General features: G+C 45.3%; 79 protein-coding genes. 51 read left to right on the top strand and 28 right to left on the bottom strand.

Features of this window, described 5'->3' with window-relative positions; genetic code table 11:
- Positions 1-260: 260 nt before the first annotated feature.
- The 14 genes from RB622_RS02045 to RB622_RS01980 all read left to right on the top strand — a co-directional run bounded on the left by RB622_RS02045 (position 261) and on the right by RB622_RS01980 (position 20,259).
- Positions 261-1,013 (top strand): carbohydrate-binding family 9-like protein, encoded by a 753-nt coding sequence (locus RB622_RS02045; RefSeq protein WP_308044824.1) that lies wholly within the window; start codon positions 261-263, stop codon positions 1,011-1,013.
- A gap of 68 nt (positions 1,014-1,081) precedes the next feature.
- Positions 1,082-1,957 (top strand): SMP-30/gluconolactonase/LRE family protein, encoded by an 876-nt coding sequence (locus RB622_RS02040; RefSeq protein WP_308044823.1) that lies wholly within the window; start codon positions 1,082-1,084, stop codon positions 1,955-1,957.
- On the top strand, positions 1,954-3,060 hold the full coding sequence (locus tag RB622_RS02035) for a bile acid:sodium symporter family protein (protein ID WP_308044822.1): 1,107 nt from the start codon (positions 1,954-1,956) through the stop codon (positions 3,058-3,060). Before RB622_RS02040 ends, RB622_RS02035 begins: the two co-directional genes overlap by 4 nt.
- 42 nt (positions 3,061-3,102) lie before the next feature.
- The gene (locus tag RB622_RS02030) at positions 3,103-4,575 is read left to right on the top strand and encodes a M81 family metallopeptidase (protein WP_308044821.1); all 1,473 of its coding nucleotides are present in this window, start codon (positions 3,103-3,105) and stop codon (positions 4,573-4,575) included.
- Positions 4,576-4,614: 39 nt separating this feature from the next.
- Complete coding sequence (locus RB622_RS02025; RefSeq protein ID WP_308044820.1) at positions 4,615-5,151, top strand: RidA family protein; 537 nt, start codon at positions 4,615-4,617, stop codon at positions 5,149-5,151.
- 8 nt (positions 5,152-5,159) lie between these two features.
- Entirely contained in the window at positions 5,160-6,956 is a 1,797-nt protein-coding gene (ggt, locus tag RB622_RS02020) for a gamma-glutamyltransferase (protein ID WP_308044819.1), read from the top strand.
- Between the two features lie 21 nt (positions 6,957-6,977).
- Positions 6,978-8,345 (top strand): hypothetical protein, encoded by a 1,368-nt coding sequence (locus tag RB622_RS02015; protein WP_308044818.1) that lies wholly within the window; start codon positions 6,978-6,980, stop codon positions 8,343-8,345.
- 21 nt (positions 8,346-8,366) lie between these two features.
- On the top strand, positions 8,367-9,578 hold the full coding sequence (locus tag RB622_RS02010; RefSeq protein ID WP_308044817.1) for an aminotransferase class V-fold PLP-dependent enzyme: 1,212 nt from the start codon (positions 8,367-8,369) through the stop codon (positions 9,576-9,578).
- Positions 9,579-9,611: 33 nt separating this feature from the next.
- A complete protein-coding gene (locus RB622_RS02005) occupies positions 9,612-10,868 on the top strand; it encodes an amidohydrolase/deacetylase family metallohydrolase (protein WP_308044816.1) in 1,257 nt (418 codons plus the stop codon).
- 43 nt (positions 10,869-10,911) lie between these two features.
- On the top strand, positions 10,912-12,681 hold the full coding sequence (locus RB622_RS02000; protein WP_308044815.1) for a c-type cytochrome: 1,770 nt from the start codon (positions 10,912-10,914) through the stop codon (positions 12,679-12,681).
- Between the two features lie 495 nt (positions 12,682-13,176).
- Positions 13,177-16,263, top strand: a complete 3,087-nt coding sequence (locus RB622_RS01995; RefSeq protein ID WP_308044814.1) for a SusC/RagA family TonB-linked outer membrane protein — start codon at positions 13,177-13,179, stop codon at positions 16,261-16,263.
- 42 nt (positions 16,264-16,305) lie between these two features.
- Positions 16,306-17,883: a SusD/RagB family nutrient-binding outer membrane lipoprotein gene (locus RB622_RS01990; protein ID WP_308044813.1), complete on the top strand. Its 1,578-nt coding sequence runs from the start codon at positions 16,306-16,308 to the stop codon at positions 17,881-17,883.
- A gap of 112 nt (positions 17,884-17,995) precedes the next feature.
- On the top strand, positions 17,996-19,297 hold the full coding sequence (locus tag RB622_RS01985; RefSeq protein ID WP_308044812.1) for a sugar MFS transporter: 1,302 nt from the start codon (positions 17,996-17,998) through the stop codon (positions 19,295-19,297).
- A gap of 116 nt (positions 19,298-19,413) precedes the next feature.
- Positions 19,414-20,259 (top strand): DUF1080 domain-containing protein, encoded by an 846-nt coding sequence (locus RB622_RS01980; RefSeq protein WP_308044811.1) that lies wholly within the window; start codon positions 19,414-19,416, stop codon positions 20,257-20,259.
- Between the two features lie 49 nt (positions 20,260-20,308).
- On the opposite strand, the gene RB622_RS01975 is transcribed toward RB622_RS01980, so the two are convergent.
- Together RB622_RS01975 and RB622_RS01970 are read right to left on the bottom strand one after the other, a co-directional pair.
- A complete protein-coding gene (locus RB622_RS01975) occupies positions 20,309-20,803 on the bottom strand; it encodes a cupin domain-containing protein (protein WP_308044810.1) in 495 nt (164 codons plus the stop codon).
- Positions 20,804-20,823: 20 nt separating this feature from the next.
- Entirely contained in the window at positions 20,824-21,729 is a 906-nt protein-coding gene (locus tag RB622_RS01970) for a helix-turn-helix transcriptional regulator (protein ID WP_308044809.1), read from the bottom strand.
- A gap of 159 nt (positions 21,730-21,888) precedes the next feature.
- Here RB622_RS01970 and RB622_RS01965 point away from each other — a divergent pair, with 159 nt between their 5' ends.
- From RB622_RS01965 to RB622_RS01925, 9 genes are all read left to right on the top strand, one after another.
- Positions 21,889-22,743 (top strand): aldo/keto reductase, encoded by an 855-nt coding sequence (locus tag RB622_RS01965; protein ID WP_409021411.1) that lies wholly within the window; start codon positions 21,889-21,891, stop codon positions 22,741-22,743.
- 87 nt (positions 22,744-22,830) lie between these two features.
- Complete coding sequence (locus RB622_RS01960; RefSeq protein WP_308044980.1) at positions 22,831-23,256, top strand: nuclear transport factor 2 family protein; 426 nt, start codon at positions 22,831-22,833, stop codon at positions 23,254-23,256.
- A gap of 26 nt (positions 23,257-23,282) precedes the next feature.
- Positions 23,283-23,774, top strand: coding sequence for a nuclear transport factor 2 family protein (locus RB622_RS01955; RefSeq protein WP_308044807.1), 492 nt, complete (start codon positions 23,283-23,285; stop codon positions 23,772-23,774).
- Positions 23,775-23,924: 150 nt separating this feature from the next.
- Positions 23,925-24,518 carry a flavodoxin gene (locus tag RB622_RS01950; RefSeq protein ID WP_308044806.1) on the top strand — a complete coding sequence of 198 codons (594 nt, stop codon included), beginning with the start codon at positions 23,925-23,927 and terminating at the stop codon, positions 24,516-24,518.
- A gap of 59 nt (positions 24,519-24,577) precedes the next feature.
- The gene (locus tag RB622_RS01945; protein WP_308044805.1) at positions 24,578-25,555 is read left to right on the top strand and encodes an alpha/beta fold hydrolase; all 978 of its coding nucleotides are present in this window, start codon (positions 24,578-24,580) and stop codon (positions 25,553-25,555) included.
- A 182-nt stretch (positions 25,556-25,737) separates the two neighbouring features.
- A complete protein-coding gene (locus tag RB622_RS01940; RefSeq protein ID WP_308044804.1) occupies positions 25,738-26,436 on the top strand; it encodes a carboxymuconolactone decarboxylase family protein in 699 nt (232 codons plus the stop codon).
- 16 nt (positions 26,437-26,452) lie between these two features.
- On the top strand, positions 26,453-26,929 hold the full coding sequence (locus tag RB622_RS01935) for a 2Fe-2S iron-sulfur cluster-binding protein (RefSeq protein ID WP_308044803.1): 477 nt from the start codon (positions 26,453-26,455) through the stop codon (positions 26,927-26,929).
- Positions 26,930-26,954: 25 nt separating this feature from the next.
- On the top strand, positions 26,955-27,599 hold the full coding sequence (locus tag RB622_RS01930) for a hypothetical protein (protein WP_308044802.1): 645 nt from the start codon (positions 26,955-26,957) through the stop codon (positions 27,597-27,599).
- A gap of 27 nt (positions 27,600-27,626) precedes the next feature.
- Positions 27,627-29,783: a molybdopterin cofactor-binding domain-containing protein gene (locus RB622_RS01925; protein WP_308044801.1), complete on the top strand. Its 2,157-nt coding sequence runs from the start codon at positions 27,627-27,629 to the stop codon at positions 29,781-29,783.
- 69 nt (positions 29,784-29,852) lie between these two features.
- On the opposite strand, the gene RB622_RS01920 is transcribed toward RB622_RS01925, so the two are convergent.
- The 6 genes from RB622_RS01920 to RB622_RS01895 form a co-directional block, all read right to left on the bottom strand.
- Positions 29,853-30,209, bottom strand: coding sequence for a DUF2200 domain-containing protein (locus tag RB622_RS01920; RefSeq protein WP_308044800.1), 357 nt, complete (start codon positions 30,207-30,209; stop codon positions 29,853-29,855).
- A 457-nt stretch (positions 30,210-30,666) separates the two neighbouring features.
- On the bottom strand, positions 30,667-32,073 hold the full coding sequence (locus RB622_RS01915) for a sulfatase (protein ID WP_308044799.1): 1,407 nt from the start codon (positions 32,071-32,073) through the stop codon (positions 30,667-30,669).
- 16 nt (positions 32,074-32,089) lie between these two features.
- Entirely contained in the window at positions 32,090-33,559 is a 1,470-nt protein-coding gene (locus RB622_RS01910; protein ID WP_308044798.1) for a RagB/SusD family nutrient uptake outer membrane protein, read from the bottom strand.
- Between the two features lie 21 nt (positions 33,560-33,580).
- Entirely contained in the window at positions 33,581-36,967 is a 3,387-nt protein-coding gene (locus tag RB622_RS01905) for a SusC/RagA family TonB-linked outer membrane protein (protein ID WP_308044797.1), read from the bottom strand.
- Between the two features lie 145 nt (positions 36,968-37,112).
- Positions 37,113-38,120, bottom strand: coding sequence for a FecR domain-containing protein (locus RB622_RS01900; protein ID WP_308044796.1), 1,008 nt, complete (start codon positions 38,118-38,120; stop codon positions 37,113-37,115).
- Between the two features lie 37 nt (positions 38,121-38,157).
- Positions 38,158-38,907: an RNA polymerase sigma-70 factor gene (locus RB622_RS01895; RefSeq protein ID WP_308044795.1), complete on the bottom strand. Its 750-nt coding sequence runs from the start codon at positions 38,905-38,907 to the stop codon at positions 38,158-38,160.
- A gap of 457 nt (positions 38,908-39,364) precedes the next feature.
- Here RB622_RS01895 and RB622_RS01890 point away from each other — a divergent pair, with 457 nt between their 5' ends.
- From RB622_RS01890 to RB622_RS01865, 6 genes are all read left to right on the top strand, one after another.
- Complete coding sequence (locus tag RB622_RS01890) at positions 39,365-41,125, top strand: DUF4331 domain-containing protein (RefSeq protein ID WP_308044794.1); 1,761 nt, start codon at positions 39,365-39,367, stop codon at positions 41,123-41,125.
- 26 nt (positions 41,126-41,151) lie between these two features.
- A complete protein-coding gene (locus RB622_RS01885) occupies positions 41,152-43,461 on the top strand; it encodes a DUF4331 family protein (protein WP_308044793.1) in 2,310 nt (769 codons plus the stop codon).
- Positions 43,462-43,580: 119 nt separating this feature from the next.
- Positions 43,581-44,876: a tetratricopeptide repeat protein gene (locus RB622_RS01880; protein WP_308044792.1), complete on the top strand. Its 1,296-nt coding sequence runs from the start codon at positions 43,581-43,583 to the stop codon at positions 44,874-44,876.
- Between the two features lie 28 nt (positions 44,877-44,904).
- A complete protein-coding gene (locus RB622_RS01875; protein ID WP_308044791.1) occupies positions 44,905-45,300 on the top strand; it encodes a hypothetical protein in 396 nt (131 codons plus the stop codon).
- Positions 45,301-45,381: 81 nt separating this feature from the next.
- A complete protein-coding gene (locus RB622_RS01870) occupies positions 45,382-47,640 on the top strand; it encodes a TonB-dependent receptor (RefSeq protein WP_308044790.1) in 2,259 nt (752 codons plus the stop codon).
- 107 nt (positions 47,641-47,747) lie between these two features.
- Positions 47,748-48,473, top strand: coding sequence for a hypothetical protein (locus tag RB622_RS01865; RefSeq protein ID WP_308044789.1), 726 nt, complete (start codon positions 47,748-47,750; stop codon positions 48,471-48,473).
- A gap of 376 nt (positions 48,474-48,849) precedes the next feature.
- On the opposite strand, the gene RB622_RS01860 is transcribed toward RB622_RS01865, so the two are convergent.
- Positions 48,850-49,596, bottom strand: a complete 747-nt coding sequence (locus RB622_RS01860) for a porin family protein (protein WP_308044788.1) — start codon at positions 49,594-49,596, stop codon at positions 48,850-48,852.
- Between the two features lie 23 nt (positions 49,597-49,619).
- Entirely contained in the window at positions 49,620-50,714 is a 1,095-nt protein-coding gene (locus RB622_RS01855; protein ID WP_308044787.1) for a PCMD domain-containing protein, read from the bottom strand.
- 244 nt (positions 50,715-50,958) lie between these two features.
- Between RB622_RS01855 and RB622_RS01850 the strand changes: the two genes are divergently transcribed.
- Both RB622_RS01850 and RB622_RS01845 read left to right on the top strand, forming a co-directional pair.
- Positions 50,959-51,603 (top strand): hypothetical protein, encoded by a 645-nt coding sequence (locus tag RB622_RS01850; protein ID WP_308044786.1) that lies wholly within the window; start codon positions 50,959-50,961, stop codon positions 51,601-51,603.
- 14 nt (positions 51,604-51,617) lie between these two features.
- A complete protein-coding gene (locus RB622_RS01845; RefSeq protein ID WP_308044785.1) occupies positions 51,618-51,887 on the top strand; it encodes a hypothetical protein in 270 nt (89 codons plus the stop codon).
- Between the two features lie 14 nt (positions 51,888-51,901).
- Here the strand turns inward: RB622_RS01845 and RB622_RS01840 are convergent, their stop codons facing one another.
- From RB622_RS01840 to RB622_RS01810, 7 genes are all read right to left on the bottom strand, one after another.
- Positions 51,902-52,633 carry a DUF2490 domain-containing protein gene (locus RB622_RS01840; protein ID WP_308044784.1) on the bottom strand — a complete coding sequence of 244 codons (732 nt, stop codon included), beginning with the start codon at positions 52,631-52,633 and terminating at the stop codon, positions 51,902-51,904.
- A gap of 9 nt (positions 52,634-52,642) precedes the next feature.
- Positions 52,643-53,818, bottom strand: coding sequence for a chromate transporter (locus tag RB622_RS01835; protein WP_308044783.1), 1,176 nt, complete (start codon positions 53,816-53,818; stop codon positions 52,643-52,645).
- Between the two features lie 77 nt (positions 53,819-53,895).
- Positions 53,896-54,741: a chromate resistance protein ChrB domain-containing protein gene (locus tag RB622_RS01830; protein ID WP_308044782.1), complete on the bottom strand. Its 846-nt coding sequence runs from the start codon at positions 54,739-54,741 to the stop codon at positions 53,896-53,898.
- A gap of 219 nt (positions 54,742-54,960) precedes the next feature.
- Positions 54,961-56,541, bottom strand: coding sequence for a RagB/SusD family nutrient uptake outer membrane protein (locus tag RB622_RS01825; RefSeq protein WP_308044781.1), 1,581 nt, complete (start codon positions 56,539-56,541; stop codon positions 54,961-54,963).
- 13 nt (positions 56,542-56,554) lie between these two features.
- Positions 56,555-59,830 (bottom strand): TonB-dependent receptor, encoded by a 3,276-nt coding sequence (locus tag RB622_RS01820; RefSeq protein ID WP_308044780.1) that lies wholly within the window; start codon positions 59,828-59,830, stop codon positions 56,555-56,557.
- A gap of 207 nt (positions 59,831-60,037) precedes the next feature.
- Positions 60,038-61,099, bottom strand: coding sequence for a FecR family protein (locus RB622_RS01815; protein WP_308044779.1), 1,062 nt, complete (start codon positions 61,097-61,099; stop codon positions 60,038-60,040).
- 110 nt (positions 61,100-61,209) lie between these two features.
- Complete coding sequence (locus RB622_RS01810; RefSeq protein ID WP_308044778.1) at positions 61,210-61,812, bottom strand: sigma-70 family RNA polymerase sigma factor; 603 nt, start codon at positions 61,810-61,812, stop codon at positions 61,210-61,212.
- 356 nt (positions 61,813-62,168) lie between these two features.
- Here RB622_RS01810 and RB622_RS01805 point away from each other — a divergent pair, with 356 nt between their 5' ends.
- Positions 62,169-63,857: a hypothetical protein gene (locus tag RB622_RS01805; protein ID WP_308044777.1), complete on the top strand. Its 1,689-nt coding sequence runs from the start codon at positions 62,169-62,171 to the stop codon at positions 63,855-63,857.
- 1 nt (position 63,858) lies between these two features.
- On the opposite strand, the gene RB622_RS01800 is transcribed toward RB622_RS01805, so the two are convergent.
- Together RB622_RS01800 and RB622_RS01795 are read right to left on the bottom strand one after the other, a co-directional pair.
- Positions 63,859-67,530: a glycosyltransferase family 2 protein gene (locus RB622_RS01800; RefSeq protein ID WP_308044776.1), complete on the bottom strand. Its 3,672-nt coding sequence runs from the start codon at positions 67,528-67,530 to the stop codon at positions 63,859-63,861.
- Positions 67,527-68,804 carry a glycoside hydrolase family 2 TIM barrel-domain containing protein gene (locus RB622_RS01795; protein WP_308044775.1) on the bottom strand — a complete coding sequence of 426 codons (1,278 nt, stop codon included), beginning with the start codon at positions 68,802-68,804 and terminating at the stop codon, positions 67,527-67,529. The genes RB622_RS01800 and RB622_RS01795 overlap by 4 nt, the downstream gene beginning before the upstream one ends.
- A gap of 283 nt (positions 68,805-69,087) precedes the next feature.
- On the opposite strand from RB622_RS01795, the gene RB622_RS01790 reads away from it, so the two are divergent.
- Together RB622_RS01790 and RB622_RS01785 are read left to right on the top strand one after the other, a co-directional pair.
- The gene (locus RB622_RS01790; protein ID WP_308044774.1) at positions 69,088-69,870 is read left to right on the top strand and encodes a helix-turn-helix domain-containing protein; all 783 of its coding nucleotides are present in this window, start codon (positions 69,088-69,090) and stop codon (positions 69,868-69,870) included.
- Between the two features lie 64 nt (positions 69,871-69,934).
- Complete coding sequence (locus RB622_RS01785; RefSeq protein ID WP_308044773.1) at positions 69,935-70,477, top strand: dihydrofolate reductase family protein; 543 nt, start codon at positions 69,935-69,937, stop codon at positions 70,475-70,477.
- Between the two features lie 121 nt (positions 70,478-70,598).
- On the opposite strand, the gene RB622_RS01780 is transcribed toward RB622_RS01785, so the two are convergent.
- Positions 70,599-71,237, bottom strand: coding sequence for an outer membrane beta-barrel protein (locus tag RB622_RS01780; RefSeq protein WP_308044772.1), 639 nt, complete (start codon positions 71,235-71,237; stop codon positions 70,599-70,601).
- A 523-nt stretch (positions 71,238-71,760) separates the two neighbouring features.
- Between RB622_RS01780 and RB622_RS01775 the strand changes: the two genes are divergently transcribed.
- The 4 genes from RB622_RS01775 to RB622_RS01760 all read left to right on the top strand — a co-directional run bounded on the left by RB622_RS01775 (position 71,761) and on the right by RB622_RS01760 (position 78,485).
- A complete protein-coding gene (locus tag RB622_RS01775) occupies positions 71,761-72,366 on the top strand; it encodes a sigma-70 family RNA polymerase sigma factor (protein WP_308044771.1) in 606 nt (201 codons plus the stop codon).
- Between the two features lie 69 nt (positions 72,367-72,435).
- Positions 72,436-73,515, top strand: coding sequence for a FecR family protein (locus tag RB622_RS01770; RefSeq protein ID WP_308044770.1), 1,080 nt, complete (start codon positions 72,436-72,438; stop codon positions 73,513-73,515).
- 171 nt (positions 73,516-73,686) lie between these two features.
- The gene (locus RB622_RS01765; RefSeq protein ID WP_308044769.1) at positions 73,687-77,019 is read left to right on the top strand and encodes a TonB-dependent receptor; all 3,333 of its coding nucleotides are present in this window, start codon (positions 73,687-73,689) and stop codon (positions 77,017-77,019) included.
- Between the two features lie 17 nt (positions 77,020-77,036).
- Complete coding sequence (locus RB622_RS01760) at positions 77,037-78,485, top strand: RagB/SusD family nutrient uptake outer membrane protein (RefSeq protein WP_308044768.1); 1,449 nt, start codon at positions 77,037-77,039, stop codon at positions 78,483-78,485.
- A gap of 124 nt (positions 78,486-78,609) precedes the next feature.
- Here the strand turns inward: RB622_RS01760 and RB622_RS01755 are convergent, their stop codons facing one another.
- Positions 78,610-79,557, bottom strand: coding sequence for a 2-dehydropantoate 2-reductase (locus tag RB622_RS01755; RefSeq protein WP_308044767.1), 948 nt, complete (start codon positions 79,555-79,557; stop codon positions 78,610-78,612).
- 614 nt (positions 79,558-80,171) lie between these two features.
- On the opposite strand from RB622_RS01755, the gene RB622_RS01750 reads away from it, so the two are divergent.
- The 12 genes from RB622_RS01750 to RB622_RS01695 all read left to right on the top strand — a co-directional run bounded on the left by RB622_RS01750 (position 80,172) and on the right by RB622_RS01695 (position 100,678).
- On the top strand, positions 80,172-81,476 hold the full coding sequence (locus RB622_RS01750; RefSeq protein ID WP_308044766.1) for a hypothetical protein: 1,305 nt from the start codon (positions 80,172-80,174) through the stop codon (positions 81,474-81,476).
- A gap of 225 nt (positions 81,477-81,701) precedes the next feature.
- On the top strand, positions 81,702-84,461 hold the full coding sequence (locus RB622_RS01745; RefSeq protein WP_308044765.1) for a DUF1553 domain-containing protein: 2,760 nt from the start codon (positions 81,702-81,704) through the stop codon (positions 84,459-84,461).
- Between the two features lie 33 nt (positions 84,462-84,494).
- Positions 84,495-85,970 (top strand): DUF1501 domain-containing protein, encoded by a 1,476-nt coding sequence (locus RB622_RS01740; RefSeq protein ID WP_308044764.1) that lies wholly within the window; start codon positions 84,495-84,497, stop codon positions 85,968-85,970.
- 16 nt (positions 85,971-85,986) lie between these two features.
- Positions 85,987-87,486, top strand: coding sequence for a c-type cytochrome domain-containing protein (locus tag RB622_RS01735; RefSeq protein ID WP_308044763.1), 1,500 nt, complete (start codon positions 85,987-85,989; stop codon positions 87,484-87,486).
- Positions 87,487-87,517: 31 nt separating this feature from the next.
- Complete coding sequence (locus RB622_RS01730; RefSeq protein ID WP_308044762.1) at positions 87,518-88,441, top strand: sugar phosphate isomerase/epimerase; 924 nt, start codon at positions 87,518-87,520, stop codon at positions 88,439-88,441.
- Positions 88,442-88,601: 160 nt separating this feature from the next.
- Positions 88,602-89,198: an RNA polymerase sigma-70 factor gene (locus RB622_RS01725; RefSeq protein ID WP_308044761.1), complete on the top strand. Its 597-nt coding sequence runs from the start codon at positions 88,602-88,604 to the stop codon at positions 89,196-89,198.
- Between the two features lie 149 nt (positions 89,199-89,347).
- Positions 89,348-90,400: a FecR family protein gene (locus RB622_RS01720; protein WP_308044760.1), complete on the top strand. Its 1,053-nt coding sequence runs from the start codon at positions 89,348-89,350 to the stop codon at positions 90,398-90,400.
- Between the two features lie 232 nt (positions 90,401-90,632).
- Positions 90,633-93,971 (top strand): TonB-dependent receptor, encoded by a 3,339-nt coding sequence (locus tag RB622_RS01715; protein WP_308044759.1) that lies wholly within the window; start codon positions 90,633-90,635, stop codon positions 93,969-93,971.
- Between the two features lie 22 nt (positions 93,972-93,993).
- Complete coding sequence (locus tag RB622_RS01710; protein WP_308044758.1) at positions 93,994-95,541, top strand: RagB/SusD family nutrient uptake outer membrane protein; 1,548 nt, start codon at positions 93,994-93,996, stop codon at positions 95,539-95,541.
- Positions 95,542-95,916: 375 nt separating this feature from the next.
- Positions 95,917-96,756 carry a LytTR family DNA-binding domain-containing protein gene (locus RB622_RS01705; protein ID WP_308044757.1) on the top strand — a complete coding sequence of 280 codons (840 nt, stop codon included), beginning with the start codon at positions 95,917-95,919 and terminating at the stop codon, positions 96,754-96,756.
- 157 nt (positions 96,757-96,913) lie between these two features.
- Positions 96,914-99,274: a TonB-dependent receptor gene (locus RB622_RS01700; RefSeq protein WP_308044756.1), complete on the top strand. Its 2,361-nt coding sequence runs from the start codon at positions 96,914-96,916 to the stop codon at positions 99,272-99,274.
- A gap of 159 nt (positions 99,275-99,433) precedes the next feature.
- Positions 99,434-100,678 (top strand): hypothetical protein, encoded by a 1,245-nt coding sequence (locus RB622_RS01695; protein ID WP_308044755.1) that lies wholly within the window; start codon positions 99,434-99,436, stop codon positions 100,676-100,678.
- A gap of 396 nt (positions 100,679-101,074) precedes the next feature.
- Here RB622_RS01695 and RB622_RS01690 read toward each other — a convergent pair whose 3' ends face one another.
- From RB622_RS01690 to RB622_RS01660, 7 genes are all read right to left on the bottom strand, one after another.
- Positions 101,075-102,301 carry a polysaccharide deacetylase family protein gene (locus tag RB622_RS01690; protein WP_308044754.1) on the bottom strand — a complete coding sequence of 409 codons (1,227 nt, stop codon included), beginning with the start codon at positions 102,299-102,301 and terminating at the stop codon, positions 101,075-101,077.
- A 34-nt stretch (positions 102,302-102,335) separates the two neighbouring features.
- Complete coding sequence (locus tag RB622_RS01685) at positions 102,336-103,649, bottom strand: neutral/alkaline non-lysosomal ceramidase N-terminal domain-containing protein (RefSeq protein ID WP_308044753.1); 1,314 nt, start codon at positions 103,647-103,649, stop codon at positions 102,336-102,338.
- A gap of 9 nt (positions 103,650-103,658) precedes the next feature.
- On the bottom strand, positions 103,659-106,682 hold the full coding sequence (locus tag RB622_RS01680; protein WP_308044752.1) for a PVC-type heme-binding CxxCH protein: 3,024 nt from the start codon (positions 106,680-106,682) through the stop codon (positions 103,659-103,661).
- A gap of 52 nt (positions 106,683-106,734) precedes the next feature.
- Complete coding sequence (locus RB622_RS01675) at positions 106,735-108,384, bottom strand: RagB/SusD family nutrient uptake outer membrane protein (protein ID WP_308044751.1); 1,650 nt, start codon at positions 108,382-108,384, stop codon at positions 106,735-106,737.
- A 20-nt stretch (positions 108,385-108,404) separates the two neighbouring features.
- Positions 108,405-111,755, bottom strand: a complete 3,351-nt coding sequence (locus RB622_RS01670) for a TonB-dependent receptor (RefSeq protein WP_308044750.1) — start codon at positions 111,753-111,755, stop codon at positions 108,405-108,407.
- Positions 111,756-111,973: 218 nt separating this feature from the next.
- The gene (locus tag RB622_RS01665) at positions 111,974-113,101 is read right to left on the bottom strand and encodes a FecR family protein (RefSeq protein ID WP_308044749.1); all 1,128 of its coding nucleotides are present in this window, start codon (positions 113,099-113,101) and stop codon (positions 111,974-111,976) included.
- Positions 113,102-113,201: 100 nt separating this feature from the next.
- Entirely contained in the window at positions 113,202-113,759 is a 558-nt protein-coding gene (locus RB622_RS01660; RefSeq protein ID WP_308044748.1) for a sigma-70 family RNA polymerase sigma factor, read from the bottom strand.
- A gap of 325 nt (positions 113,760-114,084) precedes the next feature.
- On the opposite strand from RB622_RS01660, the gene RB622_RS01655 reads away from it, so the two are divergent.
- The gene (locus RB622_RS01655) at positions 114,085-115,116 is read left to right on the top strand and encodes an LLM class flavin-dependent oxidoreductase (RefSeq protein WP_308044747.1); all 1,032 of its coding nucleotides are present in this window, start codon (positions 114,085-114,087) and stop codon (positions 115,114-115,116) included.
- The last annotated feature ends 227 nt before the right edge of the window (positions 115,117-115,343 follow it).

Genomic DNA, 115,343 nt, shown 5'->3' with positions numbered 1-115,343 from the left:
TTGAAGCTGCCACCGCACGTCCCTACTAAAAAAACAAAGAAAGGCTACACGGGTTTGAGGTATAGTTTTAAAATTATTCGGTCGGTTACATATGATTTACTATGATAGTATCAGAATTCTGAATGATAGTATGAGTAATTGGTACGTGTGAAATATATTTTTGTTAAAAAATAATAAACAAAACAATATTTGTTTTTGAGTGAATATTCGGTAGAAGTGATAGTTGTTAAGTGCAATTGGAGATATAATATATTTTTAATATGACCCTTCTGAAATACCTGATTCTATATGTTTTACTCCAATTCACCGGCGGCGCCGCGTTTGCACAAGAAAATAAACAGCCCGAAGCTTCCCTGACTTATGAGATATTGCGGGCAAAACAACCCCTGAAAATCGACGCAGACTGGGACAAGGCAAGCTGGAAAAAGGTGCGGTCTGTCACAATTGAAAAATACATGGGCGCAATTCCAGCCTTCAAGCCGGCTGTGGAAGCGAAGATGATGTATGATGATGAAAATGTGTTCGTTATTTTCCGCGTCAAAGACAGGTATGTCCGGAGCCTGGTGCAGGAGTATAACGGCAATGTTTCCGGCGATGCCTGTGTAGAATTTTTCTTTTCCCCGGACTCAGCCCTGCCAGAAAGGTATTTCAATCTCGAAGTGAACGCAGGTGGCACACCTCTTATTTTTTATGTCACCAAGCCATGGACAGGATTTCAGAAACTGGAAGCGGCAGACATCAGGCAGATCGAGATTGCCCACTCGTTGCCGGCAAAAATTGACCCTGAAATTTCCGAACCTGTTACCTGGACCATCGAGTATCGTATCCCTTTGTCCATGCTTAAAAAATTCTCGAACGTAACTGCGCCCGCACCTGGCGTTAAATGGAAGGCCAATTTTTACAAAACCGCCAGCCAGAGCACCAATCCGCACTGGATCACCTGGTCTTATGTAAACAATCCTAAACCCAACTTTCATCTGCCGCAATTTTTCGGCACACTCATCTTCAAGTAACGTATACAATGAAAATCAACATTTCAGGGAATTCAATAATCCGGTTTTTATCTTTAACCCTTTTGTTCGTGGAAATAGCTCCTTATAACCAGGCACAACCGGCATCTGCCGGACCCCTATACGAGTCTTCAGTTTTTACAGCCGCCCACAGTTTTACATCAGGTATCGAAGGGCCTGCCGTTGACCGGAAAGGTGTATTATATGCTGTGAATTTTGAAAAACAGGGTACGATCGGACAGGTTATGCCCGGAGGGAAAGGCAGCATTTTTGTGGAGTTGCCTGGAGGTAGCATTGGCAACGGAATTCGGTTTCACAGCGATGGACGCATGTTTATCGCAGATTATAAGAACCACAACATATTGCAGGTGAATATGGCTTCTAAGCAGCTCAGCGTATATGCGCATGAGCCAAAAATGAACCAGCCCAACGACATCGCAATAGACGACAAAAACCGGCTTTATGCCAGTGATCCCAATTGGGGCAACGGCTCTGGTAACATTTGGCGCATCGATACCGACGGAAAGGTAACCCTGCTGGAAGCCAATGCGGGCACCACCAATGGCATTGAAGTAAGTCCGGATAACAAGACATTATACGTGAATGAAACAGTGCAGCGCAGAGTCTGGGCCTATGATCTGGCTGCTGACGGAGGCATCAGCAACAAGCGCTTGCTGATCGAATTTCCGGATTTTGGTATGGACGGCATGCGCTGCGATATAAAAGGCAACCTCTATATCACCCGCCATGGAAAAGGGATCATCGTAAAAGTTTCGCCAGCCGGAAAAGTTCTCCGTGAAATTCAGGTCGGTGGCAAACAGCCAAGTAACCTGGCCTTTGGTGGTAGAAATGGCTGCACTGTCTACGTCACGTTGCAGGACAATGGAAATATTGAAAAGTTTCAGGTAGAAGATCCGGGCCGTGAGTGGAAAATGCTAAAAAAATGAATAGAAATCTATTTTACAAGACCGTACTCGCAGTATCGCTGATCTCCATGCTGGTAACACTCTGGATGATTTTTAAAGGAAGTATCTCGTCCGCAGGTCCGTTTTTTATCACTTTTCTGATAGCCTTATCGATTGGTTTTAGAGATATACCCCTGCTGAAGGGGCTGGCCTTCACCGTTTTTATTTTGGGCGTTTCCACTACTGCCCTTTACTACCCGGTGTTGTTTACCCGTTTCAATGGTTTCGAGCTCGCCCTGCTGATTACTCCGCTAATCCAGCTGATCATGTTCGGGACCGGATCCTCGATGGGTTTCAAAGACTTTATTGAACTTTCAAAATCGCCCAAATCGGTGATTGTGGGTGTGCTGGCACAGTTTATCGTGATGCCATTACTGGGTTTCCTGCTTGCGAAATGCAATGATTTTTCTCCGGAAATTTCCGCGGGGATCATTCTGTTGGGTTGTGCGCCCACTTCGGTGACGGCAAGCCTGTTTGCGTATCTTGCCAAAGCCAATGTTGCCCTTGCGATCACGATTACGTCCGTCACCACGTTGCTGGCTCCACTGCTTATACCCTTGCTGATGAAACTTTTTGCCGGCGGCTTTGTCGAAATCGATGTGCTTGGTATGATGTGGGGAATGATCAAGATTGTACTCCTACCGATCGGGGCCGGACTTTTATTTAATAAACTGCTTAGCGGTCGTGCACAATGGCTCCGCGGCGCCATGCCCTACGTATCCATGTTCGGCGTGGCGTTGATCGTCGCGATCATCATGGCGGCAGGGCGTGACAGCATTTTGAACATTGGTTTTATGCTGCTGCTGGTTGTGCTCATACATAATCTCCTAGGCTATGTGTTTGGTTACGCTGCCGCACGGCTCTTCCAGCTGACCGAACGTGACGCCCGGACCATCGCGATTGCCACCGGGATGCAAAACGCCGGACTCGTTTCAGGTATTGCAAAAGTGATGGGTAAAATTGCCACCGTCGGTCTGGCGTCGGCGATTTGCGGACCGATCATGGGGCTCACAGCCTCGGTCCTGGGTTCTTACTGGAGTGGACTTGAAGCAAAGCGCGTTATTGAAAATGAAGAAGTGATATGATTTTATGCCAATGACTTAATTGAATTAGTATTAAAAGGATTTATGATGCCAAAAAGGATAGCGCTACTGGGAATTTATCACGAATCGAACACCTTCGTTGAAAACCAGACAACCCTGGTTGATTTTAAAAGAGGGCATTCGCTGACTGGAGAAAACATCAGAAAGGAATATCAGGATGCTCATCATGAAGTAGGAGGAATGATAGAGGTGATCGACCGGGCCGGGATGGAATTGGTGCCCGTCGTTTTTTCGGAAGCCACACCGGGCGGTACGGTTTCCGCCCAGACCTACCGCACGTTGCTAAAAGAAATGATGGATTTGCTGGACGGCGTATTGCCCGTGGACGGCGTGCTTGTTGTCCCGCATGGGGCCGGTGTGAGTGAGGATTTTCCAGATATGGACGGACATTGGATCAATGTGATCAGGGAACGGGTAGGGCTAGATGTGCCGGTTGTGGGCTCTCTGGATCTTCATGCCAACGTCAGCGAGTGCATGGCCAGTGCTGTTGATGCCTTTGTATCTTATAAAAAGAACCCGCATATAGACCAGCGTTATACGGGAAAGGCGGCGGCCGAAATCATGGTCAAAATATTGGAAGGGAAAATAAAACCAAAACAAGTGCTTATCCAGGTGCCGCTGGCGATCAGTATTGAACAGCAGTTTACGAGCAATGAACCATGCAAAAGCCTGTACAACCTGGCCGATGAACTCTCGAAAACGGAGGGGATCCTGTCTATTAGTATTTTACTAGGGTTCCCTTATGCAGATGTAGCCGAAATGGGTACATCGTTCATTGTAGTTTCCGACAACGACCCTGAGCTGGCGTTACATGTCGGAAAGCAGCTTGAATCCTGTATTCTCAATAACCGCGAAAGTTTTGTAGGGACTAAAAATGATATCCCCGCCGCGATATGTACGGCGTCGGAAATAGAAAAGCCAGTTTTGCTGCTGGATATGGGCGACAATATTGGGGGAGGGAGCCCGGGCAACAATATTTGCCTGCTCGAAGGCCTGGAAGCTAACGGCACACTCAAATATTTTGTGTGTATCTGTGATCCCGCTGCTGCGGAAGTGGCATCCGGTTACCGTCCCGGTGATTCGTTTCACTTATCCCTAAAAGGGACAACCGGTGCCGGTGTGAAGGAGGTAACATTTTCGGTTATCCTGCTGACTTTGTCCGATGGGCATTTCAGGGAAGATAATCCAAGGCACGGTGGACAGGTTAATTACTACATGGGAAAAACTGCGGTAGTGGCCAGGCCCGACGGGAGTGTCATCATGCTCACGTCCTTACGGGTACCACCTTTCAGTCTCGGTCAGCTTACATCCTGTAACCTCGATCCGAGGTCATTTGATGTGCTCATTGCCAAAGGCGTTATCGCGCCAATCGCAGCCTATGCACCCGTCTGTCCTTCGATTATTCAGGTTAATACCCCTGGCGTCACCCAGGCCGATATGACGATGTTTACCTACAAAAACCGTAGAAAACCGCTTTTCCCTTTCGAAAATTTCTGACGCCCATTTACCATCATTCTTAATGACTAATTAATAAAAATGAAGAAACTATTCCTTAACCCGCTATTTATCCTGCTTTTGTTTGCGCAATCTGTGACTGCACAAGTAAAGAGCTATGATCCTGAGGCTCGTCTGAAAGAAATGGGGATCGTATTGAAAAAACCTGGAAAACCGACCGCTAACTTCTTGCTCGCCGTACGGGTGGGTAATCTGGTTTACCTTTCCGGGCACGGGCCGGTTAAGGAAGACGGAGAATATATGAAGGGGAAAGTGGGTGATGAGATCAACTTTGAGCAGGCGCAGGAGGCTGCACGTCTTACCGGAATTGCTCTTCTAGCTGCGCTGAAAGCCGAAATAGGGGATTTAAATAAAGTTAAACGATTGGTTAAAGTGCTTGGTATGGTCAATGCGGTTCCTACATTCGACCGGCATTCGCAGGTTATCAACGGTTTTTCGGACCTAATGTTTGCAGTTTTTGGAGAAAACGGTAAACACGCCCGTTCCGCGATCGGCCTGGGTTCGCTGCCCATGGGTATACCGGTAGAAATTGAAATGATTGTGGAACTGAAAGAATAGCGCGCCTGATGATGAAAATAAAAATTATTCCGGTCCTTAACAATATCTTGATTTTCGCCCTGACAGGTACATATTTTCTTGGGAATATGAGCAATGCAACGGCCCAGGTCGCGAAGCATAACCTCCGCCCGGCATCTATGGGAAAGCAGGGTATGGTGGCTTCGGCCAATCCACTTGCCAGCCTCGCGGGTCAGAAAATCCTGATTAAGGGTGGCAATGCGATTGATGCAATAGTTGCAACGGCCGCTTCCCTTAATGCTGTGGAACCTTATATGTCAGGCACCGCGGGGGTGGGTTACATGCTTTTTTATTCGGCTAAAGACAAAAAAGTGAGGTCACTTGTTTTTGGAGGCTGGGTACCCAAGAACTTCGATCCGAAAGCCATAAAAACCGATGCAAAGCTGGCTGATGGGGCCGGGCACGGTGGAATGGAAACCATCGGGCCGAGAACGCCTGCCGTGCCGGGAAATCTTGCGGGCTGGAACCGGGCGCTGAAAGATTATGGCACCATGTCCCTTTCCGAAGTTCTTGAAAGTACGATCGATTATCTTGAAAATGGTGTGCCTGTTACGGAGTTTGATCAGGCCATGTGGGAAGGAACGCTCGACCGGGTTGCGCCGCATCCCGAATCAGCCGCAATTTTTTTGAAATCAGACAAATCAACTTACAAAATAGGGGACATTTTTACGAACAAACCGCTGGCCAGGACCATGCGGAGGATTGCAAAAGAGGGCATCGATGTCTTTTATAAAGGTGAGATCGCGCAGGAAATGGCCGCGGCATTCAAACGTGACGGCGGATTTATCAGTGTCGAAGACCTGGCCTCGGTACCAGACAAAGTGCAGTGGGCAGAGCCAATTTCTATTAAGTATCGGGATTATACGGTGTACAATAACCCGCCTCCAGGCATGGGCATTCAGCAATTACAGGTATTGAAGATCATGGAAGGTTTTGACTTGCAGAAAATGGGACATAATAGCGTGGACTATCTGGCCCATTTGATGGAGGCCATTTATCTCAGCCGGATTGATACGGATAAGTACATTGGCGATCCGAAATTTGTGAAAGTGCCTGTGACCATGCTGCTGTCGGATAGCTACATAGCTTCTCAAAGAACCAAAGTTGTAGCCAATATTAAGGATCGGAAAGCGAACATGAAAAAGCAGTCGCTGTTGGAAAAAGTGCCCGGGCCTTTTGAAAATGTCGTTCCGGACCAATATAAATATGCGACTACCAGCCTGTCGGCAGTAGACCGGTGGGGAAATGCGGTGGTGATCATTCAGACACACGGGGGTGGTTTTGGTTCCGGTTACGTAGCCGGAAAAACGGGTGTGGTTTTCAACAGTGCCCTGGACTGGATGACACTAACTCCGGGCCAGCCGAACACTGCAGAACCGGGCAAGGCGGTAGGCTGGTGTATCGGCGGTATGATGCAGTTTCACAAAAACGGAAAACCGGAGCTGATGGTAGGATCTCCCGGTAGCTTCGGGATCCTGCAATCGGTCCCTCAAGTGGCCATGAACGTGGTGGATTTTGGCATGAATATCCAGGATGCGATCAGCGCGCCGAGGTTCCGCTGGAAGGATGAACTGGGTTCGGTACCGGCGAAGGAGCTGATCATTGAAACCAGGATTCCGGACAAGACACTTCAGGAGCTCAGAAATATGGGCTACGTGCTCGATACCAGTCTCGGCGACTGGTCAATGACCGTTGGCGGTGCGCAGGGCATTACAACCGACCATCAAACCGGCTGGTTTATGGGCGGTGCAGACCCACGCAGAAACGGCTATTCCATTGGTTGGTAATTTAACCCGATAACTTTTATCATGACAAAAGAAGAGAATAATTCCCGAAGGACATTCATCAAAAAATCAGCCGGTGCGGCTGCCAGTCTTTCAATGTTGTCAGGACTTTTTCCAAACGGTTTTACCAATCTGACAGGCTCAGATACTGACATTGCTGTACAAAATCCCGCAGCATTGAAACGCATTGCGGTCATTGCGAATATCTATCGCAATAGCGCCCATGCAGACGTGATCATTACGAAACTTTTTGCAGGTATCCCAACGGACGACGGCATGGTGGCCCCGGAAGTGCAGATCGTATCGATGTGGATTGACCAGATCGGTGCGAACGATACCGGCGTAAGAATTGCCAAAATGAATAATGCGACCCTGTATCCAACCATTGCCGAAGCACTGATGCTCGGTGGCGACAAGCTGGCGGTGGATGCAGTGATTTATATAGGTGAGCACGGCGATTATCCCAATAGCCGTCTGGGTGTGAAAATGTATCCGAGAATGAATTATCTTGAACAGATATTCAGGGTTTTTGACGCCTCCAACCGATCCGTTCCGCTTTTTTCAGACAAGCATCTGGCCTATTCGTGGCTGGACAGCAAATGGGTGTACGACCGTGCGCAGGAACTTCATGTGTCCATGATGGCCGGATCGTCACTTCCGTATTGCTGGCGTGATCCCATGCTGGTACATCCGCTGGGAACGAAGATCAGTGAAGCCGTGGCTATTGGCTATGCCTCGCTGGATGCTTATGGATTTCATGTCATGGAAATTCTTCAGTGCATGGTGGAACGCAGGGCAGGAGGAGAAACCGGGGTGACAAGTGTGCAGGGAGTAACGGGTAATGAAGTCTGGAAAGCTATTGATGACGGAAAAATATCAAAAGACCTCGTAGATGCTGCCTGCAATGCTATCAAGATCAGGGCGGCCGGTAATATGCGTGAAATTGTTAAAGATCCGAAAGCGGTTATTATCAGATACAACGACGGTCTGAAGGGTGCTATACTGATGCTCGATGAGCTTGTGAATACGGGTTGGGCCTACGCTGCCAGGACGGGTGGGAAAATCGTGGCAACCGAGTTTGTACTGGACAATGGTATGGCCTATTCGCATTTCAGTTACCTTACTCTCAACATTCAGAAGTTTTTGTTATCAGGTAAACCGCAAGGAGCCGTGGAAAGGACGCTGCTCACGAGTGGGATGATTGACATGGGTATAAGATCTGTTGTCGATGGTGGCAAGGAGCGAAAAGCACCCTTTTTGAATGTGAAATATTCCGTCGCTGGCATTGAACCCATATTGCCTTCGAGTCCACGGCCTACTGGCCAGAGTATTGGCCCCTGGCCCCCGAAAGGATATGAGTTTATTATTCCTGATAAGTTCAAAAAACAGTAGAATCTTAAAACCCAAAAACATATGCGCCGTCGGAATTTGTTGAAAGGATTATCCGTGCTGCCGGTGGCAGGCGCGGCATTAGGTCGGGTTTTTGCTGCAGAGACCGTGGTTTCTCCTCCAAAGCGGGACCTTTTTAAAGAGCTGGGACTTCGCACATTTATCAATGCTGCCGGAAATTATACGACCATGACAGCCTCGTTGATGCCTCAGGAGGTGCTGGATGCTATCAATTCAGGAGCGGGTGAGTATGTCATGCTCGATGAAGTCCAGGATAAGGTCGGCGAAAAGATTGCTGCTATCTGTCATTCGGAAGCTGCAATAGTAACTGCAGGCTGCTGGTCTGCGCTGGTATTGGGCATGGCGGGTGTACTCACGGGGCTTGACAATAAAAGAGTCGCGCAGTTACCATTTCTGGAAGGAACAGGTATGAAATCGGAAGTAATTGTGCAAAAGGCCCATGCCAATGGTTACCATCTGGCGCTTAAAAATGCAGGCGTCAGTATCGTCGTTGTGGAGACGCGGGAAGAAGTTGAAAAAGCGATCAACGAGAAAACCGCGCTGCTCTGGTTTCTGAACCGCGAAGCGCCCGAAGGAAAGATCCAGCATCAGGAGTGGCTTGACATTGCGAAAAAGCATAAGCTGCCGACAATGATCGATATTGCGGCGGACGTGCCCCCCGTGGAAAATCTCTGGAAATACAACGATATGGGCTTTGATCTGGTCTGCATCTCCGGTGGCAAGGCAATGCGCGGGCCACAAAGCGCCGGGATTCTTATGGGCAAAAAAGACCTGATCGCAGCAGCCCGGCTCAGCGCTCCTCCACGCAGCGGGATAGGACGTGGCCAAAAGGTGAACAAGGAGGAAATTCTGGGAATGTACGTTGCCTTGGAAAAATATGTGCAACAAGATCACGCCAAAGAATGGAAAATTTGGGAACAGAAAATTGCGCTGATCGATAATGCTGTAAAAAATTTCGATGGTGTGAAAACGGAAATGGTTCTGCCGCCCATCGCCAATCATACGCCTTCGCTGCGTATTTCCTGGGACGAAAAGAAGGTCAGACTGACCGGGGAGACATTGGGAGACAAGCTCCGCAAAGGCAGTCCGTCTATTGAAATAATAGGCTGGGAAGCTAAAAATAACATCAGGCTGACCGTTTTTATGCTGAAACCTGGACAAGAAAAGATCGTAGCGCAGCGGATCAAAGAAGAACTCAGCCAGGCATCTGTCTGAAATTAAATATTTATAGTACCTATTCCTGAACTCATGAACAGAATCATTTTTTTTGTATTGTCGCTCCTGTCCCCGTCGGCCGCTTCATGGGCGCAGTCTTATGACATTGTTATCAAAGGTGGGCGCGTGATCGACCCGAAGAATAGCATCAACAGGGTCATGGATGTTGCGATTAAAGATGGTAAAATTGCGGAGGTTGCCAAAAATATTGCGGCAGGAGCGGGTAAGCAGGTCATCGATGCAGCTGGTCTGTATGTAACACCCGGCCTTATTGATATGCACGGTCACGTTTTTGCGGGAACAACTGCGGACGGCGACCTGAGCAATGGTTTTAGTGCGCTGCCTCCAGACGGCTTCACTTTTCGCGTCGGTGTGACGACGATTGTGGATGCGGGTGGTGCCGGCTCTAAATCGTTTCCGGAGTTCAAAAAAAATATCATAGACCGGTCCCAGACGCGCGTGCTGGCTTTTCTGAATATTTCCAGTGAAGGTATGCGCGGGGATGAATATTCTGTGTATCAGCAGGATGTGAAGTTTATGGACCCAGAGCTGGCAGCTAATACAGCGAAAGATTATAAAGATTATATTGTCGGGGTAAAGGTGGCCCATTTTCATAAATCGGATTTTATTGCCGTAGACCGGGCACTCGAAGCCGGAAAACTTGCAAACATTCCGGTGATGATCGATTTCGGAGGTAGTAAACCCAGGTTGTCAATCGAAGATCTTTTCATGAAGAGGCTGCGTCCCGGTGATATTTTTACGCACGCATACGGGCAGATATTGGAAACGAAAGAATCGATTGTTGATCTGGAAACGGGCAAACTGCGCCCTTTTGTCATGGAGGCCCGCAAGAAAGGGGTGATTTTCGATGTCGGTCATGGAGGTGGAAGTTTTACCTATTCACAGGCAATACCGGCTACGAAAGCAGGTTTTTACCCGGAAACGATCAGTACCGACCTGCATACCGGAAGTATGAACGGTGCTATGAAGGATATGCTCAATGTGATGTCAAAATTTATGGCTTTGAAGATGGATCTGCAAAGCGTTATCACCGCCAGTACCTGGGCACCGGCCAAAGCGATCAAACGCGAGGAACTCGGGCATATTTCGGTAGGTGCCCATGCTGATGTGGCGATCCTGTACCTCCGCAAAGGAAAATTTGGCTTTTATGACGTGGCCCGTTATAAATCGGAAGGTACGGAAAAGCTGGAATGTGAGGTGACGATCAAAGGCGGGAAGATCGTTTACGATCTTAATGCCCGCTCCATGACGCTTCCCTCCCGACCATAAAAACAGTGAATATTTATCATCCCTAACCTCATTTTCTGTAAGAATGAAATATTTTTTTTACACGCTTTATAGTACCTTATCCAAGGTGAAGTTTTTGGTTGTCGGCTTGGCGGTTTTGTTGCTGAGTATCAGTTTTGTTAGCTACGATACGATCAGCAAGCTGCCTAAGGGTGATCCTGACAATGGCGGTCTGGCACTGCCCGGTGGTTTTGAAGCCGTGGTCGTGGCGGATAGTGTAGGTTCGGCCAGGCATTTGGCGGTTAACCAGAACGGTGATATTTATGTTAAATTACGAAGTGTGACACCCAAAGGCGGCAGTGTTGCCCTGCGGGATATCGACAATGACGGGAAGGCGGATGTCATCCAGCATTTTGGGGATTATCAGGATCCTGGCAGATACGGCACTGCAATGCGTATTTACAATGATTATCTTTATTACAGTACTGCCGGGGTGGTTTTTCGAAATAAGCTTACGCCTGGAAAACTCATTCCGGAAAGTAAAACGGAAGTAATCCTGACGGACGATTATAAAAATAAAGTGCATGGTTCGGAACATATAGCCAAGCCGATCACATTTGATAACGCGGGACATATGTACGTGCCTTTCGGTGCACCGGGGGATGTGTGCCAGCTTGAAAACCGGGTTCCGGGTCTGGCAGGACAGGATCCTTGCCCTCAGCTTGAGGAGCACGGAGGTGTATGGCAATTTGACGCTAATAAAATTGGACAATTGCAGTCGGACGGGAAAAAGTACGCCACGGGTATTCGCAGTGTTGTGGCTATGGACTGGAACAAATCGGATAACAATCTCTATGTCTTGCAGCATGGCCGCGATAATCTGGTACGGACCTGGCCCGACCTTTACAACAACTGGCAAAGTGCCGTGTTGCCCTCGGAAGAGTTTCTCCGGGTGAAAGAAAATTCCGACGCAGGCTGGCCTTACTATTATTACGACCATAGGCAGGGCAAAAAACTGCTGAATCCTGAGTATGGAGGGGACGGTACAAAAGTGGGAAAGGGTGCAGAATTTGAGCAGCCCATCATTGGTTTCCCAGGACATTGGGCACCAAACGACCTCCATTTTTACCAGGGCGACCAATTTCCGGCGCGGTATAAAAATGGCGCATTCATTGCCTTCCACGGGTCAACTATTCGTGCACCTTATCCGCAGGCAGGTTACTTTGTTTGCTTTGTCCCTTTCAAAAATGGCGCTCCGTCTGGCCCCTGGGAGGTTTTTGCGGATGGCTTTGCAAGCGTTGACACGATCGTTAATACGGCAGATGCCAAGGCGCGTCCCATGGGTATCGCCATGGGCCCCGACGGTTCGCTGTACATTACTGAAAGTGTGAAAGGTAAAATCTGGCGGATCATGTACAAAGGCGACCGTAATAAATTTGGCAAAGCACAGCTTGCCGGCATGGAAAAACGCAAGCAACGCACGAACATCAAAGAGCCCGATATCGTAAAAGATAACCTTGAGAAGAAAGTTCTGGAAGCTGGTGAGCAGGCTTATAAACTGTACTGCGGGGCCTGTCATCAGGGCGACGGTAAGGGTGACGGTAGCCGTTTTCCTCCTTTAGCAGGATCGGAGCGGGTTATCGGCGATAAACGAAAACTAATCGAAGTGGTACTGAAAGGTATGAGCGGACCGCTTACTGTCAAGGGGGTGGATTACAACGGTGTGATGCCGGCCCACGACTTTCTGAAAAATGAAGAGATCGCCCAGATACTGACGTATATTAGAAAGAGTTTTGGCAATAATGCCAGTAGTATCGGTGTTGGTGAGGTGCTGAAAGTTAAGAGTCTGCAATAACCGCCTATTGCAGTATATTAAGGGGCTTTCGCGACACACAAGTCCGAAGCCTTTTAATATCTCGCCTGATTATTTATACATAATAAATTGTAATATTCCGTAGCGAAATTTCTCTACCATTGACCAGGTAGCTATTTTTTAGGATAAAGAATATCAAAAGTTCACCAGGTAAAACACGGTGTCAGGAAATTATGGTTTTTTAAGAAATAGGTCTATCGTGGACCAAAATGTTATGGTCAAAGATTTCAGTATTATAAAACGATGTTTTGATAATATGGATGAACGGCAATTCTGTATTGATCAGGGTGTTATCGTTCAATTGTTTGCTAATTCTAAAATTTGAAAGATAGTAGGATAATTGAGTAAAATAGTATCAGTTTTTGACCCCGATAAACTTTAATATTGACAATGTTGCAGAATTCAAAATAATGTATCGTTCTATCTAATCACAAAGTTATTATGTACGGAGAATCTTTACCAATTCCATCTAGGTGGATGAATTGTACTTTTTTACTTTGGGGACATGCGGCGCAGATGCGGGCCACCTCACGTAAACGATTTAAAATGTTGTTAGTCTTCATGCTGCTGGCGGCATGCTCTGCTTTAACAGCAGTGGGACAAGAGTTGAAGGTTACTGGAAAAGTGGTGGACGATATGGGCACGGCATTACCCGGCGTAAACGTGCTTATTAAAGGATCGACGAAAGGCACGTCAACGGACGTGAGCGGTAGCTATACGATATCATTATCGTCTGGCTCGGAGTCTCTCATCTTTTCGTTTATCGGCTATGCTTCCATGGATGTACCGGTGAATGGCCGATCAGTCGTAAATGTGACGCTTAAAGAAGACGCAACCCAGCTCGGGGAAGTGGTGGTAACCGCCCTTGGTATTGAGAGAAGCGCTAAAACGCTGACCTACGCTACCCAGCAGCTTTCGGGAAAACAGCTGGCTGACGTGCGGGACGCTAACTTTGTAAACACGCTTTCGGGTAAAGTTGCCGGTATTGTGGTAACACAAGGCTCTTCGGGACCCGGCTCTGCTACACGGGTGACGTTGAGAGGTAACCGTTCGATCGGCGGAAACAACAATGCCTTGTTTGTGGTGGACGGTGTTCCCATTGATAATTCCGTACGTAGTCAGGTGAATTCAGATTTCGGTGGGGTAAACCGCAGTGATGGCGCGGCCAACATCAACCCCGATGATATTGAATCCATGAACGTGTTAAAAGGGCCTGCGGCATCAGCCTTATATGGTAGCCGTGCTGCGAATGGGGTAATTATGATCACCACAAAAAAGGGAAAAGCCGGTAAAATCAGCACAGATATCAACTCAGGGGTATCGATAGAGTCTCCTTTGCTTTTACCAAGCTTTCAAAATACTTATGGACAGGGAGCAGGAGGGAAGTCAAGTGAAAACGCGTCTGGTAGTTGGGGGGCTGTGGCCACTACCTATCCTGATAACATTAAAAATTTTTACAGAAACGGGATTTCAACAAATAATTCGATTGGCTTGTCCGGGGGGAGTGAAAATATTCAGACTTACATGTCCTATACCCACAATAAAAACCAGGGTTTGATTCCCAACAATGACCTGCAACGTCATACGCTGAATTTGAGGATCAACGCAAAACTGACCAAGAGGCTGAGCGTCGATGGCAAGATCACTTACATCAATCAGGATATCAAAAACAAACCTTTCTCCGGTGAGAACAGTGGGCCGATCATGAATTTGCTCAAAACACCGCGTAGTGTGGATTTGAATGACTATAAAAATTACCAGACCGAGACGGGCACACCCAGATACTGGACGAGTTCGGGTATCTATATGAATCCCTACTGGACACTAAACAAAACCTTTGGCAGTGAAAAAAGAGACCGTTCCATTATTCTTGGATCTGCTAAATATGAAATTGCAAAATGGCTGAATGTACAGGGACGAATCAGCTACGACACCTATGTTGACGCGTATGAACGCGGATATGCCAATAACACGCTTTTGTATGCCGCAGCCGGAGGTAATTATGAAAATTTTGACGGTAAAACGCTGGAACGAAATATGGACCTGATTTTTTCCGGTAATCATAAAATAGGTGATAAATTTGGTTTTACCTATAATTTTGGTGCGGGTTCGACCTACAACAAATATTCTGAAGTAGGTGGATTAGCAACGGGGCTTTCCGTTGTGGATAAATTTGACCTGTCGTTCGCTACAAACCTTACCCGCGTTTCAACTTTCTCGGAAAAAGAACTCCAGTATGTTTTTGGTGCGGCATCGTTTTCTTTCAAGGACTACCTTACATTCGATGCCTCTATTCGTAACGACTGGTCTTCCACGCTTCCAAATCCTTATTCCTACACATATTTTGCCTTTGGGGGAAATTTTATTCTTTCTGATGCCGTACAATTACCATCATGGGTAAGTTTTGCGAAAGTCCGGGGATCATGGGCGCAGGTGGGTAACGATACGAGTCCTTACCAGCTTGATCCGTTCTATGTCTTCACGCCTGGTGGCACTGTGGGCTATATTTCAAGAAACACAACCCTCCCCAACGCAAATCTTAAACCTGAAATTTCTTCCGCCACTGAATTTGGTATCGATTTCAGAGCTTTCAATGGACGGGTCGGATTGGATGTTACTTACTATAACAGCAACACGATCAACCAGATTTTACCCCTTCCTTTGGCTTCACCTTCGGGGTTTAACACACAAATTATCAATGCCGGTAAAATCAATAACAAAGGAGTTGAGATCGTCGCTTCCGGGAGTCCGTTAAAAGGAGATAAATTTTCGTGGGAAACAAGCGTGAATTTTGCACGCAATATCAACAAGGTGGTTTATCTGCATGAAAGTATCAAAAAGGTAAGCTTGGGTAGTGGTATCAGATCCGCTTCGCCGATTGTTGCCGAGGGTGGTTCCTTTGGAGATATGGAGGCAAATACCTGGTTGAAAGATGCGCAGGGAAGGTATGTGGTAACCGCAGCGGGTGTACCGGCCGTGGGCCCCATCTCAATCATAGGAAACTATAATCCTAAGTTTACCATAGGTTGGAACAACACCTTTAACTACAAGAACTTTGTGTTCTCTTTCCTGGTGGACGGCCGGGTAGGGGGTATTGTAACGTCTGGGACAGAAGCCAACCTTGCTTTCGATGGTACCGCTGATTATACCGAAGAAAATCGTGCCGGTGGATGGGTACTTCCGGCTGTGCGGGCTGACGGTGCTGCCAATACCACAGCGATCAACGCGGAAGCATTTTGGCAAACCGTGTCACAAGGGCGTTATTCCTGGGGTGAGTTCTTTACTTATTCTGCGACTAATTTCCGTTTACGAGAGCTTACGCTCGGTTATAACATTCCTGTTTCGCAGGGTACTTTTCTGAAAAGTGCGAGGTTATCATTTACCGCCCGCAACCTTTTCTTTCTTTACAGAGGAAACGCAACAATGGATATTCCCGGTCTGGCCAAACGCAAGCTGCCGTTCGATCCTGACATGAACCTTGGTGCAGGCAATTTCCAGGGCCTTGATTATGGTAACCTTCCATCGTCCAGAACAATCGGATTGAATCTTAAACTTAGTTTTTAATTGAAGTTCAGGAACGGGTATATTTTTAAATATTGAAATATCATGAAACGACATATAAATCAGAAATTAAGAAGAATTTTAAGCGTTGGTTCGATTGGGCTGGTTGGTTTTTTCGGCGCTGCCTGTACAGACGACTACGACGCCATGAACAAAAGTAAAACGTCTCTCGTCGTATTGACTCCGGCAGAATATCCGAAATTGTTTTCCCAGGCATTGTCGCAGGGTTCGTACCATCCTTCCTACCAGACTGCTACCAATCTTTTTGCGGATCTGTACGCGCAGTATTTTGCAACGAGTACGCCCAACTTTCAGTCAGACAGGTATTTTACCAACATGTCCTGGATCAATTCGCACTGGAACCCTATTTATATTCAGGTTGTGCCACAATTGAGAACATTGTTTGAAAACTACGATGCAAAGACTGCGGAACATTCGGTGGCTAGTATCTGGTGGGTATTTTCCTTTCACCGGGTTACCGATTATTATGGTCCGATACCTTATTTTGACGCCGGTATACCTGCCCAAAGCGTAAAGTACGATGCTCAGGATGCGATTTATGACGATTTTTTCAAAAGACTGGACGCTGCCGTAGCGGTATTGAAAACCAAAACGGGTGAAAAACCTTTCGGGTCTGCGGATATTATGTACGCAGGAGATGTGAACAAATGGATCAAATTTGCGAACACTTTACGCCTGCGTCTTGCTTTACGTATTTCAAAAGTGGACCCTGCCCGTGCCAAGACCGAGGCGGAAGCCGCAGTGGCAGCGGGTGTACTGACGACGGCCAGTGAAGATGCCATGATGGTGCGGACGGCTGTGAGCAGTGCGGATGCCAACGGACTTTCCCGGATCGCAGCATGGGGTGAATTCCGCATGAGTGCTACAATGGAGTCCATTCTGAAGGGATATAAGGATCCGCGTATGGAACAATTTTTCCAACCGGCGTTCAAAACTAAAACATACGAAGGTATGCGTAACGGCCTGAGTCCTGGCCAGCTGATCGAAGAATTGAACACCAACGACAACAATTCCAATATCGGTGCGAGATGGATCCGTAATACGGGTACCGGCTCGGGATGGGAAAACCTGCTGGCCGTAAAAGCCGACATCATGCACGCCGCAGAGGCTTATTTTCTCAAAGCGGAAGGCGCGCTTAATGGCTGGAACATGGGCGGTGACGCAAAGGGTTTTTATGAAGAGGGCATTCGCCAATCCATGGCAACCTGGGGTTATAGCGGTGCCGTAGTGGAAACTTATGTCAATGGCACGACGCCTCCGATCGCACCCGGCGATTCACAAAACTCTCCCGCTGTTAGCAATATTCCTGTAAAATGGGGCGCAACAGTAGCCGAGCAGCGGGAACAGATCGGTACGCAAAAATGGCTGGCATTATATCCCGATGGCTCTGAGGCATGGGCTGAGTTCAGAAGATCCCTTTTTCCGAAGTTATACCATGTTGTAAACTCAGTGAATCCTGATGTACCCAATACCGGATTTATCAGAAGATTTCCTTTTATCGATTCAGAAAAAGCGAACAACAAAGCCGCGGTAACCGAAGCTGTGAAGCTGCTCAAAGGAGAAGACAAGGCCAGTACGCCGCTATGGTGGGATAAAAATTAAGTTTTCGACGTAAAATGTAAAGTATCCCGGCGCAATGCAGTATTGCGGCCGGGATATTCGCTGTTTTATTGCTTTTAATGTATAAAGACTGCTAAACTAATCCTTTACGAAAATGGCCAAAGCAAAATCTTACATTTATCCCCTTGTTATCATTGCGATCCTGTTTTTTGTTTTTGGCTTTATTACCTGGGTCAACGGTATCCTGATCCCGTATTTTCAGATCTGTTTGGAACTTACCAATTTTCAATCCCTGCTGGTAGCGTTCGCTTCATACATTGCATACTTTTTCATGGCGATACCTTCGGCCTGGATACTGAAATATACCGGTTATAAAAAAGGGATGGTTATTGGTTTGCTGATCATGGCGCTTGGAACTGCCATGTTCATTCCTGCGGCCTTTTCCCGGACTTATGTATTTTTTCTCGGTGGTTTGTTCGTTACCGGTACCGGACTTGCACTTTTGCAGACAGCTGCTAATCCTTATGTGGCCATTATCGGTCCTGTTGAGAGTACGGCCCAGCGGATTGGCTTTATGGGTATTGCAAATAAAACCGCAGGAATATTAAGTCAGCGCATCCTGGGCGCTATCTTTTTATTAAATGCGGATTCAATCGTCGCCAGTATTTCTACGGCCAGTGCGGCTGAAAGGGCCGCGATCCTCGATGATTATGTTTTAAAAGTAGTCGATCCCTATCTCGTCATTACGGCGATCCTTGCGCTTCTGGCAGTGATGGTGTTTTTATCCAAACTGCCCGAGGTGGAGGAGAGCGACGATGAGCCATCCGAATTTGAAACGCAAGAAGCTGGCAAAACATCGGTATTTCAATATCCTTATCTTGTACTTGGCGTAGTCGCGCTGTTTATGGCCGGGGGCTGTGAGGTAATCCCGATAGACGGGATCATTTTGTATAGCCGGTCGCTGGGTATTCCTTTGCAGGAAGCCAGACATTTTGCGGAGTATACTTTATATGCCATGCTGGTCGGTTATGTAGCCAGTACGGTGTTGATTCCCAAATGGTTTTCTCAACAAGCTGCCCTTAAATATTGTGCGATTGCAGGTCTTGTATTGGTCACTGCTGCTTATTTTACCTCGGGTATGATCTCTATTTACTGTCTGATCTGTACCGGTTTCGGTGCAGCGTTACTATGGGGGACGATCTGGGGACTGGCTATCCGCAATCTCAAAAAGTTTACTAAAATCGGCTCAGCTTTGCTGTTGATGTCGGTTATCGGAGGCGGGATATTTCCGTTGTTATTCGGAAGTCTGATAGACTGGGCCCCTGCAGCGCCACAAACTTCACTGCTCGTGTTGATTCCCTGTTATCTGTTTTTGTATTATTATTCGGTATGGGGCTTCAAAAAACGGACGTGGAAGAATCAGGTCGTGGGTGAAGCAGCTGAGGTTCTTCACTAGAAACAGTCACGCAAAATGGATACACGAAAGCGTAACCGAAAAGTCCTGATACACGGCGATAAGTGAAAAATAACAAACCGGAAATTTCCTGAATCCATTATGCAAATCATTCTTCTATGAAAAACAATGGTCATGTTTTTTGTTTCCTGATTCCGTTTTTTTTAATAATATCTCAAAAAAATTATGCGCAGACTGCGGCTGAAACGTTGCGTATCAATAAGCTGGTCAGGCAGCGGACGGTATCACTGTTTAACGGCAGGAATCTCGCCGGCTGGTATACATTTCTGCAAAAGCAAGGCCGTGATAAAGATCCTGATCAGGTTTTTAAGGTAGAAAGAAAGCAGATTCATATTTCGGGTTACGAATACGGTTGCATCACAACAGACAAGGAATATGAAGATTATGATCTGGAAGTAGAATTTAAATGGGGTTCCAAAACCCATGAGCCGAGAATTAACGCCGCCCGCGATAATGGTGTGCTTATCCATTCGCAGGGAAAGGACGGCGCTTTTTCCGGGAACTGGATGTATTCGATTGAGTGTCAGATTATCGAAGGTGGTACCGGTGATTTTCTGGTGGTAGGAGATGGCAGCGATAAGTTTTCCATCACCTGTCCGGTCGCACCCCAAAATCAAGGAGGGGCTTATTTCTATAAACCTGATGGGGATACCGTTACGATCCATAAGGGACGAATAAACTGGTTTGCGCGGGATCCCGGGTGGAAAGACGTGAAGGGTTTCAGAGGTGCAAAGGATATAGAAAAACCAGTTGGAAAGTGGAACAAGATCAGAGTGATTGCGATGGATGATGACGTTTATTTTTATCTTAATGGTGTGTTGGTAAATCGGGCGATGCGGGTAAGACCATCCGTCGGGCGAATTCAGATCCAGTCCGAAGGTGCGGAAATGTTTGTGCGAAAAGTGGAACTAACGCCACTTCTGGCTGTTCCGCAACCACAATAACCCTTTTACAAGATCTCATCCCAGCTTTACGTGAGATAATTTACTTTCGTCATTGCTTACTATTATATTCTTCATCGGTTACGGGTTGTAACCAGGTAACGCGCCCTGCTGCTGCATTGGGTGTTACGGCGATCTGGGTAAACCCGACCTGGGGTGAGGCGCCATGCCAGTGAGGCGTATTAGGAGGACATTTAACAGAATCTCCTTTCCGCAGTATCCGAACAGGTTTGCCTTTCTCCTGATAATAGCCAATGCCATCAATAGCGATCAGCGCCTGGCCACCGCCATGCGTATGCCAATGCGACCTTGCACCTGGCTCAAAGGTTACGTTCGCAACCGGAATATTAAATGCACTGTCCGCCTCAATCAGCGGATACACCCAGGCAGTGCCTGTAAAATTACTTTCCGGGGCTTTCCGTCCTTTGGGGAAAATGGATTGCTGGCTTTGGGAAGCCACTGATTTATCCTGGGCATTGGCGAGAAAACTGGTAAAAATCAGAGCAGCCATTAGCTGTAATCTGAATAAGTTTATCGGGTTTTTCATAAGTGTTAACAGGTGGTTTTTTAATTCAAATCTTTAAACATCCGGTATTCGTTAGGTGACTGACCCACCCGTTGTTTAAATACCCTGCTGAAATGCTGTGGATATTTAAAACCCAATTCGAAGGCTATTTCATTGATCGTTTTGTTGCCATCAAATATTCTCTCTTTGGCAGCCTCAATCACTTTGCTTTGGATATACTCCTGAGCGGATTGGCCAGTTTCCTTTTTTATCAGGTCGCCAAAATATTTAGCCGACAAATTTAGTTCTCCTGCGCAGTATGCTACCGATGGCAAGCCAATTGTCTGGGGTTTATCTGAAGTGAAATAGCCGCTTAAAAGTGACTCAAATCGTGTTAAAACGCCTTTATGTACTGTGTCGCGGGTGATAAACTGACGATCGTAGAAACGTACGCAGTAATCCAAAAACAATTCAATGTTGGAAACGATCAGTCTTTTGCTGTGTTTGTCGATCGCGTGTTCGAGTTCATACTTGATTTTTTCCAGGCAATCCATTACAATCTGGGTTTCGCGTTTGGATAAATGCAGCGCTTCATTTACCTGATAGCTAAAAAACGAATACTCATTCATTTTCGAATTCAGGGAAGTGCCAAGCAGTAAATCCGGATGAAAGACCAGCGCATGACCTTTGGGTTGATAGAGCTCTCCGTCATTTTCCACGGTGAACACTTGTCCGGGAGCCATGAAAACAAGCGTGCCTTCCTGGTAGTCATAATATTCCTTGCCATACCGAAGATCGCCGCATAGGGTTTCCTTTAGAAAAACGCCATAGCATCCCATATACTGGCTGGTTTTTCGTCTGGGACTCGCTGTTGACAAATCGATAACGGTTACCAGTGGGTGCAAAGTCTCCTGCTGGTTGAATGCATTGTATTGACTTACCGAGTCAAACCGAATCAAGTCTTCCATAATCTGTGTAGTTTAAGTGATGCTAAATTACGGTTTGCGTATTACATTTTGTAATCAGCCTATCCAAATCAGGAATATTGGTAGGTAAAACAGGAATTGGTATACAAAATGTACTCCCACAAGTAAGGACCTTTGCATGGTCAACAAAATAAAGACATGATGGAGACTGTAAAATTGAATAATGGCGTTGAAATGCCGATCTTGGGTTTCGGGGTATTCCAGGTTGCTGATCTTAGGGAATGTGAGAAAAGCGTACGCGATGCAATTGATACAGGTTACCGTTTGATTGATACGGCCGCCTCCTATGGGAACGAAGAAGCCGTCGGTGCCGCTATTAAAAAAAGTGGTGTCCCTCGAAGAGACCTTTTCATAACGACCAAGCTCTGGATACAGACCAATGGATATCAGGATGCAAAAAAAGCCTTCGAAGTATCACTAAGAAAATTACAACTGGATTACCTGGATCTCTATTTGATTCACCAACCTTTTGGCGACGTGTACGGTGCGTGGAGGGCCATGCAGGAGTTGTATAAAGAGGGCAAAATCAGAGCTATCGGTGTCAGCAATTTTCAACCCGACAGACTTATGGATTTGATTGTTCATAACGAAATCATCCCGGCTGTCAATCAAATTGAAACGCATCCTTTTTACCAGCAGGTGGAAATACAAAAGTTCCTGATTGAAAAAAATGTGCAGATCGAATCGTGGGGACCTTTTGCAGAAGGTAAAAACGGCCTGTTTCAAAATGGGCTTTTGGCATCTATAGGCAACAAATACAACAAAACGATAGCACAGGTAGTTGTCCGCTGGCTTACACAAAGAGGGGTCGTTGCCATTCCTAAAACCATTCGAAAAGAAAGGATGCTGGAGAATCTGGATGTCTTCGATTTTCACCTGAGTGATCAGGATATGGAAGCTATTAAGGCGTTGGATACAAATTCCAGTGCTTTTTTTAACCACCGGGATCCAGCCATGGTAAGATGGCTTAGTGAAAGGAAGTTAGATGATAAATGAACTTGTAAACACTTAATCTAAAAATCTATGCAAACCCAAACATTTGTAAAATCATTTCTGAAAGCATCAATTCTTGGATTGTGCTTTATGTTTTTCCGTGCCGAATCTTCCCAGGCACAAAGTGCTATCAATGTGGAGCAACAAATTATTACGCTTTCCAAAGACAAATGGCAGTGGATGGCCGATAAGAATGTGGACAAACTGGCTCAGCTCTTTGATGATAAGGCGAAATTTGTCCATATGAGTGGAACCTGGAAAAAGGACGAAGAGCTCGATATCATCAAAACCGGGAGCATTTGGTACAAAAAAGCGGATGTACACGATGTTGCCGTAGAACTTTTTGACGATACGGCCATCATCTGGAGTCGTATTACGCTGGCAGCTATGGTGCGGGGCAATGAGGCAAATACGGAGTTTACCGTGACTGAAGTCTATAAAAAACAAGGGAAGGAATGGAAAATGTTAGCCCTGACATTTAGCAGCGTACGGGATACCCATGTTATTAAACATTAGATAGTTAAATAAATAAAATACGCATTATGAAAGTATTCATCAATCGTCAATGGCTGGTTACCGGTTTCAATGCTTCCATTTGCGGACTAGGCCTTTTACTAATCAGTTTGGAAGGGAGCTGGGCACAAACACAAAATGATAGCATTTCTGGAAATTCTCAACAGCAGGTTGTTACGCTCTCCAAAGATAAATGGCGCTGGATGGCCGACAAGAATGTAGACTCGCTGGCCGCGCTTTTTGAAGAAAAATCGGTCTTTGTGCACATGGGCGGTTCCTGGGGAAAGCAGCAGGAAGTCAACATTATTAAATCCGGCGGTATCCATTACAAGAAAGCGGATATCCATAAGGTGTCGGTGAATATCATTGGAACGACGGCTGTACTGTTAAATAGAATAACGCTGTTAGCAGTCGTTGGCGGCAGAGAAGTTACCAATGAGTTCGAAGTCACCGAAGTGTATATTCAGCAAAATGGAACATGGAAATTAGGATCTCTGTCTTTCACGAAGGTAGGAGGTTAAGAATCCATTCCTTTGTAAGCGAATTGCAGAAAATTAGATAGCTTAATCAATGAGCAGGCATTGATTAAGCATCCGCTATGAAGAAAAAGAGCTCGTTTGCAAAATTTACGCCAGCTTCCTCAGATGTTGAATTGCCCAAAAATGATAAATATGAAAAGGATAGTTTTTTTGTTAACAACCGTTTTGTGTGTCATTTGGGTTAAGTCAAATGCACAATTGATTGCTCCTGAAAAAGTATTGGTTGTGTATCTGTCACGAACAAATAACACGAAGGCGGTGGCAGAAATGATACAAAAGAATGTGGGAGGAACATTGGTCGCTTTGGAACTCGAAAAGCCTTATCCCCAAAACTATCAGGAAACCGTTGCACAGGTAAGTAGTGAAAACGAAACGGGCTATTTGCCGCCTTTAAAAACAAAGATAGAGGCTATTGAAAAGTACGATGTTGTTTTTGTTGGTTTTCCTACCTGGGGCATGAAATTGCCACCGCCTGTGAAAACCTTTTTTAAACAGTATGATCTCAGCGGCAAAACCATCATCCCTTTTAACACCAATGGTGGTTATGGTATTGGAAGTAGTTTCCAGACTGTAAAGGAGCTCTGCCTCAAGAGTAAAGTTTTGGAAGGTTTTACGGTCCGGGGAGGATCTGAAAGAGACGGGCAACTGCTGATGATTAAAACGGATAAAGCAAAGCAGACAGAGGCCGATGTGAAGAAGTGGCTGTTAAAACTTAAGATAATTTAAGACGATCTGAAATTTTGCTCGTCGCTTATAGCAAAATTTTCAAAGTGAACACATGGCTTATGCGTAAAGTAAAAAGAGTAAACCGAAATCTGTTACAGATTTTGTTATCCATAACCGGATCTGTTTTCATTAGTGCCTGTGCTTCTATCAAAGGAGGTAAAAGCATTGATGATTTAGTCATTCAGCAGCAAGGCAGCTTTGCTGTGGGCGGGAATGTTATCACAAATCCGGGGACCTTTGATCCAATTAAACATGGGGCATATAATCCAACAAACCCGGTCTCAGAAGGTCAGACACTGCACGGGGATCATGCCTATGTTTTTTATCAGATACCCAAAAATGCCCGGAAACTTCCACTCGTATTTTGGCATGGCCACGGGCAATCTGCAACAACCTGGGAAACCACGCCCGATGGACGTGAGGGATACCAGAATATTTTCCTTCGCCGAGGCTTCCCGGTGTATTTGGTTGACCAGCCAAGGCGTGGCTGGGCAGCAAAAAGTACAAAAGCCATAAGTATCGCAGCTGCTGCCGATGAACAGCTTTGGTTTGGTATTTTTCGTCTTGGGGCCTATCCCGACTTTTATCCCGGTGTGCAGTTTTCCGAAAAACCGCAGGCGCTGGAACAGTTCTACCGTCAGGCAGTACTCAACACAGGCCCTTATGATCCGCAGCTGAATATCAATGCATTTGCTTCTTTGTTTGACAAGATCGGATCAGGTATTCTGCTCACCCATTCGCAAAGCGGTGGTCCGGGGTGGCGTACTGCGATGAAAAATGATAAGGTTAAAGCTGTTATTTCCTTTGAACCAGGCGCTGACTTTGTTTTTCCGCAAGGCGAGGCACCTGACAGCATTAAGCTTTCGGGCCGTACGATCATACCGGTAAGCGTTCCCATGACTGAATTTATGAAGCTTACGAAAATTCCGATTTTGATCTATTACGCAGACAATATACCCGAAAGCCCGTCGACCAGGACAGGAGCAGTGGCGTGTTTTTCTTTCCGTGGCCAGGCAGTTCAGGGATGTGGTAAATAAGCACGGGGGAGATGTCACGCTGGTATATTTGCCAGAAATCGGAATAAAAGGAAATACGCACTTTCCAATGTCGGATTTAAACAACCTGGAAATTGCGGATCATCTTTCGGCATTTCTTAAAAGCAAGCGCCTGGACTGAATCAACTCACGAATCATTTTTTTATGAAACTAAAACGATATTTATGATCATTTCAGCGTTTGTTTCTTACGAAGTGAACGCTGACAGCAAAAATTTTGAAACGAATAGTCTGGATGCGAAGCAGCAAAGTATCGTAGCCATTGCTGCATTTACAGCCAAGGGAGATTTACCCGGTTTGAAGCAGGCACTGAGCGTAGGCCTTAAAGCTGGTCTTACCATCAACGAGATCAAAGAAGAGCTCGTCCACCTGTCTGCCTACTGTGGTTTTCCCAGAAGCCTGAATGGAATTAACACATTTAATGCCGTCCTGAACGAGCGAAAATCGAAAGGTATTGCAGATACGGAAGGGCCGAAGCCATCAAAAGTAGCAGACACGAACAAATATCAAACCGGGAAAAAGGTTTTGGAATCACTGACAGGAAGGCCTGAAACAGGTCCCAAAACCGGGTATGCAGCTTTTGTTCCCGCGATTGACACGCTTTTAAAAGAACATCTTTTTAACGATATTTTCACCCGGGGCGTCCTTGATCACAAGCAGCGGGAGCTTACTACGGTATCGGCGCTGGTCTTGTTAGGCGGTGTGGAATCTCAACTGGGCGGGCACCTAGGGATTTGCCTGCATCTGGGATTTACGGAGCAAGCGCTCCGGCAAGTGCTTTCAATCATTGAAATCAATATAGGGAAAAAGGAAGCAGATGCAGGCAGGCAAGTTTTAGAGCGAATTAAGAGTGCAAGGAAATAATTAAACTAAACGCACCATGGCGAAAATTATTTTAAACATCAACAGCAAGAAGTATCCACTTGAGGCTGATCCTCAGATGCCGCTTTTGTGGGCGATCAGGGATCTGGCAGGATTGAAGGGCACGAAGTACGGCTGCGGCGTGGCCCAGTGCGGCGCTTGTGTCGTGCACCTGGATGGAGAAGCCGTGCGTTCGTGCGTCACCAAAGTCAGCCGTGCAGTGGGGAAAAAAGTGGTGACGATTGAAGGTTTGTCGGAAACCAATTCTCACCCGGTGCAAAAGGCCTGGCAGGATATCGATGTGCCGCAATGTGGATATTGTCATTCGGGACAGATCATGTCCGCGGCTGTTTTGCTGCGTGAAAAACCAGATCCGACCGATCAGGATATTGATGACGCGATGGCAGGAAATATTTGCCGGTGCGGTACATATCTGCGCATTCGCAAGGCGATACACATGGCTGCCGAAGTGCAGAAAAAAGCCGTCAAGGGTTAACTCCGATCACCTCAATTTGACAATTATGAAGCGAGATAGGAAAACTGGAAAGCGTAAGCTTTTTTCAGTACAGGCTGCCACGGTGCTGGCTATGCTATTATTTATCGTCGCCGTAGGTGCATCCGCTTTCAGGAAAGACGATGCCCCGGTGAAAGAAATCAGGTTGGGTGTCATGAACCGTGACAGCATTGAATCGGTAAAAGCATTTGAAACGGTTTATAAGGTCTTGATGAGTCCGAGATGTATGAATTGTCATCCGGCTGGAGATATACCGCTGCAAGGCGATGACAGCCATTTGCATACCATGGGACCGAAGCGGGGTAAAGACGGTAAGGGCGTGTATGCGATGAAATGTTTAAATTGTCACCAGGAAACCAATACGCCGGGACTGCATACACCGCCGGGAAACTCGCACTGGCATTTACCTCCGGCCGCTATGAAGATGGTATTTCAGGGGAAGAGTGCCCATGAGCTTGCCAAACAACTGGTTGACAAGAAAAAGAACGGTAATAAAGATATCAGGAAATTGATAACACATGCCGATGATGGGCTGGTGCTGGGAGCGTGGAATCCGGGAGAAGGAAGGACACTGCCACCGGTAAGTCACGCGGAGTTTAAAAAAGCATGGCTGACCTGGATACAAAAAGGTGCGTACGCGCCGAAGCTATGATCTCATTCAACAGAAACTGAATCCAATATGGAGAACCAGACATTATCCAGAAGGAATTTCCTTAAATCGTCCGCCGTGACCGGTACTGTATTTTCGCTGGGCTTTTACTGGCCAAACGACGCCAAATCGGCGAAGATAATCCAGGCAACCGAAGCGGATAACTTCGGGGTTGAGATGAATTCCTGGGTACACATTGATACATCAGGGAAGGTCACGATTTTTGACCACCGTGCAGAGATGGGACAAGGTTCGTATCAGGCCGTTCCGCAAATTGTTGCTGAAGAGCTGGAAGTAAATCTTAGTGAAATCAATGTCGTTTTTGCACCTGGTGACAGCAAGAAATATGGTAACCAGGTAACAGGCGGAAGCTCAACAGTACGCGGTTCGTATAAGAACTTGCTAAAACTCAGCGCTACCGCGCGCGAAATGCTGATCCAGGCTGCTGCGACGCAATGGGGCGTACCCAAAATGGAATGTTATGCCGAAGGTGGCCACGTCATGCACAAACCTTCCGGAAAGCGGAAGCACTATGGAGAACTTGTCGAAGCCGCATCGAAACTGGTAGCTCCCAAAGATGTGGTGCTCAAAAAACGTTCAGACTACAAGCTGATCGGTAAGCCGCTCCGGCGACTGGATACGCCACTGAAAACCAATGGTACTGCGGTTTTCGGATTGGACAAACATATTCCGGGTATGCTGTATGCAGCGGTTGAAAGAAATCCCAGATTAAGAGGTAAGGTGAAAAGTTTTGATGACACTGGGGCCAGAAAAATCGTTGGTGTGAAAAATGTTTTCAAAGTAAAAATGGGCGTTTTCAATACCTACCGGGAAGGTGTAGCCGTAGTGGCAGATTCTACCTGGGCGGCTATTCAGGGGAAAAAAGCTTTGAAAGTGGAATGGGACGACTCGGGATTTGAACATTTAGATACCGAAGAAATTTACAAACGTCAGGCAGAAGCATTGCAAACGCAGGAGGGATTGCTGTTCAAAACGCAGGGTGAACCTTCTGAAATTATTGCAAAAGCGGCAAAAAAGATAGATGTTATCTATGAAACGCCTTATCAGTATCACGCCGCGATGGAACCGCTCAACTGCATTGCTCATTATCAGGACGATAAACTGGAAATCTGGGGGCCTATCCAGGCTCCGGAATGGGTTCAGGATTATATCAGCAAAGAAATGTCGATTCCCCGGGAAAAGGTGATTGTGAATATGACCTTTCTGGGTGGTGGCTTTGGTCGTAAAGCATTCATGGATTATCCGCATGAGGCTGCCGTGATTTCAAAGGAAATAAAAGCGCCGGTACAGGTGGTTTGGACCCGGGAGGACGATGCCACGCAGGGACCATTTCGTCCGGGTATTACCTACCGGTGTGAAGGCGTGATCAGCAATGGTGAGATCGATGCGTTTAAAGTCAGGATGGCCGGGCAAAATAATGATCACTGGCGTGGCGGTAAAAAAGACGTCGCCAACCGCAGTACCTCGGAAGGATTTCTGAAACCCTATATGGATTCGATAAAAAACCTAGCGATCATGGATGTGCCGTTCGAAACGCCCATCCCGACCATGTGGTGGCGCTCTGTTTATGCGTCCACAAATGGGTTTGCCTATGAAAGTTTTCTGGATGAACTGGCATTGGAAGCCGGAAAAGATCCATTGGACTTTAGGCGTGCGTATTTAAAAGAAGAGCGTTTGCAAAAGCTGATCGATAAGATTCAGGAAGTATCAGGCTGGAAAGACCGGAAGAAAGGCGATGGTTACGGCGTAGCGATCACCGAATGTTTTGCCAGCACCGTGGCACAGGTCGTAAAAGTTTCCAGGGCTCCGGCAGGCGGTGTAAAAATAGACAAGGTCTGGGCGGTAATGGATTGCGGTTGGTACGTAAATCCGGATACGATCAAAGCGCAGATCGAAGGCTCTGTTGTGATGGCGCTGGGTGCAGCAACGATTCATCAGGTCAAATTCAAAGATGGTATGGCAGTCGACAATAATTTTAGCACCTACCAAATGCCGCGCATTACCGATATTCCTCCAATTGAAATATACATTATGGATAATGATGCGGACGCTGGTGGCGTGGGAGAGCCGGGACTTCCGCCTTTCGCACCCGCGTTGACAAATGCGGTTTTTGATTTGACCGGCAAGCGTATCCGTACGTTGCCATTCAGCTTACAGGCTGTCTAATAAACTTTGCTTTGGCCCGAATTTTTGATTCTGGCCAAAGTATTTTTGTTCCCTGTTTCGTTTGTGCACTTACTTCCTTAAAATTTTCTCCATTGCCTTACCTTTGGCCAGTTCATCAACCAACTTATCTAAATAACGAACTTGCTGGATTAGTTTGTCTTCAATTTCCTCCACACGATAACCGCAAATTACACCCGTGATTTTTGAAACATTCGGATTTATTTGCGGTGCTTGGGCGAAAAAATTTTCAAAATCCGTTTTGTTGTCAATGTGCAGTTGCAGGGTTTTTTGATCATATCCTGTCAGCCAGCATATGATTTCATCCACCTCATCTTTTGTCCTTCCCTTTTTCTCCGCTTTTTGAATGTAATGCGGATAAACGCCGGCAAAAGACATTTTATATACTCTCGTATTATTCGTATTCATTTTTGTTGCTCTTGATTTTCAAAATTAACCGTTTTTCTTGAACATCAATATATCATCCAGTGGAAACAGATAAGGACAAATCCGGATCCATCTGATCAAGTCTAAGTCGTTCAAACAGCGATTCAAGAAAAGCGAAGGAGCGCTCAGAGCTCGGCTGACATGTCAATCCAAGAAATGATATTTTAACCGCTACTGATAGCCGACGTATAAACGGTCTTACAATATAATTCGTGACAACGTCTATTACTGCTTAGCAATCTTAAAGGTATATTTCCGCATCCCTGCATGCACATGCACAACATACGCTCCCGGCTTTGACAAAATGAGCAGGTATGCAAAAGTGAAAGAGGGAAGGTGGAATTTCACAACCAATGGCCAGGTTCGATCGTTTCAGAAGAAAACCGACACTGTTTAAGCTGTGGTGGACCGCCATCCTCTTTCTTTCAATAATCCCGGATTACTTCTGTTTTGATGGTAGAACTTTCTCAATTTCCGAGGGTGGGGGTGTGATCGATGATTTTTGCTGCTCGAAAAGGGCAGTCAGCTCCTTGACAATATCCGGATGCGTTTTTGCGATATCATATTTTTCACTTGGATCGTTCTCGATATTGTATAACAGCGGAACGGCATGCGTCGCAGGGGCGACTGGCGAATACGACGCGTGGGTGATAAAATGCGCTTTCCAGGGCCCTTTTCTTATCGCGTATAAGTTTTCGTTGATGTAGTAGGGGAGGATTTCTCTGCTTTGGTTGCTTTTACCGAACAAAATCTGAGATATATCGACACCATCTAAGGTGGTGTTTTTGGGCAATTCAGATTTTGTGAGGGCAGCTACCGTTGTGAACAGGTCCATAGCGCTGGTAAGGCTGGTACTCGTGACATTGGCTTTTATTTTTCCAGGCCACCACGCGATTGTCGGCACTCGCGAACCACCTTCGTATGTCGAATTTTTACCTTCGAAAAGTATGCCTGCCGATCCGCCGTGGTCTTTCTGAAAAAGCCATGGACCGTTATCACTCGTAAAAATGACAAGAGTGTTTTCATCTAATTTCAAATCTTTCAGTGTTTTTAGAATCTGTCCGACGCTCCAGTCCAGTTCGGTAACAACGTCTCCATACAGACCTCTTGCACTTTTACCTTCGAATTCGGTGGAGGCATACAAGGGCGTGTGCGGGAAATTGCTCGCGTAATAGGTGAAAAATGGTTTATCCTTATTGTTTTTGATAAATTGAATCACTTCCTGGGTATATCTTTTGGTGAGCCGGCGCTGATCCGGTTCGAATTCAATTACCTTTTCATTTTGATATAACGGTAAGGACGGCGCATTGGCTCTGGGGCCGGACGGAACCGGGAAATCGGGATCGATTCTGGTGGTAAACACTTTACCCATGTCGTTGGAATACGGTGTGCCAAACCAGTAATCAAACCCCTGCCGGGTGGGGAGGTATTCCGCTACACTGCCTAAATGCCATTTTCCGATCAGGCTCGTGGCATAACCTTTTTTCTTTAACATTTCTGCCATGGTAAACTCTTCCAAAGGCAACCCTGTCGCAGAGTTCTGCCGGAATACATCGCCTTTTCCATAAACCCCTGTCCTGACAGGCAGTCGTCCGGTCATCAGCGCTGCCCTGCTGGGTGTACATACCGCGGCACCAGCATAAAACTGCGTAAAGCGCATTCCCTGGGACGCCATTTTGTCCAGATTTGGTGTCATAATCGTGGGGTGCCCGTAGCATCCCAAATCCCCGTATCCCAGGTCATCGGCAAGGATCACAATGATATTAGGGCTGTTTTGAGCCAGCCCAAGTATCGGGATGCTTGAAAAAAGTATAGCTGTGGCCAGACGTTTTACCGTTTTTTTCATAGTCAAATTTTGTAAGTTAATATCCTGGATTTTGGTCTTCTGGTGATATATCAGCATTGTTGTCAATTTCCTGCTTAGGGATCGGCATCAGCAAAACGGCGTCTGATATCGTTAAACCCTTGGCTTCTTTGATCACGCTTTTTGCTTTTCCGGTGCGGATCAGATCGTACCAGCGTTTGCCCTCTACTAAAAATTCGTAAGCACGTTCCTTCAAAACCAGATCCCGAAAGGTGGTAGCGTTGTAATCTCCGATTTTGAAGTCAACGGATGAAGCTGCGCCCGCTTCCTGACCATAGGCTCTTCTGTGAACCATATTCAGTCTTTCAACGGCAAGCGGTGTCGGCCCCTGACTGGCCTGACTTGCTGCTTCGGCATATATCAGAAGCGCTTCTGCATAGCGATAAATCGGAAAATCTATTCCATGCGCCGCCGATGCCGGCACATTTACGTCCTTAAATTTCCCAAACCGTATCGGCTGCGTTGCACTATTGGCGACGGTTACGCCTTGTTTATTTGGGCCTGAGGTATACAAGTTAAAGTCCTTTCTCAGGTCGGAGCCCCGCCAATCCCTAAGCAGTGGATAAGTTGGGAAACCGAAAAATGTTCCAAAGCCGGATGTAGCCCAAATGCTTGTCGGTAAATGGTAAAGCTGGGGAATAGAATTGCCTCCGGCTACACTGTGCTGATATTTTATGTAGAAGATTTCCTCAGAAGAAGTCGTTATTTCAGAACCGAATATTTTTTCAAAATCTGCGGAGGTTTTCACACCAACCAGACTATACTTTTTAGAGGAAATAACCTCTTCCGCTTTGTCACGTGCGTCAGCCCACTGTTCCCTAACCAGATAAACATCAGCCAGCATTGTTTTGGCAGCACCTGCCGTGGGTCTTCCCGTTTGTGTCTGTGTGGCCGGCAAAGTCTGTTCTGCTGTCTTCAAATCAGCAATGACCAATGCATAAACCTTTTCTAACGGTTCCCGCTTGCCACCGGTCTGCGTCAGATTTTCTGTCGGTTCCGTCCTGATTGGAACGGCACCAAAGTTTTTAGCGAGGTTATAGTATGCAAAGGCCCGGTAAAAATATGCTTCGCCAAGAATCTTACTTTTTTCGGCCTCATCCATCGGTATGGCGGGGACGTATTTAAGAACCCTGTTCGAAGCATCAATCGCCCGATAAAATCCCGTCCAATATCCATCTGTAACGGCCATAATGGGCGTAGTGATCTGGTATTGCGACATGGGTATATAAAATCCCTGCCCCGACGCATAATCTTCCAGGGCCGTAGTATGTGCTGCATACCGAAGATTGAACATGGATGCCTGGTGAAATATACTTGAAATAGCATTGACCGCCGTTGTCGCGTCAGCAGCAGTTTTATAAAACTTATCCGTTGACAAAAGGCTTTGGGGATCTTCTTCCAGCAAGTTCTGACACGAGATGGTACTTCCACACAAAGCAACTAAAAAGAGCTTTACAATATTTTTCATAGTAGATAGCTTTCAGGAATTTTAAAAATTTAAATGAGCACCAACAGTATAGGTTTTCGCGGTGGGGTAGCCAGTCTGGTCAACGCCAACAGAAATGGAATTGGAGCCGCCAAGGGTATTGACTTCCGGATCAAACCAGGAGTATTTTGTGCATGTCAAAAGGTTTTGACCACTGACATAAATTTCTGCTTTTTTCAACCATTTTATCCCAAGGCGACTTGTAGGGATAGCGTATGCCAGCTGTATATTTTTGAGCCGCAGGAAAGAGCCGTCTTCTACAAACCTGTCCGATTCCTTGAACGAGGTGCTTGCACTGACCTTGGGGTATTTGGCCGTCGGATCAGGGCTTGACGTTTTCCAGTGATTAAGGTAAACATCTTTGAGCTGGTTCTCGCCAAAGTACATGCTGCTCGCCTGACTTGTCAAATTACTATTGAAAATCTCGCCGCCCTGCTTGCCAAGCCAGAACATATTCAAGGTAAAGTTTTTGAATGAGATGCGGGAGTTAAAATTGTAAAGGAAGTCCGGGTTCGGGTCCCCGATAACGGTCTTATCTGCCAGCGAAATGGCCCCGTCATTATTCAGATCTTTGTATTTGATCGCTCCTTTTTCATCCAGTCCGTTTTCAAGGTATCCATAAAAGACAGCAATCGGCTGGTTAACGCGAATAAGATTAACCGGAACAGACAGTGGCTGACCTAATGCAGTGCCGAAAACGTCACTGCCGGAAGCAAGTTTCAAAACCTTGCTGCGGTTGCGGGAAATGTTCAGATTTAGATCCCATTTTACATGATTTGTTTTAACCAGATTTGCCGTTAAGCCTAATTCTACTCCACTGTTACGTATCTGGCCAATGTTTTGAATTGTGTTATTGTACCCCGTAGACAGTTGAAGCGGAACAATCGCGAGCAGGTCACGCGTGTTTTTTATATAATAATCCAGGCTCAAAGAAAACCGGTTGCGCAGTAAGCCCAGATCCACTCCTGCATTCCATTGTCCTGTCGACTCCCATTTCAGATCCGGGTTTGTCAGCAAGGTGCCTGTTAACTGGCCAACGGCAAGCTGGTCATTGTAAACGGTTTGTACAGGGCTTAATGTAAATAAGGTCTGGTAGGGTGAAAGTGCTGTATTGCCTGTCACGCCAAAGGACGTCCGTAATTTCAAATCGGAGAGTGATGACACATTTTGCAAAAAGGGTTCTTCAATGATTCTCCAGGCAAAAGCGGCAGAAGGGAAATATCCCCATTTGTTTGCCTTTCCAAATCTGGATGACCCGTCAGCACGGATGCTTGCAGTCAAAAGATAGCGGCTCTTAAAGGAATAGTTGGCGCGAGCCAGATATGAAAACAATTTCCATTGATAGGATGTGCTGGTTGGCACGGCTGGATTACGTCCCACTCCGATGTTTTCTGATTCCATACCTTCGTAGCTAAACCCGGTAGCACCCGCATTAAATAACCTGCTCTTCTCGGTCTGGTAGGTAATGCCGGCTAAAAGAGTCAACGCATGATTTTTCGGAAGCTCAAACACATAGTTGGCTGTGTTTTCATTTAAGAAATTGAATTTGTTTGCATAGTCAATGGTTGCTGAACCGGTGGGCGTCGTGGTGATCACGGATGGTGAATACAGGTCTCCTCTGATCGAACTGTTTTCTATGCCAACGGAGGAGCGGATCGTCAGATTCTTGATCGGTTGGAAGCTTAGCGCCATGCTTGTCAAAACATAGAATTCGTTGCTTTTTTGTTTTCTGGCTTCCGCAAGAGCGAGGGGATTTTCCAGTGAATTGGGGCTAAAGGCATAAGGCTTTATAAAACTGTAATTGCCATTTTCGTCATACGGTGCGATGGTCGGCGGCGCGATCAGCGTTGCAGAGGTTACCGTATTGCCTTTGAATCCATTATCTGTGTTTAATAGTGCCCGGCCGGTATTGCTGAGCATGGAGTTATAGTAAAGTTTTAGCTTGTCATTTAGTTTTTGTGTTAAGTTTACCCTGAGATTTGCACGGTCATAATGAGAGCCCCGGATGATTCCTTTTTGACTGATGTAATTTCCGGATATGGCGTACTGGGTATTTTCATTGCCCCCTGAAACCGATAGCGCATGATTATGCATGGGTGCATTTCTGAACATTACATCTTGCCAGTCGGTGCCCTTTCCGAAATTTTTGATCTGCTCCTCTGTAAAATACGGGGCAAATCCGTCATTGCTGGCACGTTCATTGGCGAGTGTCGCAAATTCCTGGGCATTCATCAGATTGAGTTTCTTACCCACTTTTTGCATCGCATAGTATGAATCCAGAGACACCTGCATCTTGCCGGCCTTACCGACTTTTGTCGTGATGATAACCACACCGTTTGCCCCTCTGGATCCATAGATAGCTGTTGCGGAAGCATCTTTTAAAATTTCCATGGATTCGATTTCGTCGGGACTTATTGCTGTTGGCGGGCCGGACAATGCAAATCCGTCGACGACGTACAAAGGTTCATTACTGCCTTGCAATGAATTGCCGCCACGGACCCGCACACTTAATGTAGCGCCGGGAGCACCTGAATTTTGCATGACTTGTACACCAGGTGCTCTGCCTTGCAATCCCTGAACGGCACTCGTGGTGGGGAATGAGGTGAGTTCGGTGGCAGTTACAGAACCGACAGAACCGGTGATATCACTTTTCTTAACCGTCCCGTAACCTACCACAACTACTTCATCAAGAGTTTTATCGTTTTGCTTCAAAACAACATTCATTTCTGACCGGTTGTCAACGGTAACCTCCAGCGTGGTGTAACCGACTAAGGAGAACACCAGGATATTGACAGGTCCTTCAGGCAGGTTCAAAGTGAATTTCCCATCGATGTCTGTGCTGGTACCGCGGGTGGTTCCTTTTAAAACCACATTTGCCCCAGGCAAACCTTCTTGATCATCTCCGGTTACCCTTCCTGTTATCGTGCGGTCGGTGTTCACGATTGAACTGACCTTTATGCTAGTCCTGGAAGGATCCTCAGTGGGAAGGCTGGGGGATGCAGAAGCTCTTTTTTTTGATTCTTCCTGGAAACCGCCCTGGCCGCCGACGGCATTTTGACGGATCATGTAAGCACCATTTTTTATTTTTTTGTAATTCAAATTGGTGTCCTTCAATAATGCGTTTAGGACCTGTTCGATACTGGTGTTTTTTTCAAGTACGGGTGGCGTAACGGTAACACCGCGAACGAGCTGATCGGCAAAAATAATATCTGAGCCGTAATGAATTTTGAGCTCTTTGAGAACTTCCCCCAGATTACGTTTTACCGTATTGGCGTGCCTGGCAGGAGTCTCCTTGGGTTGTGAATACGTAAGATTGGCCAGAGACCCGGGCAATTCCAGGCATACCAACAGGCCCAGTGTAGATAAGCAATGGAGATTTATATTCATCATGATAAGTGATTTGATATCTTGTATTGGATGAAAGAGAAAGATTGAACGGCAAGGCCATACTTTTCCATGCACGATTTTGAGATCGCGATAGCAAGAAGATACGGGTTGTAATGTGTTTGAAACTTTACTTTCTAGGGATACGCGGCTATAAGATCGGCCCTGCGCTAAGAACTATGACGTTGTCCTTTGTTTTGGTAATTTTAAGATTCAGGGCTTCTGTAATAACATCGAGTAATTCTTCTGGATTTTCATAAGAATATGCACCGGAAAGCGTTAGGCTGGCGACTTCCGCACTGGCAATTTTAAGGTTAATCCCAAAGTTATCTTTGAATAAATGAACGATTTCCTGAATTGAGGATTCCTCAAAGACATATCTGTTATTGAGCCATTCCGAAGAATTTCCTGGTGATGTCACAGGCTTTAAACTGGCAATTCCTCCTCGGGCAACGGTCACCAAATCTCCTGGTTTCATGGTAACCCGGGCATCTTTGTGATTAGCATTTTGGTAATGGAACTGTACTTTGCCCTTTTGTAAAACCACTTTTGTGCCCCTTTGCCTTGTAAATAAATTAAATTCGGTTCCCAAAACTTCCACTTGCTCACCATTGGCGGTCTCAACCACAAATTTTTTATTATCCAGGGTATGTTTCACAGAAAAGAGTGCTTCTCCTTCCAGTTTGACAAGCCGCATCCCGGATTTTAAGGCAAATCGGGGCACCCAAAGGGTTGAATTTGAATTGAGGGCAACGGTACTTCCATCTTCTAAGCGCAGTACTTTTTTTTGATTAAATCCGGTGCTGAATGTGTAATTCAATATTCCGTCATGAAACTTCCATAAGCCGAAGCATATCAGCACCGTGGCGGCCGTGCTGATCCACCATGTCCTGCGCGCTCTTTTAACTCCGCCGCTCAATACATCTGTATCATACAGCGGGATTTGATTTTTATCCGGGCTGTTCAAATATTGCTGGTAACGTTGCAATGCGGGTTGTTCATCAGCAAGATATTGCAGGTGTCTCTTTTCCCATTCCTGAAGCCATTGATAAAATAATTCCTCATTAGCGCCCTCCTTGACCCACGAGTCGATCGCTTTTTTTTGCAGAGAAGTGGCTTTTCCTTCGAAGCAGTCAAATATGAGTTGTTTATTTACCATGGCCTGCGTATGTTAATTTCTTTGTAGGATGACACATTCAGAATATAAAACCCTTAACAGCAAAGCCGAAAATAGTCCCGAAAACGATTAAGAAACAACGGTATCTCAGCAAGTCCCTCAGCGTGATTGTCGCTAATCGTATGTGGACTTCAACGGTCCTTACGGAAATGCCAAGTTCCTCGGCAATTTCTGCATATTTTTTTCCATCAAAACGGTTCATTAAATACACCCTTCTTCGTTGAAAAGGAAGTGAGTCTATAGCCCTTTCTACGGTCAGGTAAAGTTCGTCGTATTGGGTAATTGCATCCGGTTGCTGTTCCTCATGGGAAGCTTCCAGGGAAGCATCATCCAGCGTAGTGTCACGGTTAAAATTTTGACGAACATAGTTATACGCACGGTTACGTACGGTTTTGAACAGGTAGGCGCGATAAGAGGTTTCTATTGTGGAAAATATCTGCTTTTCATAAAAGTTGCAGAATATGTCGGCAACTAAATCCTCCGCAACTGCCTTGGATCCCAGAAAACGGACCGCATGACTGCACAGTTCTGTATAATGTCTTCTAAATAAAAGCTCGCAACCCAGTTTTGGATTGTCTTGAAACGTTACCCTTATGAACAGCTCCTGATCTGAAAGGTGCTTATCCTGATCATCCATGATCTCAGTTTGGGGGAAACCGGGTTCAGTATTTGAACTTTTCAGTAAAACTGTTTTTGCCTGCATTTCCTGATAATTAACACTTTTAGACATAATCGATGATCGCTCTCGTAAAGAAGACACAATTCTCATAAAGAACCCTTAATTCAAACAGGATATTTTAAATAAAAATTTTACTAATTCTTTGGTGTGTGAAATGCAGGTTTAGAAGTAAAAGGAAAATATGTAGCAATGAGATCATTTTTTTTATGATCTTGATTGCTACCTTTTAGTCGCCGCAAGTACCGAAATGTAGGGTAAGGATTTTATACAAAGTGAAATAAGTAACCATCTTATTATTAGGTATTTAAAATTTATTTTCCTCTGCTGATCTGAATTGAGATTGGAGACGTATGTCTTTTGTGAAATAATTATTTTTCAAATTGATATTGAAATAATTTTATTATTTTTGAATCCAATTTTTGTTTGGATTGTTTTCACGAGCCGCGTGTCAGCCTCTTTGATACCTGGAGTAATTTAGGATTTACTTATTGATGTTTTCCGAATTCTCATTTCAATCTCTGTTTTCATATCTAAACATTTTTACTTTATGCAAATTTCTGCTTTGCGCCTTTGCCGGCTCAGGATAGGATTCCTAAGCTGTGCGCTACCGCTCTTTTTAGCGGCGGGAGCTTACGCCTCCAGTCATCGGGAGGCTCCCTTGATCTCCAATGATCCGTTGGCCGACAACACGGATGTTTATGCTTTCAAAAGTCCGGATGACCCCAACAGCATTACGATTATCGCAAACTACATTCCCTTTGAGTCTCCGGAAGGTGGTCCTAATTATTACAGTTTTGGCAGTAACATTCGCTACGAAATTCACATCAAAAACAAAACATCAACAGCCGGGGACGACATCACGTATCGCTTTACTTTTTCAAGTATTAATGAAGATCCGACCACTTTTTTCAACATACGTTTAGGAAAACAAAACCTAAAAACGACTTACAAATGTGAAAAAAGTACGGATGGAGGCATGTCTTTTACCACAATTGTGGCAAGCGGAATCGTTCCACCAGCTAACATCGGCCCGCGCTCCATTGAGGGGAAAACAGTAGGTCTGGAAGCTTCCGATTACAACGCGCTGGTTGAAAAAGCAATCGTAACAACTGCGGGCGGCGAGAAAATATTCTGCGGTCCTGTGGATGATCCGTTCTTTGTAGATCTGGCAGGCGCATTTGATGTCGGTAATTTCCGGCCGGAAGGCAACACGACCAACGCACCCAAAGATGGGTTAAGCCGTTTCAACGTACATACCATCGCCATTAAAGTGCCTGTGAAATTACTTCAAAAAGATGGCAAGGGCATGGATGGCATAAAAAATATCCTTGATCCGGATTATGTAATCGGTGTGTGGGCCTCTGCCAGCCGTCAAATGATCAGGACGATTTATTCAGAAGGGGATATGGCTTATGACGGTAAATTTGTTCAGGTTTCCCGGCTTGGCATGCCTTTAACCAATGAAGCGGTTATTCCCATTGGCATGAAAGACCGTTGGAATGCAACAAGTCCTTACAACGGCGAAGATCTTCAATTTGCGAAGTATTTTACCAATCCGGAGCTTGCTCTTTACATGGACGATTCTCAGTTCGGAGGCGCGGTTCCTTCCCTGAACGCATTACGTATTCAGTCAAAATCACTGGGGGCGTTTGATTTTCGCAATGGGAAACCAGGCTTATTTGGATTGAAGGGAAATGCGGCATTAGATGGAACAGCGCTTGCTGAGGTGACTTTTGGCGGTGTTTTATTGCCAGATGGAGCCAGCCCGCGTGCGGTGGATCTGCTGCCGATCTTTTATACCGGCGTTCCTAATTTGATTCCTTATCAGTTGGCTACCGGCAAAAACAACAATCCGCTTGCGAAAGGAAAACCGTTCATTCATAACTTTTTGCCTACACTTGGTGACATGCTAAGGTTGAACATGGCCGTTCCGGCAACGCCCCGCAACGATCCGGAGTTCAGTTCCCTTGGGCTGGTTCAGGCTGCGGTTTTAGGTATCACCAACGATAAGTACAACAAGACAACTGACTTGCAATGGATCCCGAACATGGATGGTTTTCCCAATGGACGTCGTCTCGAAGATGACGTAACCACCATCGAGCTTCAGGCGGTTTCAGGCGTGGTACTTGCCGCGGTTGGCCTTTTCTATGATGATGCAACAAAAGAAGCACCGGTTTCTCCGGCATTGATCAGTGTGCTTTCCTTCACCTCTGGTCCGACAAAAAACGACGTTGCGCTCAAAAGCGTATTTCCTTACGTACAAAACCCCTGGAGGGGCTTTGACTATACTGAAAAAGCCAGGTTTTAAACAACCCCTGTAACAAACCAAATTTTATGAAAAGGATTATATATCTGGTTGGGCTGCTGGCATCTATATGTCTGGCCCCCATCGAAACGTATGCTTCTTCGCACCGGGAAGCGCCGCTGATTTCTACCGATCCGCTTGCTGACAATACGGACGTGTATGCTTTTAAGAGCCCTGTAAACAAAGAGAATATCGTTCTGATCGCGAATTACATTCCTTTTGAACATCCCGCTGGTGGACCAAACTGGTATTCTTTCGGCGAAAATGTCCGTTATGAAATCCATGTTGACAACAATGCGCAAACCAAAGGAGAGGATATCGTATATAGATTTACGTTCAGGAAGATCAATGAAGATCCGTCGACATTCTTTTTGATTCGGCTTGGGAAGGAAAATCTTAAAACAACCTACAAATGCGAGCGCAGTATGGATGGGGGCAGAAGTTTCACAACCATTGTTGAAAATGGAACAGTTCCTCCGCCACACATCGGGCCTCGTTCGATCGATAACAAGACCGTTGGCCTTGGCTCATCGTACGACAAACTGGTTGAAAAGTCGATTATGACAGCCAGTACCGGCGAAAAAATATTTGCCGGTCCGGTGGATGACCCTTTCTTTGTTGATCTGGGTGGTATTTTTGATCTTGGAAACGTTCGCAAATCGGCAGGCAGAGATGGGGTTGCCAAGTTCAACTGCCACTCCATTGTAATTGAAGTGCCCGTTGCTACTTTGCAGAAAAACCATAAAGCGGTTGCTGATGCGGCCAATATTCTGGATGGTGATTATGTAATCGGTGTTTATGCTTCTGCCAGCCGTCAAAAGATTAAAACGTTGTATGGCGGAGGTGACGTTGGTTACGATGGTGAATGGGTACAGGTTTCCCGCCTGGGTATGCCGCTTACCAACGAGGCGATTATCCCCATTGGCATGAAGGATAAATGGAATGCTTTGACGCCTGATAAAGATCTTCAGTTTGCAAAATATTTCACAAATCCGGAGCTTGCCCTATATCTGGATGACTCACAGTTTGGCAAAGCAGTACCGGGTCTGGCAGATCTTCGTATTCAGACAAAATCACTGGGATCCTTTGATTTTCGCAATGGAAAACCCGGCTTATTTGGATTGAAAGGCAATGCCGCACTCGACGGTACCGCGCTGTCTGAAGCTGCTTTTGGCTCTATTTTACTTCCCGATGCTGCAAGCCCGCGCGCTGTTGATATTCTTCCGATTTTTTATACGGGCGTACCCAATATCAGGCCCTATCAGCTTGCCACAGGGAAAAATGGAGATCCGCTTGCAGAAGGCAAACCATTCATTAATAATTTCCTGCCAACGCTTGGTGACTGGCTGCGTCTGAATATGGCCGTTCCCGCAACGCCAAGGAATGACGCAAAATTCAGCTCGCTTGGTTTGGTTCAGGCCGCGGCCCTTGGTCTGACCGATCCGGCATATAATACAACCAAAACACTGCAATGGATTCCCAACATGGATGGATTTCCCAATGGCCGTCGTTTGGAAGATGACGTGACGACCATTGAGCTGCAAGCCGTTGGCGGCGTTGTTCTGGCGGCTATCGGGCTTTGGTATGATGATTATATCCCCAAAGTTACAGCCAGTCCGGTGACACCAAACCTGCTCAGCGTTCTGACTTTCAATGCAGGTGTTACCAAAAATGACACTACGCTTAAATCGGTATTTCCATACGAGCAAAATCCATGGCCAGGATTCCGGGGGAACAGCTATCAGGGCGATGTTGTAGAAACCCAGCAGCCTGGTCCGCTCGTAGCGGTTGTTTTAAACTACGACTGTATGACCGGCGCCATTACCTTTGGACGTACCGGCGGTGATCCGGGCAAGACGATCGAATATTCTGCTGCGGGTGTGGTCAATGGCATTTGGGGCACGAGCACGATGCGTATGATCGAAACAGAACTTCGCAAGGATAATAACAGCCGCAGTGTCCTGGTGGTAAAGGCGCGTTATCTCGGTGAACCAGCGTCGGAAGTATCGACTGATTTCGAATTCCGTAAGCCCTGTCAATCCAATATGCGAATCGGATTGTCGGCCGGAGAAAATGCTCCCGAATCTTTATCGGCTGTTGTGATGGGTAATCCGACGAACAATGAGCAAGTTGTAATTGAAATCAGAGGCGCGGAAGGTAAAAAAGTTCAGCTCGACCTTGCCAATAATAAAGGACAGGTGATTGGTCAGCAAGTGATTTACAACGCCAGCGCATCTGAGCGCCGAAGTATCAAACTCGGTCAGGCAAGTGGAATTTACTATCTGCGGGTCAGCACTGTCAATTCAAAGTACACCGTGAAAGTATTACGTTTGCAGTAGGAACCTGAAAATAGTTGATCGGATAGTAAGGCCAGAGGTAAGTAAGGATATTTTGAGATTTTACTTTCGAACCTCTGGCTGTTTTTAACATGATTTTCTCGACCTAAAAATTTATTATTATGAGACTAAAAATATTTATATCCGTTTGGGCAGTTTTTTTACTAATGATTCAAATAAGCTGCACTGAAAAAAAGAAAACGACTTCAAAGGAAACCGGTCCGGTAAGCCTGGATATTCCTGTTTTGTATGAACGTTCCGGAGAACTGGCATCGGCCGCCGAGTGGCAAAAAACTAAAATAAAAGTTGAAGAGCTTCGGAAAAAGATAAAAGAAAATCCCTCAGATGTAAAACCTCGTTTGCAGGTTGTGGTTATCTATTTGGCAGAAGCGAGGATTACAGGCGAACATCCCTATTATTATCCGGCAGTTTTGAAAATACTGGATGGGATTTTATCAATAGATCCGCAGAATTTTGAGGCTACTACTTTCAAAGCCTCTGTGAAAATGTCGCAGCACCAGTTTTCGCAGGCAAGAGATCTGGCAGAAAAGGCTCGTCAGATTAACCCAAGCAATGCATATGTTTACGGCGTTTTGGTAGATGCCAACGTTGAGCTTGGCGACTATGAACAGGCTGTGGTGATGTCCGATAAAATGCAGGAGTTAAAACCTTCGTTGGAAGCGTATTCCCGGGCATCCTATCTGCGGGAGATTTATGGTAATTATCAGAGTTCCATTCAGGCGATGAAGCTTGCTGTACAGGCAGGGCTGCCCGGGTCGGAGCCGCAATGCTGGAGTAAAAATGCGCTTGGACACTTGTATGAAACCACCGGACAGCTTAATGAGGCAGAACAGCAGTATGATCAGATTTTAGCGATGCGTCCGAGTTATGCCTTTGCACTCCGTGGAAAGGCTCAGGTATTTAAGGCCAGAAAAGAGTATGATAAGGCTCTGGTCGAACTGGACAAAGCCGCCCGGATCATGCCCGAATTTTCGTTTCAGGAGGAAATGGCTGATATTTATGCACTCAAAGGAGAAAGCCAAAAAGCCAGGGACAAGTATGCAGAGGTTGTTAAAATGTTGAGCGAAGATGCAAAATCGGGCCACGCCGTGGATCTTGAACTTTGTAAATTATATACAAAAACCGGCCAGCTAGATTCAGCTTTGGTATACGGATTGAAGGAGTATAACAAAAGACCTAAGAATATTGATGTAAACCATGCACTGGCCTGGGTATATTTCAAAGAAAAAAATATCGATAAGGCGCAGCAGCATATCATGGTGGCATTACGTACAGGCAGTAAAGATCCTGAACTTTTGCAAATGGCAAGTGTCATTGAGGTTGCTGCCGGAAACAAAGATAAAGGTGGAAAGCTGTTGGCACAGGCAAGAAAGACCAATCCAAATTTCGTTTTGTAACGTAATCAACTACTGACTATTAAAAGCCATGTTCCCTCGATCTCTTTTGGCGATACTGATTTTAGTTAACTACCTGTGGCTTGCAGCTACGGGCTATATCAGCAGGCCTGAACAGAATCCTTATATGCTAAAAATTCAAACCAGTACTTCCCAACAGCAGGAACGATATGAAGAATGCCGGTACCTGAGAATGGATGGTTTGGAAGACTTTATGGCCGAAGCACTGGCGACCCGTTACCAGGAAGCTTCCGATGGGAATGAATTGCATACCTTTTCGGTGGTATCCGGCATTGATACACATTTTTTCTCAGAGTATTTGGCATTTACAATACAAGTTGTTTTTCCCGAAAAAACGATTAGACCTATCCTTGCCGTACCTGCGGTCATCGAGATGACGCCCGCTGTGGATTCTCCGCCTGAATAAGCATTTCAAAATCTCTATGCCCAAGTCGGTAAGACTTTGGGATTCAAATTTTTGATTTTGATCTGATTATTCTTTTTGATCATGAATAAACTTCTATTGATATTACTACTTGCGTGCACGCATTTTTGTGCTGACGCGCACCACGGAAATCTTTCCGGTGTCATCTATAATCACACGACCGGTTTACCCCTGCGTGGGGTAAGTGTTCAGATTTCGAGTTTGAACAAAGCGACATTTACCAATGAATTGGGTCAGTTCAGGTTTGATAATCTGGTTGCCGCCGAGTATAAGATTGAACTTTCCCATTTGGGTTTTCAACCGAAAATTATTCGCCAGATCGTGCAGGATGATCAGACGGCCTTCGTGAAAATTGAGCTTGCTGCTTCGGAAGTTTCGCTCGGCGAGGTGGTTGTTTCTTCTGTTCGTGCACACGATCAGCAGCTTATCAGCAGCCTTGATATTAAACTCCGGCCTATAACCAATTCTCAGGAAATACTGCGTATGGTGCCGGGATTATTTATCGGGCAGCACGCCGGGGGAGGGAAGGCAGAGCAGATATTTTTACGTGGATTTGACCTGGATCATGGAACCGACATTCGTCTTACCGTAGATGGAATGCCGGTAAATATGGTTTCCCATGCGCACGGCCAGGGTTATGCGGACCTGCATTTCGTAATTCCTGAACTTGTGGAAGGGGTTGATTTTAAAAAAGGGCCGTATAATGCAGAAAAGGGCAATTTTACGACAGCCGGCTGGGTTGATTTCAGAACGAAAAATGCCCTGGAACGTTCTTTTGTAAAGCTTGAAGGAGGTCAGTATGACAGTTACAGAGCCGTAGCCGGTATTGATTTATTAGGTCAAAAAGGAAGGGATAAAAATCAGTCTGCCTATATCGGCTCTGAATATTCTTTTACAAATTCCTATTTTGATCACCCACAGGACTTCAACAGGTTGAATTTGATCGGGAAATATCATGGACATATCTGGCCTAATACCAATCTGACGCTGACGGCTTCAACGTTTTGGAGCAAATGGAATCATTCCGGTCAAATCCCGGACCGTGCCTATGAGTCAGGTGAAATTGGGTTTTATGGCTCTGTTGACCCTACGGAGGGTGGTGAGACGAGCCGAACAAATTTTAATGCCCAGTTTGTGACAGCTACGGACAAAAACTACGTAGTCAAAAATCAGTTTTTTTACAGCCGATATAACTTTGCGCTTTACTCTAATTTTACCTTTTTTCTGCAAGACTCAATAAACGGAGATCAGATCCGTCAGAAGGAAAGACGCGACTTATTTGGGTACAACGGAAGTATTTCCAAACATGTTTTTCTGGGAAAATCCCAATGGACAACGACATTTGGTCTGCAATACCGTCATGATCTGACGCATGGCACGGAGCTGTCGCATACAAAAGACAGGGATATTACTTTACAACGAAATCAATATGGTCATGTAAATGAGCTGAATGCCGGCGCTTATGTAGATGAGCTGATTCAGGTTAATGAAAGGCTGACAATTAATGCAGGTTTGAGACTGGACTTTTTTAGGAGCCAATATACGGATCTTTTGGTACAACCTGTTAACGCAAAACAGGCTAGGGACGCGATCTTTTCACCCAAGTTGAACTTCTATTACACCTTCAATCCCTCTTTGCAGCTCTATCTGAACTCGGGAAAAGGATTTCACTCCAATGATGCCCGGGTTGTAGTTCCCAAGACGGGTAAGCGGATTCTGCCAGGCGCGTATGGTTCTGATCTGGGATTAATTTTAAAACCGCTGCCTAAGCTGCTGATCAACGTGGCAGCCTGGTATCTATGGCTTGAACAGGAGTTTGTATACGTGGGCGATGCCGGCGTGATTGAGCCAAGTGGGAAATCCCGCAGGCAGGGACTTGACGTTTCGATACGCTATCAGCTTACTAAAATGTTATTTATGGATGCCGATGTGAGTTCGGCAAAACCGCGTGCGATTGGGGTGCTGGAAGGTATGAATTATCTGCCGCTGGCTCCTTTGTTTAGTTCTACCGGAGGGTTTTCTGTGAAAATACCTAACGGGCTGAGTGGTTCTTTGCGCTACCGCTATATGGCCAACCGACCAGCCAACGATGATAACTCGATTGTAGCAAAAGGATACTTTGTAACGGATGCACAGTTGAATTATACGAAGCAAAAATACAATGTTGGTCTATCGGTGCAGAACCTTTTAAATACCCGCTGGAAAGAAACGCAGTTTGATACCGAAAGCAGATTAAAAGGTGAGACGGTACCCGTGGAGGAGATACATTTTACACCCGGAACCCCGTTTTTTGCCAGATTGAGTTGCACGCTTTTCTTTTGACGGGGCCGAGCGCTTGCAGATGGTGATCATAAACGATGTTTGGCCTAAAAGCCATAAGATTCTCTTACTTCCTTCTTTTTCACGATTAATTACAAACAACTTTAACGATGAAAAAATCAATATTATTTTTTGGATTGGGCGCAATGATCTTAATCCAAAGCTGCGGTGAAAAACCGGCAATTGATTCAGCTACTTTGCTTAATGAATCGCAAATTGAAGATGTGTTTAAAGCGATGGATGGTGTGGTTGTTGGCGTTGATTCGATACCGATCTATAAAAGTATAACCGAGCAGCAGGATAAATCCGGCATACCCGTTGAGCGTCTGGTGACTGATCTGGACAGTTATTGCAATGTGCCCGAAAAAGCGTCTGATTTAAACAGTGGTACGGATATTAAAATCTACAAATTTGATTATAACGCTTCAAAAGATGCAGCGGCAATGGGCTTTACAGGAAAGATTAAGAAAGGTGAGATTCTGCTTGTGGAAGACTGTTTCAGGTATTCAACGGTGCTTTGCAACGGAAAAACTAAAAAGCTGGGTGTAGGCCTCCGGTGTTTTATTGTCGTGAGCGGGCTTAAAGGAGAGCTGGCGATTGCTTCGTTGGCTGGCATCGCGTCAAGCGTGGAGCTGTATAGGGCCAAAGCCAAGTTTGAGGTGAAATCACTGGGAACGGGGATAGACGGGGAGTTGTTGGCGCAAAACCTGAAATCTCCGACAGGGGAGTACAATGTAGATAATTTTACGCAGCTGGCCCTTACATTTTCCAACATGCTGACCATGTTGGAAAACAAGAATTTCGAAACGAAAATCAGACCGGTGCTTCTCCTTTGACCTGTTTAATAATAAGGATGTCAGTGAAACGAGTCGTTGAAGGTTTTGTTGCAACAATACTGCTGGCTGACATTTGCCAGATTTTTTTGAGTGTAGAAACATTCAGAGGAAGAAATACAATGGTTCCTAAGATACCATTGTATTTCTTCCTCTTGTCATTGTTAAACGTCCAGGCTGATTGTCGTCTCGTAGTTTTGGTAATTTGTAGCGCTTCCCCAGTTGTCCTTTATTTTATACGTGCCGGAACCGCTGGGTTTGATCGAAAGACCATAAGCCAAATCCTTTTACAGAACATTCAGCAGTTTTTGAATGCCTCCGTCAGCATATTTAATCCAGCATATTGTGATCGGATCCTTTTCGTTAAGCTGGCCGGATGTCAGAAACGATAACCCACCCCCAGATTTAAATACAGATTATGCAGGTCAAAATCAATGCTTTGAAAATCCTTTTTCATAAGCGGCGTCAAAGCGTAATTGAACATAGCGGAGGCAAACAAGCGGGAATTGAGACGGTAGTCGGCACCGATTTCCACGCCCGCATTAACCGGGCGGACCTCCTTGGAAAAATCGTAATAAGCTTCATCGATTTCTTCTTTCAGGCCAACCGGTGTCTGGTCGCGGACGTAGCCATTTCTGGCTTTTCCAGAGAAGTTATTTTCGAGTAACAGCGATACAAAGGCACCGGCTTTTACGGTTAGCGGCGAATTAAACGCGTAGGTCGCGTGAATGGGGAGTGTCAGGTAACTATTTTTGACTTTTGTTTCAACTGTCCCCCAAAAGTACCCTATAATACTTTGAGACCGGCTATTACTCCCTTCATTGAACGTTGTGTAATAGCCTTTGACCCTGGACTGGGTGGTCATGCCTTTTTGTTCCAAACGCAGGGCTGTTGCCAGACCGAATTTTCCTGGTAGCGGATAATGTAATCCCGCTTCAAGGCTTAGCAGCAGGCCAGGGTTGTATGACTCGATCTTTCTGATCGTAACCGGGATACCAATCGGTGTGGAGGCGCCAATGGAAAAACCCGCGCGAACATTGAAGTTCAGTTTCTTGTCCGATTGAGCCTTGATCTCAGGAGTCAAAAATGGCAAGATCGCCAGCAGTATGACGTTAAGTTTTTTCATGGGATATAGAATCAGGTTTCAGGCTATTCTATTACTATTTTTACATCGTCCACGTACAGTTTACTGCCGACTGCTCCTTCGAAGGTGGCGCCGTTTTTGCTCGATGTAAAAATGATAGAAAGTTTATAAGCATATCCGGCAAGATCTGCCGGATCAATTTCTCCACGGTATTTGAAAGTGATGTCAAAAGGATGATAGCCGCTTCCCGATGTCTGGTTTCCGTTGGGTAATTGCGCCACGGCCACGACGTTTTGATCAGTCAGGATATTGCTTCCGTTCAGATAAGGCTTGTCCGCAGAAGCCTTAAACAAAACGGCATAGATATCACATTGGTCATCGCGTTGCGGGGAAACCGGCGTGCCGGTTTTATCCGTTACCGGACCGGCTGGCAGATATCGATAGGAACCAGTAAAACGCAAAGGTTTTTTGTTAAAAGGAATGCCAAACAACGTTGCTTCCAGCGGAGCCGTCAGCGATTTGGAGCCATCAAAACTCCCGAGAAAAAGATTACCCGCAGCAAGCGGCATACCCACAAGCGCCCCCAATGCGCCAGTTGATTTGGTTTCCAGATATGCAGCATAATTGCCTTCCAGTGCATTTGGTGACCGTTGTGTTGGATAGGCTTCTGGTTTTTTCTCCGGCGCAACCAGTGAAAAACCGCTGTTGCCAGATGCCCATACGTTCTGATTTTCCCCGTTGACAATTTCGTAGGGGGTATTGTAGTTTGCCTCTGGAGTTAATGTCCAGTTTTCAAATGCAAAGGTGTTGGAAACAGTATTCTGGAGTAGACTGATCTTGTAATTTTTTTGCCATTTGCCGTCCTCCGAGTAAACCGTGTAGGTTACTGGTGTGGTAAAGTTTTGAGGAACACCTGATGCCGGGCTTATCCGGGCACCGTCGGTTACCACAAATTTTGGAGCAAAGGCGGTAATGTCCAGTTTGTCGTACCTGACAAAGGCGGTGACGGAATTATTACTAATTACAGGCGGAGCAATAAGGACCGAGTCCGGGAGATCAACTTTTACAATATCCGCCTCCATATTTTCAGCCTCCGGTTTAATACACCCTGACAGTGAAAAAAAAGCCGGAATTATTAAGTAGAAAATAGTATTTTTCATTGATCTTTTTGTTGATGGGCAGGTTTTGGTTTTTATAAACTATGCTTTCGCAATAGTAAACATTTTGTAGCCATTATATACATATTGCGTAGAAAAACTTATCTGTTGGAGCTACATTTAAAGAAAAATGTTCTAGATTGAAACGAAATTTTTGTTCACTCAGAAAACGTGCTTTGTTAGGAATATTATAATTATCATACCAAACCTGTTTATCTGATATTTTAACTATTCCCCATTTTTTTCGATGAAAAGTATTAAAGGTTTTTTTCTTGTTCTTTGTATGGCTACGGTCGTAATTAACGGCTGCAATACGGATACCAGCAAATCTCATACCACCGAATCCGGAATGACCGGGGCAGATTCGTCCGAAGGTTTGAAAAAGGACGTTTTGTTTGATCCGGATACCACCGACACGATTGCTCCGCCGGATTATGCGGCAAATGCAGCCGATACTGCAACAGCGTCATTCATTCGTAAAGTGCTTCCCGGGATATTGGAAAAACAGTTGGTAGGCGTGGAGCCAAAGGACCGCAAATTTGTATATTATCAAACGGATTTGAATGCTGACGGCAAGGATGAATTGTTCGTTGGCTTTACGGGCATGAACTGGTGCGGTTCGGGCGGATGTACGGCTTTGCTGTTGTCTGCTGATGGGAAACTGATCACTTATTTCACCGTTGTAGATTTCCCTTTCCGCATTATGAACGAAAAGACAAACGGATGGAATGATCTGGTGGTTTATAGCGGTGGTGCGAACCGTGTTTTGAAATGGAACAAAAACAAATATCCGTCAAATCCCTCGGTTGCTCCGAAGTATCGGGCTACACTGGGAGATGAACCCAAAGCATTAGGGTTTGCTGAAAAACCATATCCTTGGTTTACTTTTTGATATCAGAACTAAAAATGAACGAGTCATTTATTTATCGCACGGATGCAGTAATCCTCGTCGGCGCACTCTTTGTTATCATGTTATTTGTTTTGTCGGTGGCCAGTGCATTTTACGCCGGATATATATCAGTTGGTAAGGGCAAAATGGACTGGTTCATCATCGTTGGTTTCTGTCTGCTAACTTCGGTGGTGATATACATTACCCTGGATCTGGACAGACCCAGGAGAGGTTTTATCAGGTTGGAAGGAAGCGAACAGGCCATGCTGGATTTGCGTAAATTCTGATCGGGCCGGATAGCTTACTTTTTAGCCCGGATATCCAGATTGTGAAATACAAATACACGCTGTACATTATTGCTGTTAAAATGATTTCCGGAAGGAAGCTGCTGAAACTGGTTCATGTAGCCAACCTGTAAATTAAGTTCTTTGGTAAACTGATAACCGAGTCCGACAAAAAGCCGGTTCTGGTCAAACATGTTGTAAGTAATCTGTTTCCCTGCATTAATATGGATTTCATCATTAAAGGCGAAAAACAGCGTTTTAGGTTCTATGAAGTCTCTGTTCAACGGTACCATCAGGTTTAAAAGATAACGAAACCTGAAATTGAAATTCGAACCGTCCAGCAGCTGATCATTTGCAATTTTGCGGTTGAAACGCTGTTCAAGACGTATCCACTGCTGGGTGTGCAGACGCTTTTGTCGGCTTGTCCAGAGTACCTGTTGCCAGAGCCTGTTTTCGGGGCGGACGGTATGAAGGCCGACTGCCGGAAAGCTCCGGGCATAAACGTAGCCTGCCGTAAAACGAAGGTGATCATTGGCATAGTACGTGATACCGGGTCGGATAAGCTGGGCAGCCCAACGATCCAGAAAATCTGTTCTTCGGGCGTGTACATCCAGCCAGATTCCCCACTTATCGGTAAGCCTGGTCTGGTTAAAATAACCCAGCCATAGGCCATTTTGTTTGTTGATCTGTTTTTGGGCGAATGATGGAATTGTAAATAATGTCAACAGCAGTAAAATCAGTTTTTTCATAAAATCAGTTTACAAATATGTTTTGATGCAAAAGCCAAGGATTGCGGCTATTAGAATAATGTACGGTTCCTGTAATTTTTTAATGTAGAGTAGTGCGAGCACCGTTAGTATTGCAATCATCGCCGATGCAATATCGACGATCGAACGTGTGGCAATGACAAACACCGATCCGACAAGGGCACCTACAACCGCTGCCGTAATGCCATCTACAAATGCTTTGATACTAGCGTTTTTGGATATTTTCTTAAAATAAGGTGCAGGCAAAACGGTGAAAACAAAACATGGCAGAAAAACACCTATTGCCGCCACCGCTGCTCCGGAAAATCCAGAGACCAGAAAGCCAATAAAACCGACGGTGATAACCACAGGACCGGGTGTGATCATGGCAACGGCAACTGAATCCAGAAACTGCTGCTCGTTAAGCCAGCCCATTTTGTTGACAACACCAGCCTGCAAAAAAGGAATAATCGCCAGTCCGCTACCAAAAACAAATGCCCCTGCCTCTGTAAAAAACAATCCCAGTTTGATCAGCTCGTCAGGCTCATATTGCCAAAAAACAGTACCGGCCAAAAGAACGACAGACAAAGAGGCTTTTCTTTTGTAAAGCCATTTTGGAGGTGCTTTAACCACCATGTATGTAAAGCCAAGCACTATAAAAAGCCAAACTTCCTCTCGCTGGGTAATTGCTGTAACTACGACCATGACCAAAAAGAAGAGCCAAAGGATCCACCTGCTTTTGATAGCATCCGTTTCGAGTTTGCTCACCGATTTAATTGTCAGCTTGTAACAGCTGAGGGAGATGATTCCGATCACAGCCGAACCAACCCCATAAAACACTGACTGCATCCACGGCAGGCCGCCGTAAAGTTTGTAGGCCATGCCAAGTAAAACAACCATGACAAAAGAAGGAAGCACAAAGGCCAGGCCGGTGAGCGTGGCGCCCCAAACACCGTAGTGTACATAGCCAAGATAAATGCCCAGCTGGGCGGCCAACGGCCCAGGCGCGAGCTGGGCCAGCGCCAATCCTTCACGGTATTCATCTTCACTGATCCATTTACGGTCTTCGACCAGATCCCGGTGCATATAACCGATCAGTGCTACCGGGCCTCCAAAGCCGAATGTTCCCAGTTTCAGGAAATATCTGGTAAGATCTGAGAGACTGTACTTTTTTGTTTCCAAAGTCATGTTTGTTATTTGGTAGTTGCAATACTAGCGCAGCCACTAGCCAAATAATAGAATAAAAATGACGATTTGTACAGGAATTACTTTTTGATCAAACTTTTTCTGTAATTAGACGGGTTCTGCCCGGTATGGGCTTTAAAAATCCGGTTAAAATGGCTTTGATCAGAAAAACCGGTCAGATAGGCAACCTCTGACAAGGTGTGATCAGAGGTTGATAGCAGGTCAATCGCTTTTTCAATCCGAAGTTTGCGTATGTATTCTCCGAAAGACAGATTACTGAAATATTTTGAAAATTCCCTGGACACATACGAAGGATGGATCTGCAACCCTTCCGCAATTTCCTTCAGACTTAAACTAAGATTTGTGTCTATCTGGTCCTGTATGATTTCTTTTAGCTCTTTCGCCCATTTGGGGGTTTTAAGCTCTTCCGACTTTTGTTTATCCAGGTAGGTATTAAAAACTGCCAGCAGCAGCTTTTCAGCAGGGCTCTGCGTGTGCTTTTGTTTTTGCAAATGCTTTGCCCAGCTGTACAGGGAATCATAAATGAGCATACCTTTTTCCAGTAGCTGTTGGTCATCGGTAATGTTATAGGCCAGCCCCGCGGAAATCGCCCATAACCCAGCCGACTGGCTCGCAAGGGAATGGTCATCGGTATCGGCACCACGGATGATTACTGCCATGTCTTTTAAGGCCGGATCCTGGATTTCATATCTTTCCAGAAAAAAATCAAAGGTGCAGCGGTCTTCGTAGTGGGTAAATTCCGTATCCGGAATATCAAAAGGTGTGGCGTCCAGTTCGCGGGCTTTGATCCTTACCTGATCAAATGGGACGTAAAATATCTGGGCATCGGGATCGATAAACCTCTTAATTAGCCAGGGACAGGCGATACGGTCAATCTTGGGGCGCTCTCGGGTGATCCAGTTCATTTTTCAATGCGTCGTTTTATGATAATCATATTTCAAAGATAGACAGAGTATATAATTATTCAGTTGGATCACTTTCAAACAGCCGGTACAATGCCAGATCAGATAACATGGTACAACGAAAACACAAGAAATCGTGCACTTGCCTGGTACAGTACTTAAGCGCTGAGCGACAGTACATTCTCTGTCACTCAGCGTTTGAAATTCAGACTGTCCGATGTGCTAATACCCGGGGTTTTGGGTCATGTTTGGGTTTCCCTCCATTTCCCTCGCTGGAATTGGCCATAGATAATCTTTTTGAGAAAAGGTACGGGTTTCAACGTTAACTGCCTTTTTTGTTTTTGGATTAACGGCTCCTTCAACGATACCATGCATTACTTTTTCACCGATTTTCCACCTTCTTATATCGAACAAACGGCTTCCTTCAAAGGCCAGTTCAATCCGTCGTTCCCGTCGGTACAGCTCTCTTATTTTAGCTTCCGAGTTATAAACTGACACATCCACATTTGGCATTTTTGCCCTGTTTCGGATTTGATTGAGATATTTGACTACATCCGGATCGTTCCATTTGCCACTTTCAACCAAAGCCTCAACATACATCAGTAACAAATCTCCATAGCGATATATCATGTAATCCAGTGAACCGCCTTTTCCTTTGTCTGCCAGATCCACGTACTTCCTGAGCCAGTAGCCGGTTTTGGAAGAATAAATGGCAGCCAGTCTGTTGGGGTTGTTAGGCGAATCGTCCCAGGGGTCAAGCTTACCATAATAGGTTGAGCCGGGATAAGCAATCGTGGCGTCCATCCGAGGGTCCCGGTTGGATTTATAGCTGGGGTTTTCCTTGTAAATTTCCATGCTGTCTGTCCCGAGTTCTGTCAGGGTTTTACCCTGTTTGGTTTCATAGGCATTCATAAGAGAACCCGTTGGATTAAGACAGGCATTTCCGCCAAGATATCCTGGTGCACTCCGGTAAAAACTGTCATTGTTTCCAGCCTGTTTTATAAATATTCGTTCTTCATTTACCTGACCTTCGTAATTGAACAAGGTGGCATAATTAGGATGAAGTTTGTACAGGTTCAGATCAATGACCTGCTTGGCCGCCGCCGCTGCCTGGCTATACTGGTGGTTATTGAGCAAGGCAACAGTTTTCATCGTGTAACAAGCTCCCTTGGTAATTCTCTTTATATCATTGATTGCATAGGTCGCTGGCAAATCGGCCGAGGCGGCATCCAGTTCTGCAACAACAAAGTCCAGGATTTCCTGCCGGGAATTTCTTTTTAGGTCGGTTTCTGTCGGAAGGACCACCGTAGTAACGATTGGTACTTCGCCATAATATAAAAAAAGATCAAGGTGAAGCCAGGCTCTCAAAGCGCGCGCTTCTGCAAAGTATCGTTTTTTTAGGTTCGGTTCTATCAGTGCCTTTCCGGCATGTTCCAGAAACCTGTTGGCCCGTCGGATCGCAATATAATTTTCTTCCCAAACCGGCTGTACCGCATACCAGTCCACGCCCCGCATTTGCGAATTGGCATTCCCAAGGGCAATCGTGTTGACTTCCCCAAAGAAATTTGCATACCAAACGGCATTGTCCGTCATGCCTTCAAAGGTGATCCGGGTATTTTTTCTATATTGAAACTGACCAGTCGGTACCTGTTCGTAAATCGCGTTAAGTGCTGTATTGATTTCACCCTCTGTATTCCAGAAGTTTTCGTCCGTGGTGGCCGTCGGGTGATCCTTTGTCAGAAATTCATCATTACAAGAGGTCAGGAAAAACCCGGTAATTAATAAAAGATATATCCTTTTCATAATTTAGTTGCGTTTAAAATTTAACGTTTAATCCAACTGTATAGACTTTCATCATCGGGTAGTTGGCTTCGCTGCCCCTTGTTTCGGGGTCAAAGTATTTCATCTTGCTCAGTGTGATTGCATTTTGAGCGTTTACAAATACACGGAGATTACTGATTCGCAGTTTTCTAACAAGCTGCGGATGGAAGTTATAGCCAAGTTGTATGTACTTTACCCTCAAAAATGCGGCGTTCGTTAGCCAGTAATCTGCCGGAAGGACATTATTGCCGGGAGCAGGTGCCAGTCTTGGAAACATCGCGTTTGGATTTTGGGGAGTCCAGTAATCTGTCTGAAATTGCATCGGTGTTCCTCCGTCAAAATTTGAAGTGACATTCAGCGGCGTTTGGTAGCGTCCCGTGTAGTAGGCCAGGCTCTTTGTGAAACCATTGATCTGGGTTTCAAGAGAGAATCTTTTGTATGCAAAGTTCAGGTTTGTAAAATAGCTGCCCTGGGGATTCGGATTGCCCGATATTACTTTGTCGGCTTTGTCTATATTTTTGTCCCCATTGATATCAATGTATTTAATATCTCCGATTTGTTGTCCCGGTAATAGTGTGGCGCCGCCTTCAATGTCCTTTTGCGTCAGCAGGCCATCTGTTTTGTACAAATAATAGCTGTTGATCGGGTGCCCGATTTCGTTGATGTCAAGACCGCTGCCTCCTATATAGGGTCCGCCTCTGAGCGATAGAATTTTATTGCTGTAATACGAGTATCCGACACTGGCACTCATTTCGAGATCTTTGCTGAACGTTTTGGAATAATTGAGCATAAACTCCCAGCCTTTATTGGAAACTGAACCGGAATTGATCGGAAGTGTGGCTACCCCGGATGAAAGTGACAGGGGCGGTGTAAGCAAAATGTTATCAGTTGTTTTGCTAAACCAGTCGATCGTCAGACCCAGGTTTTGAAATAATCGGATATCGGTTCCTATGTCCAGCATTTTAACAGTTTCCCAGGTAATTTCCGGATTTCCGATCGAAGTTTCTCTGCCATCTCCGCCGTTGATCAGACTTTGATAGCGGTAAAGTTCGTTGACATCGTCGTTTCGGCCATTGTTGCCCATCAGCCCATAAGATGCTCTTAATTTGAAACTGGTGACGGCTTTAACGTCTTTGAGGAAATCCTCGTTATGTACATTCCAGCCCAGTGCTACAGACGGAAATGTTCCCCATTTGTGGCCGGGGCCAAATTTGGAAGAGCCATCCGTTCTGACAGTGCTTTCAAGAAGGTACTTATTGTTGAAAACATAATTAAACTTGACGAAATAGGATGCCAGGGTCGCCTGGTCAAAATTGGAAATGAAATTTGCTTCACGCGAGAGCCCACCTATGGCATAAATAAAATGTTTACCGTAGGTTTGGGAAAATTCAAGGTTGGAAGACAGGTAGTTGTAGGTGGATCGCCCCACACTGGATCCTTTTGCATTGCCATAGGTGAAAACCAGGTTTCCCGTATAATAGTCAAGGAAATTATAAGAATCCCGGTTGGTTAAGCCGCCCTCCGAATTGACACGATAAAGATACTGCCCCCTTAGTTTTAATTCCGGCGTAACTTGCCAAACCGGCTGAAAATTGATGTTGATCTGATCTTTCTTATTTTGCGCATAACCGCCTCTTTCCAGCTCAGCCATCGGATTCATCATTTCTCCAAAATTCCCATACGCCTGATAACCGTCTTCTTTCAACGGATATTTCGGAACGATGTTGGGAGGTGTTGTATAAACCAAATGGAGAGAGTTTCCGAACCGCACCAGTTCAGATCGGTTTCTGCTTCTTGTGGCAACCAAATCCAGCGACATGGAGACGTCTTTGGTAAGGGTAACGCCCGTATTGGCCCGAAATGAGAATCTTTCGAAATCGCGTTTATGTGTTAGTCCGTCCTGATACAGGTAGTTCCCGCTCACAGCAAAACGGGCTAGGTCATTGCCACCCGAAATGCTGACAGAGTGGCTTTGGATCACCGGATTTTTTTTCAACATCAGTTTAGACCAGTTTGTATTGGGATAGCTGACCGGGTCGGAACCATCGATCGTCTTCTGAATGGTTGTCGGGCTGTAAGGTTCCAGACCTCCGATGTTGGCGTATGCCTCATTTACCATGGTCATGTACTTTGGCGCGTCAACAAATTTTGGAAGGTAAGTTGCATTCTGAACACCGCCATAGCCATCATAAGTGACGGACAACTTGCCGGGAATACCTCTTTTGGTCGTCACCAGAATTACGCCGTTTGCCGCCCGAGCTCCGTAAATCGACGCGGCTGCTGCATCTTTTAAAACAGTGATACTTTCCACCGTAGTGGGGTCAACTGAATTGATGTCGAAAGGAACACCATCCACCAGAACAAGCGGAGAGGTACCGCCGATGGTGGAAATACCGCGGATCAGAATATTGGAGCGGTCTTCACCGGCCATACCGCTTCCCTGCATTACGGTTAGCCCGGTTACACCGCCTTGCAATGCCTGCGATAACTGGGTGATCGGCTTGTTCGCAACGGCTGATTTGATGTCCAGTTTGCCAATAGAATTGGCTAAATTTCGTGCTTTTTGTTCTGAATATCCCGTGACGACGACCTCGTTCAGGGCTGTATTTTGCTCAGCAAGGGAGATCACCATATTTTTCGTGCCGGAAATCACGATTTCTTTGGTATCCAGACCAATATATGTAAACACAAGTACTTCTCCTTTTCTGACGGGAATTTCGAAATTTCCATTGGGATCGGTACTTACGCCGCGATCCGTGTTTTTAACTTGAATCGTTACGCCTGGCAGCGCAACGGGTGGCTCGTGGTTGTCGAAAACCTGTCCCTTGATATTAAAACTGCTGTCAGGTAATGCTGGGAAACTTTGTCTGGGCTTATCCGGCGTTTTTAAAGCGGATGTTTTCACCTGACCGCGTTTGAGAAGGATCGTGTTTTTGTTTGACAGCTTATAAGTGATCCCAAGCGGATCCAAAATGCCCTTCAGAACGGATTCTAACCGGTTGTTGTGATCGCGCACTGAAATTTTACGGTCGGCATCGATCATATTGTGGCTGTAAATAAACCGTACATTCACTTGTTTCTCGATTTTTTCGAGTACCTGGTCGAGGGTTATGTCGCTAACTGTAATAGATATACGTTTGTCTAGGATGTTCTGTTTGTCCGGTCCTTTGGCAAAAATTGACCCGGCAAGCAGGGAAATGAGTATAATTTGGGCAAACAAGTTCCTTGTAAGGTGAACCAATACCATGATTTTTTGTCGATTTTTTTGCATAATTTTGAATTAGGTTTTGTATTCTTTTCATACCAGAGTTGCAAACCTTCTCCGTGGCCTTTTGAAGCGTACCCGGTGTGCGAAACCGGATCATAAAGACCGCATTGGAGATGTAATTTTGCCGGTGATGTTGAAGCATTACCGGCTTTTTTCAGTAGATATTCTATTTCATTGGCTCAGTTGGGTTAAGTTGTTGACTACTCGTTTTCATTTTTCACAGCCATTGGAGTAAACTGAAATCGTATTGTTTTTCATTTCAAATCTCGCATTCAAAACCTCACAAATCATTTCCAGTTTTTCCCGGATAGGTTCGTCACCCAGTCTGGCAGTAATGTTACATTTGGAAGTGACTTGCATATCAAAATTGATATTTACACCGTAGGCCAGTTCCAGTGCCTTGAAAACATCTTTTACGGGGGTCTTTTTGAAAGTGAAATATTGAGACTCAATCGGAAGGTTGATCAGTACGGGTTCTGTTACATTTCGTTTTTCGAATTGATTGTTTTCCCGGTTCAGTGTAACAAGCTGATTAGGATTCAATGTTAGCTGATTTGTTTTTGTTTTGTTGACGGCATTGTTTACCGAAATTTCGACTACGCCTGTTTTAACGACGAGCTGAACCTGCTTTTCTGTGGCATTGGCTTTAATACTGAAACTGGTTCCTGTAACTTTTGTCAGCATTTCACCTGAGTAAATGAAAAAAGGTTTGTCCGGGTTCTTTTGAACTTCAAAAAAAGCTTCTCCCTGCATAACGACTTCCCGTTTATCCGCAGAAAATTCGTCGGGATAGCTGATGCGTGCGTTTTTTTTGAGTATTACCGAACTTCCATCCGGCAGGGTCACCAGTTTTACTTTTTCGTTGTTATTGATTACCTCAATGATGGTGGTGTTTTCTAAACGGGAGAGGACGGCATTGTAAGGGGTTTTCGTAAAGTGTTTCCAGTAATACCCGCCAAAACCCAGCGTAAGTAACAATATCGCCGCAGCCTGAAACCATCTTCCCCGCCACCAGGACCGAACCTGGCCTTCCTGAGAAATGTAGCCAAGTAATTTTGATTTTCTGGAAGCCAGCTCTTCGTCGGAAATGTTGTCGAGTTCTCCCCGGACCATTCGTAAAATATCGATGGCCTGCTCAATGTTTTCAGTCTGCGAGGGGGTGTTTTCAAGGACTGAAACCCAAAAGGAATCCTGTTCACCTCGGTAAACCCATTTACGAAATCCAGGATGGTCAATCCAGTCCTTTACCTCGAAGTTGTTATAATTATTCATGGAATTGTTAAAAGTAGTTACCTCTGACACGATGAGTGAACAGTTGCTATTCCATACCCATGGATTTTGAAAAAAAATCAAAAAAAATCTTTTTCTTCAAAATGACGTGCTCAAAGCATGAAATCGATGATCATTGCCAGTAGAATGGTTTTGTATTTCCAGTATTCCCGTAGCTTCTGAATACCATAATGCAGATAATTGGCAACTGCCTGTCGCTGTAATCCCATGACAGCGGCAATTTCTTCATGTGAAAGGTCTTCATAATACTTCAGGTATAATGCTTCCCGCTGTCTTTTGGGCAGCAGTTCAATTCCATTTACAAGACGGCTGTTGTTTAGCGCCTCGGTTTCGTCCGTGATCCATTTTAATTCCGGGGTACTGTCATTTGAGACTTGCTCCTCGTCTGCAGAAAGATTGGAAAATCTGGATTGTTTTTTAAGACGCGCAATCAGATTATTACGTAATGATTGGAAAAGATAGGGTTTGATTGAAATAATATGATCCAGTTTTTCCCTCTTTTCCCAGATTTCCAGAAACAGATCCTGGATGCAATCCTTGATGAGGCCTTTGTCCGGAGAGAACCGGGTACCGTAATGATAAAGAGAGGTGAAGTTGTGATCTACCAGATCGCCAAAGGCAGTTTTATCCCCTGCGCAGAACTGTAACCAGCGCTCGGACAAATAAGTATCATGTAAATATTCTTTTTGTTTCACGCAAATCCGGTATAAAACTCCGCATTGATCCGTTAAAATTCACTTTACATTATGCAAATATTTCTTGCAATCGGAATGTAAATAAGCAGGTTCCCCTTTTGGTAACTGTCCTGCACTGTCTTGTTTTGGAAAAAAGTGGTTGTAGTGTTGTTCACCGGGTTGTCCTATTTGCCGCTCTGTCTCATGGGCAATCGGAGCATTGCATGCATCGCCAGTCAATATTTGGAATAATATTGCAGATGAAAATATCCGTTGGGGTTAATTAAACGCCTCAGATTTATGATATTTATCGAAAAAGCCTTAAAATGTGTCACCGAGGCATTTTTTGCGGCGGGCAAACTTTTCGTGGATTTTAAATGAATTACAAAAAACGCTTATTTTTCATTGGAGGACTGATCATACTCGGCCTGATTGTTTTCAAAGCCAGAGATTTTCTTTTAGTAGATAATACAGGGCAAAGTGCTGTTGATCATGATTTTAAAGAACCTGTTCTGGGGATATTTGACCGTTCCGGTAAGTTATCAAATTATTCCGTGGATTCATTGGCGCATGTTTGCATTACGCTGGATAAATCAGCTAACCACGACACACTGCAAAAACTGGCAGCTGCGATGGCTTCCCTGCACGACGTTATGATCACGATTAAAATGCAGTCCGGCTCGAAGGACTTTGTGTTGAAGGAAGTCGCGAAGGGCGAATTTGATGAAATTTTGAAATTGTTTGGTGCGGTAATTGCGCGTCATCAGCAGCATGTATTTGTCCGGTGGAACCCGGAAATGGAAGTGCCGGTTAAGCTTTATGAATGGCAGTATCAGTCTCCCGATAATTATATCGAAGCATTTAAACACTTTTCCGGTGTTTGTAAAAAATACTCCCCCAATGTCAGTATCGTTTGGGGCCCTGCAGGTTATCCGGGTACAGAGGAATATTGGCCGGGTAAGGAAGCCGTGGATTTGGTGAGTGTGACATTAAATAGCAAATCAGAGGGCTTGGCAATGGCATATCCAATCGAACGCGATTTGAAAACCTCGATAAAAAGGAAAATACACCGGGTCAGATTTATGAATAAACCCGTTTTGATCCTGGGGGCTGAAAAACAGAACCCTTTATCGAAAACAGCCATTGCGAGGGCTCTAATGGAAATGAAAAATGATGCACCGACGATTTACGGCACGGCCGAAATGGATGAGTCGGGAAGACTGCCTTCTTTAGTGTCCAAGCCCGTTATCGGTGTTTATGACCCTAAATTGTTACTGGTTTCATCACCCGCTGTGCGGACGGAACATGTTTTTATTGACCTGCGGCATATCCAGGAGGGAACATTTCAAAAGGATTTCGATGCAGTCATCAAGCGTGATCACGATATCATTGTAAGCTTTGAACCCTGGCGTGACCAAAAAGTAAGGAAGGATACCAACGTATTGCAAAACACCATCCAGGGTATTTATGATAAAGAATTCGAGGAATTATATCGCATTCTTGCTTCTTCAAAAAGAACAGTTTATCTCCGTTTTGCCCATGAAATGGAGATTCCGATTCACCGGTATGCGTGGCAAAGTCAAGATCCGGTGCTTTACATCAAAGCATTTCGTTATTTCATGAACTTCAACAAGTCGAATCGCGGCAATATTAAAAAAGTCTGGGGGCCGGCAGGCGACCGTGGTTCGATGGAGTGGTGGCCGGGCAAGGACGTGGTGGATTTTGTAAGCGTTGCTATTTATGGCTTGCCGGATAAAAACATAACGGATCCGACAAAACAGGAATCCTTCGAAACCATTTATAACCGAAAATTCAACAGGATTCGCCTGGGAGGAAAGCCTGTTTTTATAACGGAATTCGGCGTTAAAGGCCCGGAAGATTACAAAAAGCGATGGATGGAAAATGCGGCTGGCGTTATCAATAACCACAAGGAAATCGCGGGCGTTTGTTACTTCAACCTGGCTGATAACCCCGAAGTCTGGGGGGATATTCCCGCCCCGGACTGGAGTATCAAAAGGGAGACGTTCAACCATTTTATCCAAACGCTGACCGTAGATAAGCATTAATTTATTCGATATTTTCTGTCATGGTGAGTGGCGTATTGAGCGTCGATTTACAGGTGGCAATAATCGTTTTGTCTTTGATCACATAGAGATGAAGCCGGTATTGAGCGGCATTTTTTGGAATCTTCAAGGTCAGACGGGGGCCATTGCCAACCTCATTTAAAGCAATCGGATTGCCGAATCCATCTGTCCGGATCAGTTTCCATTCGTACTTAAGACCGGAAGCCGATGAACTTGCCAGCATCCATTGGCCATTTTTCCTGACCAAAGCATTGTAGACAAGTTCTGCTCCTGCAAATGTACCTGCCGCGGGTTTCAGTATTTTCACAAGCGGAACACCCGGAAGTGCCCCGGTAGTATTCCATTTGTTTTTTAACTTTAAGAAAGACAGCTTTTTACGGCCCGTGAAGTCTTTTATCCCGTCCAGTTGCACCTTGTCCGTCAATTGTTCATCCTGCCAGTTTGATATGAATACGCCGACATGGGTATTGGTCAATTTTTCATAATCCGCAACTTCGGTATAACTTATGAAATAGGGTACATTTAACTTTTTCAGCTGCGCAGCGGAAACAGGCCGGTCTTTCACAAGCAATCCGAAAGCGTCAATCTGAGGTACAATATCGTTGAGCCTTTTTACCACGTAAGGCAGGTCATCCGTTGCTGCTACATCCACGGTTACCGGCCGGTTAGGATCTGTTTTTTTTATGTTGTCAATAAGTTCACGGAGCCACAAGAGGTAAGCGTCCTGCTGGTAAATTAATTCAGGTTTACGGTAGTTGTTTTGCAACGCCTGTATGACCGGATTTCCAATATTCCACGCCGTTATGTTTTTGTCGTCTTTATGATCCTTGATTGTGTTTAAAATTTCAGATGTCATTTCGTCAAGTTGATCCGTATCTTTTCTGAAATCAATATCCGAAGGAATCCAAAAACCGTAATGAATTTTCATATCAGCCTCATTGGCAGACTTTAAAATGTTGCGGTCGTAAATTCCGGGGCCATAATGTTTAAGGGTATTAACCCCCAGTGCTTTCATTTCTGCGAGATCACTGGTCAATTCGTCTTTCGTGAAAACACGCAGGCTTTTAGTCCAGTCTTGCCCCTTGGTGTAATTGATTCCTTTAACGTGCTGAAAACTGACTTTGATCTTTTCTTTGGTGGGCGGATTTTGAGCCAGGGGAGCTTTTGTCAAAAGCGTCGGAGTTTCGCCACGGTCGCTGAATGGTTTTTGCCCTAAGTATTTTCTTAAATCATCACCTGAAATGCTGCCGATGGGGCCGCCGGACAGAACAATTCCCTCAATTGGAATGGAAACTTTTTTCGCATCGGCCAGCGTATTTCTTAGCCAGAATTTATCCGGGCTGGTTGAAACCGGTTGCACGATCATGAGGGGCAATCCCAAACCGGCAAGCGATTTTTGCCTTAAAAAATCTCCGGGTAACGATACTGCGATCCAGTCAACATATTGTTTTCCGGGAAAATAGTGTTCCGAATTTTCGTTTTGCGGCGCCTGCCATACCCGGATTAGGTTGTAGACGCCATGATTTTCAAGAAAATCAAAGACATATTTCCAGGCTGCTTTAAACTCGGCAGGCTGCGACTTATTCGCCAATTCAGTTTCAAAGCGAATGTAAACAGGCCGTCTCAACGAGCGGATCCGATCAGAAAAAATAGTAAGATATGCATCGTGCTGCCCATCGATGACGCGACGGGCGAGATTGGTTTCCGTCTCAATTGAGTTTTTCGATTGGGAATGTAAATTTTTGTCCAGACGCCACGTGATCAAAGGTATGGAACCGTTGGCATAGATCGAATCCATACTTTGAAGGGCATTCGATGGGTTTTCCAGATTTTCTCCCCAGGGTAAATCAAGTGCTATAAGGTCAAATCCGACCTTCTGGCTCGTTTGAAATACGCGGATATCTTTTGTTAAATCGCCGGGATTTTTATTTTCGTTCAGATGAGTTCCCAATAAAAAAGGAGCATTTTTATCGGCAGCTTTTAAATTTGGACTTTCAATGTCATTTCCGGCATTATTAAAATAGACCAGCGTACACAATAGCATTGTGCTGATCAGCAAGGCCATTGATCGGACTCCCGCATAAATACGGCGGCGAAGAATCCAGAAATATCCTTTGAATTCGCGAATCCGTTTCATTGAATCGCTTAGCAGCTTGTATCGTAAGCCCCATTTTTGTACGTGATGCTGCCGACTTGCCGCCATGACAAAAACCATAAAAAAGCAGTTCATCGAGGCAAATCCGGCTATGGCCAGATTGTAGGGATTCCAGTCTGTCGACAGTCCATACGAAATCGCGGTCAGGGATAAAATCAGGATGACCGCGTTGGGCACGTTAAGGATCCAGCTGGTATCTTCATTTCCTTCCTTTGGTGTAGGTACGTAAGGGACTTTTTTGCGAAGGATTGTATAAACGAGGCCGGTAATAAATATCCACCAGGTCCCGATCATCAACAGCCCGCCGACGACGTGAAACCCTCTTTCTTCGTCCTCCATCACCCACCACTGCACGTAATGCCGGATCAGTATGATCGCGGCGGAAAGTGGTAATAACACCAGTCCAAATTCAAACAGGTTGAGGTATACCGGACTTTCGTTGAAGAATAAAGCGATAACGGGAATAAGAAAATTGATCAGAAATATGAGGCCTGAAACATAATGCAGCGGTATAAACGCATAATGAAGCTTCTGCTGCCAGGTAAATTGTTTAAAAAGTTTTGGGTAAGCAATGACCAGTAAATCAAAAACGCCTCTCGACCATTTCAATTGCTGCTGATAATAAGCCGACAAGGTAGAGGGAACCAATCCCCGCGCCAGTACGGCGGGAACATAAACGGATTTCCAGCCTTTGGCATGAAGGTGCATGGACGTATGCATATCTTCCGCCAGTCCGGCCGCGTGTCCGCCGATCGATTCAAGGGCCGTTCGCCTGAAAGTACAATTGGCGCCGATCGCCTGAACGGTTCCGTACTTGTTCATGGTCATCATCATTGGCCCATAAAACTGGTAGGTTTGCTGGGCAGCGCCTTTGGCGATCAGGCCTTCGTTGTGGTTTTTATAGGCCTGCACAATCTGGACAAAGCCAACTTCAGGATTATTAAAATGAGATACAATGGGGTCGAGGAAGTCGGGAAAGGGCACGTGATCCGGGTCAAGCACTACACACAATTCTCCGTCCGACTGGCCCAGCGCATTGTTGATATTACCCGCTTTGGCATTAATTTTGAGTGTTCTCGTGACATGATAAACCCCGAGCTGCTTGCATAATTCCCGTAAGTAAGGATCGTCGGCTTCGTCGCAGAGATAGGTCTTATGGGGATACGTGATTGCCTGAAGTGCCGTTAATGTTTCTTCAATCATCTGAATCGGCTCGCCCGCGCAGAAGGTGGTGAAAATATCGACGCTATAAGTTTTGGTAAGCGGAGGTGTTTTGGGGACCGTGATAAAAAAATAGTGCGTCCACTCATGCAGTATTTTCAACCCGCCAAAAACGAATGTCGTCACCAGCATCCAATACAAAACCGCGTTGCCTCTGACAGCATGCGACAACACGGTATCCAGAAAAAACCACATCGAAACCAGGCCAAGAAATATCATCAGGCGCAGCGTTATGAGTTCTGTTTTCGTGGGAGGTTTTACGGTAATTGTTTTTTTCATTTGGCACTCACGACATAGAATGGTGTATTACAGGAAGCAAAATGCCCGTTCTCATCATAAATGGTCGCGAAAAGGCGATACGGACCTTCCTGGGACGGTGCGGTAAAACGGATCTTCAAACTATTTTCTGACAGAATCAAGTCTTTCAATGGTTTAAGTTTTTGCGTACTGTTCTCATTATTTTTTTTGTACCAATCCTCCCGGAAAATGTTCCAGCGTATTTTTTTTATATTTTCAGTATTGCTAAACAAGAGCACTTCCGCCGAGGCTGCCGCATTGGTGTTCAGAATGATATTGTCCCTTGCACCTTTTTCATTCAAAAGCATGTATTGAATATCGGGGTATTTCTCATCTGGTTTTTTTCCGGTCCATATCCATTGCATCGTACCAACGGCTTCGGAAGCTGCACCCGTTTCGTCAAAAATGCTGAACCAGGTGTGTGTTGTTTCCTGTTTGTTTCCCCAGAAAAATACCGATGCGCCAAGAAACCTTGGATCGTCGAACGGCATATTTTTTTGATATCGTTCTTTATAAATTTCAGCCTTTTTCTTGCTTGTGTCTTCAATATAGGCCCCCCAGGCCGTTTGCTCGGTGTCCTTCCAGGGACCATTAATTCCCCATTCCAGCAACATATAGGGGCCACTCCAAAACCATGTGATATCTTTCAGTTCTTCACGAAGCTGTGGTAACCTGCTGAAAATATTGAATGAAATAACATCAACATCGCAGCGCATTGTCAGATTGAAAATGTATTTTGTATTGAAATTAAGAACGGTGGTTGTCACAGGATGATCCGGATCGTCGCGGTGAATCATGTCCGTTAGCTCATTAAAGGCTTGATAGAACGAATAAAATGAGAGCCGGTAAGGGAAGTCAAGCTCGTTTCCCACACACCACATCAGCAGGGCAGGATGATTTTTGTATTTATTCACGATTGCCGTGAATGCCTGATGCTGGGATTTTACTTTCGCAGGATTCGGGTAAAATGTATGATCATTGTTATTAACAACCGGAAGGCCAGCGATAACCGTCAGGTTGTTTTGGGCGGCGCTATCCAGAATGGCACCGAGGTGTGTGGTGTCCCAGGTTCTGATCGTATTGCCACCGCAGTCGCTTAGTGTTTTGAAATGCGAATCGCCGCTGGCACTTTTTATTTGAAACGGTTTTCCGTCCCTGTAGACGGTATATTTTCCGTTAAGCTTCTCAATATGTACTTTACCGTTCCGGAAACTTTTGTCTCCGTCTTTGCAAGCACTGAATACTATCGTGAGCAATAGCAAAGAATATAATTTTAAAAAAAATAGAGCTTGGATTCGAAAAACCACCAGACGGACGATGCTTATATAAGTTAAAACTTTTTTAAAAATAGGAAAGATTTTTCAGTCAAAGTAACCGATGTGCAATTTTAAATCATTGTGCAACCTGAAAAAAGTTCACTATCATATCATTGGCTATTTTATCTGTATCATTTTTAATAGTCGAATCATCGACCAGACCTTTGGATGCGAGTAGCTATTTTACACAGTAGATTTTGGAAACATTTCATATTTTTGTCCTATGCGGATTCAATTGTATGATATTCAGCCACAATTACGAGCCTATGTAAAGGTAATATGTTGCATGGAATGCGACGGCGATGCAGACTGGAATCAGATCCGTGTGTTGCCCGATACTTGTGTAGAATTGTTTCTCAACTACACCAGCGGTCCGGTGGCTGTTATTGATAAGGTGCTTTATAATCGCAGCATTATCTCTTTTCGCATGAGCCGCCCTGTGGATGTTCAGATGCGTAAAGGTTCGGGATGTCTGGCTATCTGTTTTCATCCGGGAATGGCTTATCCATTTTTTCACAGGCCGATGCATTTGTTTAAGGATGCAACAATAAATCTCTCCGGCTTATGGAACGAAATGACTTCGGAACTTGAAGAGAAGCTGGCAAACCTTTCTGACAATGAAGCGCGTGTGGCTATGGTACAGGAATTTTTGCTGCGCCAATTGGCAACGGGCAAACAGGATTTGCAGGTGGCCTACTGCCTGAATCAGGCGCAGCTTTCTGGCGGCAAAATATCTGTAGGTAAGCTGGTTCATGAAACAGGCATTAGCCAGCGCCAGCTGTCAAGACGATTTCAGCAAAGTATTGGCTTATCTCCAAAAGAATACCTGGGTGTTTGCAGGTTTGTATCTTCACTTCGCTATCTGACAAAATATCCTCAGATCTCACTGACGGAAGTCGCTTACCTAAGCGGATACTATGATCAGGCCCATTTTATACGTGACTATAAGGTATACACAGGTCATCCGCCGGGCGAAGTTGCAACCGCGAAACATATTTTATTCTGATGTCCGTTTTGTACAATTCGGGCAAATGGAATACGTTTAGATTTGCCCTAAAAATAACAAAAACATGCGAAAATTAATTTTAGGGCTGGCTATCACATTAGACGGATACATTGAAGGCCCCAATGGAGAATTTGACTGGTGTTTTACGGATCAGGATTATGGTTTGAACGAGTTCTTTACCGAAATTGATGCCATCTTCATTGGCCGTAAAAGTTATGAAGTTGCACAGCAATTTGCCGAAAGCAGTAGCGGGGAAGCGATTTTGAGTATGCCGCCATTGACGGAATACGTTTTTTCTACAACTTTAAAATCCGTAAAAACAGGGGCTGTCCTCATTTCAAAGGATGCGATGGCAGAAGCGCGCAAAATTAAGGAACAACCTGGTAAAGATATCTGGCTATACGGCGGGGCTTTTCTTACCGAGGCGCTGATGAATGAAGGTCTTGTCGACGAGTTATGGCTATCCGTGCATCCAATACTGCTTGGTGGTGGCAGACGATTGTTTGGCCAATCCAACGACCGCATTCAGCTTACACTCTTAAACAGCAAAACCTATGCGACAGGTTTGGTATCGCTCCGGTACAGTATCAAAAAGGATGGGAACTAGTATTGGCCATGTTCAAAAATAATGAAATGCTTTTAGAGAGTATCAGGGACCAGCACCAGCGCTTCCAGGCGCTGGTAGGTTTTGTACGAGAGGTCTTCCTGAAACCTTATCGTATCATAAATTACAGTGTAAACATCAGTTGTGCATTAAAACCTAGCCGATAAGCGCGCATGTGAATACCCGAAGGAGGGATTGCATAGCTGAAAGTTGGCTGTGCAATAAGTGATAGATGCGGAGAAAATTGGTAAACTACTCCTGCCCCGACCATGGGCGATACCCGTGAAGTATTCCGATCGGATTTAAAAATAGCGGTTCCCATGTCAGGAATATCCACACGACTTGTCGTGCCGAAATTCCATAATGCCCCTGCAGAAAAATAGGGCGATAATTTTCTTTCAGATGTCTGAAAATTGACCATGACAGGAATGGAGAAATTATGTGACCGGCCAAGGGAAGCAGATGTCTTTGATCTGGACTGACTGAACCACAATCCGGTTGATGCGGACCATTTTTTGGAAAGAGAATATCTTCCGTTCAAGCCGATCCAATAACCCTTCGGTGATGATTCTGATTTGAACTCCTGGGGAGATAATGTGCCGCTACCGTTATAATCGGGGAGTATGACGGTTGTTGAGGTTTTGGTATGCCCGTAAAACGGAGCTACAATAGCGGAAAATGCGAACTTACGCTGGGCGAAAGTGGCTGACGAGGAAAAAAAGAATCCAGCCAGAATCATTAAGGTAATACATATTGATCTCATTATTTCTCTTTGTTAACGGGTTTGTTTTTTGTTGTGGAAACTTGATCACGGCCTTAATTTTCAGGACACTTTTATTTTTAAGATACGCTTTAAACAGTGAAGTTGTTTAAGCTTATGGATAATCCCGAAGGGATGATATTATTGTAGAAAAAAGCAAGCAAACATTCAGGTTTTAACCCTGAAAGGGTGACATAACTATTTCAGAAATCAAATTTACAACGCCCCAAAGATAAGTTTAGACAACTTCAGTGCAAGTAAGTTTATGTAGCCATTAATTTACTACAAAAATATAATAAAGTGGTAAATAAATAGCATTATGCCAATTTATTTACCACTTTATTAGAAAAAGACTATTTGGGATTCAGGAGTTATCACCCAGTTGACTGAGCAAATGGACGAAATGTCTATCAATAGAACAGATTTTACTGATTTTGGATTATATCTCCGAGGATTGAGAATAAAAATTATTAAATTTGTTCAATAATGATTCATTGTTTCAGTTCCTGGAAAAGACTCCTCCGATATGTCATTGCAACCCGAATTATCAGATAGTGCTTTGTGGGAAGCGGTCCGCGCGGGTGATGCCGAGGCTTTTACGGGTATGATCAAGCGATATTCCAGATTCCTTATCGGCTATGGAAGAAAGCTTACCAACGATCAGGAATTGGTAAAAGACTGTATCCAGGATCTATTTGCCGATATCTGGCTCTATCGGAGCAACCTGTCACCGAGTGCCGCTGTGCATACCTATCTGCTGGTTTCGTTGCGGCGAAAAATACATCGTTCGACGAGAGGTAATGATTATATCCAGTTTAAAGAGTCCGAGGCGGATGATTATCCTTTTATGGTCACCTTTTCCGTACAGGATCAATGGCTTCAGTCGGAAACGGAGCATCAGCAACTTTTGCAACTTAACCATGTTATTAATGCGCTTCCTGAGCGGCAGAAGGAAGTTTTGTATCTAAAGTTTTATCAAAATCTGGATCATTACGAAATTGCCGAATTGCTTGACATACAGTATCAATCCGTATCCAACCTCGTCCAGCGCGCCCTGGCTCATCTGCGTAAAAACTGGCGTGAAGAATTTACCCCGCTGTTGTTTTTTATGTTATCTGCTGATTTTTTGTAAAAATATCTTTTGTCAGGTGAGTACATGCCTGAAACTGCTGACTCTCTCTACATAGAAACTTCTAATGCTATGTCGAATCCATTACCTATTGATCTTAATTATCTGTTATCTGATTCCACCTTTCGGCGATGGGTGTATGCGGGAGGTGTATCTGATGAGGGGTTCGACTGGGCCGAATGGATTAAGCAAAATCCGGACAAAACAGAACTGGTGAAACAGGCAACGGCAATCCTGAAGGCGACTCATCTGGATGAATCGGTCAATGATAAAGAGCTTGACGAAATAGTGACAGGAAGCTGGGATAGAATTGCCGGGCGGGAATCAAAGCATGCGCGACGCCTGAATTCGTTCTGGTGGAGCGCTGCTGCGGCCGCGGTGATTCTTATGGTCATCTCTTACGCATGGAAAAACAAGCTTTCTGTGTTTGAAACCAGTCAGGTTACTGCTTACCGGGATGTGCCGGATTCCTGGATTAAGAATAAAAATACAGGTACAAATGCGAAACTGATCATTCTTTCGGATAGCAGTTCGGTCATGCTGTTTCCAGGAAGTACGCTTTCTTATCCGAAATCTTTCGAACAGGATACCCGGGAAGTAAGCCTGCGCGGTGCAGCCTTTTTTGAAATAGCGAAACAAAAACAACATCCTTTTCTGGTTCAGGCAAATGGTCTGATGACCCGGGTGACCGGTACCAGTTTTAGCGTACGCGCCTTTAACCAAGAGCCTAATGTGCAGGTTATTGTAAAAACAGGTCATGTAACAGTTTATGCTGACCGGGAAACATACAAAGAACCAGGCAAAGACGCCGTAACGCTGAGAGCCGAGCAACAGGCGGTGTTTAGCAAACAACAATCCACAATTACCCAGGGGGTGGCCCTTGCCTCTGCCAGCATCTTTATCACACAGCATACCTCCTTCAATTTTACGGATATACCCGTAGCGGCCTTATTGGACTCCATAGCGCATACATACGGACTAAATATTAGTTATGATGCGAAAAAACTCAAGAAATGTGTGTTGACAACCGCTTTGAATGATTTGCCTTTGCAGGGGAAATTGAAAATTATCTGCAAAGCGTTGGGTGACCAGGTCCAATATCAGTTAACCGATAAACAAATCCTGATCACAGGCCTTCCGGGCTGCAATTAAATTTATTTCCTAATCCCTTTCCTTTTTCAATGAAGTAAACAAAATGATTCCATAGCAAGAACCTGCCCCCCACATTAATTTCCATTTTTAACGCTGCCGTCATGCAATGTCTTTACAGACATAAGGTACTTTTTTTGCCCTAATTTTAACCTTTAAAACCATCTATTACCCATGAAAAGACACCGACGCCTGAAGCACTGGCTTTGCTGCACATTGAAAATCTCTCTTATAACGGTACTGATATTCGGAGGACCGGTATCCGCGGCAAAGAGAAATAATCAGGAACTGATGGATCATAAAATAACAATGAAAGCTTCTCAGATAGAGTTGCGATCAGTTTTGAACCAGATCAGTAAAACAGTTGACGTAAACTTTACCTATAATTCAAAAGCCATACAGGCAGAACGCCGCGTTGATGTAAATTTTACCGACACAAAGCTCTCCGTTGTACTCGATCGCCTCCTTAAACCGCTTGCGATACAGCATCTGATTGTTGACGGGCAAATACTGCTGCGTCCTGAGTCGCAGCCACAGGGCAGGGCTGTGCTCCCGCCTTTGTCCGAAGAAAAGGTTTCTGACCGGACGATTACCGGGAAAATTACCGATGATAAAGGGGAGATTCTGCCCGGCGTTAGCATTGTACTAAAGGGCACCCAAAGAGGAACTTCGACCTCCGAAAACGGGACTTACACGCTGACGATTCCTGAGGGTGAGGGGACCCTGATCTTCTCTTTCGTAGGTTACATTTCACAGGAAGTTAATCTTTCGGGTAAATCCGTAGTCGATATCATGCTGCTTTCTGATACCAAAGCATTGCAGGAAGTGGTGGTGGTGGGTTATGGCTCCATGGAAAAAGCGGATATAACCGGCGCCATGTCTTCTGTGAAAGCTACGGAACTGGCAAAAGTTCCTTTTCCGCGTGCGGATCAGGCACTGCAGGGCCAGGCGGCTGGTGTGGTGGTTTCCAATTTTGGGTCACAGCCGGGTGGACAGGTGAATATCCGTATTCGCGGCGGGAACTCCATTAATGGCAGTAACGATCCTTTGATTGTTGTGGATGGTATTCTGGGGGTGGATTTTAATTCCGTCAATCCGAATGATATTGAGTCCATGGATATTCTTAAAGATGCCTCAGCGACAGCTATTTACGGATCACGCGGATCCAACGGGGTTATTATCATCACGACGAAAAGAGGGAAATCGGGGAAGACACAAGTTTCTTACTCTAACTTTTTCACCTTCTCAAAGGTGGCGAAAAAGATGGATTTGTTGAACGCAAAAGAGCATTATCAGCTTTTAAAGGAAATTGGTACATACAGTTCCGTGATCAAAAATTACGATCCTGATGCACCTGGTACGGATTGGCAAAAAGAGGTTTTTACGGTTGCGCCAACCATGGAACATCAGCTGGCACTTTCAGGTGGTTCTGAAAAGACGCAGTTCCGGATATCCGCCAATTATTTTAATCAGAAGGGGATCATTAAAAATACCGGATTTAAAAGAGGAACCCTCCGTTTTAATCTGGACCACACCGTATCCTCCCGACTTAAGATCGGACTTAATTTTAATGTTTTAAGATCGGGTCAGGACAACACCATCATCAATGCAGGCGCCGGATCCGACGGTGGCGGGGTTACCCAGGCCGCATTCCGGTTTTCTCCTTTGGTACCGGTATACGATGCTAATGGAAATTACTCCAAACCACTTCTGGTAGGTTCTCAGATCAACAATCCCATGGCCATTATCAACGATCGGACTGACAAGCTGATTACCAATAATATTCAGTCGCTCTTGTATGGTGAATGGAAAGTAATGGATAACCTTACATTTCGTTCCAGCATAGCTTATACGCTTAATCAAAGTACACGGAAATACTGGGCATCGAGCAATCTGCTTGAAGCAGCAGGTATGGGAGCCGGGATAATTGCAAACAGAGAAAACACGTTTTGGCTGAGTGAAAATATTTTGACTTATGATAAAAGCTTCAACCGCCACAAAATCAACGCGGTTGTAGGTTTCACGGCGCAGGGAACTGATAACTTCTCATCCGGTGCTACCGGTAAAGGGTTTTCGACGGAATCGCTGATGTACAATAACCTGTCGCTATCTCAGATCAATCAGATGCGTGTGGAGTCTAATGCAATCAACTCCAATATTGCGTCTTATCTGGGACGTGTCAATTATTCTTTTGACAATAAATATCTCTTTACTGTCAGCGGACGTGCGGATGGATCTTCCAAATTCTCTAAAAATCACAAATGGGGGTTTTTCCCATCGGCGGCGGCAGGATGGAGAATCAGCGAAGAAGAATTCCTGCGTAACAACGACAAGATCAGTAACCTGAAACTACGGGCCAGCTACGGAGCAACCGGTAGTGAGGCAATCCGTAGTTACCAGTCTCTGGCGACGATGAACATTACAACGTATTCATTGGGTACAGCCGAACTGGTTGGTCTCAATCTCGGATCGGTTGCCAACCCCGATTTGAAATGGGAAACCACCTATCAAACCAACATCGGTATTGACGCAGGGTTCCTGAACAACCGTATTTCACTATCCGTTGATTACTTCAAGAAATCGACCAGAGATCTGCTTTATCCTAAAAACGTTCCGTTCTATACGGGTTATTCGACGCAGATCCAGAACGTAGGAACCATGCAGAACAGAGGTTGGGAATTCAGTGCCACGTCGGTCAACACGACGAAGGGTTTGAAGTGGTCGACCACAGCGAATTTTTCTCTGATGAGAAATAAGATCGTTGATCTGGGAGGGGACTATGAATACACTGTGAACGCTTCCGGCGGTACCATTGCTGATTTCTCTACCACCGGGATCATGCGTGTAGGACAGCCTGCCGGTCTGTTTTATGGGTATATTTTCGACGGTATTTATCAGAATCAGTCAGCAGTGGATGCACTCCCTGCGGCAGGAGCGAAGCCTGGTGCAGTTAAGTTCAAAGATATCGATAATGACGGTGTGATTACGACGAAAGACAGAACCATCATTGGTAACCCGCAGCCGAGATTCATTTTTGGACTCACCAATAATTTCTCCTACAAAAATTTCAGCCTAAGCACACTTTTGCAGGGGACAACCGGAAACAAGGTTTTCAATATCAACCGGTATTTACTGGAATGGCCGGGAAGAGATGACAACACGCTTCGGTCTACATTGGGTTACTGGCACGGTGAAGGAACCTCAAATACCATGCAGGCATTGGGTGAAGCGCCAGGAGCGATGTCTACCCGTTTTATTGAAGACGGTTCTTATTTGAGATTGAAAAATGTAATGCTCAGCTATGACCTGCCTGCCGGTCTGTTAAGTAAAATCGGTGTTGGTAGCTTCAAAGTATATGTAAGCGGTCAGAATTTACTTACGATAACGAATTATTCTGGATTTGATCCGGAAGTCAATTCAAGAGACGGCAACTGGCAGATTGGTATCGACTATGGTGCATACCCTTCTGTAAAAGCTTATACAGTTGGATTAAATGTTAATTTCTAATCGGAAAATACTTGAAAATGAAAACTAAAATAATATTCTCGCTGTTGGCAACACTGATTTTTGTTTCCGGATGCGGTGATTTTCTTGAAGAAAAACCCCAATCAATTCTTTCTCCCGATGTTTTGCCTAAATCGGAAAAGGATGCAGATATGATGCTTCTGGGTACTGAGAGATACCTGGCCAATATGTACGATCGTCCTTTGTTTTTTCTGACCGAGATCAGTGCAGACCACGACTCGATTCACAACGAATCCATGGACTGGCTTTCTATTGCAAATTATACCTATACCAATGAAAGCGTTACGATTTCGGATACCTGGTTGGAACTGTACCGCATGGTCAATTCAGCCAATGTAATGATCGACAAGATACCAGGGGCGCCCATTGCACCGACGGTAAAGACGCAATATGTTCAGGCGGCTCAGTTTCTTCGCGCTTTGGGTTACTTCCATTTGGTACGCCTGTTTGGTGAAATTCCTTTGATCGATAAGCCGGTTGAAAATTTCAGTGAGGCCATGAAAATACAGAAAAGCAGTGTTCAGGATGTTTACAAGCTGATTCTTTCTGACCTGGCCGAAGCGGAAAAACTTCCTGCCAAGTGGGATCCCGTAGGGCGCCCAACAAGCGGAGCGGCCAAGGCACTTCTGGCAAAAGTATACATAACCATGGCCGGTTTTCCCTTAAAAGATCAATCCAAATGGGCACTGGCGGCAAGCAAAGCAAAAGAGGTTATTGATAATTACGGATACAGCCTGTTGCCGGCCGTATCGGATTTATGGCTGATCAAAAACAAGAACAGTAATGAACACATCTTTTCTGTTCAGAATAATGCGGGCGATGGCTCCCGTTCCATGCTTTCTGTTCAGGCACGTCCAAGAGAAGGGCTGGGCTCAGAATCGGGTTGGGGAACGTATTATACAACCAAACGTACCATGGCTTTGTTCGACGACAGCGATACACGTAAATCCGCTTCTTTCCTCACTGAAGTTACACTTCCGACGGGAAAAATCACCTATAAAGATGCCGGTTGGTGGAAGAATACGCCTCACATGAAAAAATTCTACGATTCCAACCGGTCTAACTTTTTGGAACGAAACCGTCGTACTGATATGAATTTTCCAATTTTTCGCCTTGCTGAGATGTATCTGATTCACGCGGAAGCGACCAATGAAGTGTCGGGTCCTGCGAATGCCTATACCTCAATCAACAAGTTGCGCGAACGGGCCTATGGTAATTCGGCAAACAATCTGGCGGGCTTGTCAAAAGAGCAATTCCGAGAAGCGGTAAAAAAGGAGTGGACCTATGAAACCATTTTCGAAGGAAAAAGAAGATATAATCTGATCCGGTGGGAAGACTTCGAGAAAGCCATGAAAGCCAACCCGCTTTCCGCTCCTTCGTTTTCTATCACCAAACATTTATACTATCCGGTTCCTTACAGAGAGAGTAACATCAATCCCAATCTGTAATATTTTCAAGGCTATTTCCTAATCCTGACACCTGCATGCGAAGCGGCGTTAAAACTTAAATGAAAAGTTTTAACGCCGCTTCAATGGTGATTACTCATTTCTCTTAAGATTGACCCGTTAACATTTAGGTTCTGGACAATTCGGATTTTAGTTTTGTCATTTCTCCCAATAAGGCTGTCACCGGAACATGGACTTTACCCGTCAAAAGCGCTGCTTTGACGATTGCGAAATTTAGTGTTTCGATCTCCGTTTCCCGCTTATTGAGTATGTCCTGATAGGTTGATATTTTCTGCCCGTCAGACATTTTACTGATAGCAAGTACGTTTTGTAGTACCTCATCTTCTGTTAACTGAATACCATTTTCCTTTGCCACAGCCAGGCATTCACGGATCACTGTTTTTGCAATTTGCAAGGCAGATTCATTCCGATGAAATATACCGTTATCCGTTTCAAGCAAAGGGCAAATCGAATTGAACACACAGTTGCTGATCACTTTTTTCCAGATTACTTGCTGAATGTCCGCTTCTGCCCGGAAAGAAAAAATGTCCGTATCGAGCTGTTCGATAATACGGTTGAGTACTTCCTCCGAGCCCTTAACCACGCCAACCGGTGATGAAGCAACCGACCTAAACCTTACTTTATTTTTTGTGATGGATTGACTGGTTGCCAGTAAAACACATCGGTAGAGTTCCGTAAAACCCAGCTCAATAAAGCTACTTTCGATGTACAGACCATTTTGCAGAAAAACGATTGGTGATTGTTTTGCTTTTAATTTAAGCTTGTCGGCCAGTCCCTGATTCCCAAATGATTTATTTGTTAACAATATGATTCCATCCAGCTTATCATAATTGCTTATCGAGCTAATCGTAACATCAGCCGCTAATATCCGGTCCCCAATTTCTATCTGGATATTTTCACAGACAACAGCTTGCTCATCCGTGCTCCCGCGTAGGATCGTCACCTTTCTTCCGTGGACGGTCAGTGCAACGGCCAGGGCTTTTGCAATTACCCCATTGCCGACAATGTATAAATCCTGATTGAAACCTGCTCCGTTTTTTGCTATTGACTCCATATTTAAATTAATACTTGAATGTTATTGTAGTACAGCATCGCCGTGAAAGTTCCTGTCACGACCGCCATAGCGGCAGCAATTCCCATCATTATTGAACCGCAACAATAGTAAAGATGAAGATAATCTAAACATTTTTTCACAATTAAAGGTGATGTTGGATTTTTTTGAGTTCGTGGACCGAAAAAATAATTTTCAACACAACTAACAATTTTTGCAATTGATTTTACTTTATTTGTATAAATGTTTGAACAAATATAATAAATCAGTTGTGGTTGCTCCGTGAATCTCTTTCTTTTCAAGTATAGGAGATGGTAGAATTACCAATTGATAAAAGCCTAATTGCCGATAAATTGACACAATTAGGTGATTAGAATAATATACTTTTTTATGTACATACATTTGAACATAAAAATCACAAAGAAGGAGGCTTTATGGTGGCGTATAATTTTTACAAATAAATGCCTTATGATGAAAGTGAGTGGAAGTATCTGTAAACGGATTCGGATCATTCTACCGGAAAATCGTTCGCCCCGAAACAGGCTTTATTTATCGTGTGTGTGAAAATGCCGCATGAAGTTATAGTGAGTTTAATTTTTAATTTTTTAATAGTTACAATGAAGAAAATCGGGTTTATAGGGCTTTTGTTGTGCATATCGGTTGCTGCAAACGCTCAGAAAAATACGGATAAAGCGTTGGCTTCTAAAATTTTACGGGACAGTCGGCTGGATACTGTTCAGAACCGCGCGCTAAATTTACTCAGTGGTTTCACTGCAGGTACCTCCTATGGCGAGGTCTGGATACGGGACTTTAATACCTTTATCAACGGTTCGTTGAAAATTCATAAGAAAGAAAAGGTAAAAGACTTGTTACTGGCATTTTTCCGGTTTCAGGGGAAGGACGGGAACATTGTGGATGGGTATATTCCCGACGAGAAGGCTGATAAGAGCTATATGCCCGACCGGTTTATCTATTCCAAACTCATGCCTGGTTATGCGGCGCACAAAAATACTGTCGAGACCGATCAGGAATCTTCCCTGATTCAGGCCATTGGAAAATATATCGACTATACGTCCGACACCTCTATTCTCAACGAGACTGTGGACGGCATTTCGGTCCTGAAAAGAATGGAAATGGCTATGAATTTTATTTTAACAAAACGCTGGTCGCCCAAACATGGACTGGTTATCGGTGCGACTACGGTCGACTGGGGGGATGTGCAGCCGGATACAAGCAGTATCGGGGTGGAGATCAATAAGGAAACAAAATGGGCGATCGACGTATATGACAATGCGATGTTTTACATGGCGATCAATGATTTTGTCCGTCTGGCGCCTAAAAATTATAAGCCGGAGAAGAACTGGGTGAAAATCGCGGGCGAGCTGAAAAAAAATACCCGTACTCATTTGTGGCGTGCAGGGCAGCAAAAGTATATTCCGCACCTTTATCTTAACGGAAGTCCATTTTCTGCTGATTTTAAGGAAGATGAGCTGCTGTATTCGGGCGGCAGCGCCTGTGCGGTACTGGCCGGGTTGAACACAGTTGCGGAAATCAAACAGATCAATCAGCAATTACTGGCCATGGCTGCGAAAGAAAAATACGCAACCGTCGGCGTGACGGTTTATCCGCCATATCCCTTGAAGGAATTTCCCAATATGGCGCCCTATGTTTACCAGAACGCAGGTGACTGGACCTGGTTTGGCGGACGATTTGTGCAGGGGCTGATCAAGTATAATCTCGTCCAGGAAGCCTATGCCGACCTAAATCCGATGATCGACAGAGTACTTAAAAACAAAGGATTCTATGAGTGGTACGATATCAGAACCGGAGCCCCTAAGGGATCAGGCGAGTTCCGCGGTGAGGCGGGCGTGTTATTGGATGCGATTACGATGCTGCGCACTTGGGCGAAATTGAACCAATAACCAATCAGGTTATTGACTGATCGCGCCTGGTGGCTGTAATTCATATTGGTTTTGCAAACATTGTATTATAAAATGCCAATCGAAAATCATTTTGTAGGATTAAATGATAATATTTTTGCATAAAATATGCAAAGTCGAATCGTTTGATATTGGTTTACCGACCCGATGTGATGGCCGGTAGCATGGATGATTCTGTAAATAGTTAAAATAAATAGAATAGTTTAAATGAAAAAAAGCGTTTTTCTGGGTTTGGGCGTATTCGTGATACTGATTTCGGTTGTCTGGTGGAAAGGTGGTCTGTTTGAGCATCAGGTGGACTATAACACGGAGGTAAAACCCATTCTGAATAAAAACTGCATGGGGTGCCACGGTGGTGTCAAGAAGGCAGGGGACGTCAGCTTTTTGTTTGAGCACGAAATGCTTGAACCGGGGAAGTCCGGTAAATTTCCCGTTGTGCGGGGTGATGCGCACGCGAGTGAAATGATCCGCCGGATTCTGACAGATGATGCCGATGAAAAAATGCCGAAAAACGGTAACCCGCTCAGCAAAGATGAAGTGGATATACTAACAAAATGGATTGATCAGGGGGCGAAATGGGAAACACATTGGTCGTACCGACGTATCGAAAAGCCGGAAGTCCCTTCTGTTCATAATGTTTGGAATCTTTTTGGTCTCTTTGACGGAGAGGGAAGAAACTGGGCGAAAAATGAGATCGATCAGTTTACGCTGCAAAAATTAAAAGAAAAAGAGCTTTCACCTTCTTCGGAGGCCGACAAGGCAACCTTGCTCAGACGGGTTAGCCTGGATTTGACCGGACTTCCCCCCACGGAAAAAGAAGTAGCGGATTTTGAAAAAGACAATTCTACAAACGCTTATGAAAAGGTGGTTGACAGGTTGTTGAAATCACAATCTTTCGGGGAACGATGGACGTCGATGTGGCTCGATCTGGCCCGCTATGCCGATACCAAAGGATATGAAAAAGACAATGGAAGAAGGATCTGGCGTTACCGGGACTATGTCGTTAAATCTTTTAACGCCGATAAACCGTTCGATTTGTTTACCATTGAACAGCTGGCGGGGGATCTTATGCCTCAAAAGAATGGTTTGCCTGCTGATGAACAGATGATCGCGACGGGTTTTCACCGAAATACCATGAATAACGACGAGGGCGGTACTTCTGACGAGGAGTTCCGGGTCGCAGCCCTGATTGACCGTACCAATACGACATGGGAGGTTTGGCAGGGGACCACCTTTGCCTGCATCCAATGCCACAGCCATCCTTACGATCCCATCTCGCACGATGAATATTATAAGTACATGGCATTTTTCAACAACACGCGTGATGAAGATGTGCCCAACGACTCGCCTACGCTGCGTTTCTACAAAGGTGATGACTCGCTGAAAGTAGCGCGGATCATTGATTGGGTTTCTAAACACGATCCGAAGCAAACCAACAATTTTGCTCAGTTTATGCGGGTGATGGAGCCCAAAATTAATTCGCATGATTTCAAAATTATTGGCGGGGCCACGTTGCTGGACGGAAAATATCTTGGTTTAAAGCATAAAACATCAGGAAAGCTTCCGGCGGCAAATCTGCAAGGGATGAACCGTATGTTAATTTCTATGGGCAGCGACATTGATAAGGCGGTTTTGACCATAAAAAGGGATACGCTGGACAAAGCGATTATTGCCCGGGTTAATGTTCCGAATACCGGTGGCCGGGATACCGTGATGGTGGTGTCGATAGCGGATGTGACGGGTAAACAGGACTTGTATTTTAGCCTGGAAAGTCCGAAAATGCCGCAAAACTGGGTTCGGATTAAATGGCTGACGTTTCAAAAGGAGATTCCCGGAAAAAACGAAAGTGATTATCCTGCGATAGTGGCTGATTATTCCGGACTTCTGAATAAAGGAATTGAAGACATTCCTGTTTTCTGGGAAGGGCGGGGAGATTTCGCCAGAAAGACGAATGTCTTCGTTCGGGGCAACTGGATGGTAAAAGGCGCGGAGGTTAAGCCCGACGTTCCCAAACTGCTTTATGCGATGCCAAAGGAATATTCGCGGGACCGTTTGGGACTGGCAAAATGGATTGTCAACCGTGAAAACGCGTTAACCGGGCGGGTTATTGTCAACCGTTTCTGGGAACAGCTTTTTGGGCGGGGCATTGTTGAAACCGTAGAGGATTTTGGTTCACAAGGCAGTGAACCGACGCATCGGGAGCTTTTGGATTGGCTGGCCGTTGAATTTATGGAAACCGACCATTGGAGCGTTAAGAAACTCTTAAAACGAATTGTCATGTCGGCGACCTACCGTCAAAGCTCAAAAACGGATAATGAAAAACTGGAAAAGGATCCTTACAATATCTGGATATCCAGAGGACCCCGGGTGAGGCTGAGCGCTGAGCAGGTACGCGATCAGGCTTTGGCATGCAGTGGATTACTTTCGCGTAAAATGTATGGCCCGGGCGTAATGCCTGCGCAACCTGATAAAATCTGGCAGTCACCATACAGCGGGGAAAAGTGGGTGCTCAGCGAGGGTGAAGACCGTTACCGCAGAGGACTTTATACGTATTGGAAGCGCACGTCGCCTTATCCTTCGATGGTCACCTTTGATGCACCAAGCAGGGAGTTTTGCCAGTCAAGACGAATACTTACCAACACGCCTCTTCAGGCATTGGTAACACTGAATGACCCCGTTTATCTGGAAGCGGCTGAAAACCTTGCGGCAAACATGCAAAAACGGGGGAAGACACCGGAACAGCAACTGACAGAAGGATATCGGATGCTAACCTTCCGTAACATTGAGAAGAAGAACTTACACGTCTTGGTTGATGTGTACCGGCAGGCATTGAGTGCTTATAAAAAGAAGCCGGTGGAAGCCGATAGCATGCTGCCGTATGGCAAAGAAAAATCTCCGGAACTGGCTGCGCTGACGGTTTCGGCCAATGTCATGCTCAATCTCGACAATGTAGTAACCAAGGAATAACAAGAAAGTTAATACGCAGGATTTTAAATCATTATGGAAAAGCTGCTCAGGGAATTACAACATACAAAATTGCACAGTCAAACCAGGCGTCATTTTTTGCAATCAGCCGGTTTTGGGCTGGGGGCTTTGGGTTTAGGATCTTTGCTGGGGTCCTGCGGAACTTCGGCGGCTGAAAGTAGCGTGGCGGCAGGGGGATTAAAGGCGGGTATCCCGCAATTTGCGCCCAAAGCCAAACGGGTCATCTACATCCATATGGCAGGAGCACCATCGCAACTTGAACTCTTTGATTATAAGCCGGAACTGATTAAATACCACGGCAAGGATTGTCCGGCAGAGTTTCTGGAAGGGAAGAAATTTGCTTTTATACAAGGCGTCCCCAAGATGCTCGGTCCGCAAGGAGAATTTAGACAGCATGGGCAATCCGGAGCATGGATATCCGATTATTTGCCCCATTTACAAACCGTAGCCGATGAAATTACATTTCTGAAGGCAGTTCATACCGATCAGTTTAATCATGCTCCTGCACAATTATTGATGCATACGGGAAGCCCGCGTTTAGGGCGGCCGAGTTTAGGTGCTTGGGCTGTTTATGGTCTGGGTTCTGAAAATCAGAATTTGCCGGGATTTATTGTTTTGGCATCCGGTGGTCAGCAGCCTGATGCGGGTAAAAGCGTGTACGGAAGTGGTTTTTTACCGTCTGTTTATCAGGGTGTTCAGTGCCGGACAGGCGGGGATCCGGTGTTGTATGTGAGTGATCCTGACGGAATGAACCGTGATATTCGCAAACAAACGATTGAAGCCATCAATAAAATCAACAAACAAACCTACGAGGACGTCCGCGACCCTGAAATTTTGACCCGCATAAGTCAGTATGAAATGGCATTCAGGATGCAAATGTCCGTTCCGGAGGTGATGGATGTTTCGAAAGAACCGCAGTTTATTCTGGATATGTACGGCGTAAAACCTGGTGAAGGGACCTTTGCAATGAATTGCCTGCTGGCCCGGAAACTGGTTGAAAATGACGTTCGTTTTGTGCAGCTTTTTGACTGGGGCTGGGATGGTCATGGTACATCGGAAAAAGACAATGTCGAAGGCGGTTTACGCCAGAAATGTCGGGCTTCCGACAAACCCGTGGCTGCCTTGATTCAGGACCTTAAAATGCGGGGACTTTTGGAAGACACACTGGTGATCTGGGGTGCGGAATTTGGCCGGACACCCATGCAGGAAAACAGAAATGGCCTCGTAATGCCATACATGGGACGCGATCATCACCTGGAAGCGTTTACAATGTGGATGGCCGGCGGCGGAGTTAAAAATGGTATTTCCCATGGTGAAACCGACGAACTGGGTTATTATGGCGTAAAAGACCGTGTGCACGTGCATGACCTGCACGCGACTATTCTGCATCAAATGGGCTTCGATCACGAGAAGTTTACATATCCCTTTCAGGGAAGAAATTTTAGGCTCACCGATACTGAGGGTAAGGTCATTAAACAGATTTTAGCCTAATTCATCTTTATAAAATATGTTTGACATTCTTCTGCAATCGTCCGGCTGGACGCTCTTTGTTGGCAGGTTTCATCCTGTTCTGGTTCATTTGCCAATAGGCTTTTTATTAATAGCCGCTTTATTGGAAATAGGACGCCGCGCAGGTAAAATACCTGTGAGCGTATCGGTCATTAACTTTATTTTATTCTGGTCTGCTGTCGGTGCTTCTGTTGCTTGCGTGGCCGGTTACTTTCTTTCGTTAGGCGGTGGTTATGATGCAGCATTACTCGAAAGTCATAAATGGCAAGGGGTGGGTGTTGCTGTTTTTGCATGGGTGGCGTGGATGGTAAGTTCCGGCTGGTTTAATAAAAAAATGCCCCGTATTTCCGTGCTTTATTTACCGGCATTCGGGCTGTCTACTTTGCTTACGCTAACGGCCGGGCATGACGGAGGTTCGTTGACGCATGGAGAGGGATATCTCACCCAAAACATGCCCGGACCTTTACGCAATTTGGCCGGAATACCACCCGCCGAGGTACTGTCAACGGATATAAAGCCGATCGGAAATATTGAACAAGCCGTTGTTTATGAGGATATTGTAAAACCCATGATGAAACAAAGCTGTGTGCAATGCCACAACGAAAGTAAGAAAAAAGGGGATTTACGCCTTGACGAGTTTGCCTTTATGATGAAAGGAGGGGAGGGCGGTCCCGCTTTGGTTGCGGGTAAAAGTACGGAAAGCGATTTGGTCAAACGGTGTCTGCTTCCTGAAAACGATGATGACCATATGCCTCCCAAGGGAAAACCGCAACTGACGAGTGAGCAGATTACGCTTTTGTCGTGGTGGATCGACCAGGGGGCACCGGTTGACAAGAAAGTATCCGACTTAAAAGTTTCTGATCAGGTTAAACCGGCACTTGCGTCCTTGAAATCAACGGCAAAAGGTACGGGCTCCGGGATAGGAGGAAGATCCGAATCTTTGATCGCTAAGTTAGCGGTTTCTGTGCCGGACCAAAAGAGTATTGAAGCGTTGCGGAAAGCGGGTTTGACGGTGAATAAACTTTCACAAGATCAGAATCTGCTGGAAGTCAGTGCCGTTAACGCGCCGGGTTTTGGTGATGCACAAATCAGCTTGCTATTACCTTTGTCCGAACAGATCACCTGGCTGAAACTGGGTGGAACAAAAATATCAGATCAGTCTTTGAAAGAAATAGCCAGACTGAAAAATCTTAATAAATTGCACCTCGAACATACTGCGGTAACTGACGCAGGCATTGCAGATTTGAAATCGCTTTCCTATCTCCAGTATGTGAATCTGTTTGATACGAAAATCTCGGACAGCGGCTTGAAAAATATCGCCGGAATGAAAAGTTTAAGATCCGTTTATGTCTGGCAGTCTGGTGTGACGGACAGCGTTGTCAGTCAGGTTGCAAAGCAGTATCCCAATCTGTCAATCGTTCATGGCCTTAGTGCGTCTGCCATGGCCAGATTTATCAAGTCGGATGATACGACGGCGGCAGGAATTGTTGCAAAATAAGTTGCCTATTGTTTCAATTAAATTGTTAAAAATGAATCGTCGTAATTTTATGGGAGCCGGCATTGCAAGTGCGGGAATCCTGGCTGGAATTGAAAGAATTGAAGATAAAGAGGCAGCCCCTGTTCGTTTTAATGACAAACGATCACTCAAAATTTTTGCGACGAACTGGGGGTTTTCCGGGTCTGTCGACACGTTTTGCGCCGCCATTAAAAAAGAAGGCTATGACGGGACGGAAATGTGGTGGCCAGGAAATAAGGAAAAACAGGCTGAATTATTTACAGCCCTAAAAAAGTACGAACTTGAAGTTGGCTTTTTATGCGGTTCGGGTTCGGTCGATTATGCGGATCACCGGGATTCTTTTAAAAAGTCCATCAATGCAGCTACCTCGGAATTTGGACAAAAGCCGCTTTTTATCAATTGCCATAGCGGAAAGGATTTTTTCACCTACGAGCAAAATAAGGTGTTGATTGACCACACAACTGAAGTTTCGTCCAGAACGGGTATTCCAATTTATCATGAAACGCATCGGGGACGTATGCTTTTTGCCGCCCACATTGCCCGAAACTTTATTGAGAAAAATCCCGGACTCAAACTGACGCTGGATATTTCGCATTGGTGCAATGTTCATGAGAGCCTCTTGCAAGATCAGGAAGAAACGATTAAACTTGCACTCAGCAGAGTGGGACATATTCATTCCAGGATTGGTCATGAAGAAGGGCCTCAGGTGAACGACCCCCGTGCTCCTGAATGGGAAGCGGCCGTAAAGGCGCATCTGGGCTGGTGGGATACCGTGGTAAGCCATAAGGTGAAAAGTGGTGAAACACTTACTGTTTTAACAGAATTTGGTCCGCCCAATTATATGCAAACGCTGCCGTACACCAAACGGCCCGTTGCCGATCAGTGGGATATCAATGTGTATATGATGAATTTATTCAGAAAACGATATGTGAAGTAAGAGATCAAATAGTACCGATGATGGACTAGAGCGAGTAGTATATTTTGGTCTTCGTCTTCTAGCTAAGATTATTTCTTTAACGGGCATATGAAAGTGCTTGTCCGGTGGAAAGTCTGCGGGTAAAGTTAGTTTGCAAAATTATCATCATCACGTCAAGCGTATGCAAAGTATTTTTATAAGCAATGAGCTATTAGTTGAGAGGTTAGAACAGGGAGATGAATATGCATTCGAGCAAATCTATGATCGGTACTGGCATAGGCTTTACAGGGCCGCGCTGAACAAAATCAAAGTGCCGGATGAGGCCAAGGAAATCGTGCAGGACATTTTCCTTGATTTATGGCTTCGGCATGGAACCGTGTGCATCGGCGAATTAGAGAATTATCTTCATCGTGCGGTTAAGTTTAAAGTCCTGGATTTTTTCAAAAAAGAAATAGTCCGGAGGAATTATGACAAATTTGCCTTCGTTAACATGTCGGAAGTTGCTTGGGACACGGAGGAAGAGCTGGCATACAACGACCTAAATCAGCTACTGATAGCCTGTATTGACCTTTTGCCTCCAAAAACCAGGGTTGTTTTCGAGTTGAGTAAGATACAACATAAGTCCAACGGAGAGGTCGCAAAAATGCTGAAAATATCAACAAGATCCGTGGAGTATCATCTTAGCCAGGGATTAAAAACGCTTCGCATCCAATTGCAGGATTATGACATTTACATATTTCTGCTTTTATCCCAATATCTGCTGTCACAAAGGCTGTGAAATTTTATATAAATATTTTAATATATTTTAGATTAAATGCATTGTTTAGTATAAACTTTCCAATACTTAATAAAATTATTTGTGGCTGGTACCCTGGCAAGTCTACTTACACATAGGAACAATTCTGTTTTTAACGTTAAGGTACAGACATGCACAAGAGTTGGAAAGGATTTTACCGGCTGTTACATCGTTATCAGAACGGAACGATTAACCCGATCAAGAAACAGGTGATGGATTTTTGGTATGATTCCATTAATCATGCCAAGGCTGATGATGTACCAGTGGAGAATCTGAGGTTGAAAGAGGATATGTGGAACGCTATCCGGCAGAAAATGTATGAAAAACCGGAAGTGCAGGAATCATTTGTTATTAAAAAGTGGTGGCAATCGGTATACTTCAAGTTTGCAGCCACGGCTCTTTTTCTGATATCAAGTTTTATTTTTTATAAAGCCGTTACGGAACGGAAGACGATTATTGCGGAGGTTCCCGACTCGGTGATCAGTGCGTTGGTGCAGCAAGTTAACAATAGCCAAAAGCTCAAATTAATAAAACTCTCTGATGGCAGCGAGGTCTCACTTTATCCCGGATCAACATTATTTTATCCGGAAGTTTTTAAAGGCGGAGAGCGTAAAGTTTTTTTGAAAGGAGATGGTTTTTTTGATGTGGCGCATGATCGTAGCAAGCCTTTCCTGGTCTATTCTGACCATATCATCACAAAAGTTGTCGGTACGAGCTTTACGATCAAAAGGAACAGCCGCAGCGGTATTGAGGTATCGGTTTTAACCGGTTTGGTTAAAGTTCGGGAAAATTTAGACTACAAAGGCACGATCCTGACCGGCAGGGAGGTCACGCTGACGCCAAACAAGAAGGTGACTTTTTCGCCAGACAGCAGGGAAATGATAACCGGATTGGTGAAAGAACCCATCGTTGTGCAACGGCTGGAAGGAATTGCTTATAAGTCTGGTCGTTTCAACTATAATGACACGCCTGTTTCCACGATCATCTCACAGTTGGAAAAAGCCTATGGCGTGTCCATTGTTCCCGAAAACAAAAATCTTGCGAATTGCAGCATAACAGCCGATGCATCGAATATAGAAAATCTGTTCGAAGTACTGGACATTTTATGCGCCGCGATAGACGCCAGCTACGAGGTAAAGGGAGAGCGGATTTTCCTGAATGGCCCCGGATGCAAGCCTATCTGATCGTTTTTTTTAATTTATCCTTTAACAACAGCTACATGAATACAAACTCTACTTAACTAAAAAGGACCGAATATGCAGGAAACATAGTTCGGTCCCAACCCCATCCCCGGAAAATCCTGGTTGTTTCATTCTGGACAAATGAAATACTGGGAGCATTTAAATCGACTAATGATCTAAAAGGTGTAAAAAAATGAAAAAAAGACTAGAAATCATAGAGTCTTGTTGGCTTCTTATGAGAATATCATCTTTACAAATAGTTATCGCGCTTATCGCCTGTACTTATTCTTACGGTGGTAAAACGCATGCCCAGGAGCTTTTGCTTAGGAAAGTTTCGGTTGTGGCCCAGCAAAAAACGATACGATCCGTACTGACGGAGCTCGGAATTTCTCAAAATATTAAATTCGTATATAGTAAAGAGTTACTTCCGGTTGAACGAAAGGTTACATTTTCTGCCCATGATAAAATGATGGCGGAGGTTCTGGATCAGCTGTTTAGTCCGGATAACATTTCTTATAAAATTGTCAGAAACCGGGTTATTCTCAGGCCCGCTTCTCCGCAGTCGTCGGGCAGTGCCATACGGGATAATGGCACGCAGATAAACCAGGGTCAAAATGCCGCGGATAAGCGTGTAAAGGGAATCGTGACTTCGGATACCAGGGAAGTCCTGCCGGGCGTAAACATTTCCATAAAGGGAACAACCCGGGGAACTTCTTCAGACGCCAATGGTGCTTATGCGCTGGATGTCCCGGAGGGTGCGATTTTGGTATTCTCTTTCGTTGGCCATGTGACGCAGGAGGTAAAAGTCGGTGACGCGACGGAGATCAATGTCAATTTGTTGTTGGACAACAAAGCGCTGGATGAGGTGGTTGTGGTGGGTTATAATTCGCAAAGTAAACGCAATCTGATCAGTGCCGTTTCAACTGTTTCGGGAGAAGCCATAACCAAGCGGGTCGCAACAAACCCGGTTAGTTTGCTGCAAGGGCAGCTGCCGGGGCTTCAGGTGATACAGAATTCGGGAGAGCCTGGCAACGAGGGTATTCAGTTGCGTGTAAGAGGCACGGGCACATTTAGTAACGCCGGGAATGAACCTCTGGTCATTGTAGATGGGTTGCCTGGTAATCTGGCTATTTTAAACCCAAATAATATAGAATCCATTACCGTACTGAAAGATGCAGCTTCCGCAGCGATTTACGGTGCCAGGGGAGCTAACGGTGTTATTGTGGTCAAAACGAAAAATGGAAATGGCGGTGGTTTTGCCTTTGGATACGGCTTTAATATTGGTATTTCCAATCCAACCCAAATCCCGAAGACCATTACGAATTCTGCTGAATTTATGGAGCTATCCAACGAAGCCCGGACAAATTCGAATTTACAGCCGCTGTATACGCAGGATCAGATTAATTTGTATAAAAATGCGACCGACCGGGTTAAATACCCTAATCACAATTGGCTGGACGATCTTTTCAAACCTGCTTACGTTAAAAACCACTTTCTGAATATGTCGGGTGGAAGTAAGGATGGGACTACTTTTAATGTCGGTTTGGGAATAACAGACCAGCCTGGCGTTATGATCGGGTTCAGCTACAAAAAATACACCATGAACCTGGGGCTGTCTTCCAAAATTCATAAACGTGTTACGCTGGGAACAAATCTGCAATTCCGTTATGGGGATCAGCAGGCGCCCAGCAATGGGAGTACCGATATGTTTTTATCAACCATGGCGCAGTCGCCGCTTTACCCTCCGAAAACGGCTGATGGAAAATGGATCAAGAGAGCTTTTCCTAATGAACAGGGAAACAAAAATACCATCGCTACGGTCGAGGAGAAATCCATTCAATATACGAAAGACTACTACGCACAGGGAAATATGTCGCTGGATGTAGATGTACTGGATGGTCTCAGATGGGAAAATAAGGCGGGATTTAATTATCAAAATGTCAAATCGAGCACTTTCAGACCCGTAGTGCCGATGTATTACTTCAATGATATGAGCTCGGCAGGATTGCTTGATGTGGGTACTCCCGGATTTAATGTGCGGCGCGATGATTTGATGTATAGCGTTTTTTATAGTCAGCTTAATTACCACAAGACTTTTGGCGACCATGCAATTGCCATTCTCGGCGGATATCAGCAGGAAAAGAATCAGACAAGTAGGCTACTGGCATCGAGACGGCAATATCCGACCAATCTTTTAACAGAATTAGACGCAGGACCCGCCGATGGACAAACCAATGCAGGCACTTCCGAGCGGTGGGCTATTCATTCGGCGTACGCCACCGCCAATTACAGTTTGAAAGATAAATACTTGCTGGGCGGAAGTATCCGGTACGACGGTACGTCCCGTCTACCATCCGATACGCGCTGGGGGCTGTTTTATTCTTTCTCGGGAGGCTGGCGGATATCGAAGGAGCGCTTTTTGCAAAATGCCAACTGGCTTAATGACATGAAGATACGGGCCTCTTATGGTCAGCTGGGCAATCAGAACATTGGCACTTACCCTTATCAGGCAACTTTGAGCAATACCAATTATGCTTTTGGCGGAACAACTTCCACAGGGTTTGCCGCACGGTCTATTGTGGACCCGAATCTTACCTGGGAAACGACACGCTCGGTTAATGCAGGAGTGGATTTGACAGCTTTCAATAACAAAGTCACCTTCTCGGCCGATGTTTTTAATAAGTATACTTTTGACATTCTGCGCAGTTCGCAAGTACCGCTGTGGCTGGGTCTGGATGCGCCTACGATCAATAATGGTGCTGTAAGAAACAAAGGAATTGAACTTAATGTGGCCTATGCAGACCGCACTGCTCGTGGGTTCTCATATAACTTCGGGGTGAATTTGCAGGCTTATAAAAACATTCTGGAAAAATTCGGAAAAAAGGAGATTATTGACAATTCAATTCGGGAGGAAGGTCATGCCCTGGATGAGTTTTATGTCTACATCTGGGATGGAATTTTTCAGAGCCAGGATGAAATAAACGTCTCTCCAAAACAACCTGTTACGCCTACACCGGGTGATCTTAAAATTAAGGACGTCAACAAGGATGGTGTTATTGATGACAAAGACCGCACCTATCAGAAAGGCAAGTATCCGGCCATGCAGCTTGGGATAAATTTATCTGCCGATTGGAAAGGATTTGATATGTCGGCCCAGGTTTTCGGCTCGATCGGACAAAAGATCTATGTAAGAGGATGGGGGATTGAGCCTTTCAGACAGGGATCTGTACCGACGACAGACTGGCGCGACCGGTGGACGCCTTCCAATCACAGCAATTCGATGCCGAAGATCTACGTCGCCGACGGTTATGCCCCCGTTCAGAACTACAATTCGACGTATTTCCTGAAAAATGCCTCATTTGTCCGTTTAAAGAATATTCAGCTGGGTTATACGATACCTAAAAGTGTAATCAACAAGATCAGAATCAAATCGATCAGGTTTTTTGCATCTGCCGATAATGTGTTGACTGCCAGTAAATATCCCGGACTTGATCCTGAAAGAGTGAATAGCGGAAACTACCTGGCTTATCCTCAAAACAGGACGTATACATTTGGTGTTAACGCGCAATTTTAATAGGACCTAAAATATTGAGAATATGAAAAATTTACTAAAATATACTGTTTTAACGTTCCTGATACTTATTGTTTCCGTCACCTCCTGCACCAACGATCTGGATGTGGTTCCGCCAGATAAGCTGTCGGCTTCTATTTTCTGGAAATCAGAAGCGGATGCTGACCTGGCTTTGACCGGTCTGTATAATTTTTTGTATGCCCCGGGTGGTGGTTATGCAACGTCTCAGTATCAGGTGTTTGCATGGGATAATTTCAGCGACGATTCCTATGGACAATACAATTATGGCGGTGGTACCAGTGCGCTTTCATCGGGAATTACAGCGCAATCGGGTGACTTTGTTTATAGCTATTATGCCAACAATTACAAGGCAATTGCGGCGATAAACACGTTTTTGGCAAATGTAGGGAAGGTATTGAAAGGAGATAAACTTAATCAGTATCAGGGGGAAGCGTATTTTTTACGTGCGTTCAATTACTTCTGGCTGGCGCAGCTTTATGGAAATGTGGTTATCACAACAGAAGATCCGTTCGGCATTGATTTTAAATCTACAAAAGCAAAATCCGAAAAGGCAGAGGTGTTGAAACTGATTGAAGAGGATCTTGCCAAAGCAATCGCTTCTTTGCCCGACAAGGCCTATAAAGATGGGCATGTCGTTAAAAGTTCGGCCCAGGGATATCTTGTAAGGGTATTGTTGTATGAGAAAAAATATGCGGAGGCAGCGGCCCTGGCAAAGCAGATTATTGCGGGGAATAAGTATGCGCTGTCAACCAGCTATGCGGGGAATTTCTTCAAGCCCGATCAAAACAGCAGCACGGAAATCATGTTTTCAGTAAAGTATCTTCAGCCGAATTTGCAGCATCAGGATGTTGCGTTGGGGGTATCCCTTCAGCGCTGGAAGGGTGAACAGGGAACGCAGGATCTGATTAACGAATATGAGGCTATTGACGGCAAGGATATTGGAACTTCTGCCGTTTATGATCCGAAAAATCCGTTTGACAAAAGGGATCCACGTATGCGACTTACCTTCTTTTTTCCCGGCGATACGAAGGAGCAGGGGTGGCCATTCACCGGGGATTTGTCGGTGGCAACGCCTGGGAAAGATAGCTGGACGAACGGTTTTTATGCGGTGAAAAAATGGCTTGATCCATCGCTAGTCAACCCGGATTACGGCGCGATTGATGAGGGCGATTTTGTTTTGCTGCGTTATGCGGATATTTTACTCATGTACGCAGAAGCTGAGAACGAAGCCAGTGGGCCATCAAATGCAATGGACGCAGTCAATCAGGTTAGGGCCAGGGCGGGTATGCCAGCGCTTGCCACGGGACTTTCACAAGCGGATATGAGAGAAAAGATCCGACATGAAAGGCGGGTGGAATTTGCCCTTGAGGGACAGCGTTATTTTGATTTGAGAAGATGGGGAATTGCGACGAAAAAGCTAAACGGATTTATTCAGAATCCTCTGGCACCTACTGTAAAGAGCAAATACGAAGATAAATTTGAGTTCTGGCCAATTCCACAAACGGAAATTGATCGTAACGCACCGGTATTGAAACAGAATCCGGGTTATTGACGGTCGAAAATCTTTCAACTTTCACCTTAAACATGTTTTCATGTTTAAGGTGAAAGTTTAGATCCATATGCGAAGCGTTTAGGTTTCATTTGAATTGTGTAAGTAGTAGTGAAAAATTAGTTTATATTATTGATTTTTATAATAAGCTATTAATCATCCGGTTACTGAGCTAATCGCATATAGCTAATTGCCAACAGCTACTTAAATTGAAGTCGTTAAACTTCAAGACAAACCCGAAGGGATGCCATTATAGTAGAAAATGCTGGCAAATTTCAGTTGATAAGTGTTTTTACCAGGAAGTTCCCGTTTTAACATCGAAGTGCTATCTTTGCGAATCCATGCGCTGTGGAGTGTCCTTGTTTAATGCCTGGTTAAATGATTACAAAGTACGTCACGTGGATGGACAAAAGGTATCCACAGAATTATCTGATCCAGAGACCGGTGCATGGTTCGGTTCTCATGGCCTTTTACAGCTTCCTGTTTGTTATAATTTACAAGCCATTCGATCTTAATCCCAGCGGCAGGCTGAGTTTTGAGGCCACGATGGCACTATATGTGTTGGCTATGATACTGCCGCATATTTTGCTGGTTTACGTATTGAGGCGAATCTCGTTATTCTCAAGTCCGGATCAATGGACTGTAAAAAAGGAATTTTTGGCGATTTTGTTAATCCTTGGCGGATTGAGCGTTTTTATATATGGATTTGGCTTTTTGATGGAGGATCCGGTCAACCGGTTTAACCTTGACACTTTTATGGGCTCCTGCAAGATTGTTTTTCTAACCTGTGCTATTTTGTATGGGTTTTTAGCATTCATTAACTTCAGGGCTCTTGGTGCTGCGCCGGTAAACAGCGATGGCAATGAACAGATCGTGCAGATCAAATCCAAACTGAAAGGTGAGACGCTGACACTCTCCGTTGGGGACCTTATTTATGTGGAATCCGACGGAAACTATGTCGTTTTTCACTTATTGCAGGACGGACAGACCCGAAAAGAAATCATTCGAAACTCAATCAGTGAAGTAGAACAAATGCTCAATGGAATTCCATTTATTGTCAGGACCCACCGGGCGTTCATTGTCAATATGATGAAAATCAATAAGTATAATGGGAATTCTTCTGGCTATCGGTTACAGCTCGAGGGAACCACTGAGGAAATCCCGGTATCCCGAAGCAACATTGAAAAATTTGATCGTCTGTACTTGTCAAACCGCTAGTCATTCGTCACAAAATGTTACATTTCATACCAAAAATGGCTGCACAATAATGCATTGACGTCAAATGCTGGTCAAGTATCCCACACTGTTGCCGCATTAAGATACATTCTCTCCCTTTGTGTCCGATTATCAATTTACCTCGGATAAAAGGACGCATATGTATTTCATTTTTAAACTATCTCAGCCATTTGTTTGGGCTTTATTTTTTTTACTGACCGTGCATTGCGCACTGGCGCAGCAAACCTGGAAAGGCTCGGTCAAGGGCGTTTTAATCGAAGAGGACGCTCCAAATCCGATTCCCTTTATCAATGTAACCCTATACAACCGGACAGATTCAATGCCTTTGGGTGGGACGCAAAGTTTACAAGACGGGCGGTTCGTGTTGTCTGGTATTCTAAGGGGCAGGTACATGCTGCGGTTTACGTCGGTAGCCTATACAGAGAAGCGTGTTGAAATTGAATTGGCGCATGAGCAGGTGCTGGATCTGGACACCATATTGCTGTCGTATGGGCAGTCGGGTTTACAAGAGGTAACAATTCGGGGGGTGCGCGAAAAGGCGAAATCGGAGGTCGACAAAACAGTATTTCAAATCAGCAGCAAGATGCTCGATGTTGCTTCAACCGGTGTAGACTTGCTTAAATTACTGCCGGGATTCAGTATTGACCTCATGCAAAATATCAGTTTGGAAGGAAGCGATAATGTAATCTTCCTGGTGAATGGTATGGAGCGGGACGGAAAATATCTCAATCAATTACAGGCAGCGGACATCGATAAAATTGAAATAATGGCAAGTCCGCCGACCCGGTACGAGGGTGGTGCATCCAGGGTGGTCAATGTGATTCTCAAAAGTGACAAACAAAGGGGAATGGCCGTAAACGTCAATTTTGAAGCGCCTACTTCCGTGAAACAGATATACACTTTTCCTTCGGCCCGGCTTAGTTATGGCCGGGATAAAATCGATATGTTTGTGTCATACAATGGGTCTTTGGGGTATTTCGACATTCTGGAAGAAAGTCAAAGGGAAATTGATACCCCCGATGGCGAGAGGAGAATTACGTCATACCGAAAGGAAAGGCAAAAAAACTGGTCGCACCGCTTTCAGTATGGTGTTGACTACGCGCTAAACAAGCGGAATTCAATTACTTTGTATGGCTATTTTAACCCGTACTCCCAACAGCTGGACGGTTACGCTGAAACACTTTATGAAGGACCAGCCAAAAAAACATGGAATACCCGAAAAGAAGATGACGACAAGAATCTTGGCAGTTTTTACGCGCTGTTTTATAAGGGTAATCCGGGAAAACGCGAAGGGAGCGAGTTCACCGTCGATGGCAGCCTGTATGGCCTGCGGGCAAAAAATCAGAATGTATTTACAGACATTGCAATAGGCAGTACACAAATCAATTTGATTCAGCCGCTGCAAAACTCATACAACCTCAGGGCCGATTATACCATCCCAATGTATAAGAACCTAAGAATCGTAACTGGTTTTCAGGTCAAACGGCATCGATTTGCGGATAGAAATGCAAGCAGCTTTACTTACCTAAGTGACAGCCAGGCATTACACGGGAGTGTCAGGTTCTCAAAAGGGAAATTCACAACTGATGTGGCTATACGTGTTGAAAGAGCGACACTTGGTTTGGAAACTGCCAAATCCCGGATATTTACGAACTTCCTGCCCAATCTAGCCTTTCAATACCAACTTGCGGAAGGAAGGAGCTTAAAGGCTACCTACCAAAAATCGCTCGAATATCCCGGATTGTATCAGCTCAACCCATATGTCGTCATGGAAGATCCATATACTTACCGCAGCGGAAATCCATTGATGGGGCCGGTTGATATCCGTAATGCAGGAGTGGAATACAGCCGTGGTATCGGTAAAAGCTGGATCGCCTTTCGCACTTTTTATCACAGCAGAACAGATGTTATCAATGAACTAGCCCGCGTAGATGAAAATGAAAAATTGTATACGCAACTTTTTAATGCAGGGAGAATCCAGCAGTATGGCGGCCAGCTGACGGGTACATTTTCGATCGGTCAGGCCATACAAATGCAAAGCTATTTGAAACTATTCCGGGTATTTACCCGGGCAAGCAGCCTTGCCCGCTATCATGACCTGGAAAACCAGCAAAAAACAGCGTATGAAATCGCCCTGTCAGGTAACGCCTCCTTGCCGTATGGGTTTGTAATATCCGCTCAGTTCACCTACAACAGCCCTGTCCCGGAAATGCAGAAAATTGTTTTTGCAGATCCGCTGTATTTTATTTCCTTCCAAAAAACTTTTTCCAAAGCACTCAGGACCGGCTTAACATTCGCTTTTCCATTCGGCAGAACTTTTACTTTTCAAGGCGAAAGGATTTCTTCCGGAACCTTCTCTGGTCGCTCGAAGAAAGTCATACAGTTATCAGCACTTCCCGTATTTTTGAAAGTCACCTACAATTTCAATAAAGGCGGCAAACGAAAGGATATGGGCAGTGCCAAAGAAAATATGGATGCCAAACGAAGCAAGGGCTTTTAACTACGGGGCCGTGCGGATTGCTCCGTAGCAGCGGGTTGGTTTAAAGGTTTTTAAATTCGATAAAAAAAATTGCCAGAGCTTAGGAAATTATCTTTGAAAATCATTTACTTTGTATTGCAAAGTACTTTTTATTTATCAGGTAAACGTATTTACTGTTTTATGAAAGACGAAATCCTATCAAATCTCGACAATCCCGGAAACCTTGAGCGGTTGTATCGGAGAGACAAACCAACTTTTAAGCGCGCATTTAAATCTTTGTATCCTGAGCTTAAGGACAATACCCTTGCCGGATTTTGGAATGAGCGCCTCAACTTCGGCAGCGAAGACGTTTTCTGGGGGAGCAGTAAGGACCTGGCATTTGTAATCATTGCTTCTTTTCTGGCAGCTATGATCGCAAAGTTGCCGAAATTTTTATCGATTGACGAAGACTATTTCTTTCTTCGAAACATCGGTTTTATCACCTTTCCCCTGTTATCGACCTACTTTGCCTGGAAAAATAAATTATCAACTGGTAAAATTGTGTTTATAGCCGGTTCCACGCTCGCCAGTGCGATTTTTATCAATTTCCTTCCCGATGTTAAGACGAGTGATACGTTAACTTTATCGTGCATGCATTTACTCTTATTTCTATGGGCAATATTGGGTTTTGCTTTTGCCGGTGAAAAAGGAAACAATGCGGAGAAACGGCTTGGTTATTTAAGGTATAACGGCGACCTGATCGTGATGACAACGCTCATTCTGATATCCGGCGGAATCATGACGGCTATCACCATTAATCTTTTCAAGCTGATCGGTTTCGAAATCGAAAAATTTTATTTCGATTATGTTGGCATTTTCGGACTGACCGCTGCACCAATCGTGGGCACTTATCTTACACAGACCAATCCCCAGTTAGTCGGTAAAGTTTCGCCGGTGATCGCTAAAATATTCAGTCCGTTGGTTTTAGTGATGCTGACCATTTATCTGGTGGCCATGGTTTACTCAGGCAAGGATCCCTATAATGACCGGGAATTTTTACAGATTTTTAATGGGTTGTTAATTGGTGTTATGGCCATTATTTTCTTTTCTGTGGCCGAAACCTCGAAGACAACGGAAAATCGGGCAGGGACCTGGGTGCTGTTTCTTTTATCTGTTGTAACGGTAATTGTAAGCGGTATTGCGTTGTCCGCGATTTTGTTCAGGATTTCAGCCTGGGGCATTACGCCGAACAGAGCTGCGGTTTTAGGCGGCAATGCTTTAATTTTAATAAACCTGCTGCTGGTCACTGCACAGCTTTTCAAAGTACTTTCAAAAAAGGCTGAGTTAGCCAGCGTGGGAAAGGTTATTTCAGCCTATCTGCCCATTTATGTTATCTGGACCATTATCGTGACTTTTATATTTCCGTTGCTGTTTTCGTTCAAGTAAAGAAAATTGTGGGCAATGCGATTTTTATCATTAAAGTTGGTCGAGCTTGTGGATAATCCCGAAGGGATGGTATTATTGTAGAAAATGCGTGCAAATATTCAGGTCATAACCCTGAAAGGGTGATATAACCATTTCAGAAACCGAATTTACAACAACAAAAAACTTTTTCCGTGGCTAATTACAACGAATCTGGCACCCGGACGGGGTTTGGTGGAACGACCTGACATTTACTTTCTACAATAATACCATCCCTCCTGGATTTTTGGGGACTAATAGATTTTTTGTAACGCTATTGGCGGGCCACCCAGGTTATCGTATGAAGGCAAGGGATGAAATTTTAATGGTAACGATGGTATTAAATTTACGACGGTTTCATTGATCAAACCGTCATAAACTTCATTTGGCCAAAACAAGTTTAATCGCTCTCAGATCCAGCAAAGCGCCTTCCTTAAACTTTGCGTTAGGCCGAAATACAACTTTTTGCTTTCCCGGGGTTAGCTGAATCTGCCCGATGGTTTTTTTTCTGAAAGTTTCCCAGGAACCTGTTTTTTCAACCTTTCCGTCGAATTTTATTCCGGATGCTTCCAGTGTAAAGGGTTTTCCCGCTTCCTTATCATCTACGGACCAGTCAAGCTGGATTTCGTACTTTCCAGCTTTATTGACCTCTACGTCCCATTCAACACGGTCATCCGAAGTGAACCATCCGAAAGCCTTCCAGTCGGGCATGTACTGGATTTTTGGACCGATGCCCTTTCCTTTGTTCGCGCTCAAAATAATTTCGTTAGCGCTGTTGGAGCCAACCATCTCCGGAATGTTGATCGTGTCGCGGGCCGCTTTTACATAGGCGGCTACCTCACCAACGGGGGCGATCCAAATACCGTTGGCGGGATCTTTCGCGTATTCGCAGAGCCTACGCAACACATCCAGTCGTGTCGTTTGTGGGCCTGAGGTTGCGGTTTCATGTCCTGCCAGAACGAGCCATTGACCACCCTTTTTTGCGTCATTGATGGTATTCAGTATTTGCTCAAAATTCTTTCCGTCCATTTCCATGCCGGTAAGTTGTGCCATATCGCAATAGGCGGGGTCAACCGGCGCCTCATCCAGCCAGCCACGGCCAGCCAGGAAAAGGTCAGAAACCAACGGTACAAAACTCTGCGTATTTTTTCCACGGCCGATGAAAGTTTGGCCGCAGGGGTAGGCATAGGTGGTAGGTGTGACCCCGAGCATTTCTTTAATTTGTCTGTTGGTTTCCAGCAATTCTTCCCGCATTTTTTCCAACGTGTAGTTTTCCAGTGGATTTCCCCGCGCCCAGACAAAATTGCCGCTGCAGGCGTGATTAATGGAATGATTTCCCATTTCATGACCTTTTGCTACCGCTTTTTTCCAGCCTTCCAGACGCTTTTTTGCACTGCCAGGGACCAGGTAAAAAGTGGCTTTTACATCATATTCGTCCAGTAATGCAGTTCCGCCCTCGACATTGCTGATTCTGGCGTCATCAAAACTTAAACTGATTGCCATTTTTTTGCCGTTTGGCCAGGAAAAAGGATGCTTTTGGGCCAATGCCTTTTGGGCAGGATTACAGATTAGCAACGGGAATGCGATAAGGCCGAGAAAACGCTTCATATTTATAATTTTGGTTTCAGGTTTAAAAGGATGATTAGTGTCCGCTGCGCATTTCACTCTGCAGATAATTGGAAACGGCTTCCGTCAGGGATTTTGCAGCACCCGGCGCATAAGGTGAAACGGTAGGTTCGTATCCGCCGTATTTCAACTCTTCTTCGGCAAGCAAATAGCCGAGCCAACCATTGGTGTATCCGAAATAAAACGTATAGGGAAATGGTGAGCGGTCGCGTATCTCGTTTGATATCTCACAAAACAATTCAAGCGGTGCGCTCCAGATCGCTACGTCGTCATTAATTTTAAGAAAGCGGACGGGTAATTTCACCATGTTCGTACCAGCTTTTGTCGTGCGGGTGTAGCTGTCCAGATCATCCGGCCAGCCTAAACCTTCTTTTCTTGGGATCTCAACAATGGTCCCGGATGCTTTCAGGGTAACTTCATTGGTTGTTGCACCGATCTTTTTACTGGCATCAAGAATCTTTTCACCCAGCATCGCTTTGAACTGGTTTAAACGCCCAGCTCCGGGGCTTGGGTAAACACTGTAAATAGGAGCGATGTTGCCAGCCGCCCCGTTGATGTAAAGGAGGGGGGCTCCGGTCTTTTCTTCCACATATTCTGATACGATTCCGGGGCCGTCTCCGCTGATCAACAGGTTTTCACCGCTCATGACGGTGCCATGCATGGCGTAGTTGGCAACCAGGGCCATGAGGCTGCCGTCGGCCTTTTCAAGTCGCATCATACCAATCCGCCGATCGACCGGGCCGTCAGGATTCATACCCAGACTCGTTTTGCCGTCGATACCTCGCGCACGGCGGTTGATATTTGCATTGGACAATCCCCAACCCATGCCCAGTTTGGCGGGAGCAAGATTTTTCTTCGCATCCCTTATACCGTCTATGATCTTCTGTTCAACCAAATCGGTATATTTTGCGTCAAAGTCGTGCTTGTAGCGGTCACCGAGGAAAACGGAGGGCAAGCCAGCCGGACCTACTTCCGGCGCCGAATGGGTATGCGTAGCTGACCACCAAATATGCATTGGATTGATTCCAAGTTCTTTTTGTAACCTGGCAGCCAGTTTGTCGTATTGAGACGGTGAAATGAGACAGATATCGGTGGAGATCAGGTAAAACTGTGTTTTGCCATCGTCCATTGCTACAATTCGGTGGTAAATCTTGTCGTGTACACCCGTTGATTTTCTTGCGTGGTAGCCAAGTAGTTGCTGCGCGTTATCAGGGGTAATATCTACCTTGACCACAGATGCCCGGAAGCGCTGCGCCACTGACACGTCTGGCAGGATTGTAATTGCGAAAAGGAAACAAAAAAACAGGCTCCGAAATGAAAGTTTTTGCATAGCTATATCTTATTTGGGTTGTTTGATGTAGGCCAGTAAGTCGGCCATGGCCTGTTGGTCAATTTCAGCTTCCAGTCCGGCTGGCATACTGGACATGCCCAGGGCTTTCAGGGATTTAATTTCTTTACGGGCAATTACCGTTTTATGGCCGCCATAATTGCTCATCGTGATGGCGGTAGGCGTTTCGGCTGAAATCAGTCCTTGTACGGATTCGCCAGATTTCAGTTCAATAATCCAGATATCATAACCATCGGCAATGGAAAGGTTGGGATCCAGAATATCCCCAACGATCGACTCCGGCCGACGGTTACGGATTGTGCCAAGGTCAGGCCCGAAAGAAACACCTTCACTTCCACCGATCTGGTGACATACCGAGCAATTTTTTTGGTAGACCTGTTTTCCTGACGATGCATTGCCCGTAAGTGTCAATGCGTCGTTGTACTTTTTAATAACTGTACCTCTGGCATCGTCTTTTTTTGTCAGCAATACCCGCGATCTGTTTCTAAGTGCTTCATTTGCCTGCGCCATAAGTCCCACACTGCGTGGCCAGCCGATCGTTTCCTGCTGAATTTTTCCTGATTCAACACCATCAAGCAACAACTTAATCCGTTTGTCATTGACCATGAAGGTATTGATGGCCGCATCGCGCAGTTCAGGCGTGAGCGATGACCATTGTTCCAAAAGAAAATTACTCACGGTTTCATCCGGAATGGAACTTAGTGTTTTCAGCGCAGTGAGCTGAATGGACTTTGGCTCCTTGGGCGTAATCAGTTTTTTAAGGATCTGCGCATATTTTGACGGATTATCCAATGAAAGGAATTGAATGGCATCCGTTCTCCGGTCAGGTGCTGCGGTTGGGTCGGCGGCTACCTTTGCCGACCGCTGCATAGCCAGTTTTGACGCAGTATTTTGCGGTAATCCTGTTTTTTTTAGCAGTTTCAAACTGGACTCACGCAAAGCTGCGGAACGGTTAGTAAGTGCGGCCTGCAACAGCAGGGTTTTCATCTCCCCGAGTGCGGCAGGATTGGTGGGCTTGTTCATACTTTGCGCTAGTCCTTGCAATACCGCGGGCTGCCAGTCGGATTTACCGTTTGTTACTCCCTGAACGGCCAAAGCATTTTTTACCAGATTTTTAATGGCAATCGTGTCTCCGCTGGCACCGGTCATCGTGCTGAGGCGCTCGGCCAGGGAGGCATAGGCTGAAACCCCAGACTTGTAATTTTTCAATACGGCGTCCATCAAAGCGCCATCGCTCGCGTTGGCCGCCGATAGTGCCGCTATTTGTATCCAGGGGTCGTTTAAGTCTTTAAAAAGTATGGCCTGGCGTGCCTGAGCAGCTTGCGGTGTATTCACAAAACCCAAAGTACACAGGAGCTGAAAACGAACTTTTGCATTGCCGTCATTTTTTAATTTCAATAGCTTTTCAACAAGCTCGGGCGAGCTGTCCAGAAAAAGTTCGGCCAGTTTGACGGCATTTTCTCGCACACCGGCTTCCTTGTCATCCAGACTGGTGATGATGTGTTTACTGTTTAGTTTATCCATTCCTTCCAGCGTCCAAAGGGCATGAAGCCTCCCGACGGGAGAAGAAGGGTTAACCGCCATTTGTTCCAGCGCTGGAACTGCGTTCAGGGCTTTGCGATCCAAAAGCAACCGTTGCGCATTTTTTCTCCACCAGATGTTGGGATTTGCCAGCTGCTTCACCAGCTCATCATCCGAGGCGTCGCCTAATTTTAAACCGGCAGTCCAGGCAGCCTTTCCGGTTCCTTTGGGCGTGATCCGATAAATTCTGCCTTTATCCACCCCGTTGTATAACGCTCCGGATTTGATTACATCGTCGGCCATCCATTCCGGGTGTTCGATGATCTGCCGGTAATAATCCACCACATACAAAGCACCGTCGGGTCCCACATACATGTTCACAGGTCTGAACCAGGAATCTGTTGATGCCAGAAATTCTTTATCCTTATAAAGTCGGCCGGCCGTAAAACTGGCGCCTTTGTCCCGGACAATATCGGCGTGAACAATGTTACTCACAGGCTCCGCAACGAATGTGACGCTGTCAAAAGGGGAGGGGAATAGCCCCCCCTGATAACTGGTAATTCCGCAGGCGGAAGTGAAGACACCCACGTCTGTCAAAAGCTGATGCAGCGGGTTTTTGGTGATTGGAAAGACCTCAGACGAATGATCCGAAATTGTTTGGGTCACATTGGAAACCAACAGGTTGGGGTTTCGATTAAGGTATCTTGAGGCAATTACTTCATGATAGCCCGGATTGGCATTGCTGACCAGGAGATAACGTCCCCAGGTATCGAATGTGTGCCCAAACTGCGTATAGCTCGAAAGGATTTCCAGATCTTGTTTACCCGGTTTGAAACGGACACCCCTTCCCAGTGCATTCTGGGGGAGTTTTTTGCCGTCTTTAATTTGGGGATAAAAGATCTCACCACCGCGGTCTCCAAACTCTTCCTGGAAAACCTTAGCTGTTACTGCGGGTTCGTGTCCCAGGTAAATCCAGTTGTCTATTCCCAGCAGCGGATTGTTGAAATTATGCTGTGGGTTGGACATTGCGAAGCCTGTCAGCAGCGTGTCCCTTATATCCGACTTGCCATCTCCGTCGCTGTCTTCCAGATAGAGTACGTTTGGGGGATCGGTTACGATAATTCCCTTTTTCCATCGCATGATACCTGTTGGAAGCACCAGTCCTTCGGCAAACACAGTTGTTTTGTCCATTTTGCCATCACCGTCGGAATCCGCCAGCAGCCTGACTTTTCCAGTACCGCTTTTGTCCAATGGATAGCCGTGCATTTCCACGACATACATTCGGCCGTACTCATCAATTTCCATGGCCACTGGGTCCGATAGGAGCGGTTCGCTGGCTACCAGCTCGATTTGGAAACCATCGGGTAGCTGAAATGTGCTGAGGGCCTTTTCAGGTGGCACTTCACTGGAAACAGGTTTGGTCCGTAGGCCGGCACTTGTTGTTACCAGCAGTATCGGCATTAAGCAAAAGCCAAGAAATTTTAAAACAGACATTGGTGTATTTTTGTAAAATGAAATACAGATTTCATTTTCGATTTATATTGACTTAATAATTAGGGTTTTGTGTCAGTTTTGAATTGCGGTCAATGGCTGACTGCGGAACAGGGAAAACATAGTTTTTTTCAGCAAAGAAAGTTCTTGATCCGTCGGGTGCAGGTACCACCTTGTAATTCCATTTTCCGCTCGTCTGTTCGATAACCATCGCGTGAAGCGTCCCATTCAGGTTTTTTTCTGCCAGTTTCAAACGCATCAGGTCGTACCATCTTTTTTCTTCAAAAGCCAGTTCTACACGACGCTCTCTGTAAATGGCCACCCGCATTTGTTCCTGGGTAAGCCCTGTTTTCAGTGCCGGCAGTTCGGATCTTGCTCTTACCTTATTCACCGCTTCGTACACGGAGGCATCGGGGCCGGTTGCTTCGTTTTGTGCTTCTGCATAGTTTAAAAGCACTTCGGCATAACGAAAAATAACAAAGTTGGCACTGCTTAACCTGTGGTCACCGTTAACCGCGTATTTGGGATCCAACCCCTTCTTAAGATAATAACCTGTATTGGTTGCTTCATTGGTATTACTCAAATCTGTTGCATTACGACTACCGACACCTTGTTTCATGATCATTTCTTTGTCCAGCCAGGATGCGCCGTCATAGATAACGGATTGATAAAACCTCTTTTCCCGGTTTGTATAGGGTTTCTGTGGATCATAACCCGAAGCAGGGTCGGAAATTGAAAGTCCGTTGGCCATCGCATATTCGTCAACGAGCTCTTGAGTTGGGTTTACGCCACCATAGGCATGCTGGATACCGCCGACAATCCATGGCCCCTGCAAACCTTCTCTGCCGCCACCGAGTGATGTTCCGCCGAGATACTGCTTGGCGAAAATGATTTCATTGTTGTTGTTATTGGCTTCCAGTAACATGGTTTCATAATTTGGGAACAGAGAATAGGTTGCCTGGTCGATCACTTTTTTACTGGTCTGTGCCGCTTTCAGCCACTTGGCCTTGTCGTTGGTTGGGTTGTAGAGCGGACTGGCCTGATAAAGTTCACAAAATCCCTGTAAAGTCAGTGCGGCTCCTTTGGATGCCCTGCCTGCCTGCACCGTTTCCGGTAAATCATTGGCAATGGCCGCACACTCGGATACAATAAACTGGTAGGTTTCCTCTGCGGTATTTCGGGCACGGAAAATTTCATCTCCCTGCTCATTTTGGTTCAGCACATTGTCGATGATGGGAACGCCCCCATAATTTGTCCAGAGCAGCATGTAATAATAAGCCCTTACAAACCGTGCCTCTGCCAGCCTCACTTTTTTCCAGGGTTCAGGAAGTTGAGAAGCCGTGACTTTTTCAATAAACAAATTGCAAGCCCTGATGTTGGTAAACCTGCCCCAGGCACTGGGCGCGTTGCTGGGCGTATATACCGAGTTGGCATAAAGTGTCCGGCTGGTCTGGCCGTTCACACCGTTCATGGCATTGTCTGTGAAATTTTCACCCGGGTCAAAAGTGTTGAACGGACCGGGAATGCCTGAATAGACATTGTTCAGGAAAAGGTCTGCATTACCCGTTGTTTGCCACAGGGTAGCGTCAGAAACCTGTTCTCTGGATTCAACTTCCAGAAAATCAGAGCAGGAGAGTTGTGTCAATAACAAACATACTAAAATGGCTTTCCCACTGTACTTGCGTATAATTCCGATGTTGATCATGATGTAGTGATTTAGCGGGTTTAAAACGTAATGTTCAGACCTATTGAAGTTACTTTTTGCTGCGGGTAATTCCATCCCCGGCTGTGCCCCACCTCCGGATCAAAATTTCGCAGTGTTGTCCAGGTAAGCATATTCTGGGCGGATACGTAAAATCTGGTACTTTGTGTTTTGATTTTCTTGCTGATTGCGGCAGGCAGCGTGTAAGAGATCGTCGCGCTTTTTAGTCTCAGGTAACTTGCATTGCCCATCCAGAAGCTCGACTTCTGCGTATTGTTGGTGGTAGGAGCCGCCGTTATTCTAGGATTTTTAGCATTACGGTTTTCGGGTGTCCAGTAATCCATGTGGTCCGTGAAGGCGCCCATTCCATTGAAAAATGCCCAGCCAGCGTCCATTTCATAATAGAAATTTGTTTTTGCAGCGCCCTGGAAAAGCAGGTCGAGATTAAAGTTTTTGTAACGCACACCCGGTGAAATTCCATAAATAATTCGCGGACTGGATACAGGGTCTCCAATGGTTGTTATATCGTCATCATTGATTTTACCATCGGCATTCATGTCCTGGTAACGGATATCGCCCGGCTGTACTTTTCCCCAAGGCTGAACGGCAAAGTCCGACCTGAGCTTTCCCGATTCATCAAAATCTTCAACCTGAAAAAAGCCTAATGCGTGGAAACCATATTGGGTGCCTAAGGGGCGGCCGGTAACTCTTCTGTTGGGATTGTTAAAAGTGGTAGCCGTTTCAAAAACCTGTAATACCTTATTCTTTGCATAGGTCAGATTGCCCGATAAAGAAATTTGCAGATCATTTGAAATACGATAATTTGAACCCAGAGAAAGATCAAAACCACGGTTGTCCATAATCCCGTTATTGACCTGACTCAGGCCGATTCCATATTCCAAAGGAAGAATGACGTCAGGATTAACGAGCATATTGGAGCGTTTTTCGTAAAAATAATCCACTTCAAAATTCAGAAGTCCGCGCCACAAGGTGCCTTCCAGGCCAACATCCGTTTTCCGGGCTCTTTCCCAGGTAATGTTCGGGTTGGATTGATTTCTTTCACGGACAGCCTGCACGGCATTTCCGCCAATAACATAAGCCGGGCCAGCTACACTGTATGTGCTAAGGTATTGGAACGGGCTTCCTGCCAGGGCGCCCACTTCACCGTAGGATGCCCTTAGTTTTAGATTATCAAGCCAGTTTGCTTTCCCTTTTAAAAAGGGTTCTTCCGATAGTCGCCATCCCACCGAAAATGCGGGGAAAAAGCCAAATCGTTGTTCTGGTGAAAAATAATAGCTTCCGTCGTACCGGCCACTGGCTTCCAAAAGATACTTGTCGGCGTAATCATAGGTCACACGGTACACCACGCCAAGCTGCCTTGCAGAAGAGGAGGTTCCGCTGGTGGTCATGTCGGCATTGCTGGAACTGCCCATATTGATTTCGTCGATCGTAAGATTGTAGTTCCGGCGTGAAGCGGCAAGGCTTCTGCCGTCGTTTGCCTTTGCTTCAAACAACCCCAGAACACCAATATTGTTCTTGCCGAATGAACGGTTATAATTTAATCCGGCCTGATACGTCAATTGATGATAGTTGGAGATACTTTCGTTCAGCGAAGGCAGGGGCTGGCCAAAAATACCGTCGGTAATGACATAGGGTTTTTGGGTGGTATTGATAGAAGCCATATGAACAGGTAACACCCATGTTTTACTCATGTCCGTGGTCGGGTCATAAGCCACAGTTGCTTTCAGATTCAACCCAGGAATGAAAGTCACCTGCTGCTCAATGGAAAGCTGTGAGTAGATGCTTGTCGTTTTATCACGTTGATAACCACTATTGAGAATGCTCCCTGTAACATACGAACCATTCATGCCGTTACTGAAAAACAAGGGGCCGTTCTGCGGATGCGCGTAATGAAGCAGTTCGAAAATCCGGGGGGTACTGATGGAGGGATAGAGCGATTTCTGCACACGGCCATTTACATTCAGGGAGACTTTTGTAGAATTTGTAACATTGGCATCCAGGTTGAGCGCCAGGTTATAACGGTTGGTATTTGTGGATTGCCACATACCGCCCTGATGCATGTAGCCGACACTGGCATAGTAGGAAACACGCTCGGCACCACCTGAAAGTTCAATATTATGGGTTGTGATGACAGAATTCTTAGCGATCAGTTCTTTTCGGACATCATGACTTGGATAGGCATCTTTGTCTGAACCGTCGAGGAACTTCTGAAGGGCCTCATCTGAGTAGGGTTTAGGTAAATTGGCAGCTGCTGCTGCCGCATTTTTCAATAGACCGAACTGGTGGGCACTTACGTAATCGGGCAGGACTGTCGGATTCTGAAAACCTACATAGCCATTGTACGTGAGACTTGGCGTGCCCTTTTTTCCTCTTTTGGTGGTTACAAGCACCACACCGTTTGCACCTGCTACGCCATACGGGGCAACTGCTGCTGCATCTTTTAATACCGTGAACGATTCAATGGTGTTGGGGTCGAGGTGCTGGAAACTACGCGGGATATTGTCGACAATTAGGAGGGGCTGATTGGCTCCGGTTGAAGAAATACCTCTGATAAAAATGCTGGAACCATCCCTTCCAGGCTCTCCGGAACCTTGTTTTACAATGACACCCGACAATCTTCCTCCAAGGCTGTTCGTCAGATTGGTAACCGGAATGGCTGCTACTTCATCGCCCTTCAGTGTGGAAACTGCCGCAGTGACCGATGTTTTTTTCTGAACGCCATAACCCACCACCACCATCTCCGACAGCGATTTAATATCTGCCGTCATTTGCAGGTTAACAGTGGCTTTGTCCACAGAGATCTCTTTGCTTTGGTACCCCACAAAGCTGAAAATAAGTGTCACAGCACCCTCCGGTACAGTTAGTTTGTAATGGCCGTCACCATCCGTACTGGTCCCCTGATTACTTCCTTTGATCATGATGCTCACACCCGGCAATGCTTCACCACGTTCATCTGTAACGCGTCCGCTCACGGATTTATCGATCATGTTTTGTATCTGCGACTGGTCATTTTTTCCGGGTTGGGATATCGGGGACGAGTTGCTTAAAATGACCTGTTTTCCGGTCACGTCGTAAGAAATTTGCATGGGCGTGAGCAATTGCTTCAGAACTTCTCCTAAAGTTACATCCTTTACGGAAAGGGTAACGGGCCTACTCGATTCGATAACCTGCGGACTATACGAAAAATGTATACCTGTGGCCTTTTCTATTTCTTTTAATACCACTTTTATTTTTCTCTCCTTTACATCCAGAGAAAGACGCCGGTTGAGCAATTCCTGTGCAGCCAGGTCATTTGCCCACGAAACTCCGAAAAATGCGCAAAACATAAATATTTGCACCAATGAGATTTTCATAAATAGGAATAGTAAATTTCTGGCATGTTCCATATTTTTGATTGTTTGTTCGTAATTGTTGAAAGATTCGGACATAAGGCTCCCTATCAGTCTGGCAAGGCTGTTATAGAAAAGGAAGTCTGGGCCAACGATGGAGCAAGCATCGTTGGCCTTTTTTGGTGGGTTACTTTAAGTTGGTTTTTTCATTGGGCAGTGATTAAATTAAGGGTTTAGCAATATTAATTTTTTGTGTTACTACAACCTTTGGCGGTAATAATGATCTGCGCATCGACGATTTCATAGGTAGCCCCGATGGACCGGCAGATGATATCCAGCTTGCCTCTAAGCGGTTCTTCGGCAAGATTCGCGGTCAGATCGCAGCTTTGCAGCAGTTCGTTGCTGAAAACAATGTCCACACCGTAAGCAGCCCCGACATTTTTTAAAACCTGCGTGACCGGTGTTTCATCGTATACAAACTGATCGGTAGTTGGTGTCAGAAGTAAGGCAGGTTTTTCTACAAGCGTTTTATTAAATTGTTCTCCGGTTCTTTTAAATATCACCTGCTGATTTGGCATAAGTAACACGCCCGCTTTTTCCGAACTGGGGTTGGGACTGTTCACATATTCCTTCTCCTGGTACACTGATACTTGCCCGCTTTGGACTTTAACGACAACGTCTTTGTCTTTTTCGAAAGCACTTACTTCAAAACGGGTGCCCAGTACCTTCGTGATAATTTCGTTTGCGTACACTAAAAATGGTCTTTCAGGATTTTTACGCACATCGAAAACAGCTTTCCCTGTCAGGTATACGTTTCTGTTGTCATTTCCATAGGTTGTCGGGTAACTCATTTTACTGGCAGGGAAAAGCAGAACCTCGGAGCTGTCGGGCAGGTAAATCAGTTTAGGTTCCTTTTGTGAATTGACTTGTTCAATGAGCGTATTCCGGAGTTCTGAGGTTTGCTGCTGATAAATTGAATCCCCGGAAATACTGTAAAGACTCAGCCAGTATCCCAGACCTATGACCGCCAAGGCGATGCAGGCAGCCAGTAAACGACTTTGCTTCCAGATCGTTGCAGGTATTACTTTTGCCTGGCGGATTTCTTCCAAATAATTGGTTTCCCTTATTCTTTTGAGCAGTTCTTCCTCTGCTTCCTTGGAAAGGTATGTGCGGGTATAGTCTGTCAATCCCAGTTGGACTGCTTCCACAAGCTTGCGTGCTTCCTCCCATTCGGCTATTTTGCCCGGATTGTTAAGGAGCCAGTTATTCCAAAAATGTTCGGATTCGGAAGTCGAAGACAGATAGTGCCGAAGAAATGCCTCATCTGTTGCCAGGTCAATCGTTCCGAAATTTGTATAGTCTGTATTCACCTTTTTTGCTGTTATTTATCAGTAGATAACAAAACAGCCCTGTTCATACTCACCTGGAATTAAAAAATGTATAAAAAGTAGAAAAAAATAGATAATACGGTCAAATAAGCCATTCGCGCAATTTCTGAACGGCGCGATACACCAGATTTTGGGCAGATTGCCGGTTTACATCAAGGATATTGCCAATTTCCTGATAATCCATATTTTCGGTGAAACGGAGCCGGATTGCTTCCTGCTGGCGATGGGGTAGAAGCGCGATTAATTTGCGCATCATTTCCTGCCGATTTTCTGCCTCTTCTTTCTGGACATACAGCTCGTCTATGGAAGGCTCTGACCACAGATCGTCAAATTCTTCCCGGGTCAGGGACGAATGTGGTTTTTCTTGTCGTTGCAAGAGATGTATAATTCTGACTTTTAATGATTTTAAAAGGTAGTAACGAACATTTTCAGGTATAGACAATCGCTCTCTCTTCACCCATATCTCGGTGAAAACATCATGAATACAGTCAAATACAAAGGCCTCGGAAACGGATACAAGGCTCATGCCGTAACGATACATTGCTTTTACATGCAGCCGGTAGAGGCTGGTGTAGGCATCCTCATTTCCTGATTGAAATGCGCTCCATAACTGTTGTTCATCCAAGGGGCCGTTAGTCATTGTTTGACTCTATAAATCGGTAAATTGCAGGATTGTGAATAAGATAAAGTTCCGCTTGCAAAAATGCAAAAATTTATGTCTTGCAATAATACTATTTTTAGTTTACCAATGTATGGATAATCTTTTTCTTAATATTACTATACAAAAGGATACTGGTATCCTTTTGTATAGTAATATATTTTATATAGTTAGTGTAGTTAAATTTGTATCGTCAAAAAAAACGGACAGACTTAGAGAATTTTAACGTTGTTTAGGTCTGATTGCAACAAAAAGTTTGGCCCGGTTTGTGCGCAGACCGGGGTATAATTATAAACAAGTAGATCGTATGGAGATTGGAATAGACAGTTTTGCCTCGGCAATGTTAAGTAATGCAGGCGGAAGCGTGCTCAGTAGCGTAGATGCGATGAGCGAGTTACTGGAACGAATCGAAATTGCCGACCAGGCAGGCCTGCATGTTTTTGGTATCGGTGAACACCACAAAAAAGAGTATCTGGATTCTGCACCGGCTGTTATTCTGGCAGCGGCAGCGGCCCGTACAAAAAAGATAAAGTTAACGAGTGCCGTCACGGTGCTGAGTGCGGCTGATCCTGTAAGGGTTTTTCAAGAGTATGCAACGCTGGATCTGATCTCAAAAGGACGCGCTGAAATGGTGGTGGGGCGTGGTTCTTCGGTCGATGCTTTTCCACTGTTTGGTTTTAACCTTGCAGATTATGACCAGCTCTTCATCGAGAAACTGGAGCTTTTGCTTTCGATCCGCAGCAATGAATTCATTACCTGGTCGGGCAGGTTTCGCCCAACGCTTAATAGCCAGGCTATTTATCCCCGGCCGTTGCAGGAGCAGCTTCCCATCTGGCTTGGTGTGGGAGGAACGCCTGAATCCTTCGCAAGGGCGGGAACGCTTGGCCTGCCGCTTATGGTGGCCGTCATCGGAGGGGAGACCCATCGTTTCGCTCCCTTGGTGGATCTTTACAGGAACGCGGGTAAAAAAGCAGGTTTTTCACCTGAGCAGTTGAAAGTAGGCTTGCACTCATTTGGGTATGTGGCCGAAACCACAGAGCAGGCCATTGATGAGTACTATCCGGGTCACGCGGAAACAATGACCAAAGTTGGCCGGGAACGCGGCTGGCCTCCCGTAACTCGTCAAGGTTTTGATGCCCAAAGAAGTCTTAGGGGAGCGTACGTGATTGGGAATCCCCAGGAAGTTGCTGATAAAATCATCAGGCACAGCCAGGCTTTGGGAGGAATTTCAAGATTTACTTTTCAAATGGATAATGCCGGATTGTCACATGAACAACTGATGCAATCTATAAAGCTGATCGGCAGTCAGGTGATTCCGCTTGTTAATGGGGCAGTTTAAGCCTGGGATAGATCGTGACTTTATAGAGTATAATGAGGGCGTCTCAAATTCGAATTGAGGCGCCCTCTTTGTTTTGTATAGGCTTTCGTGATGTTTTATCTTTTTTAAGCTTCTATCAAAAGCTCAGAGCGTTATCAGATTGAATTATGTAATAACAAGCCCTTCTAAGCAGCTTTTTTTCTAATATTCTGTGCTATTGCAAGCAATCCCCATTCAATTTCGACTTT

It is taken from the genome of Dyadobacter sp. LHD-138, from assembly GCF_030929615.1.
GTDB lineage: Bacteria > Bacteroidota > Bacteroidia > Cytophagales > Spirosomataceae > Dyadobacter.
Note: the sequence above shows the minus strand (reverse complement) of the source record. Positions and strands in the feature narration are given on the sequence as shown.

Excerpts from the sequence above, each read along its gene's own strand:
- RB622_RS02045 (WP_308044824.1), top strand. The coding sequence starts at position 261 with ATGACCCTTCTGAAATACCTGATTCTATATGTTTTACTCCAATTCACC.
- RB622_RS02035 (WP_308044822.1), top strand. The coding sequence starts at position 1,954 with ATGAATAGAAATCTATTTTACAAGACCGTACTCGCAGTATCGCTGATC.
- RB622_RS02030 (WP_308044821.1), top strand. The coding sequence starts at position 3,103 with ATGATGCCAAAAAGGATAGCGCTACTGGGAATTTATCACGAATCGAAC.
- RB622_RS02025 (WP_308044820.1), top strand. The coding sequence starts at position 4,615 with ATGAAGAAACTATTCCTTAACCCGCTATTTATCCTGCTTTTGTTTGCG.
- ggt (WP_308044819.1), top strand. The coding sequence starts at position 5,160 with ATGATGAAAATAAAAATTATTCCGGTCCTTAACAATATCTTGATTTTC.
- RB622_RS02015 (WP_308044818.1), top strand. The coding sequence starts at position 6,978 with ATGACAAAAGAAGAGAATAATTCCCGAAGGACATTCATCAAAAAATCA.
- RB622_RS02010 (WP_308044817.1), top strand. The coding sequence starts at position 8,367 with ATGCGCCGTCGGAATTTGTTGAAAGGATTATCCGTGCTGCCGGTGGCA.
- RB622_RS02005 (WP_308044816.1), top strand. The coding sequence starts at position 9,612 with ATGAACAGAATCATTTTTTTTGTATTGTCGCTCCTGTCCCCGTCGGCC.
- RB622_RS02000 (WP_308044815.1), top strand. The coding sequence starts at position 10,912 with ATGAAATATTTTTTTTACACGCTTTATAGTACCTTATCCAAGGTGAAG.
- RB622_RS01995 (WP_308044814.1), top strand. The coding sequence starts at position 13,177 with ATGAATTGTACTTTTTTACTTTGGGGACATGCGGCGCAGATGCGGGCC.
- RB622_RS01990 (WP_308044813.1), top strand. The coding sequence starts at position 16,306 with ATGAAACGACATATAAATCAGAAATTAAGAAGAATTTTAAGCGTTGGT.
- RB622_RS01985 (WP_308044812.1), top strand. The coding sequence starts at position 17,996 with ATGGCCAAAGCAAAATCTTACATTTATCCCCTTGTTATCATTGCGATC.
- RB622_RS01980 (WP_308044811.1), top strand. The coding sequence starts at position 19,414 with ATGAAAAACAATGGTCATGTTTTTTGTTTCCTGATTCCGTTTTTTTTA.
- RB622_RS01975 (WP_308044810.1), bottom strand. The coding sequence starts at position 20,803 with ATGAAAAACCCGATAAACTTATTCAGATTACAGCTAATGGCTGCTCTG.
- RB622_RS01970 (WP_308044809.1), bottom strand. The coding sequence starts at position 21,729 with ATGGAAGACTTGATTCGGTTTGACTCGGTAAGTCAATACAATGCATTC.
- RB622_RS01965 (WP_409021411.1), top strand. The coding sequence starts at position 21,889 with ATGGAGACTGTAAAATTGAATAATGGCGTTGAAATGCCGATCTTGGGT.
- RB622_RS01960 (WP_308044980.1), top strand. The coding sequence starts at position 22,831 with ATGTTTTTCCGTGCCGAATCTTCCCAGGCACAAAGTGCTATCAATGTG.
- RB622_RS01955 (WP_308044807.1), top strand. The coding sequence starts at position 23,283 with ATGAAAGTATTCATCAATCGTCAATGGCTGGTTACCGGTTTCAATGCT.
- RB622_RS01950 (WP_308044806.1), top strand. The coding sequence starts at position 23,925 with ATGAAAAGGATAGTTTTTTTGTTAACAACCGTTTTGTGTGTCATTTGG.
- RB622_RS01945 (WP_308044805.1), top strand. The coding sequence starts at position 24,578 with ATGCGTAAAGTAAAAAGAGTAAACCGAAATCTGTTACAGATTTTGTTA.
- RB622_RS01940 (WP_308044804.1), top strand. The coding sequence starts at position 25,738 with ATGATCATTTCAGCGTTTGTTTCTTACGAAGTGAACGCTGACAGCAAA.
- RB622_RS01935 (WP_308044803.1), top strand. The coding sequence starts at position 26,453 with ATGGCGAAAATTATTTTAAACATCAACAGCAAGAAGTATCCACTTGAG.
- RB622_RS01930 (WP_308044802.1), top strand. The coding sequence starts at position 26,955 with ATGAAGCGAGATAGGAAAACTGGAAAGCGTAAGCTTTTTTCAGTACAG.
- RB622_RS01925 (WP_308044801.1), top strand. The coding sequence starts at position 27,627 with ATGGAGAACCAGACATTATCCAGAAGGAATTTCCTTAAATCGTCCGCC.
- RB622_RS01920 (WP_308044800.1), bottom strand. The coding sequence starts at position 30,209 with ATGAATACGAATAATACGAGAGTATATAAAATGTCTTTTGCCGGCGTT.
- RB622_RS01915 (WP_308044799.1), bottom strand. The coding sequence starts at position 32,073 with ATGAAAAAAACGGTAAAACGTCTGGCCACAGCTATACTTTTTTCAAGC.
- RB622_RS01910 (WP_308044798.1), bottom strand. The coding sequence starts at position 33,559 with ATGAAAAATATTGTAAAGCTCTTTTTAGTTGCTTTGTGTGGAAGTACC.
- RB622_RS01905 (WP_308044797.1), bottom strand. The coding sequence starts at position 36,967 with ATGATGAATATAAATCTCCATTGCTTATCTACACTGGGCCTGTTGGTA.
- RB622_RS01900 (WP_308044796.1), bottom strand. The coding sequence starts at position 38,120 with ATGGTAAATAAACAACTCATATTTGACTGCTTCGAAGGAAAAGCCACT.
- RB622_RS01895 (WP_308044795.1), bottom strand. The coding sequence starts at position 38,907 with ATGAGAATTGTGTCTTCTTTACGAGAGCGATCATCGATTATGTCTAAA.
- RB622_RS01890 (WP_308044794.1), top strand. The coding sequence starts at position 39,365 with ATGCAAATTTCTGCTTTGCGCCTTTGCCGGCTCAGGATAGGATTCCTA.
- RB622_RS01885 (WP_308044793.1), top strand. The coding sequence starts at position 41,152 with ATGAAAAGGATTATATATCTGGTTGGGCTGCTGGCATCTATATGTCTG.
- RB622_RS01880 (WP_308044792.1), top strand. The coding sequence starts at position 43,581 with ATGAGACTAAAAATATTTATATCCGTTTGGGCAGTTTTTTTACTAATG.
- RB622_RS01875 (WP_308044791.1), top strand. The coding sequence starts at position 44,905 with ATGTTCCCTCGATCTCTTTTGGCGATACTGATTTTAGTTAACTACCTG.
- RB622_RS01870 (WP_308044790.1), top strand. The coding sequence starts at position 45,382 with ATGAATAAACTTCTATTGATATTACTACTTGCGTGCACGCATTTTTGT.
- RB622_RS01865 (WP_308044789.1), top strand. The coding sequence starts at position 47,748 with ATGAAAAAATCAATATTATTTTTTGGATTGGGCGCAATGATCTTAATC.
- RB622_RS01860 (WP_308044788.1), bottom strand. The coding sequence starts at position 49,596 with ATGAAAAAACTTAACGTCATACTGCTGGCGATCTTGCCATTTTTGACT.
- RB622_RS01855 (WP_308044787.1), bottom strand. The coding sequence starts at position 50,714 with ATGAAAAATACTATTTTCTACTTAATAATTCCGGCTTTTTTTTCACTG.
- RB622_RS01850 (WP_308044786.1), top strand. The coding sequence starts at position 50,959 with ATGAAAAGTATTAAAGGTTTTTTTCTTGTTCTTTGTATGGCTACGGTC.
- RB622_RS01845 (WP_308044785.1), top strand. The coding sequence starts at position 51,618 with ATGAACGAGTCATTTATTTATCGCACGGATGCAGTAATCCTCGTCGGC.
- RB622_RS01840 (WP_308044784.1), bottom strand. The coding sequence starts at position 52,633 with ATGAAAAAACTGATTTTACTGCTGTTGACATTATTTACAATTCCATCA.
- RB622_RS01835 (WP_308044783.1), bottom strand. The coding sequence starts at position 53,818 with ATGACTTTGGAAACAAAAAAGTACAGTCTCTCAGATCTTACCAGATAT.
- RB622_RS01830 (WP_308044782.1), bottom strand. The coding sequence starts at position 54,741 with ATGAACTGGATCACCCGAGAGCGCCCCAAGATTGACCGTATCGCCTGT.
- RB622_RS01825 (WP_308044781.1), bottom strand. The coding sequence starts at position 56,541 with ATGAAAAGGATATATCTTTTATTAATTACCGGGTTTTTCCTGACCTCT.
- RB622_RS01820 (WP_308044780.1), bottom strand. The coding sequence starts at position 59,830 with ATGCAAAAAAATCGACAAAAAATCATGGTATTGGTTCACCTTACAAGG.
- RB622_RS01815 (WP_308044779.1), bottom strand. The coding sequence starts at position 61,099 with ATGAATAATTATAACAACTTCGAGGTAAAGGACTGGATTGACCATCCT.
- RB622_RS01805 (WP_308044777.1), top strand. The coding sequence starts at position 62,169 with ATGAATTACAAAAAACGCTTATTTTTCATTGGAGGACTGATCATACTC.
- RB622_RS01800 (WP_308044776.1), bottom strand. The coding sequence starts at position 67,530 with ATGAAAAAAACAATTACCGTAAAACCTCCCACGAAAACAGAACTCATA.
- RB622_RS01790 (WP_308044774.1), top strand. The coding sequence starts at position 69,088 with ATGCGGATTCAATTGTATGATATTCAGCCACAATTACGAGCCTATGTA.
- RB622_RS01785 (WP_308044773.1), top strand. The coding sequence starts at position 69,935 with ATGCGAAAATTAATTTTAGGGCTGGCTATCACATTAGACGGATACATT.
- RB622_RS01780 (WP_308044772.1), bottom strand. The coding sequence starts at position 71,237 with ATGAGATCAATATGTATTACCTTAATGATTCTGGCTGGATTCTTTTTT.
- RB622_RS01775 (WP_308044771.1), top strand. The coding sequence starts at position 71,761 with ATGTCATTGCAACCCGAATTATCAGATAGTGCTTTGTGGGAAGCGGTC.
- RB622_RS01770 (WP_308044770.1), top strand. The coding sequence starts at position 72,436 with ATGTCGAATCCATTACCTATTGATCTTAATTATCTGTTATCTGATTCC.
- RB622_RS01765 (WP_308044769.1), top strand. The coding sequence starts at position 73,687 with ATGAAAAGACACCGACGCCTGAAGCACTGGCTTTGCTGCACATTGAAA.
- RB622_RS01760 (WP_308044768.1), top strand. The coding sequence starts at position 77,037 with ATGAAAACTAAAATAATATTCTCGCTGTTGGCAACACTGATTTTTGTT.
- RB622_RS01755 (WP_308044767.1), bottom strand. The coding sequence starts at position 79,557 with ATGGAGTCAATAGCAAAAAACGGAGCAGGTTTCAATCAGGATTTATAC.
- RB622_RS01750 (WP_308044766.1), top strand. The coding sequence starts at position 80,172 with ATGAAGAAAATCGGGTTTATAGGGCTTTTGTTGTGCATATCGGTTGCT.
- RB622_RS01745 (WP_308044765.1), top strand. The coding sequence starts at position 81,702 with ATGAAAAAAAGCGTTTTTCTGGGTTTGGGCGTATTCGTGATACTGATT.
- RB622_RS01740 (WP_308044764.1), top strand. The coding sequence starts at position 84,495 with ATGGAAAAGCTGCTCAGGGAATTACAACATACAAAATTGCACAGTCAA.
- RB622_RS01735 (WP_308044763.1), top strand. The coding sequence starts at position 85,987 with ATGTTTGACATTCTTCTGCAATCGTCCGGCTGGACGCTCTTTGTTGGC.
- RB622_RS01730 (WP_308044762.1), top strand. The coding sequence starts at position 87,518 with ATGAATCGTCGTAATTTTATGGGAGCCGGCATTGCAAGTGCGGGAATC.
- RB622_RS01725 (WP_308044761.1), top strand. The coding sequence starts at position 88,602 with ATGCAAAGTATTTTTATAAGCAATGAGCTATTAGTTGAGAGGTTAGAA.
- RB622_RS01720 (WP_308044760.1), top strand. The coding sequence starts at position 89,348 with ATGCACAAGAGTTGGAAAGGATTTTACCGGCTGTTACATCGTTATCAG.
- RB622_RS01715 (WP_308044759.1), top strand. The coding sequence starts at position 90,633 with ATGAGAATATCATCTTTACAAATAGTTATCGCGCTTATCGCCTGTACT.
- RB622_RS01710 (WP_308044758.1), top strand. The coding sequence starts at position 93,994 with ATGAAAAATTTACTAAAATATACTGTTTTAACGTTCCTGATACTTATT.
- RB622_RS01705 (WP_308044757.1), top strand. The coding sequence starts at position 95,917 with ATGATTACAAAGTACGTCACGTGGATGGACAAAAGGTATCCACAGAAT.
- RB622_RS01700 (WP_308044756.1), top strand. The coding sequence starts at position 96,914 with ATGTATTTCATTTTTAAACTATCTCAGCCATTTGTTTGGGCTTTATTT.
- RB622_RS01695 (WP_308044755.1), top strand. The coding sequence starts at position 99,434 with ATGAAAGACGAAATCCTATCAAATCTCGACAATCCCGGAAACCTTGAG.
- RB622_RS01690 (WP_308044754.1), bottom strand. The coding sequence starts at position 102,301 with ATGAAGCGTTTTCTCGGCCTTATCGCATTCCCGTTGCTAATCTGTAAT.
- RB622_RS01685 (WP_308044753.1), bottom strand. The coding sequence starts at position 103,649 with ATGCAAAAACTTTCATTTCGGAGCCTGTTTTTTTGTTTCCTTTTCGCA.
- RB622_RS01680 (WP_308044752.1), bottom strand. The coding sequence starts at position 106,682 with ATGTCTGTTTTAAAATTTCTTGGCTTTTGCTTAATGCCGATACTGCTG.
- RB622_RS01675 (WP_308044751.1), bottom strand. The coding sequence starts at position 108,384 with ATGATCAACATCGGAATTATACGCAAGTACAGTGGGAAAGCCATTTTA.
- RB622_RS01670 (WP_308044750.1), bottom strand. The coding sequence starts at position 111,755 with ATGAAAATCTCATTGGTGCAAATATTTATGTTTTGCGCATTTTTCGGA.
- RB622_RS01660 (WP_308044748.1), bottom strand. The coding sequence starts at position 113,759 with ATGACTAACGGCCCCTTGGATGAACAACAGTTATGGAGCGCATTTCAA.
- RB622_RS01655 (WP_308044747.1), top strand. The coding sequence starts at position 114,085 with ATGGAGATTGGAATAGACAGTTTTGCCTCGGCAATGTTAAGTAATGCA.